Origin of the sequence: Rhizobium sp. BK008, assembly GCF_014197345.1 — a bacterium.
GTDB classification, from domain to species: domain Bacteria; phylum Pseudomonadota; class Alphaproteobacteria; order Rhizobiales; family Rhizobiaceae; genus Rhizobium; species Rhizobium anhuiense.
Window position 1 is genome coordinate 1236488 of sequence record NZ_JACIFK010000001.1, and the last position, 112288, is coordinate 1348775.

A 112288-nucleotide genomic window follows, 5' to 3' on the forward strand; every position below is an offset into this window, starting at 1 on the left:
CATCGTTCTGCCGTTCTTTCCCGTCTGGCTCGCAACCCACAGCTTCAGCGATCACGAGATCGGCATCATCCTTGCCGTACCGATGGTGGTTCGCGTGCTGGTGGCGCCTGTCGTCGCCATGATCGCCGATCGCCTGAAGGAACGCGCCGACGTCTTGCTCTGGTCTGGCTGCCTGTCGCTGCTGACGGCGATTGCGCTCTTCTGGACGACGACCTTCTGGCCTGTGACGATCGTCTATGCGCTGCAGGGCGCCACCTTCGCGCCCTATGTGCCCGTCGTCGAATCGATCGTCATCTCGGGCGTGCGCCGTTGGGGGCTCGATTACGGATCGATGCGCGTGTGGGGCTCTATCGCCTTCATCGTCTCGACGTTGGTCGGTGGCCAGTTGATCAGCCGGTGGGGCGGCGAGATGGTGCTTGATATCATGGTGTTCGGCTTCATCATGACCGTCGTCATGGCGATCTTCTGTCCGCGCATCGGGCCGACGCGGCGGCGCGGCCAGCCGATCAACATTCCGGCCGCCACCGGCAGCGGGTTGCGCGAGCCGCATCTGCTGCTGCTTCTGATCGGCGTCGCCATCCAGCAGTCGAGCCACGCTGTGCTCAACGCTTTTTCCTCGATCTACTGGCATCAACTCGGCTTCTCCGGCACGCAGGTCGGCCTGCTCTGGAGCGCCGGCGTCGCTTCGGAGGTAACGGTGTTTTTCCTGTCGAAACGTCTCAACCGGCGCTTCAACGCCTGGACGCTGATCCGCTTCGGCTGCGCCGTCAGCGTCTGCCGCTGGATCCTGTTTCCGATGAATACGGGCTTTGTCGGTTTCTTTCTGCTGCAGTGTTTCCACGGCTTCACCTATGCCTTCGTGCATACCGGGGTGCAGCGGCGGATCATGGCGACGGTGCAGGAAACACAGGAATCATCGGCGCAGGGCGCCTATTTCTTCTATGTCGGCATGGCGATGGCGCTGATGACGTTGACGTCGGGTTATCTCTATTCCTGGCTCGGTGTCGTCAGCTATTACGTCATGGCGCTGGTCGCGCTCTCCGGCCTCGGCCTCGTCATCTCAGCCTATTATCTTCAGCCCCAGAGGGTGCTTTCCGGCGGAAAGACCAGGGAAGCGGCGTAGCGCAAGCCGGGCTCGCGGTCGCGTGCAAGCAGCAACGGACCATCGAGATCGACGAAATCGGCAGTCTGGGCGAGCAGCACGGCCGGCGCCATGGCAAGCGAGGTGCCGACCATGCAGCCGATCATGATGCCGAATCCAAGCCGTTCGGCCTCGGCCTTCATTGCCAGGGCCTCCGTCAGGCCGCCGGTCTTGTCGAGCTTGATGTTGATCGCGTCATAGCGGTCGGCGAGGCTTGCGAGATCGCCGGTGTGGTGGACGCTCTCGTCGGCGCAGACGAGGAGCGGGCGGCGGATTTCGGCAAGCATCCCATCGCGGCCAGCCGGCAGCGGCTGTTCGACGAGCGCCACCCCCGCTTGCGCCGCGATATTGAGGTGGCGTTCGAGCACCGCTTCCGGCCAGCCCTCATTGGCGTCAAGGATGATTTTGGAATCGGGTGCGGCCGCGCGCACGGCGCGGATGCGGCTTTCATCATCGCCGGTTCCGACCTTGACCTTGAGCAGTGCGCGGCCGGCATGTTCGCGCGCCTGGGCGGCCATCACCTCCGGCTCACCGAGCGAGATGGTGTAGGCGGTGGTGAGCGGCTTCAGATCGGCAAGGCCGAGACGGACGGCGACGCTTTCGCCCGTTCGTTTCGCTTCCAGGTCCCAGAGAGCGCAATCGACGGCGTTGCGCGCAGCGCCCGGCGGCATCGCCGACAGCAGGTCGCTGCGCGAAATGCCTGCCTCGACCAGCGGACGCGCGGCCTCGATCTGGGCGAAAACGCTCTCCATGGTCTCGCCATAGCGGCGATAGGGCACGCATTCGCCAAGCCCCCGGGCACCGTCTTCGGCGAGTGTACAGGTGATGACATCGGCCTCGGTCTTGGCGCCGCGCGAGATGGTGAAAGTCCCGGCAATCGGAAAGGAATTCATCTGGATATCGAGGGTGCGCGGCATTATTGCTGTCCTGCGAGCATGGAAATTGCACGTTGCTTCTGTATATTGACGCGCCGGTCGTCGAACGGTCCGTTCGCGATTCGCGGCAAGTTGCTGTAAGCCTTGAAAGACATAAGTATCTTGAACGCCGAGAATCGCAACGCTGCCTCGCTTGACGTGGACGACCAGGCCGATGGTTCGGGGCAGCATGTGCGTCTGAGCGGCAATTGGCGCAGCGCCTATATTCATTTCGTGCTGCGCGACTTCGAAAAGCTCCTTCATCAGAAGGCCGGCGACCTGACTGTCGACCTCTCGCATATTTCGGATATCGATACCGCCGGAATCTGGCTGCTATGCCGGCTGAAGAAGGAAGAGGAGGCGGCTGGACGGACGGTTCGCTTCGAAGGCACCAATCAGCATATCGACGAAATGCTGGCGATGTTTTCCGAGGAGCCGGCCAAACCCGAGCCCGAGCAGCAGGAGAAGGTCTCGCTCGTCGCGCGCATCTTCGCGCCCGTGGGCAAGATGACCTACGAGGTCTGGGACAATTTCGCCGCCGCCATGTATATCCTCGGCTCGGCGGTGCGTGGTGCGCAGATGAAATTCGGGCGCGGCAGCGGCGTTTCGCCGGCCTCGATCGTCAACCAGATCGACCATATGGGCGTTCGCGCCGTTCCGATCATCCTCCTGATGTCGTTTCTGATCGGGGCGATCATCGCCCAGCAGGGCGCCTTCCAGCTGCGCTACTTCGGCGCCGAGGTTTTCGTCGTCGATCTCGTCGGCATTCTGCAATTGCGCGAAATCGGCGTGCTTCTCACCTCGATCATGATCGCCGGCCGTTCGGGCAGCGCGATCACCGCCGAAATCGGCTCGATGAAGATGCGCGAAGAGATCGACGCGCTGAAGGTGATGGGGCTGAACCCGATCGGTGTGCTGATCTTCCCGCGTCTGGTGGCGCTGACCATCGCGTTGCCGCTTCTGACGGTGCTGGCGAATTTCGCGTCGCTCGCCGGTGCGGCTGCGGTCGCCTGGGGTTATTCCGGCATCACCTTCGCCAATTTCCTGGCGCGTCTGCACGAGGCGGTGACGCTGTCGACGGTGCTCTCAGGCATGATCAAGGCGCCGTTCATGGCACTCGTCATCGGCATTGTCGCCGCCGTCGAAGGGCTGAAGGTCGGCGGCAGCGCGGAATCGCTCGGTCAGCACGTAACGGCCGCGGTGGTGAAGGCGATTTTCGTCGTCATCCTGATGGACGGGTTATTTGCGATGTTCTATGCAGCGATCAACTTCTAGCATGGCGAGCCCCGTGAACGAGCAACCGATCGAAAGCGAAGGACAGGGCAGGGATGTCGTGCTCTCGGCGCGCGACGTCACCGTCGGCTTCGGCTCCAAAGTGGTGCTCGACAATCTGAACCTCGATATCTATCGCGGCGAGATTCTCGGATTCGTTGGCGCGTCGGGCACCGGCAAATCCGTGCTGATGCGCACCGTGCTCCGGCTGCTGCCGCGCCGCTCCGGCACAATCAAGATCCTTGGCCAGGATTTCGACGAACTCGACGAACCCCAGCGCAACGCGCTCGATATGCGGCTTGGCGTACTATTCCAGCAGGGTGCGCTGTTTTCGTCGCTGACGGTCAAGGAAAATATCCAGGTGCCGATGCGCGAATATCTCGATCTGCCGCGCTCGCTGATGGACGAATTGGCGCATCTGAAGATCCGTATGGTCGGGCTTGCTGCTGACGCCGCCGACAAATACCCGTCCGAACTCTCCGGCGGCATGATCAAGCGCGCCGCCCTTGCCCGCGCGCTGGCGCTCGATCCGGAACTCGTCTTCCTGGACGAACCGACCTCGGGTCTCGACCCGATCGGCGCTGCCGAATTCGATGAACTGATCGCCAACCTGCGCGATAGTCTGGGACTGACCGTATATATGGTAACGCATGACCTCGACAGCCTGTTTTCGGTCTGCGACCGTATTGCCGTGCTCGGAAAGAAGCGGGTAATGGTGGAAGGCACGATCGACGACATGCTGGCCTATGACGATCCGTGGGTGCAGGCCTATTTCAAGGGTAAGCGGGCGCGGTCGATCGTGCCGCAGGACAATGGTGTGCGGCACGGCAGCAGCGGGAAGTGACCGGATAAGATGGAAACCAAAGCCAATTACACGATTGTCGGTTTTTTCACGGTGCTGGTGATCGCGGCTGCCTTCGGCTTCGTCTACTGGATGGCCGAGTATGGCCGTGGCGGCCCGATGACGGAACTGATCGTTCGGATTCCAGGATCGGCGAACGGCCTTAGCGTCGGCTCGCCGGTGCGCTTCAACGGCATCCAGATCGGTTCGGTGCAGACACTGTCGATCGATGCCGACGATCCGCAATATTCGCTGGCCTTCACCCAGGTGCGCACCGATGCGCCGATCTACCCGTCCACCAAGGCCGCCCTTGAAATCCAGGGCTTGACCGGGGCCGCCTATATCGAACTCTCAGGCGGCCGCAAGGGCGAGGAAAGCATCCTCCAGCATGCGATCGACAATAACAAACGCGCCGTCATCGTCGCCGACCAGTCAAGCGTCACCAATCTTCTGGCGACCGCAGACAAGATCCTCGATCGCGCCAACGACGCGGTCGGCGAACTTCAGGGTTTCATCGAGGATTCGCGCGGGCCGCTGACCGAGACTTTTAAGAATGCCGAGACTTTCTCGGACGCGCTTGCCAAGAATTCCGGCAATATCGACTCCTTCCTGCAGAGCGTCGGCCAGCTTTCGGAGACGGTGAAGGCGGTTTCCGGCCGCGTCGACTCGACGCTCAAGGCCGTCGAAGAGCTGGTCAAGGCGGTCGATGCGCAGAAGATCGACAACATCGTTTCCAATGCGGAGAAGCTCACCGCCAATGTTGCCGATGCTTCGGGCGACCTCAAGGGTGCGATCCAGAAGTTCGACCAGACTGCCACCACCTTCAACGATTTCGGCAAGCAGGCGCAGGCCACACTCGACCGCGTCGATACGCTCGTCGCCCAGATCGACCCGGCAAAGGTGAAGGGTTCCGTCGACGACATCGCGCAAGCGACCAAGGATGCGCGCACCGCCGTCGCCTCGATTCGCGATGTCGCCAACACGGTTTCATCGCGGCAAAAGGATATCGACCAGACGATCCAGGACGTCTCCCAGCTCGCCAATAAGCTGAATTCGGCCTCGACCCGCATCGACGGCATTCTCATCAAAGTCGATGCCCTGCTTGGAACCGACAATACGCAATCGCTGTTCACTGAGGCGCGCGATACGCTGGAATCCTTCAAGAAGGTGGCCGACAACCTGAATTCGCGCATCGGCCCGATCGCCGACAATCTGCAGAAATTTTCGAGTGGCGGCTTGCGCGACGTGCAGACTCTCGTCAACGACATGCGCGGAACCGTGAACAATCTGAACGATACGATCACCAACTTCGACCGCAATCCGCAGCGCCTGATCTTCGGCGGGGACACGGTCAAGCAATATGACGGCCGGACGCGGCGTTAACTGGGAAGTCAGGGGTAGCCTAATATGGTCGCATCGCATCTGTTGTCGCGCCGTTCGTGGATCAAGGGAACGGTGATCGCGCTGCCGCTGACGGCGCTGATCCTTTCGGGGTGCGGCACCGCGGCCAAGAACGATACCTATGACCTGTCCGCCGCCGTCGACGGCGACGGGCCTGCGGCCAAATCCCGCCAGGTCCTGATCGCCAGCCCGACGGCGCTGCGGGCGCTCGACAGCGAGCAGATCGTCATCCGTGTTTCGTCTTCGGAAATTCAGTATCTCTCGCGGGCGCAGTGGGGCGACAAGCTGCCGCGCATTGTACAGTCGAAGCTGGTGGAAGCTTTCGAGAACTCCGGCAAGCTCGGCGGCGTTGGCATGCCGGGGCAGGGGCTGGCGATCGACTACCAGGTCGTCACCGATATCCGCTCCTTCGAGATCGATGCGTCGAGCGGCAATCAGGCTGTGGTCGAAATCTCGGCCAAGATCCTCAACGACCGCAACGGCTCGGTGCGCGCCCAGAAGGTGTTCCGCGCCACGGCACCGGCCGGCGGCGACAATGTCGGCTTCGTCAAGGGTCTCGACCGCGCCTTCTCCACGGTTGTCTCCGAGATCGTCAGCTGGACGCTGCGCTCAATCTGAGATGGCGGGTCGCGACCGCTGCGTCGACATCAAGGGTTGCTGATTCTGAAGAATATTTGGCCTCATGAGTTTGGGGTCGCCATCGTATTCAATTTCTTCATGAATTTGTGGAACGCATCATGTTATCGCTATCAGGAGGCATGCTGCATGGTGGTCGCACGCGTATTCGGAAAGTCGTCGTCGGAAGCGATTCAGCGCGAAAATGCTCGGTTGGCTGCGCTGCAGCAGCTCGACCTTCTCGATACGCCGAGGGACGAAGGCTTCGAGCGGATCGTACGCCTGATAAAGCAGATATTTTCCATCGACATCGGCATCGTATCCCTGATCGATGCGCATCGGCAGTGGTACAAGGCATGCTCCGGCCTTTCGGCCGACGAGGTATCGCTCGAAGACACGTTCTGCCGCTGCGTTGTGGACTGTGACGAGCCTGTTATCGTGCAGGATGCCACGAAGGATGCCCGCTTTTCGAAGCATCCTGCAGTGACAGGCGAAGACCATATCCGCTTTTATGCCGGCGTGCCGCTGAGAACAAAAGCCGGGCACTTGATCGGGACGGTATGCGCCATCGACCGTCGGCCAAGATCGTTCGGCAACCGAGAGCTTAGCATCCTCCAGGAGCTGGCGGGGGCGGCGATGGACCGCATCGAGCTCATGCAATCGGCCGCCACCGACAGCCTGACCGAGACGATGACACGGCGCGCCTTCAAGCAGGAAGCCGATCAGCTGATCTCGCTCGCTCTGCGGCATAAGCATGACCTCTCGTGCATCGTCTTCGATATCGATCATTTCAAGCAGGTGAACGATACGTATGGGCATGCCGCAGGCGACGAGGTTCTCAAGGCGGTCGCAGCGGTCTGCAGGACGGCGCTCCGAGCCGGTGATCTTTTCGGCCGTCTTGGAGGCGAGGAGTTTGGCGTTATCCTGCCGCATGTCGACCGGGAAGGTGCTGTCGCCGTCGCCGAGAAACTCAGAGCCGCCATCGCCTCTGAGATCATTCGCGGCGATCACGGCGCCCTGACCGTTACGGCCAGCTTCGGAACGTCGGCGCTTTCGATCGTCAGCAAGGAAATCGAGACCCTGCTGGCCCAAGCCGATGCCGCGATGTATCAAGCCAAGCACAGCGGACGGAATCGTTGCGTGTCGTGGAGTTCCATCCACGCCGATCACGCCATCGGCGCGCGACGGCGGGTGCTGAAGGCGGGTTCGATCCTGTTCAACGATCGACGCTCGACCATCGACTGCACCGTCAAGTCCATCGGTTCGGAGAGCGCCGGCATTTCGGTCTCCAATACGTCAGGCATTCCGCCGGAATTCATCCTTGCCATCAAAGGCGAAGGCTTCGAAACGAATTGCAGGGTGATCGCCCAAGACCGGCAACACCTGGAGGTGGCTTTCAGATAAGCCGTCAGCAAAAACCTGCCGGAGCTACTTCGTCGGTTGCGAATCCGTCATCGTCGCTCCCGGCTGGCTGCCGGGTGTCGTGGAAGCTGTGGTGGTCGATGACGCCGGCAGGGTGCTGTCCAGCAGGCTTGCCATCTTGTCGTCGCGCAGGCTCGCGGTCTTTTCGCCCATGACGACGCCGACCACGCGGCGGCCATCCTTCTGCGCCGACGTCACGACGTTATAGCCCGATGCGTCGGTATAGCCGGTCTTGATGCCGTCGACGCCGTCATAGCGATACATGAGGTTGTTATGGCCGCGCAGCTTCATGCCGCGGAACTGGAAGCCGCGCATGGAGAAGAGCTTGAACTCCTCGGGGAAGTCCCGCATCAGCGAAATTCCGAGTGTGGCCATGTCACGCGCCGTGGTGACCTGCTCCGGATCGGGAAGACCCGACGGATTCTTGAAGACAGTATCCTTCATGCCGAGCTGGCGTGCCTTATCGGTCATCGCCTCGGCGAAAGCCTGTTCGGAGCCGCCAAGCTGCTCGGCGATCGCCACCGCCGCATCATTGGCCGACAGCACGACGATTCCCTCGACCGCTTCGCGCAGCGTCACCTTGCGGCCGGCGCCGACGGCGAGCTTGAAAGGCTCCTTGCTCTCGGCATTTTCCGACATGGTGAGCTTCTGGTCCCAGTTGAGGCGCCCGTCATGCAGGGCCTCGAAGGCAAGATAGAGCGTCATCATCTTGGTCAGCGACGCCGGATAGTTCAGGTCGTCCTGATTGGAGCTTTCGAGGACCTGACCGGACTGCGCATCGACGACGAAGCTTGCCTGGCCCGCCTCAGCCAGAGTGAAAGCGCCCATCAGGAAAAGGGAAGAGAGCGCCGTGGCAAGGAGCCGGGATGTCGTCTTGGTCATCAATGTGCTGTCTCTGTCGTTTCGATGATCGAGTGGGCCGTTGGCCTGAATGCAGCGGATTATAAAAGTTTGTGACGGAATGAAGGACGAGGGGCAATAAAAAAGGGTCATCCACAGCTGGTTCCTTTTGTCTCACCGTTTTCGGTTTTGACAAGGATGCGCCCGGCACGTAGAAAACTCGCCATGAGCATGAAGCCCGCGCTTTTCTCCCGTCATATCAGCACCTGCCTGCAGGTCGTGACGGTGCGCGCTTTTGGCGGACGAGGTCTTCGCGTCCTGCTGTGACGTCGGAGCGCTGCGGGCGTCCGGCGCGCTGCTGGACGTAAAGCCCCTCACCACGCCAATCAAGGTTGCCAGGGAGACAGGCACCGTGCTCAATCTTTATCATGTCAATTCGCTCGTCCATTGGGAGGAGCGTGAGATCCATCTGCGCGATCATATGATCGCCTTCTTCTCGCAAGAGGTCCGCAGTTTTCTCAGGTCGGTCAATCCGGCCTGGGATGTCAGGAGGGTCGAGGCGCCGGCGCTGATGCCGCAGGCGCTGGTGTCGAGCGCCTATTCGAACGCCGATATCTGGGTTCAGGAACAGCTCTCCGCCAGCGATGCCGCGCTGGTCCTGCGACCGGAAACCACGCCATCGACCTACATCTACATGCAGCACATTCTCGGCAATCATTCGAAGACGCGACTGCCGCTCTGCGTTTGGCAGGCCGGCAGATCCTATCGCCGCGAGCAGGAACAGCCGACGAAACACATGCGACTGAAGGAATTCTGGCAGCTCGAATTCCAATGCGCCTTCACGGCCGACAGTGGCAACGACTATCACGCCGCCTGCCTAGAACCGGTCCGCCGCATGATCGCATCGCTGATCCATCTGCCGACGCGGATGGTGCCCTCCGACCGGCTGCCGGCCTATTCCGAGGTGACGATGGATATCGAGGTCGACAATGGCGACAAGTGGATGGAGGTCTGCTCGATCTCGCGGCGCACGGATTTTCCGCAGCGCTACCGATCTGAGCCCAAGAAGGGAGCGGCGGTCGACCATGACGTTCTCGTGCTCGAGATCGCCATCGGCCTCGACCGCTGTATCCATAACTGGGACATAGCGGCCGATCGGTGAGGGCATTGTAAAACGAAAGCCGCCTGACACATGTTCAAGCGGCTTTCCTGTATCCGATTCAGATCAGCAAGTTCAGCTGAGCCTGCCTGCTGCATGGGCGAGCATGGTGTAGACCTTGCCGGTGTCCGAGGTAAGGTAGGATTGCGTCACCGTGCGGTTCGGGTCGGTGCGGGCGACGTCGGCGAGCAGCTTTTCGAAGTCACCGATGTAGCGGTCGACGGCGGTGCGGAATTCCGGTTCGCGGTCGTATTTGCGCTTGATCTCGTCGAAGGTCTGCTGGCCCTTCAGCGTGTAGAGGCGACGGGTGAAGACATCGCGCTCACCGCGCTGATAACGGCGCCAGAGATCGACCGAGGCGTCGTGATCGATGGCGCGGGCGATATCGACCGAGAGCGAGTTCAAGGATTCGACGACGTGGCGCGGATTGCGGCTGTCGTTGCTACGCGCGGCCGGCGCGGCAGTTTCCGCCGGGCGGGCAGGGGCGCGGGCAGACGCCTCGTCGGCGGCCTCCTCACGCGATGCGCCGCGCAGGAGATCGCTGATCCAGCCACCGCTTTCCGGACGGGCCGGTTCCTGGCGCCCCGATTCCTGGCGATCGGGAGCAGGTTGCGGGGCGGCGCGTTGGGGCGCAGCCGCCGGCGCAGACGGCGCGATCGTTCCACGCAGGCCCGTCGCTTCGATCGACGGGGGCGCTGCCGGCTGCGGCGGCTGGGCTGCGACCGGCTGGGCAGGACGCGGAGCCGGCTGCGCCTGCGCGAGCGTGCGGGCGACGGGCTGGGAGATCTCGAGCTGCTGGCTGGAGCGGCCGACGAGCTGGGAGATATCCTGCAGAGCCTTGATCTGCTCAGCCACGGCCCGGCGCATGGCCGAGGCGCTTTCCTTGGCTTCCTCGGGAAGATCGAAGGCGCCGCGCTTCAGTTCGGCGCGGGTGGCGTCGAGCTCGTTACGGATGTCGGCGGCGGAGCGGCGGATATCTTCGGTGGCGCCGGAGAAACGGCCGACGGCATCATCGATCGCCTCGCGCAGTGCTTCCCGCATGTTCTGGGCGGCGCCGTCTGAGGCGCGGCCGGCTTCGCCGAGCATGCGCTCGACTTCCGACAGCGAGGCGGTGAGACCGCCGCGAATGCGATTGGAGAGATCGCCGGAACGCCGTTCGACATTGGCGAAGGTGCCGTCGATCGTCGTATTGGCCTCGTCGCCGGCGCGGGTGATCGCCTCGCGCATCGTCTCTGCCGCTTCCTGGGCGCGCTTCTCGGTTTCGCTAAGAATGCGGCCGATATCGGCGAAGGAAGACTGCACGCCCTGGCGCAGATTGCCGGTGACCTGGTTGGAGCGTTGCTCTGCCCGCTCAAACACGGTCTCGATCATGCTGCCGAGGCCCTGCATCGTCTTTTCGATCTCGGCGGAGCGCTGGACGAGGCCGACCGAGAGGGTCTGCAGAGCGCTCTCGCGCTCCTCGAGCGTCGAGGCGAGATTGGACTGGGCAGCGCCGAGCAGCTGCGAGGCCTGGGTCAGGACCTTGGAGTGTTCGTCGAAGCGGCCGATGATGCCGCCGACCTGTGACAGCGTCTGGCCCGAAATGTCGGAGAGGCGGTCGACCTTGCCTTCAAGAAGCCTGGTCGAGGCGGAGACCATTTCAGCGGCCTTGGTGGCGGAGTCGGCAAAGCGCGTGGTGGTGTCGCCGAGACGGCCGTCGACGTTGGCCAGTTGCTCGGCGGCGCGGTTCATCATCATCGCCATTGCCGCACTGCTTTCCGACATGCGCTGGACGAGGCCGTTGACGTTGCCGACCAGGCTGTTCTCGATGGCGCTGACGGCGTTGGCGACATTCTCGGTGCGGGCGGCAACGGCGCTGGCGAGCGCTTCGTTTTCGGCGCGCAGACGCTCGGCGCTGAGGTTGGCCGCAGCGGTGATGCGGGCGGCGGCCTGCTCGCCGGCATCGGTGTAGCGGTCGATGATCGGGCGAGCCGTTTCGTCGAGGATGCGCGTCAATTCGACAGAGCGGCCCGCCAGCATCGAGTTGAGATCGCGGGTGCGCTCGTCGAGCGTCGAGCGGATCGAGTTGCCGCGCGCTTCGAGCGCCTTGTCAATGTCGGAGAAGGTCGTATCGATCTCGCGGGCACGTTCCTCGAGATTGGTGCGGATGGCATTGCTGCGGGCTTCCAGCGCCCGATCGACATCCGCCATGGTGGCGGAAATCTCGCTGCCGGCCCCCGACAGCGTCGAGCGGATGGCATTGCCGCGCGTCTCCAGAGACTGGCCGGCATCCGACAACACCTTGGAGATGGCATTGACCTGCGTGCCGACGATGGTCTCGGCCTCGGAGACCTTGTTGACGATGGCATTGCCGGCTTCCGAGAAGGTCTGGGCCACGGCAGCGGCCTGGCTCGCCAGCCGGTTCTGAGCTTCGGCGACCCGGGTGACGATTTGCGACGAACGCTCATCCATGGTGCGGGTGAATTCGTCGCTTTTCGCATTGAGATCCTCGGCGAATTGCTGGCCGGTCTTGCCGAGCAGTTCGGTGGTTCTCGTCGCTTCGCCTTCCATTCCCTGGGCCGCGTCGGCAACCGCGCTGCGCAGTGTCGAGGCGAGACCGGCGGCCTTGCCTTCGATGGTGCGGTTGACGGCTTCGAGGCCGACGGTCAGCGCACGGTCCATGGTGGAGAGGCGCTCCTCGATCCGTTCGTTGCCGCGGTCGAGGGTTTCGCCAAGGCTTGCGGTGCGGCCGTCGATAGCGCCCGTCAGGCTCGTGGTGCGGCTGTCCAGCGTCTCGGCCAGATTGGCGGTGCGGCTGTCGATCGCCTGGGTGAGGTTTGCGGCACTGCCTTCGAGCGTCGCGGAGATGCGCCGAGTGGCGTCGTCGCTGAGCGCACCGAGACGGGAGACGCCGTCGGCGAGCACGCCGGACAGCTGGCCGCTGGCGGCTTCGACCTTTTCGGCAACGCCGCCGACGCCGTCGCGGATGCGGGTCTCGATCGCCGCAAGACCGGCTTCCACGCGCGATCCGGTTTCTTCAAAACGGCCGGTCAGGCTTTCGACCGACCGATCGAGATGGGCGGAGAAATCCTGGGTGGAGCTCGAAATCGCATTCGCCGCCTCCTGGAAGCGGCCGGCGATCTGGCCGGCGCCGGCATGCATGCGATCTTCCAATGTCTGGGCGCCGGCATCGATCGCCTGGCGGATCGCGGCTTCACGGTCCTCCAGCGACATTTCGAGCATGCTGACGCTCGTCGCCACCGAGGTGCCGATGCTGGTCGCCTGTTCGGTCAGCGTATCGCTGATCAGCGCATGGGCCTGGCTCAGCGACAGGTCGATGGCATTGGCGCGGTCTTCGAGCGTCGTGCGGATACGTTCATGGGCGGAGGCGAGCCCGCCCTCGATGCGCGCTGCGGCCTCGTCGGCGAGGCCTCCGAGCCGTGTATGGGCATCGGTCAGGCGACTTTCGATGCGGCCGGTCAAGCCGCCGACGAGATCCTCGAAGCGGGCGCCGCCGGCATCGAGAGCGCCGGAGAGGGCGGCGCTATGTTCGGAAAGCGCATTTTCGAGCCGCTGCTGATTGTCGGTATAGGCGGTGCGGATCGCATCGGTCTTGTCGGCGAAGGCGCCGGCGACGCGAGCCTCGGCACCGGAGACCGCTTCCATGATGGCATTGCTGCGGGCTTCGAGCGCACTGTCGAAGCGCCTCTGGTTATCGTCGAGCGAAATGGCGAGCGCCATGGTCTTTTCGTCGAGCGTATCGGTGAGCCGGTCGTGGGTTGCGGTTACAGCGCCGATGATTGCGGCGGTGCGGTGCCCCAAGGCTTCCTCGAGGCGGGCCTGGCCTTCGGTCAGCGAGGCGGCAATGGCGGCGGCCTTTTGGTCGAGCACACCGTTCAGGCCTTGATGCGTGCCGGAGACTGCATTGGTGATCGCATCGGCGCCTGTTGTCAGCGTCTCCTCGAGACGGCTCTGGCTCTCGTTCAGCGAGATGGCAAGCGCCATCGCCCGATCGTCGAGTGTTTCCGACAGACGATCATGGGTGGCGGAGACCGCATTGAGGAAGGATTCCGAACGGCTCTCCAGCGTGTCCTGCAGGCGGCTCTGACCTTCGTTCAGGGAGGCAGCGAGCGCCGCAGACTTTTCGTCGAGCGTTTCCGAGAGACGGTCGTGCGTGCCGGACACAGCCTGGAGGAAGGCTTCGGAGCGCGCTTCTAGCGTGTCTTCGATCCGCGACTGGCTCTCATTGAGCGAGATGGCGAGCGTCATCGCCTTCTCATCCAGCGTTTCGGACAGGCGGTCATGGGTGCCGGAGACGGCGTTCAGCAAAGCTGCGGAGCGGGTTTCGAGCGTATTTTCGATACGGGCCTGGCTCTCGCTCAAGGATCTGGCGAGCGCCATCGCCTTTTCGTCGAGCGTCTCGGCAAGACGGTCGCGGGTGCCGGATACGGTGTTCAGCAGCGCTTCGGCGCGCGTTCCAAGCGCATCCTCGATGCGGGCATGGCGCTCATCGAGCGAGGTCGTCAGGGCGGCAGCCTTGCTGTCCAGCGTTTCAGAAAGCCGGTCATGGGTGCCGGAGACGGCATTCAGCAGAGCCGCAGAACGGGTTTCGAGCGTATCCTCGATGCGGGCCTGGTTTTCATTGAGCGAAATGGCGAGCGCCATCGCCTTTTCGTCGAGCGTCTCGGAGAGGCGGTCATGCGTGCCTGATACCGCTTTCACCAACGCTTCGGAGCGGGTTTCGAGCGTATCTTCGATGCGGGCCTGGCTCTCATTCAGGGAGATGGCGAGTGCCATCGCCTTTTCGTCGAGCGTCTCGGCAAGACGGTCATGGGTGCCGGAGACGGCATTGAGGATGGCGTCGGAACGGGTTGCCAGCGCTTCCTCGAAGCGGCCGTGATGGGTGGTCAGCGCCTCCACAAGTGCGTCGCCGCGCTCTGCCATGACGCTGTCGATGCGGCCATGGGCCGTGCCGAGCGCCTCGGTGATCTCAGCCGCACGCGCCGCAAGCACGCCGCTCAGCTCCTCGGCGCGACCGCCGAAGGCAGCCGTCACCTGTTCGGTGCCGGCGGCAACGGCGCTCGTCAGCTCAGTCGTGGTGGTGCGCAGCGTGTCGCGCAGTTCGGCCGAGCGTGTCTGAAGATTGTTCTGCAGTTCGGAGGTGCCGGATGCAAGCGCCAGCGCGATTTCCGAAGTCGCATTCTGCAGCGACGAGGTCAGTTCGCCGGTGCGGCTGCTGAGTGCGGTGGTGATTTCCTCCGCCCGGCTGCCGAGCGTGCTTTCCAACATCTCATGGCCGGTGGCGAGCGCGGTGGCGAGCGCCAGCGACTGGTCTGTTATCGACGAACCAAGCCGGTCGATACCGGAACTCAGGATGCCGTCGATTGAATCCGAGCCGCCGGTCAGCGTCTCGTTGATACGGGCGAGGCTTTCCATCAGCTTGGTGTCGAGCGAGCCGGTGCGTTTGTCGAAGGCGCTGGTGAATTCTGCGACGCGCTCGTCGAAGGCGGTGGACAACTGGGCAACCGTCGTCTGCAGCCGTTCCTCGAAGAAACCGGAGCGTACGTCGAGGTCCATGACGGCGTCGTCGGCGGTGGTCTGCAGGCTCTGGCGGAAGCTTGCGCCCTTTTCGTCGAGGGCGCTGTTCAGCTTCGACAGAACGTCATCGAGCGTGCCGCCAATGGTGCGTTCGCCCGATGTCAGGCTCTCGTTGATCTCGCGGGTGCGGGCGATCAGGATCTCGTTGAGCTGGTGCGTGCGCTCGTTCAGGGCGGCATTCAGCTTCTCGGTGCTGCTGTCCATGGTCGAGGCGCGCGTCTCGAACTGGCTGAGCAGCCTTTCGCCATGGTCATTGAGATTGACGGAGAGCGCTTCGAGGCGATTGTCGAATTCGGTGGCGAGCGCAAAACCCGATGCGTTCAGTGTCTGCAGCAGGGTATCGGTCTTGGCGGCAAGCAGGCTGCCCATCGACTGCAGGGCGCTGTCCGACTTTTCCAGGATCGTCGCGGCGCGCGTATCGATCAGCGAAGCGAAGGCTTCGCCCGATGTGGCAAGCCGCACCGCGATCTCTTCGGTCGCAAGCGACAGTTCTTCCTTCAACTGGTCGTGGACACTGCCGATCGAGGTGCGGATGCGGTCGGCATGGTTGACGATCGCCTCGCGCTCGGAGCCGAGTTCGTGGACGAGGCCACGGACGCGCAACTCGTTGTCGGCATAGGAGCGTTCAAGGGCATTGACTTCGGAATGGACGAGCGTTTCCAGTTCGGACGCACGCGCGATCGTGCGCTCGATGCCTTCATTCATGGCCGAGACTTCACGGCGCACGGCCTGGCCGACGGTCATGATGCGCTCGGAGGCAATGGTTTCCGGCTCGGCCAGGCGCAATGCCACCTCTGCCATGGAGCGGGCGGCGTTGCGCATGTCCTGGGCGCGCGCGATCATGATGGCGAAGGCATAGAACATCATTACGGGAATGATGATGCCGACGAGGCCGGCGATGACGCCGGGCAGGGCGACGAGATCGGCGATAGAACGGATCTGCCAGATCTGCGGAGCATAAAGCAGCGACATCAGGCCGAGGCCGGCCGTGACCCAAAGGACGGAGAACAGCGTGGCGGTGCGCACCGCCGAGCGGCTGGAGGCGCCGTCGAAGGATTTCAGGATCGAGGCAGGCGTGTTGCGGCTGGCATCGTTGGCGGGCGCGAAGGCCGGCCCCCTGGAAGCCTGCTCGCCGGCGGCACCGCGGCGGCTGCGCCGCTGCGCCTCTTCCTGGGCCTGCTGGTTACGCGCATTTACTGGATCAGACACATTAGCCTCCGGGGCCTGGGGCGCGTCGCCGCGGCGAGACGGTACGTTATCCTTGCTGAAGTCGATCTGGAGGGCCTCGTCCAATGCCTTGAACGCCTTGTCCTCAATCGACTCGTTATATTTGTTGTTCGCCATTCGGGTATGCCTCGTTACTGTCAGCCGGCCCAACCGCGCATCCCGGGCTTCCGCCTCACCCGGGGACAACTTTGCCGTTCCAGCCTTCCATCCCAACGACGGACGGATAAGCATGTCATTTCAGAGTAGATAGCCGCTTTTTCAAACGGAAGGTATCAAAACACTACCATTATCCACTCGCTCGGCAAAGGCGCGTACCATAAACCCGCTCCACCAGTATCGTAGTGACACATCTGGGCTCTTCACACAATTAATGAAGGCTTGAGATTTGCGGTCCGTTAACCCGTTGTTAACATCTTTGAATCCTGGGCAGCGCTTAAAAACCAATAATTTAGGGATATTTAACGGACGTTAACCATATGGCGAGATTTCCGCCCTGAATGTGCCGGAATTTAACGGGATGGCCACCCTCCTGACGCAGAACTGTTGCAACTGCGGACGACAGAGACGGGAGAATTGGCAATGGCAGCCCAGATGGCGGCATTGAACATCGTATTCGAGGCGCCGGATAATGCAAAGGGACCCTGTCCCTCGAAGGTCCGGCCGATCGACCTGGTCCATCTCGCAAAGCAGACGATGGGCGACAAGGCGCTGGAAATCGAAGTCCTTCAAATGTTTGCGCGCCAGGCCCGCGCATGCCTCCAGGATATTGCGAGCGGCGAAACCATCCGTATCGGCGCAGCCGCGCACCGGCTGAAGGGCGCGGCAAGCTCGGTCGGCGCATTCCGGGTGTCGCAGACGGCCGAAGCCGTCGAGGAAACCGGCGGCGATGCCGGCGCGACCGCAGCGCTCGGGGCTGCCGTCATCGATGCGGAGAATTTCATCCTGAAGCTCTGCCGCGGCTGATCTCCAAGTCGTTAGTTGATGCATATCATTGTCCCAAAACCGCCGCACAGTTTTGGGCGACATGCATTGAATCCCCTCCGAACGAAGACCCGTTGTTCCATTGCGGAACCGCGGGTCTTTTTGCGACGTCCCGAATGACGCTTTGAAGACGGCGGGCGAAGGCACGATCTGCGAGGCTATGGCGGATTTCCCCAATGTTGACTGTCGCGTCGAATTGTCGGAAGAAAAATCCGCCCACCCACCTGAAGACCGGAAATAGTCCCGATGCCAAAACTTACCATCGTCGCCTTCGACGGCACGCGCTTCGACCTCGACGTCGACCAAGGCTCCACCGTGATGGAGAACGCCGTGCGCAATTCGGTGCCCGGCATCGAGGCCGAATGCGGCGGTGCCTGCGCCTGCGCGACCTGTCATGTCTATGTCGATGAGGAGTGGACGGAGAAGGTCGGTCAGCCGGAAGCGATGGAAGAGGATATGCTCGACTTCGCCTTCGACGTGCGCCCGACTTCGCGGCTGTCCTGTCAGATCCGAATGAAGGCCATCTATGACGGGCTCGTGGTGCACGTGCCGGAACGCCAGGCCTGAGGCACATCCGCTTCAAACGTCGCCGAAACATCCGATATCAAAAAAGACGCCTCGCGCGCTGGAGCGAGCGAGGCGAGGCGGGCGCATTACCTTCGGATGAGGGAGGAACATCCGAGGCTTCGGAACGCGCCAGGAGAACCCAGCGATGAAAGTGCAGGTGCCGTACTTGGTGTCGTACCTGGACTTTCGAATGTGTTCATATTAACGCGTTCCGGTTGAGTCTGCCAGGATGAAAAATGACCATTCAATCGCTGGGGAGAGCGCAAGTTTCGCACAAGTTTCGTTGTGCAGCTAAGGTTTCCTGCTCGCAAGCTGATTGAAAAAGCCCTATTTTGCGCCGGTTCGACCGTTGATTCGATTATTCAGCAATCTCAGCATGCGCTTCTGGAAGTTGACCGCTTCGACCCTGTCGAATCGCGCCTGTTGCCGATCGTGCTCCTCTATACCGCGTGCTGATTCGTCGGAGACGAGTTCCTGCATGGCTTCGCAGCTGCGCTGCTGCGGCAGCGCGCGAATGGCGCGCTCCATGGCGCGGGCCTGATCGCGGGCGATCTCGGCATGCCGCTCCTCATGGCGTTTGATATCGCTCGACAGGGCGTCCCAGATCATCGACAGCTCCTTGCTGGCGCCCTTGCGGCTGCTCCAGCGCGGCAGGATGATCTGGGTGTGGACCGTGACCTTGACGTTGCCGACGCGGCATCGCCCGTTATCCTGGATATAGGTTGCCTCGCCGCCGAAGCGGATCTTCGTGGCGCCGGGATGGCGCGCCGAGGAGCCGCTCGCCGTCGGGCCGCGCCGGCTGAGTTCGCGGTCGAGTTCATCCGCGGTTTTGCCGCGAATGTCGAAATAGGAATAGCTTTTCGATGCGATCACTTCGGCTGCCACGGGGCTGCAGAGGGAAAGAGCAATGGAAAAGGCGATAGGGAAGACCATATAACGCACTGCAAGCGGCATTCTGAACGCAACCCGTGTTGAAATCGACCGGAGCTTGGGGCATAGCCACCACAAGCGCAATATCGGATGGCGCTTTTTTCGTCATCAATGGGATAAGTCTGGTGACAGGGCTCGAAGGCAGCATATGGCGTGTCGGCCATGGCCGGGAGATCGAACTTGGCCGTCGTTCGACGATCATGGCGATCATCAACGTGACGCCGGACTCCTTTTCCGACGGCGGACGTTTTGAAACCGTCGATGCCGCGGTCGAACAGGCACTGCGGGCGGTGAGCGAGGGTGCCGGCATTGTCGACATCGGCGGCGAATCGACCCGGCCGAACGCAGCAGCCGTCAGTCCTTCCGAGGAGCAGGCGCGCGTATTGCCCGTCATCGAGGCATTGCGCGGGCGCACCCAGGCGCTGATCTCCATCGACACCTATCGCGCCGAGACGGCGCGGCTTGCCATCAGCGCCGGCGCCCATATCGTCAATGACGTCTTCGGGCTGCAGAAGGAGCCCGATATCGCCAATATTGCCGCAGTGACCGGAGCCGGGCTGTGTATCATGCATACCGGCCGCGACAGGGTAAAACTGACCGACGTGATTGCCGATCAGGTGCATTTCCTCGAACGCTCGCTTGCGATCGCCGCTGCATCCGGCGTCAACAGCGACCGGATCGTGCTCGATCCGGGCTTCGGCTTCGCCAAGGAGACGGCGGAGGAAAACCTGGAGCTGATGGCGCGGTTTTCCGAACTTTCCCGCTTCGGCCTGCCGCTGCTCGCCGGCACGTCGCGCAAACGCTTCCTTGGTGCGGTGACGGGGCGTGAGGCGGCAGACAGGGATGTGGCGACGGCTGCGTCGAGCGCGCTGCTCAGGCTTCAAGGGGCTGCAGTTTTCCGCGTGCACAATGTCGCAATCAACAGGGATGCGCTTGATATCGCCGATGCTATGCTGAATGCGCGCCAGGAATTCGAGAGGAAGCGGCCGACATGACCACCTACACGATCACGCTGCAGAACTGCGCCTTCTTTGCGCGCCACGGCGTGCATGACGAGGAGGAATTCCTCGGCCAACGTTTCTTCGTCGATGCCGAGCTCGATGTCGTCGCCGGCGAGGCGCTGGAAAGCGATTCGATTAACGATACCGTCAATTACGGCATTGCCTTCACCGTGATCGAGCAGATCGTCACGGGCAAGCGGCGCTACCTCATCGAGGCGCTGGCGCTCGATATCGCCAAGGGGCTTTGCGAGACATTCCCGCAGGTCCGGCGGGCGAAAATCACGGTGCGCAAGCCGAACGCGCCGGTGCCGGGCGTACTCGATTTCGTGCAGGTGAGCGTTGAGCATTTTGCCTGAGGCCGCATTGCAATCCGCCACACTCGGTCTCGGCGGCAATATCGGCGATCCGGTGAAGGCGATGGCGGCCGCGCTGCAAAGGCTGGACGGACGCGACGACTGCCGGGTGACGGCGGTCTCGCGGCTCTATCGCACGCCGCCCTGGGGCAAGACGGATCAATCCTTCTTCTTCAATGCCTGCGCCGCAGTTGAGACCCGGCTGGAGCCCGAGGCTTTGCTCGATGTCTGCCTGTCGATCGAACGGGAGATGAAACGCGAGCGCATCGAGCGCTGGGGGCCGCGCACGCTCGATATCGACGTGCTGACCTATGGCGACGTCATCCAGGACGCACGGCGGCTGGAACTGCCGCATCCGCGCATGACCGATCGCGGTTTCGTGCTGATGCCGCTCGCCGATATCGCGCCGGGCCTTCTCGTCAGGGGCAGGGCGGTCAGTGACTGGCTTGATGATGCCGAGGTGACGGGCATCGAGATTGCGGACGAGAGCCGCGACTGGTGGCGGAGCGCCTGAAGCAGAGAAGCTGAAACGGAAAACGGCGGGAAACCCGCCGCTTCAGGAAAATCCGCTGTGCGATTTCTCTACTGGATGGAGCCGACGGCCATTTCGTCGACCTGGCGGGTCAGCGTCAGGCCGATCACCGGGATCATCTGGCTTTCGACCTTGACCGAAACGGTGACGTTCATCGTCTTGTCGTCACGCACGCGGGCGATCATCGCACCGTTCAGCTTGGCGCGGTTGATGCCGACGACGACGGTATCCTCGGAGACGGCGCCGGAGACGACGTCAAGGCCCTTGCCGGCGGCGCCGTCCAGGAACTTGCCCTTGTAGGTCGAGCCCGACTGCGAGATGACGGCAGTCATCGGCTGTTTGAAGACGCCAACGCGGCAGGTGCCGTCGAGCTTGATGCCGGCGCTGCTGTCGCCTGTGGGTTCGCCGATCAGGTTGCAGGTGAATTTCGTGCCCTTGTACTTGCCGGCGACGATTTCGCCGGGGCCTTTCCAGGAGCCGGCGACCGAATCGAAGAAGGCCTTGTCACGGGTTGCAGCAGTGGCTGCCGGAGCGACATCTGCGACGGGAGACAATGCCGCGGCGGCCAGGCCGCATACGATGAGAAACTTGCGCGAATACATGGATTTTCCTTGGCAAACACCACTCACGAACTGGGTGCAAGTTTTGCCGAAGAATGGTTAATCCTTCCTTTCAATTGTGCCGAAATGCGCGGAAAGACAGGAGTTTCAGGCGCCGGAGATTTTAAAATACTGTCGCTAGAGCTCTGAATTCACTGAAATTTCTTCAACGTTACGCAAGGGGAGGCGAAAGACGCGGAATCGCTGTGTCGCTCAAGGATTGTTGCCGCGCGGCGACATGGACGGGGTGAGATCGCCGATGAAATCACCGATTCCCGGCCGCTTCAGGGCCCGGAAGGCAAGCGGACGGCAGAGATCCATGGCCGCGATTCCGATGCGGGCGGTCATCAGGCCGTTGATCACACCCTCTCCCAGGCGGGCCGAGAGCCTGGAGGCCAGCCCGTGACCGAGCACCTGCTGGACGAGGCTGTCGCCGACGGCGATCGAGCCGGTGACGGCCAGATGCGCCAGCACGTCGCGCAGCAGGCGGAACATGCCCAGCGTGCCGGGCCGGCCGCCGTAAAGTTCGGCCATGGCGCGAATGAGGCGCACGGCCTCATAGAGCACGTAGAGCAGGTCGACCACAGCACGCGGGCTGACGGCGGTGACGATCGAGACGCGCTTGGAGGCATTGACGATCAGCGCGCGGGCCTTGCGGTCGAGGGGAGCAAGCAGTTCGCGTTCGGCGAGCGCAATCAGATGCGGGGGGTCGATGACCTCGCCCTCGGTCGCTTTCAGCGTTGCGCGGCCCTTCGATGTCTCGGGATTGGCGGAAAGCAGGGTGGTGAGGCGCGCCACGACGGCGCGCGCCTTCGCCGGCCGGGTTTCGAGAATCGCGGCGTCTGCTTCGGCCTTGATCGCCTGGACGGCAGCAAGACGCATCATGCCCACAGTTTCGCGGACGACCAGGGCAAGCACGGCGAGGATGCCGACGGCGAGCACGGCAAGGGCTGCATAACCCAGCCAGTCTGCGCGGGTGAAGAGATCGCGGATCAGGCTGTCGGTCCAGAGGCCAATGGCGAGAGACAGCAGGATGCCGAAGGCGCCGGCGGCAATCTTGCCGAAGGAGGTTCGACGTCTCCGCGGCGTGGCAACCGGAACTGCGCTCAGATCCTTGTCGGGATTGAGGAAGGGATCGTCCTCATCAGGCGTCACGATGATATGTTCGGAGAAACTTTCCGGCTTGCGCCGTTGCTCTGCCTGCCTGCCGTTGTCTCGCGGCTGGGTGACCTCGTCCTCATAGGTGAAGGCGGCGGGTGCGCGGCGCGGCGGATCGGACGGGGGCTTGCTCATGCGAGGCGGTCTCCGAACAGGAACTGCATGGCGCGGTCGAGGCGGATATGTGGCACCGACAGCTTGATGCCGCCGCCGGTTTCCTCAAGCTGCGGCGGGCGGAACCGGACGACGTTGACATCGTGCAGCTGCAGGCCTGTTACACCCGAGGCAATGCGGTCGAACAGGCTTTCCGGATCCTCCGGCAGGTCGCCGGGGAAGATCGCGGTCTTTCTCTGGCCGTCGAAGCGTTCGCCGGCAAGGGTTTCGCCGTCCATCGGCGTGCCGACGATGACAGGCAGCTCGTGTCCATCGCGCTTGACGGTCGCCTCGCGAGTGGCGCGGACGGAGGCAAGCGCCATGACGTCGATGCCGGCCCCCGCCATACCGATGCGGTCGATGGCGCGATCCACCAGGCGGCGGGTCAGCGCATCGAGGCGGTCATGGCTTTCATGGTGGAGGTGATCGGCCTTGGTGGCGGCGACCAGCACGCGGTCGATGCGGCGTCCAAGCAGGGAGGAGAGCAGCGAATTGGTGCCGGGGCGGAAACAGGCGAGCACATCGGTCAGCGCGCGTTCCAGATCCTGTATGGCTTCGGGGCCGCGGTTCATCGCCTGCAGCGCATCGACCAGCACGATCTGGCGGTCGAGGCGGGCGAAATGCTCACGGAAGAAGGGTTTGACGACGACCGATTTGTAGGCCTCGTAGCGCCGCTCCATCATCGTCCACAGCGAGCCGCGCCCAGGACGTCCGTCCGGCGGCAGCGCCAACGGCGCGAAGGTCAATGCTGGCGACCCATCGAGGTCGCCGGGCAAGAGCAGGCGGCCGGGCGGCAGGGTGGAGAGCGAGCGTTCATCGGCCTTGCAGGCCTTGAGATAATCGGCGAAGGCGCTGGCGAGGTCGCGGGCGATCATCTCGTCGGCGCCGGCGTGGATATCGGCGGCGCGCGTCAGAGCCAGCCACTCACGCGACAGCTCCGAGCGGACGCCGGTTTCGGCGAGCGCGATGGTTTCCTCGCTGAAGGTGCGGTAATCCTTGCCGAGCAGCGGCAGGTCGAGCAGCCATTCGCCGGGATAATCGACGATATCGATCGACAGGCGGCCGGGGGAAAACAGCCGGTTCCAGCCGCTGGCGCTTTGGTAATCCAGCGTGATGCGCAGTTCCGATATGGCGCGGGTCGAATCCGGCCAGATGCGGTCCTTCACCAGCGCACGGATATGGTCCTCGTACTGGAAGCGCGGCACGGCATCGTCGGGTTGCGGCTCCAGCCGCACCGCCGAGACCCGGCCGGATTGCACCGGCTCGAACAGCGGCAGGCGGCCGCCATGCAGGAGATTGTGGACCAGCGAGGAGATGAAGACCGTCTTACCGGAGCGGGAGAGGCCGGTGACGCCGAGCCGCACGGTCGGATTGACAAGGCCGCTCGCCCGGTCGGCGAGATTGTCGAAGGCGATGCGGGCGTCATCGGCAAAGGATGTCAGGCGTGGCGGCAAGGCGCGATTCCGGTTGGTGACTGCCCCGCAATATAGGGAGGGCGCGCCGCCCGCAAAAGAAGAGCGGCGTGAAAGACTTCAGACGACCACGAAATCGGTGAGGCGCCAGACAGAGGCCGAAGCGTCAAAATCGACGACGGCAAGGCCTGCGGTTGGGAAGCCGCCGGGAAGGGCGCTTACCATCGCCTCATGGCCGATCAATGTCTCCAGCGCCTGCTCCATGGTCGGATTGTGGCCAACCAGCATGACGGCCGCCTCATCCTGTGCATCGACGATCTCGAGATAGGTATCGACCGTGGCATTGTAGAGCGCATCGACATAACGCACCTCGAGCGCGACGCCCATCGCCCGGTGGACGGCGCCTGACGTGTCACGGCAACGCAGCGCTGTCGAACTGATCAGGAGATCGGGACGATAACCCTTGTCGGCGGCCTTGTCGGCGATGATCTCGGCATCGCCAAAGCCCTTTTCGCTCAGCGGCCGGTCGAAATCGCGCTGTCCGGGTTCGGCCCAGCTGGCCTCGGCATGACGCAGGAGATAGATGCGGTTGGGCGGAGGCAGCGGTACGGTCATGGGCAAATCCAGGATCGGGCGGGGTCTTTTCAGTAGCGGTTGCGATTGGCCGCCGTCAATCGCCAGCCATGTCGCAACTGCCCGAAACGTGGCCGATAACACGGCGTTTTGAAGGCGAAGCAAAAAACGGCGGCCGGAATAACCATGACAAAATAGATCGTTAGCCGAAAATTGTAACAGATTTAAAAATCTGTTTACCTGTCGTATTTGGCTTGAATCGCGACTAGCGCTTGGGATATACACCCGGCCAGATGAGATGTTCTTCAGGAGAATCGCGTTGAGTGAGAAGATCGATCTTAGCAATTACGTTCCCTCGGAAGAGGAAGAGTTCATGAACGTAAACCAGCGTGCCTACTTCAGGGCTAAGCTGGTTGCATGGAGAAACGATATCCTTAGAGAAGCGCGCGAGACGCTCGACCATCTGGCCGAGGAAAGCGCAAACCATCCCGACCTCGCCGACCGGGCGTCGTCGGAAACGGACCGGGCGATCGAACTTCGCGCCCGTGACAGACAGAGAAAGCTGATTTCGAAGATCGACGCGGCACTGCAGCGCATCGAAGACGGTACCTACGGCTATTGCGAGGAAACCGGCGAACCGATCGGCCTGAAACGTCTCGACGCCCGCCCGATCGCGACACTGTCGATCGAGGCGCAGGAGCGTCACGAACGTCGCGAAAAAGTCTATCGCGACGAATAAGAGTTTTCATGCAGGCATGAGAGCAGAACAGGCGCCGCGATCCCGATCGCGGCGCCTTTTTCGATAGTCACGAAGGCCCGAGATCGAGCGTCCGCGACGGAGTTCCACTATTATAGCGGATCTCCTGCTGCCAGAGCTTTCCAAGATTGCTCTCGGTCGGCCTCCATGGCGAGGTCAATCACGACAAGGGTGCCATTCCTGATCCGCCGCCGCATGACGCCTGCTCGGTCAGGATCTGTCCGAACCATGCCTTGATCATGCAGAGCCTGCAGCCGCGAGCGTGACACTTTCAGTTCGGAGCCCAGCAGACGGTCGAGGCGTGTGCTCGTTGGAAACGGGACCATCAGTTCAATTGCCAATCTCGTCCAATTCGCCGTGTCGCTCTGCATCTCTTTTTTGATGTCAAATTCGGCAAACTCGTCCACACGCTGTGACTTCTGCCGGAGAGCATCGAGGTTGAAGGTTTCTGCCCGGATCCAGCCGGGATCGTTGGATTGTAACGCGTCAAGGACTTGAGGATCGATGTCGCGAACATTGCGGCGCTCGAGGATTGGCCGGTTCCATGTTCTTTCACAGGTCAGGCATTTGTAGATAAGCCAGGCGTCGAGCTTGCGACCGTTGGCGTTGAGCCGGATCTTGCCGCTGGGTTGGAAAGCTCTGAGGCCCCCGCATCCGCCGCAGGCCAACCAGGGCTGGGGAGCTGTCTTGGGAATAATGGTCCATCGGACCCGAAGCGTATTGCACATACCGTCTTGGTCTTCCGTTCGGAAGTCCACCAAGATGGTGCATGAGAAAACCCTTGCGGGCGCGGTGTGGCGATGTTGTGGGCGGCTGAAGAGCTGAGACAGCGGAGCTGCACATGGCACATTGTAACAATGCCAAACCGGTCTCTCGCCACCACCCGATGAACATGTTCGTATGCCGCCAGCGTGTCGCTTTGCGGCAGTACGGGTGAAACTGGAGTGAGACCGGTATTTACTTAGGCAAAGTGTTACCTCGAATGCACCAAAGCTCTTCGACTTCAGAGATAACAAATGATCGGCATCAAGGGGAGCCCCCGAGCCGTTCGCGAACTGAAAGTCGCAGCATTGCGGCTTTTATGCAACTTGGTGATGAAGGCCGGCGTGTCTGCCCTCATTTGTCGCGATTGACGCTCATCTCGCCGAAGATGCGGGCGACTTCCTTCTGCAGTTCCGTGTCGGCTCCGGTGATGGGAGCTAGCTCGGGATCGCGGCGCGGCAGGTTGCCCGGCTGCGGCGCGGCTTGGCGGGGTTCCTGGTTTGCCGGCGCCGGCACGATGCGCTCGGCGGTCAGATTGCTCGACATCTCCTCTTCCAGCACGCGCTGGAAATCATGACGGATCGCCGCTGCCGACTGCGCAGCCGCATCGTCCTCGGCCGTAACAGGCGCGGCGCGTGCTGCCGCCGGCACGTGCTGGACAGGCGGGGCGGAGACCTCGGGTTCGATGCGCTGCTGCGGCAGCACGCGCTGGCGGGCGGCATCGAGAATCTCGGCTGCACTCGCGGTATCATGGAACTGTGCGGGCTGCGCGGCTGGGGGAACGGCGGGACGCTCCGGCGGGCGCGGCTGGGGCGGAGCGGCGCGCAGAGGATTGTCGCGTTCGGCCGACAGTGGAGCTGTCACCGGCTCTGCCGGAAGCGGGCTCGTGACCACCGGCGGCGCAACGGCCGGCGGTTGGGCCGATGATTGGGCCGATGATTGGGCCGATGATTCTGGGCGCGAGCGCGGCTCTGGCGGGACCGGCGAGGAGAAAGAGGGCTCGGCGGCCGGCTCGACACGGGCAGCGACCGGCGGGCGCGGCGGAACGACCGGCGGCGTTTCCGGCCGCGCGACGGGTATCGGGCGCTGCTCGACGGGCTGCGGGCGGTTGACGCTTTCCGGTTGTTCGGTTGCCGCGGCGGGCAGGATGCGGCTTTCGATGACGATATCGCTCGGGCCGCCGATCATGATCAGGTGCTCGACGTCGTCGCGGCGCACCAGCACCAGCCGGCGGCGGGCATCGACGGCAGCGGCATCCAGCACCTGCAGGCGGGGCTGGCGGTTGCGGCCGCCGCGCACGAAAGGCGAGGGCGCCCGGCTGCGGATCACCCAGAGCACGAGGATGAGCAGGAGAAGCGCCAGACCGACGCCACCGGCTGCAAGCAGGAAACGACTGCCATACGCTCCGACAACATCATCCAACATAGTCACTTACTCCATTTCGCATTTCGGCACATATTGACGACTTTTCCGTTCCTTAGGCAAGGGCCGCCCATGCTGTCCAGTCACGGGAGAACGCGATTTCGTGTTCAGCTGCCTGGCGCCCAGCGACCTTGCGCAGGGGCGGCCGCTTTGGGCTTCAGGGGCAGATGGCGCTGTTGCCTGTGAATTCAAGCAGTCTTGCCGGTTGCCGGTGTTTTTGCCGACGCGGCAAATTGCTAAGAAGGAAAGAGTGCCTGATTCCCGCTTTGTGTTCGTGCTACGAAGCGGGAGGGGCTTATGTGAGGAATACATGACGAAACCGCGTCAGGCCGACGATTATAACGCACCGCTTGTGGATCGTGGGGGGCGTTCTGGCACGGTTTTGCGCATTCTGCTGCTGGCGCTCGTGCTGATTGCTGCCGCCGGGGGCTTCGTCTTCTTCAAGAAGTCGCTCGACAACGAGATCGTGCTCGGCGGTCTCGGCGTGCTCGCCATGGTCGGCATCTTCTTCCTGGTCTCCTCGGTCATCGGCTTCATCGAGGTGATGCCGCAGCGCCAGTCCGACAGCCTGGCGCGCGCCTTCCTCAACAGCCATCCCGACGGGACGCTGATCACCGACGAAAAGGGCCGGATCATCTATGCCAATGCCGCCTATGGCGCGCTGACCGGCGCGCGCAAGGCGACCGAGGTGCAGACGCTGGAAACGCTGCTGTCGCGTCACCGCGAATCCAACGAAGCGCTCTACAGGCTGGTCAATGGCCTGCGCGAAGGCAAGGAAGGCCGGGAGGAATTTCGGCTGCTGCGCGCCGTCGGGCCCGGCAGCAACAACTCCGGCGCGCATTGGTACCGGCTGAAGGCGCGGCTGCTGCAGCCGGAGGAGAATGGCGGCAGGCCGCTGCAGATCTGGCAGATCACCGACATCACCACCGAGCGCGACGACCAGGAGCGCTTCTTCAAGGAATTGCAGAACGCGATCGATTATCTCGACCATGCGCCGGCCGGCTTCTTTTCCGCCGGCAGGAAGGGCGAGATCTTCTACCTGAATGCGACGCTTGCCGAGTGGCTGAGCCTCGACCTCACCAAGTTCGTGCCGGGCTCGATGACGATCGGCGACGTCGTGGCGGGCGAGGGGCTGGCGCTGATCCAGTCGGTGCAGGCCGAACCGGGTCTGAAGAAGACCGTGACTCTCGACCTCGACCTGCGCAAGACCAACGGCCAGAGCCTGCCGGTGCAGATCATCCACAGCGTCACCTCGATGCGCGATGGCGCGCCCGGCGAAAGCCGGACGATCGTGCTGGCGCGTGAAAAGAGCGATGCCGGCGGCCAGTCGGCTTCGGCCGCCGCCATGCGCTTCACCCGTTTCTTCAACAACACGCCGATGGCGATCGCCTCGGTCGACGGCAACGGCCGCATTCTGCGGACCAACGCACCGTTCCTGAAGTTGTTCTCCGGCGTCGTCTCGCGCGACGATCTCGAAAAGGCGCCGCATCTCGAAACCATCGTGCAGGAGAGCGACCGGCCGCAGCTTGCGGAGGCGCTGGCGGCGGCCAAGGATCGGCAGGGCGATATCGCGCCCATCGATACCCGGACGCCGACCGACGAGGCGCGCTATTTCCGCTTCTATGTCAACGCGGTCATCGACCAGAGCGACGAGGCGCCCGAGGAGGCAGCGATCGTCTATGCCGTCGAGGTGACCGAGCAGAAGGCGCTCGAAGCGCAGATGGCGCAGACGCAGAAGATGAATGCTGTGGGCACACTCGCCGGCGGCATCGCGCATGATTTCAACAACGTGCTGACGGCGATCCTGCTGTCCTCCGACCATCTGTTGCTGCAGGCGCGGCCGGCCGATGCCAGCTTCGCCGACCTGATGGAGATCAAGCGCAACGCCAACCGCGCCGCGGTGCTGGTGCGCCAGCTGCTCGCCTTCTCGCGCAAGCAGACGATGCGGCCCTCGGTGCTGAACCTCACCGATGTCGTCGGCGACCTGCGCATGCTGGTCGACCGGCTGCTCTCCGGCACCAACGTCAAGCTCGACGTGCAATATGGCCGCGACCTGTGGCCTGTCAAAACAGACCTTTCGCAGTTCGAGCAGGTGCTGATCAATCTCTGCGTCAATGCCCGCGACGCGATGCCCGAGGGCGGTACGCTGACGCTGCGCACCAAAAACCTGACCGCCGCCGAGGTCTCCGCCTTCAACTATTCCTACATGCCGGCCGAGGATATGGTGCTGATCGAGGTCGCCGATAACGGCACCGGTATCGCGCCTGAGATCATGGACAAGATCTTCGAACCCTTCTTCACCACCAAGGATGTCGGCAAGGGCACCGGTCTTGGCCTTGCCATGGTCTACGGCATCGTCAAGCAGTCGGGCGGTTACATCCAGCCGGAATCCGAAGTCGGCAAGGGCACGACCTTCCGGGTGTTCCTGCCGCGCCACATCCCTGAGCCGGCGGTCGCCGCCGAAGCAGGCTCGATCGACAGCGCCATCGCCGAGATCGGCGTGCGGCCCGAGGCGCCGGCGTCGCAGCAGCCGGAGGATCTGACGGGATCGGCGGTCATCCTGCTCGTCGAGGACGAGGAGGCGGTGCGCCGCGGCGGCAAGCGCATGCTGGAAACGCGCGGCTACACCGTGCACGAGGCGGGCTCGGGCGTCGAGGCGCTGAGCATCATGGAAGAACTCGACGGCAAGGTCGATATCGTCGTCTCCGACGTTGTCATGCCCGAAATGGATGGGCCGACGCTGCTGCGCGAGCTGCGCAAGACCTATCCCGACATGAAATTCATCTTCGTCTCCGGCTATGCCGAAGATGCCTTTGCCCGCAACCTGCCGCCGGATGCGAAATTCGGCTTCCTGCCGAAGCCCTTCTCGCTCAAGCAGCTCGCTGTTGTGGTGAAGGAAACGTTGGACGGGTGAGTGGGGTGCGCCCGAGAGAGGGCGTGCCACACATCGCCTCTATCACGGTTGTGCCGTGCCAGCCCCTCTGCCCGGCAGGCAGAGAGGCTTTTTCGGCACCATCTATCTGTCACGGCCATACCGACCTACCCGTCAATCCTCATTCCGCAGCGCCACCGCAATCTCGGCCGCAAGCCGCGCATTGTTCTCCACCAACGCAATATTGGTCTTCAGGCTCTGGCCGTCCGTCAGGTCGAAGATGGTCGAGAGCAGATAGGGCGTCACAGCCTTGCCGGTGATTTCGTCGCGCTCGGCGCTATCCAGCGCCCGCTCGATATAGATTTCCATCTCCTCGCGTGGGATTTCGTCGGCTTCCGGCACCGGATTGGCGACGAGCATGCCGCCGTCGACACCGAGCTGTTCGCGCACCGTCTGGAAATTGGCGATGGCGGCCGGGCTGTTCAGCGACAGCGGGCTTGATATGCCCGAGGAGCGCGACCAGAAGGCGGGAAATTCCTCGCTCTCATAGGTGACGACAGGCACGCCGCGGGTTTCCAGCACTTCCAGCGTCTTCGGAATGTCGAGAATCGCCTTGGCGCCGGCGCAGACGACGATGACGCCGGTTCGGGCGAGCTCCTCGAGGTCGGCTGATATATCGAAGCTTTCCTCGGCGCCGCGATGTACGCCGCCGATGCCGCCTGTGGCAAAGACGCTGATGCCGGCGCGCGCTGCCGCAATCATCGTCGCCGCGACCGTGGTGGCGCCGGTGCGGCGCTCGGCGATCGCGAAGGCGAGATCGGCGCGCGACACCTTCATCACCTCGGTCGCCTTGGCGAGCTGTTCCAATTCCGCGGCTTCAAGACCGATATGCAACGTGCCATGAATGACGGCGATCGTTGCCGGCACCGCTCCCTGTTCACGGATGATCGTCTCGACGCTGCGGGCCATCTCGATATTGCCGGGATAGGGCATGCCGTGGGTGATGATCGTCGATTCCAGCGCCACAAGCGGCGCGCCGCGCTGCTTGGCGCTGGCAACCTCCTTCGAATAGGCGATCGGCAGAAGAGGGGAGATGGGCTTGGTCATGGTCTTGTCCTGTGATCGACAGAACATGATGCCGAAAAGTGTGGGCGGTTTTCGGACGGCATCATGCTCAACTCTTTAATTAGTCGCTTCAATGCAGAATTCTGATCTTGGGAACAAGGGCAAGCGCCTCATTCAAAAGATCCGGCGTCAGATTTTCGTTGACGGCGTGCCGCGACTGCACGGTCAGCGTGGCGGCCGCGGTGCCGTGGCGGACGGCTTCCTCGAGCGGCAGGCCGAGCATCAAGGCGGCGAGCGTGCCGGCCGCAAGAGAATCGCCGGCACCCGTGACATCGGCGACGGTGTCGGCGATCGGCGGCTGCAGCGTCACGGCGCGGTCCCCGCAAAGCGCGACGAGTTCGCGCCGGCCGCGAGTGACGACGGCATTCCTGATGCCGATCTCATTCAGCAATGGCGGCCAGCCGGCGGCGTCTTCCGGCTGCTCACCGGTCAGGGCGGCGGCCTCGGCCTCGTTCAGGAACAGGTAGTCGATATCCCCGATGCAGGGTTTCAGCCTGACGACCTTGGCCGGCGAGATGGCGATCGCCGCGACGGGCTTGGCCAGGGAATGCGCCTTGGCGACGATCGCGGCGATTGTCTCTTCCGGCAGGTTGGCATCGAAGAGGATGAAATCATGGGCGGCGAAAGCTTCCCGCACCCAGCGGATGGATAGACGCCGCGGCACGAAGAAACGGTAGAGATCCATGTCGGCGAGGGCGATCACCAGATTGCCGTCCTTCTCGATGATCGCCGTATAGCTCGGCGTCTTGCGGTCGAGGAAGACGAAAGGCCGGTCGTCGATGCCGGCGAAATCGGCGGCTTCGCCGACCAGTTCGCCGTTGGGATCGCCGCCGCGCGGCGAGATCATCGTCACCTGAAAACCGAGCCTTGCGAGATTGCGCGCCGCATTGAAGCCGCCGCCGCCGGGCTCCTCGAACCAGGTGCCGGGATTGCTGGCGCCAGGCGCTGTCTCGCCGGAGATGCGGCCGCGCCGATCGATATGGGCACCGCCGAGAACGAGAATCTTTCTTTTCATTTCAGGCACTCTCCTGATGCCCGACGTGCGAATCGATGGGATGGGTTTTTGTGCGCGGGTGCCGGCACTTTACATCTAAGTCGTTGCTTTTCATCGATAAAACAAATACAGAACACGGGCCGTTTTACCTTTTTCTTTCAATTGTTTGATCGCCTATTGCGAGAGTGGAACAAATAGGGTACAAACTCGACATTGCTTGGGCGGCTTCAATAACCTAAAGGTGGATCGGATGTCTCAGAATTCATTGCGGCTGGTAGAGGACAAATCGGTGGACAAAAGCAAGGCGCTTGAAGCGGCACTCTCACAGATAGAGCGGTCGTTCGGCAAGGGCTCGATTATGAAACTCGGCTCCAACGAGAATGTTGTCGAGATCGAGACGATCTCGACCGGCTCGCTTGGCCTCGATATCGCACTTGGTGTCGGCGGCCTGCCGAGGGGCCGCATCATCGAAATTTACGGACCGGAAAGCTCCGGTAAAACGACGCTTGCGCTGCAGACCATTGCCGAGGCGCAGAAAAAGGGCGGTATCTGCGCCTTCGTCGATGCCGAACATGCGCTCGATCCTGTCTATGCCCGCAAGCTTGGCGTCGATCTGCAGAACCTTCTGATCTCGCAGCCCGATACCGGCGAGCAGGCGCTTGAAATCACCGATACGCTGGTGCGCTCCGGCGCCGTCGACGTCCTCGTCGTCGACTCGGTCGCCGCACTGACGCCACGCGCCGAAATCGAAGGCGAGATGGGCGACAGCCTTCCCGGCCTGCAGGCGCGCCTGATGAGCCAGGCGCTGCGCAAGCTCACCGCCTCGATCTCGAAGTCGAACACCATGGTGATCTTCATCAACCAGATCCGCATGAAGATCGGCGTCATGTTCGGTTCGCCGGAAACGACGACGGGCGGCAATGCGCTGAAATTTTATGCCTCCGTACGCCTCGACATCCGCCGCATCGGCGCGGTCAAGGAGCGCGAAGAGGTGATCGGCAACCAGACCCGCGTCAAGGTCGTCAAGAACAAGATGGCGCCACCCTTCAAGCAGGTCGAGTTCGACATCATGTATGGCGAGGGTGTTTCCAAGACCGGCGAGTTGGTTGATCTCGGCGTCAAGGCCGGCATCGTCGAGAAATCGGGCGCCTGGTTCTCCTATAACAGCCAGCGTCTCGGCCAGGGTCGTGAAAACGCCAAGACCTTCCTGCGCGACAATCCGGATCTCGCCCGCGAGATCGAGCTGTCGCTGCGCCAGAATGCCGGCCTGATCGCCGACCGCTTCCTGCAGAACGGCGGACCGGATCCCGAGGACGGCGATGGCGATGCCACTGCGGAAATGTAATTTTCGCGCTTGAACTCACCGGTCAGTTCCAGCCGGCCGCATTCCTGATGAGAATGCGGCCGGTTTTGTTTGTCTGCTGGACAGTGGCGGAGGCGAACGTTAAAAGCCGATGGATTTGTATTTACCTGCCTCCGGCAGCATTGAAGGGCATAGCATGAGCGGCGTGAACGATATCCGGTCGACCTTCCTCGACTATTTCAAGAAGAACGGCCATGAGATTGTTCCGTCGAGCCCGCTCGTCCCGCGCAACGACCCGACGTTGATGTTCACCAATGCCGGCATGGTGCAGTTCAAGAATGTCTTCACCGGCCTGGAAAAGCGTCCTTATTCGACGGCGACGACCTCGCAGAAGTGCGTGCGCGCCGGCGGCAAGCACAACGACCTCGACAATGTCGGCTATACCGCGCGTCACCTGACCTTCTTCGAAATGCTCGGCAACTTCTCCTTCGGCGACTATTTCAAGGAGAATGCGATCGAGCTTGCCTGGAAGCTCGTGACCGAAGGTTTTGATCTGCCGAAGCATCGCCTGCTGGTAACCGTCTATTCCGAAGACGAAGAGGCAGCGACGCTGTGGAAGAAGATCGCCGGTTTCTCCGACGACAAGATCATCCGCATTCCGACCTCCGACAATTTCTGGCAGATGGGCGATACCGGCCCCTGCGGTCCGTGCTCGGAAATCTTCATCGACCAGGGCGAGAACGTCTGGGGCGGACCTCCGGGCTCGCCGGAGGAAGATGGCGACCGGTTCCTGGAATTCTGGAACCTGGTCTTCATGCAGTTCGAACAGACGGAGCCCGGCGTTCGCAACCCGCTGCCGCGTCCGTCGATCGACACCGGCATGGGTCTGGAGCGTATGGCCTGCATTCTGCAGGGCGTTCAGAGCGTGTTCGACACCGATCTCTTCCGGACACTGATCGGCGCCATCGAGGATACGATGGGCGTCAAGGCGGAAGGCAGCGCCAGCCACCGCGTCATCGCCGACCACCTGCGCTCCTCGGCCTTCCTGATCGCCGACGGTGTGTTGCCGTCGAATGAGGGCCGCGGTTATGTCCTGCGCCGCATCATGCGCCGCGCCATGCGCCATGCGCAGTTGCTCGGCGCCAAGGAGCCGCTGATGTACAAGCTGCTGCCGACGCTGGTGCAGCAGATGGGCCGCGCCTATCCGGAGCTGGTGCGCGCCGAGGCGCTGATCTCGGAAACGCTGAAGCTCGAGGAAAACCGCTTCCGCAAGACGCTCGAACGTGGCCTGTCGCTTCTGTCGGACGCAACGACGGATCTTTCCAAGGGCGATATGCTGGATGGCGAGACCGCCTTCAAGCTCTACGACACCTACGGCTTCCCGCTCGATCTGACGCAGGATGCATTGCGTGCCCGAGAGATCGGCGTCGACATCTCCGGCTTCACCGATGCGATGCAGCGCCAGAAGGCCGAAGCCCGCTCGCACTGGGCCGGTTCCGGCGAAAAGGCGACCGAAACCGTGTGGTTCGAGCTCAAGGAAAAACACGGCGCGACCGAATTCCTGGGCTACGACACCGAAACGGCTGAAGGCGTCGTGCAGGCGATCGTCAAGGACGGCGCGGTTTCGACCGAGGCCAGGGCCGGCGACAAGGTGCAGATCGTCGTCAGCCAGACGCCGTTCTACGGCGAATCCGGCGGCCAGATGGGCGATACCGGGGTGATCTCGTCCGACCACGGCAAGATCGAGATTTCAGATACGCAGAAGAGGGGCGAAGGCCTGTTCGTGCATCTGGGTACTGTCATCGAAGGCGTGGTTAGGGATGGCGATGCTGTCGCGTTGACGGTCGATCATGCCCGCCGTTCGCGCCTGCGCGCCAATCACTCGGCAACCCACCTGTTGCATGAGGCGCTGCGCGAAGTGCTGGGCACTCATGTGGCACAGAAGGGTTCGCTGGTAGCACCCGAGCGCCTGCGTTTCGATGTTTCGCATCCGAAGCCGATGTCGGCCGAAGAGCTGAAAATCGTCGAGGATATGGCAAATGAGATCGTGCTGCAGAATTCGCCGGTCACCACGAGGCTGATGAGCGTCGACGATGCGATCGCCGAAGGTGCGATGGCGCTGTTCGGTGAGAAATACGGCGATGAAGTCCGCGTCGTGGCGATGGGCGAGGGTGTGCGCGGCGCCAAGGCCGGCAAGCCCTATTCGATCGAACTCTGCGGCGGCACGCATGTCGGAGCCACCGGCCAGATCGGCCTGATCCGCGTTCTCGGCGAAAGCGCCGTCGGCGCCGGCGTTCGCCGCATCGAGGCCGTCACCGGCGAATCGGCGCGCGAATATCTGGCCGAACAGGACGAGCGCGTGAAGACGCTTGCCGCCTCGCTGAAGGTTCAACCGTCAGACGTTCTCTCGCGCGTCGAAGCGCTGATCGACGAGCGCCGCAAGCTCGAAAAGGAACTGGCCGACGCCAAGCGCAAGCTCGCCATGGGCGGCGGGCAGGGCGGCTCGGCCGATTCCGTGCGCGAAGTCGCCGGCGTCAAGTTCCTCGGCAAGTCGATATCGGGCGTCGATCCCAAAGATCTGAAGGGGCTCGCCGATGACGGGAAGACCAGCATCGGCTCGGGCGTCGTGACGCTCATCGGCGTTTCCGAGGATGGCAAGGCAAGCGCGGTCGTTGCCGTGACGCCCGACCTCGTTGATCGCTTCAGCGCCGTTGATCTGGTGCGCGTCGCTTCTGCCGCGCTTGGCGGCAAGGGCGGCGGCGGCCGTCCGGACATGGCGCAAGCTGGCGGCCCTGATGGCGCCAAGGCCGACGAAGCCCTTGAGGCAGTTGCGTCGGCACTTGCAGGCTGACCATCAGCCTGACGGCGTTTGACATGTGGACCGGCTGCGAGATCTGGATTTCGCAGCCGGTTTTATTTTGCGCAGAAGCCTGCGGCGGTCAGTTTCGCGCTTGCAAAGCGAGGCGGCAGGCGAGCCCGGTAAAAACAGTCGCCAGCATATATTGCGGCATCTTCGGAAAGCGGCTGAGCGAGGCCAGCCGCGTGCGAATTTGGCTTCCGAGAATAATGACGGCTCCATTGACGACGAGGCCGATGCCGTTCAGCACGGTCGCAAGCACCAGCATCTGCATCGTGATCGAGCCGCTTTGCGCAGTCACGAATTGCGGAAAGAGGGCCATGACGAAGAGGGCCATTTTCGGATTGAGCAGATTGGTGGCGAGACCTGCAAAGAAGATGCGTCTGCCCGAAAGCCGTCTCAATGTCGATGCTGGCGCAAAGGCGGTGACTTCCGAGCGGATTGTCTTATAGGCCAAATAGAGAAGATAGCAGCAGCCGGCCCAGCGCACTGCTTCATAGATAGCGGGCACCGTCACGAAGAGCTGAGAGAGCCCGAAAGCGGCGGCAAGGGCGTGGCAATAGGTGCCGAGCGCGATGCCGGCATAGGTCAGAAATCCGGCGGCGCGTCCCTGGCTGACACTGCGCGAGGCGATCAGCAGCATGTCGGGACCGGGCGTGGCTGTCAGCACCAGCGCTGCGGCGGCAAAAAGCATCAATGTTGAAAAATCCGGCATCAGTCATTCCTTTTGGGTTCGAGCCGGACTTCCGCCCTATGCCGGATTCGTCGAAAGCGCAAGTCAGCAGGATTTGTCAAATCGGGTTATGTTCTTCTTTGGCCGATCGATTTGCACGAGGTTTGACATGAACGGCGAAACGGCATGGACACTTTATGAAAACCGTCTGCGACGGGTTTCGGCCTATATTCACGACCATTTGGACGAGGAGCTGGATATGGAGCGCCTTGCCGAAATCGCCTGCATGTCGAGCTATCACTGGCACAGGATCTACCGGGCGATTTACGGCGAGACGCTGGCGGCAACCGTCAAGCGGCTCAGGCTGCATCATGCGGCAGGCGAGATCGTCCGCACGGAACTTGCCGTCAGTGAAATAGCGAAGCGATCAGGCTATCCCAATCTCCAATCCTTCAATCGCATCTTCAAGTCGGTCTACGGCATGCCGCCGGCCCGCTACCGGAAAGAGGGAAGCCACACAGCCTATGAGCCCTCACCCAACGGAAAGACCAAAGCCATGTTAGACGTTACCATACGCGAGATCGGGCCGATCGAGCTGATCGGCGTTGCCCATACCGGTTCCTACATGCAGATCGACAAGGCCTTCGAGACACTGTTCGGCACGCTTTATGCCCGCGGCCTCGCCAAGCCCGACATGCGGATGATCGGCGTCTATCTCGATGATCCCGATATCGTGCCGGTGGAAAAGCTGCGCTCGATCGCCTGCGTCACCGGCGCTGAAGACGTGCCGGCCGATGCGCCGTTCGAGCGGCGCACGATCGACGGCGGCGATTATGCCGTGCTGCGCCACAAGGGTCCCTATGCCAATATGCCCAAGTCCTATCAATGGCTCTTTGCCGAATGGCTGCCGAAGTCCGGCCGGCAACTGAAGGACAGGCTCATGTTCGAGGAATATCTCAACAATCCGCGCGAGGTGCGGCCGACCGAGCTTCTGACGGACATTCACATGCCGCTTGTCTGACCGCTGATATCTCCGGGGCGGCGGTCTGGCCGCCGCCCCGGGTTCGACGTCTCAAGCGGCCTGCATCGTCTTGCCGGCTTCGTCGTCCAGCGCATTCGCGCGCTTGTAGGCCTCACGCCCGCTGATGCGGCCGAAATAATCGACGAAGGCCTGACGCTTCTCGATGCTGCCGAAACCGAGGCCCCAGCCGATATGCGAGCCGACATAGACGTCGGCGGCGGTGAAGCGTTCGCCGGCGACGTAGGTCGAGCCGGAGACCGCCATTTCGAGTGTATTCATGACGTCGCCGAAACCGCCGCAGCCGGCCATGCGCAGGCGATCCTTCGGAATTTCGAAGCCGAGCCCCTTCATCGTTACCGCCGATTCGAGCGGACCGGCGGCAAAGAACATCCAGCGGTAATAGCGGGCGCGCTCCTCCGGCGTCGGTGCCAGCGCCTTTTCGGGGAAGGTGTCGGCGAGATAGGCGCAGATCGCCGCGCATTCGGTGACGATGGTATCGCCGTGACGGATCGCCGGCACCTTGCCCATCGGATTGACCGCGAGATATTCGGGCGCCTTCATGGTTTCGCCGAAGGTCAGGAGTTCGGTGCGATAGGGCTGGCCGATCTCCTCCAGCATCCAGCGCGCGATGCGGCCGCGCGACATCGGGTTCGTATAGAATACCAGTTCTTCCGTCATGAGATCCTCCTCGTGCTGCCGTTATTCTGCGGTCTTGCCGTTCCCCGGAATCAATAGTGCGGCGAGGCCTTTGTGCAACCCCAGCCGCTTAAAGCGCCTTTCGGTACTGGATGAAACCCGAGCGCTCGGCGATCCTGTCATAGAGCCGCCGCGCCGTTGCATTGGTTTCATGCGTCATCCAATAGAGCCGGCCTGCGCCGTTTTTGCGGGCGAGGTCGGCGACGGCGTCGATCAGTGCGGCGCCGGTGCCGAGCCCGCGTTGGGTGTTTTCGACATAGAGATCCTGCAGATAGCAGGTCCATTGCGGCAGCCAGCAGGAGCGGTGAAAGATGGCATGGACGATGCCGACGAGACGGCCATCTTCATCAAAGGCGCCGAGCGCGTGCATCGGTTCGTCAGGATCGTGGAAGCGAGCCCAGGTGAGATCGGTGGTTTCGGGCGGAATGACCACCTCATAGAAGCGCTGATAGGCCTCCCATAAGGGCTCCCAAGCGGCGCGGTCGGCGGGTTCAAGCGGTCGCAGGATGGCCGTCATCGGTTGATTCCTCAAATGAAAACGGCGGGGAAATCCCCGCCGTTTCAATCTTATCTCGGAAAGGCCGGCTTACGCCATGGCCTTCTGGAGGTTCTGGTCGATCTTGTCGAGGAAGGCGGTGGTGGACAGCCACGGCTGGTCGGGGCCGATCAAGAGCGCCAGATCCTTGGTCATGAAACCGGATTCGACGGTATCGACGCAGACCTTTTCGAGCGTTGCGGCAAAGCGGGCAAGCTCGGCATTGTCGTCGAGCTTGGCGCGATGCGCCAGTCCACGGGTCCAGGCAAAGATCGAGGCGATCGAGTTCGTCGAGGTTTCCTGACCCTTCTGGTGCTGGCGATAGTGGCGGGTGACGGTGCCGTGAGCGGCTTCGGCTTCGACCGTCTTGCCATCGGGGGTCAGCAGCACCGAGGTCATCAGGCCGAGCGAACCGAAGCCCTGGGCGACGGTGTCGGACTGGACGTCGCCGTCATAGTTCTTGCAGGCCCAGACGTAGCCACCGGACCACTTCAGCGCCGAGGCGACCATGTCGTCGATCAGGCGGTGTTCGTAGGTGATGCCGGCTTCCTTGAACTGATCCTTGAACTCGGTCTCGAAGACTTCCTCGAAGATGTCCTTGAAGCGGCCGTCATAGGCCTTGAGAATGGTGTTCTTGGTGGAGAGATAGACCGGCCACTTGCGCATCAGGCCGTACATCATCGAGGCGCGGGCGAATTCGCGGATCGATTCGTCGAGATTGTACATGGCCATGGCGACGCCGGCGCCCGGTGCGTTGAAGACTTCCTTCTCGATGACGGTGCCGTCCTCGCCGACGAACTTGATCGTCAGCTTGCCCTTGCCGGGGAATTTGAAGTCGGTGGCGCGGTACTGGTCGCCAAAAGCGTGGCGGCCGACGACGATCGGCTGCGTCCAGCCGGGAACCAGGCGCGGCACGTTGCGGCAAATGATCGGCTCGCGGAAGATGACGCCGCCGAGGATGTTGCGGATCGTGCCGTTCGGGCTCTTCCACATTTCCTTGAGGTTGAATTCCTTGACGCGGGCTTCATCCGGCGTGATCGTCGCGCACTTGATGCCGACGCCGTACTTCTTGATGGCGTTGGCGGCATCGACGGTCACCTGGTCATTGGTGGCGTCGCGGTTTTCGACGGACAGGTCGAAATAGTCGATGTCGAGATCGAGATACGGATGGATCAGCTTGTCCTTGATGAGCTGCCAGATGATGCGCGTCATTTCATCGCCGTCGAGATCGGCGACGGGATTGGCGACCTTGATCTTGTTCATGTATCTGCCTCGTTCGAGCTTGAAGGGGGACGGGGTCCCGGGTGGGTGATGTGATGAGGAGCGCTATAGCATTGTGAACCGGGAACGCAAAGCTGCAAGGGGTTCTGCAATGCGTTTTTGCTGCATTGCCAAGCGGCGGAATTCGGCTAGTGTCCGCCTTGATTTGCCGCCCCTCGGATATTCGACCATGAAGACAATCGCCGTTGTTATCGCAAGCCTTATCGCCTTTTCCGGCATTGGCCATGCCGCCGATGTCACCGCCCCCGTGAAGGAGATCATGGACGCGACCAAGAGCAACTGGGCGGACAATAACAGCGACTGGACCGACATCTTCGACGCAAGCCGGCTCGACCATCTCTACAGCAAGGATTTCGTCGCGAGATACCAGGCGGCGGCGCAATTTCCCGCGGTCGACGACGACGGCATATCGCCGTTCGACTACGACGTTATCGTCAACGGCCAGGATGCCTGCCCGCTGCAGGATCTGACGATGGCGGCAGCACCTGTGGTCAACGGGACGGCCGAGGTGACGGTGCGCTTCCAGAAGTCCGCCTGCTCCGCTGCGCCCGATGCCAAGGACTATACGACCGTTCGTTTCGAAGTGGTCGAAGAAGACGGCAAGCCAGTGATCGACGATATCGTCACCGAGAATATCGAAACGCAGGCCCGTGATTCCCTGAAGGCGACGATGGCGCTGATTGCCAAGGGCCAATAGACGCGCCACATATCGATCGATGCCGAAGGATTCGAGCCGGCGAATGTTCCGATCGTTGCCTTGGTTTGATTTCCGCTCTTGCGGCGGTATCTGTCGATCCTTCTGCGGCATGAGGGGCTTTGCATTTGTTTTCCGGTTTTCAGTTCCGCGACTGGCTGCTTGCCAATGATCCGGCGCTTTCGCGCCTGCGCATGGCCTCGCGGGTAACGCTGACGATCATCTTCTCATTTTTAATCCTTCTCGCCATCCATATGTTCATCCTGCCGTTGCCGACGGCGGCTTTCGGCCTCGGCATCGTCCTGTCAATCGAGGGTGGGGTGGCCGTTCGCGACAAGGGCAATACGCGCCAGCTGGTGACGCGGCTCTTGGGTTGCGTCGCCAGCCTTGGCGTCGTCGCCATCGCGGCGGGCCTCGAGGATCGCCGTTTATTCTCCGACCTCGTCTTCCTGGTGGTGATCGCGCTCGCATCGGCCGGGCGGGTGTTCGGGCCGCGCGGTTTTGCGATCGGCATGTTCGCTTTCACCTCCTATTTCATGGGCGCCTATTTCCGGCCTTCGCTGGCCGAGCTGCCTGATGTGGCGATCGGCCCCGTCGTCTCCGTGCTCGTCGGCCATCTGGTGAGAGCCGTGTTGTTGCCGGACGACTGGCGGCGCGACCTGCTCCGCTCGCTCGAAAGTGTGCGCGGCCGGATCAACCAGATCCTCTTCAAGCTCGCCGCCCTCGCCGGCGGCGCCGAGATCGGTGAAGCCGACCGGCAGGAACTGCGCCAGTTGGAAGACCGACTGAAGGAAGTGGTGCTGATGGCCGAAACCTTCATCCCGCGCCCGTCCGGCGGCGTTTTCGATGCCACCGCCGATCCGGCCGCAGAATTGGCGATCCGGCTCTTCGATGCGCATCTGGCCGCCGAGAGCGCAATCGTGCTGAGTTTCCAGAGCCCGCCGCCTTTTGCGCTCATCCATGCCGCAATCGAGGCCGATAGCACGGAACTTGCAAGATTTGCGGAGATGGCCGAAGCCATCAAGGACCAGCCGCAAGGCGAAACCGTGCGGGCGCTGCTCTGGCTCGGCGAGGCGCGGCAGCAGTTGACACAGGCGATCGGCGCGGGGCAGACCTCGGGATTCTCCGGTATCGACGCCGTCAAGGATACTGTGCCGTCTGAGAAGATCGACTTTTCCTTTGCCAATCCTCTGCTTCGCTCGGCGCTGCAGATCACGCTCGCCTCAGCACTTGCCATGGCTTTTGGCCTGGCTCTCTCGCGCGAGCGCTGGTTCTGGGCGGTGCTTGCCGCCTTCCTCGTTTTCACCAACACCAATTCGCGCGGCGATACGGCGATGAAAGCGCTGTCGCGTTCGCTCGGCACCGTGTTCGGGATCGCCATCGGGCTTGTGCTGGCGACGCTGATTTCGGGCGAGCCTGATATCGCCATTCCGATCGCCGCCGTCTGCATCTTTCTCGCCTTCTATTTCCTGCAGGTTTCCTATGCGACGATGACCTTCTTCATCTCGATCGTGCTCTGCCTGGTCTACGGCATGACCGGCGTGCTGACGCTCGATCTGTTGAAGCTGCGCATCGGCGAAACCATGATCGGGGCGGCGGCCGGAACGGCGGTCGCCTTCATCGTCTTCCCCACGCGCACGCGCGGGGCGCTCGATGCCGCACTTGCCCGCTGGTTTCAGGCGTTGCGCGAGCTGCTTGGCGCGATCGGCGAGGGCAAGAGCGGTTTCGACCTGATCCGGTTGTCGCAGAAGATCGATGGCTGCTACCGCGACGTGACGGTGGCAGCGCGGCCGCTCGGCTCATCCTGGTCGGTGGTGACGCGGCCGGGCCAGATCCGCCAGACGCTGGCGATTTTCCTGTCCTGCACCTACTGGGCGCGCATCCTGGCGAAGAGCTACGAAGCGCCGGCGCCCGACGACAATCTGAAGACGCTGATTGCGGCGGATCTGGCGCTGATCGACAATGCCGCCCCGCGCGGCTCGAGCTGTTTCCTCATCACGCGCAAGGCGTCGCGGACAACTGGCCGGCACCTGCCGCTGTCGCGCGAGGGCGCGAAACTTGGGCTCGAAATGATCGGTTCGGCGCTGGAAAGGCTCTATCCGCAGGCCGACGTCTTGCCGTTTGCAGCGGGCGAGGCTATTGCGCGCTCGAAACAGGGATAGGACCATGGCAGGCACGAACAGCGAGCGTCAACTTCTGGCCGAAGGCCCGGCCATCATTCTGGTCGAGCCGCAGATGGGCGAGAATATCGGCATGGTGGCGCGGGCCATGGCGAATTTCGGCCTTGCGGAACTCCGCCTCGTCAATCCGCGCGACGGGTGGCCGAACGAAAAGGCGCTAGCGACCGCCTCCAAAGCCGATCACGTGATCGAGGCGACCAAGGTCTACGACACGCTGGAACAGGCGGTCGCCGATCTCAATTTCGTCTATGCGACGACGGCGCGGGAGCGCGACGGCTATAAGCCGGTGCGCTCGCCCGTCATCGCCGCCGAAACGCTGCGGGCGAGGTTCCGGGCGGGCGAGGGCACCGGCATCCTCTTCGGGCGCGAGCGCTGGGGGCTGACCAATGAGGAGGTGGCGCTTGCCGACGAGATCGTCACCTTTCCCGTCAACCCGGCCTTCGCCTCGCTCAACATCGCCCAGGCCGTGCTGCTGATGTCCTATGAATGGATGAAATCCGGCATGGAGGATCTCGGCGCCGTGCCGTTCCAGGCGATGGGGCAGACGCCTTCGACCAAGGAACAGCTGTTCGGCCTGTTCGACCAGCTGGAAGAGGCGCTCGATGCCCGCGGTTATTTCCATCCTGCCGGGAAAAAGCCAAAAATGGTCGACAATCTCCGCGCTGTTCTCTCCCGCCGGGCTTTCACAGAGCAGGAAATCAGCGTGTTGCGCGGCGTCATCTCCTCCCTCGACCGCTTCTCGCGCAAGAGCCCGCGCGGTGGCCGGTTCCCGACAGCGGCTAAGGAAACACCGCCCGATGACAGCGACGACGCGTGAGCTGAAACCTATTCTTCTCTTCGATTCCGGCATCGGCGGGCTGACCGTCTTGCGCGAAGCGCGCGTGCTGATGCCGGAACGCGGCTTCATCTATGTCGCCGACGATGCCGGTTTTCCCTATGGCGGCTGGGAGGAGCAGGCGCTGAAGGAGCGGATCATCGGGCTTTTCGGCAAACTGTTGGCGGATCACGATCCCGAAGTCTGCATCATCGCCTGCAACACAGCCTTCACGCTTGTTGGTGCCGATCTGCGCGCCGCCTTTCCGCAGATGACCTTCGTCGGCACCGTGCCGGCAATCAAGCCGGCGGCGGAGCGTACGCGGTCGGGCCTGGTCTCGGTGCTTGCCACTCCCGGCACGGTGAAGCGAGCCTATACGCGCGACCTCATCCAGTCCTTCGCCCAGCAATGCCACGTCCGCCTCGTCGGCTCGGAGAACCTTGCGCGCATGGCGGAGGCTTATATTCGTGGTGACGCCGTCTCCGACGAGGCCGTGCTTGGCGAAATCGACCAATGCTTCGTCGAGAAGGACGGTCGGAAAACCGATATCGTCGTGCTCGCCTGCACACATTATCCTTTCATGGCCAATCTCTTCCGCCGGCTTGCGCCCTGGCCGGTCGACTGGCTCGACCCCGCCGAGGCGATCGCGCGCCGCGCCCGCACGCTGGTGCCGCTGGTCGCCGATGCCGTACACCCGGACAATTTCGACTTCGCGGTCTTCACCTCCGGCCAACAGGATTTCGCCACGCGGCGGCTGATGCAGGGCTTCGGCTTGCGGGCGTAGCGCGGCGACGGGATGTAGGATCGCGGCGATGGATCCTCTTCTCGGGTGAGCCGGGAATTGTCCTGTGGGTTGGCGAAATCCGGTCCTGAAAGATAGCGCATTCTTTGATAGACGGGGCGATGCCGTTTCGGAAGAATGGCGCTTCGTTCATGTGAGTCTCTTCGCCGCGAGGATCAGCATTGCAGGTTGGCATCGATATGGGATTGGCGTCCGGCAGCCCGGCGACGCTCGATATCGAGGAGCTGCTGGCGACCCGTCTGCTCGTGCAGGGCAATTCCGGATCGGGCAAGTCGCATCTGCTGCGCCGCCTGCTCGAGCAATCGGCGCAATGGGTGCAGCAGGTCATCATCGATCCTGAAGGTGATTTCGTCACGCTCAGCGACAGGTTCGGCCATGTCGTCGTCGACGGTGAACGGACCGAGGCGGAATTGGCGGGCATTGCCAACCGTATCCGTCAGCATCGCGTTTCCTGTGTGCTCACGCTCGAAGGCCTCGATATCGAGCAGCAGATGCGCGCTGCCGCCGCCTTCCTCAATGGCATGTTCGATGCCGATCGCGAATATTGGTATCCGGTTCTCGTCGTCGTCGATGAGGCGCAGATGTTTGCGCCGTCGGTCGGCGGCGATGTCTCGGAAGATGCGCGCAAGATGTCACTTGGCGCGATGACCAACCTGATGTGCCGCGGACGCAAGCGTGGTCTTGCCGGCGTGATCGCGACGCAGCGGCTGGCCAAGCTCGCCAAGAACGTCGCCGCCGAGGCCTCGAACTTCCTGATGGGCCGCACCTTCCTCGATATCGACATGGCGCGCGCCGCCGACCTGCTCGGGATGGATCGGCGCCAGGCCGAGATGTTCCGCGACCTGAAGCGCGGCAATTTCGTCGCTCTCGGACCGGCGCTGTCGCGCCGGCCGCTGCCGATCCAGATCGGCGCGGTGGAGACTTCGGCGCGCTCGTCCAGCCCGAAGCTGATGCCGCTGCCGGATGCGCCTCAGGATGTCGAGGACCTGATCTTCACGCCCGATCCGGAAGAATTCCAGCGCCCGCCCATGCGCCGCGCTGCGCCGGCGCCGCGGCCGACGACCGACATTCTCGCCGAACTCTCGCGCTCGACGCCGGCAGCCTCGGCCGCACCTGCCGAGGCGAGGGCGAGCCAGGCGGAGGTCTCTGCCGAGGAGCGGGAGGAGCGCCTTGCCGGCGTGCTTGCCGAAATCCTCGACGATCCCACCTCCGGTTTCCGCACCGATTCGGTGCTTTACCAGGATTTTCTCGTGCGGCTGCGCATGCGCCGCGTGCCGGGACCGCCGATCGCCCTGCCGGATTTCCGCCGGCGCGTGGCGATCTCGCGCTCGGGCGTTGATGCGGAAACGGCCGCGAGCGATGCCTGGGCGACGGCGCTGTCGCTGTCGTCAGGCGTCACCGACGATCTGCAGGGTGTCTTCCTGATGCTCGCCAAGGCGGCCGTCTGCGGCGAACCGTGCCCGTCGGACGCCCGGATCGCCCGCGCCTACGGCACCCATTCCGCCCGCCGCGCCCGCCGCCTGCTTGGCTATTTCGAGGAGCAGGGCATCGTCGTCGTCCACACGGATTTCTCTGGCAAGCGCATCGTCGCTTTTCCGGATATGAACTGCCAGACCGCACCTGGCGACGCCAACGCGCCTGATACAGGCGGCGACCAGCCGTTGGCGGCAGAATAGTGGCGCGTTCAGGCTGTGCCGCTGTTGACATTTTCATGACGGCCCTCTAAAGACCCCCGCAAGCACCGGGCAGAAATGCCCGGTGTTTCATTTGACATGTCCCGTGGATCGTTTCTGTTCGCTAACCGAAACATCCTGTCAGATCTCGGCAGAGATCAGAGGAGGGCGTGTTTCCTTCGTGCGGTTTGGTAACAAATCGTCATAAACCTTTGAAAGGAAATACGATGAGCAAGCGCGAATCGTCCAAGTACAAAATTGACCGCCGTATGGGCGAAAATATCTGGGGCCGTCCGAAGTCCCCGGTGAACCGCCGCGAATACGGCCCGGGCCAGCACGGCCAGCGCCGCAAGGGCAAGCTTTCGGACTTCGGTGTGCAGCTGCGCGCCAAGCAGAAGCTCAAGGGCTACTACGGCGACCTGCGCGAAAAGCAGTTCCGCGCGATCTTCGCCGAAGCTGACCGCCGCAAGGGCGACACCTCTGAAAACCTGATCGGCCTGTTGGAATCGCGTCTGGACGCCATCGTCTATCGCGCCAAGTTCGTCCCGACGGTTTTTGCTGCCCGTCAGTTCGTCAACCATGGCCATGTCACGGTCAACGGCGTTCGCGTCAACATCGGTTCCTACCGTTGCAAGGCCGGCGACGTCATCGAAGTTCGCGAAAAGTCGAAGCAGCTGGTGACCGTTCTGGAAGCCGTCAGCCTCGCAGAGCGCGACGTTCCCGACTATATCGAAGTCGATCACAACAAGATGGTCGCAACCTTCGGCCGTGTTCCGACGCTCAGCGACGTTCCGTTCCCGGTCGTCATGGAACCGCATCTGGTCGTCGAATTCTATTCGCGTTAATGCCTTCGTCTCGCAGTCGAAACCGATTGCGAGACAACCGCATGCGTCGATATACGGAAAGCCGCTCTTTCGAGCGGCTTTTTTGCGATCTGGAGAGAAGCAATGGCAGATTTGCAGGCGACCCTCGATAGCATCTACGCCGATATCCAGCCGCGGATCGGCGAGGGCAAGGTCGCGGACTATATTCCCGAACTCGCTAAGGTCGATCCGAAGCAGTTCGGCATGGCGATCGTCACCGTCGACGGCAGGGTTTATCGTGTCGGCGATGCCGATACCGCTTTTTCGATCCAGAGCATATCGAAGGTCTTCATGCTGACGCTGGCGCTCGGCAAGGTCGGCGAGGGGCTGTGGAAGCGGGTCGGGCGCGAGCCCTCGGGATCGGCTTTCAACTCGATCGTCCAGCTCGAGCACGAGAGCGGCATCCCGCGCAATCCCTTCATCAATGCCGGCGCGATCGCCGTCAGCGACGTCGTCATGGCCGGCCATGCGCCGCGCGAGGCAATCGGCGAGCTGCTGCGCTTCGTGCGTTATCTCGCCGATGACGAGTCGATCACCATCGACGACAAGGTGGCGCGTTCGGAGACGCAGACGGGCTATCGCAATTTCGCGCTCGCCAACTTCATGCGCGCCTATCGCAATCTCGATCATCCCGTCGATCATGTGCTCGGCGTTTATTTCCATCAATGCGCGCTGTCGATGACTTGTGAGCAGCTCGCCCGCGCCGGGCTGTTCCTGGCGGCGCGCGGCAGCAATCCCACGACCGGCCATTCGGTGGTCTCGCCGAAGCGGGCGCGGCGCATCAATGCGCTGATGTTGACCTGCGGCCATTACGATGGCTCGGGTGACTTCGCCTATCATGTCGGCCTGCCCGGCAAGAGCGGTGTCGGCGGCGGCATCTTCGCTGTGGCGCCCGGCATTGCTTCGATCGCGGTGTGGTCACCGGGGCTGAACAAGGTCGGTAATTCGCAGCTCGGCGCCGCGGCGCTGGAAATGCTCGCGGCCCGCACCGGCTGGTCGGTTTTCGGCGATTGACGCTGTGTTGCCAGACGGGTTTCTGCTAGAGCAAGTGTGGAATTTCTGTAGGACGAAGCAATGAATATCGCAGCCAATATCGCCGATGAGTTGGAGAGTGGCGAGGCCGACACCGGCGGCCATGCGCTGTTTGCCGATGCGCCGCGTTCCGTCACCTTCAACAAGCTGCGCAAGCGCTTGCTGCGGCAGGTGCGCCAGGCCTTCGACGATTTCGACATGCTGAAGGGCCAGAAGCGCTGGCTGGTCGGCCTTTCCGGCGGCAAGGATTCCTACGGGCTGCTGGCCTTGCTGCTCGATCTCAAATGGCGCGGCTTGCTGCCGGTGGAGCTCATCGCCTGCAATCTCGATCAGGGACAGCCGAATTTCCCGAAGCACGTGCTGCCGGATTATCTGAAAAAGATCGGCGTTCGGCATCGGATCGAGTATCGCGATACCTATTCGATCGTGAAGGAGAAGGTGCCGGAAGGCGCCACCTACTGCTCACTCTGTTCGCGGCTGCGGCGCGGCAATCTCTACCGCGTCGCGCGGGAAGAGGGCTGCGATGCGCTGGTGCTCGGTCACCACCGCGAAGACATTCTCGAAACCTTCTTCATGAATTTCTTCCATGGCGGGCGGCTCGCCTCGATGCCGGCCAAGCTTCTGAACGACGAGGGCGACCTGATGGTGCTCCGGCCGCTTGCCTATGCTGCCGAGGAAGACCTCGCGAAATTCGCTGTCGCGATGCAGTTTCCGATCATCCCCTGCGATCTCTGCGGCTCGCAGGACGGGCTGCAGCGCAATGCGATGAAGGATATGCTCTCCGATATCGAACGGCGCATGCCGGGACGCAAGGACACGATGCTGCGGGCGCTTTCGCATGTGAACCCTTCACATCTGCTCGATCCGAAACTCTTCGACTTTTCCACCCTTGCTGTCACCGACCCGTCATGAATGGCCGGCTAAGCAGGCGGCTCATGTATGACGGACAGGATTTCGCATGACTATTTCTGACAAGGACATTCTCTTTCTCGGTGATTGCATCCGGGAGGCGGCGCGTGCCGAGATCATGCCGCGTTTCCGCAATCTCGGCGATGCCGATGTTTTGGAAAAGACTTCGGCAATCGATCTGGTGACACAGGCGGATCTGCTTGCCGAACACAGGATCACCGCGGCGCTAAGGGAGCGCTTTCCTCAAGCCCTCATCGTTGGCGAAGAGGCTTATGATGCCGATCGATCCGTCGTGCCGGCCCTTGCCGATGCCGAGCTTGCCTTCGTCATCGACCCTGTCGACGGGACGTTCAATTTTGCCGCCGGGCTTCCCGTCTTCGGGACGATGCTGGCGGTGACGGTCAGGGGCGAAACGGTCGCCGGCATCATTCACGATCCCGTTCTCGGCGACACCGTGACGGCGATCAAGGGTGCCGGCACGTTGCTGACGCGCCGGGACGGGCAGTCGACAAAGCTGAAGGTGGCCGAGCCTGCTAGCCTGAGCCAGATGGTCGGCGGCCTCTCATGGGGCCACATGGACGACCCGGATCGCGCGCGCATCTGCGCCAACATGGCGAAGATCCGGATGACCTTCTCCTTCAATTGCTCGGCCTACGAATATTGGATGGTCGCTTCCGGCAAAATGCACTTCATCGGCCATGCGAAGCTGATGCCCTGGGACCACCTGGCCGGCGTGCTCGCGCATCAGGAGGCCGGCGGCTATACGGCGAAATTCGACGGCACACCCTATCGCCCCGGTGAGACGACGGGCGGCATCATCTCCGCACCCGATCGGGAAAGCTGGCAGCTGATCCGACGTGAGATCGTCGGCATTTGATGTGGGGCCCTTCCCGAAAGGCCGGACCGAAAGGATTTGACATGACTTCGACCGTTGACGTGACCGTTCTTGCCGATCTGCTGCGCCGCGCGGCGAAGGCGGAGATCCTGCCGCGCTTCCGCCGGCTCGGCCAGGGCGACGTGCGCGCGAAGAGCGAGGCGACCGATCTCGTCACCGAGGCGGATGAACAGGCCGAGCGGATGATCAAGGCGGAAGCTCAGCGGCTCTGGCCGAGTGCGCTGTTCCTCGGCGAGGAATCGGTCGCGGCCGAGCCTGATTTGCTCTACGGGCTCGAAGATGCCGGTCTCGCGATCGTCGTCGATCCGGTCGACGGTACGTTCAACTTCGCCTCCAGTATTCCGGCTTTCGGCGTCATGGCCTCTGTCGTCTCGGCCGGCGAGACGGTTGCCGGTATCATCTACGATCCGATGGGCGACGACTGGGTGATGGCGGAAAAGGGCGGCGGCGCCTGGCTGCGCCGGCCGGACGGCGAAGCGCAGCGGCTCGCGGTTGCAGAGCCGGTTGCGCTCGACCAGATGGTCGGCATGGCCTCGACCGGCTACCTGCCGCAGGAGAAGCGGGCGGAGATTCTCGGCAATCTGGCCAAGGTGCGTTTCCTCACCAATTACCGCTGCGCGGCCCAAGAATACCGCACCTTTGCCGGCGGCCATGTGCATTACCTGATGTACAACAAGCTGATGCCCTGGGATCATCTTGCCGGCACGCTGATCTCGCAGGAGGCCGGTGCCTATGCGGCGCGCTTCGACGGCTCGCCCTACCAGCCGCATCACCTCGACGGCGGTCTGCTGATTGCGCCCGACAAGGCCTCGTGGAACGTGCTACGGCGTGAGGTTTTCACGGTCTGAAAAGCGGTCCGACTGCCGCCTGTTATCCGTAGAACTTTTCCATGAGAAAGTTTTCCAGGCTTTGCCCACGTTTCTCGACGATTTGCTTCGTTATGACGCGGAAGCCTTTTCGCGCAAAAAACGGCCGGGCAGTTCGGCTGGCTTCGGTATAAATTCGGCTGAACCCCAGTTTCAGAGCTTCGTGCTCGATCCTACTCAACAGCCGGCTTGCTATTCCAAGCCCTTGAAATTCGGGATGCACAAACATCATGTCCAGGCACCCGTCGCCGGTCAGGTCGGAAAACCCAACAGGCTGTCCGTCAAATTCTGCGATCCAGGCAGGCCTGCTTATCCTTCGCTCTGCCCATAGTCCGCGATCTTCCACCTTTGCCCAAGCCTGGATCTGTGCGGGTGAGTAGTCTTTCGACGAGACCTCTCGAATCGCACGCAGAAAAATTTCAATCGTCGCGTCCACGTCGCCGGGCGCGTAAGACCTGATCAGAATTCGGTCGTCCATAGAGGATGCCCTTCGCGCACTGCAGCACCAATCCGATGGCTTGAACCATCGATCAAATGACTACTGCTATCCCGTTATAGGGCAGCGAGAATGTACTCCCACGCCAGTCGTCCCAATTTGGCGTCGGCTGTCTCACTTCCACCGTGAGCACGCAGCGATGATCGGGGAGTCGTTTCACCCGGCAGCAAAATGCGATGGCCCGCATCTTCTCCCAACACAAGCTGGGTGAGTAGGCCCGAAGCTGCGCGCCGGCGAACAATTGCTGCGGCAAATTCGTCTGACGGCCAAAGCGCATCATCACCTCCTGCCACAAGCAGAATTTCGGCAGTTGTTTTCTCCAAAGGGATAGTTGCTAGTTCGATCTCAGACTCGTGCACTTGAAGACATCGTTCGAACAGGCCCCGGTAGGCAACGAGCCCGTCTCGGTATTCCTGCACCCATTCAGGGTCGGACGATACAAAGGGAAGCGGTGTCCCTCGCAACGTCCAGGATGAGCGTTCCGGCCAGCTGATGCCGTCAAGCCCCGGACCAATATTTCCCCATACGACCGAAGAAGGGCTCATTGCGATGACGGCGCTGATGCGTGGATCATGTACCGCCGTGAGCAGCGCGGCTTCGGCGCCTTTCGATGTCCCCACCAAGACGATACGTCTGCAGCCGAGCTCCATCAAATAATCGGTGGCGGCGAAGAAGATTTCCAGCGGCACCTCGCAAATACCTGGCACCTGGCCTTCGCCGCCGAACCACCGAAGCGCGATTACCGTTGCCCCTTGGCTGGCAAACAACCTGGCACGGGCCACATCGACCCGACCACTGGAGCCGCCGAGTACCACAACGCCAGTGGCGGTATTTGTTTTGGTTTGAAATATCCCACCCTGCAATGGCGGGGGGAGATGTTGATATTCTACATCCAAAACTGAGCTCCTTGTTCCAAGGGCATCCAGATTTAGGAACGTGCCGAGTTTGTTATTTAAATGCAATGCCGCCGGGACCGAACCACCCAGCAGCTCGCATTTCAAAAGTGGGCCGCACCCGGATCGAGCTGCGGGCTGTCGCCGGGGTGGGTGAAGAGCTTGCCGTTCTCCGCCCAAAGGGTGGCTGCGATCGTCACCGCGCCGAAGAGCGCGAAGCCGCCGAAGAGCGGCTGCACCGTGCCGTTGAACATCTGACCGACCAGGCCGCCGAGGATGGCGCCGAAGGTCGTCGAGACGAAACCGGTGATGGCGGTGGCCGTGCCCGCGAGATTGCCCATCGGCTCGAGGCTGATGGCGGTGAAATTGGTGGCGATCAGGGCAAACATCATCAGCACGATGGTGAAGATGCCGTAGGCGATGGCGAAATCCGGCTTGCCGGCCAGCGAATAGAAGAAGCCGACAGCCGACAGTGCCGTGAAAATCAGCAGGGCGGCGTGCGAGATGCGGCGCATGCCGAATTTGCGCACGAAGAAGCCGTTGGCGAAATTGGCGACGGCGATGCCGCCTGCGGTGGCCGCAAAGGCGATCGGCAACCAGTCGCCAAGGCCATAGACTTCACCGAAGACCTGCTGCACCGAGATCACATAGGCGCTGATGACGCCGGTGAACATGGTGAGGCCGATCATGTAGCCGCAGGTGATACGGTTCGTGAGCACGGTCTTGAAGCCATCCCCGACAGAGGCAACCGACAGCGGCAGCCGCTCTTCCGGCGGCAGCGATTCCTTCAACCGCAGAAGAGCCCAGACGAACAGGATGGCGGCGATGATGCCGAGCAGGATGAAGATCCAATGCCAGTTGGCATAGAGGATGATGAGCTGGCCGACGGAGGGCGCAACGATCGGCACGATCATGAAGACGATCATGACATAAGACATGACGCGCGCCATTTCGCGGCCGCCGAAGCAGTCGCGGACGATGGCCATGGTGGTGATGCGCACGGCCGCACCGCCGATGCCCTGGACGAAACGCATGACGAGCAGCATTTCGAAACTGCCGGTCGCTGCGGCGGCAAACATTCCGACAATATAGCAGGCCAGGCCGCCGAGCAGGATGTTGCGGCGGCCGAACGTATCCGAAAGGCTGCCGAAGAATATCTGTGAGACGCCGAAGCCTAAGAAGAACACGCCGATGATCAGCTGCGCGTCGTTGGTATTGGTGACGCCGAGGGAATGGCCGATATTGGGCAATGCCGGCAGCATGCTGTCGATCGCCATGGCGACGCTGGCGGTCATGATGGCGATGGTGACGACGAATTCGCCAAAGCCCATGCCGATGCGGCGAGAGCCCTGGTTTTCCTGGTGCGGTTTATGCGGCGGCGTCATGTGGTGAAATCCCGGATGCGAATGAGGCCGGCCGTTCAGACGGCTGGGTTCTGCGATTGGAAGAGGCGGCCCTTCTCGGCGATCAGCACGAAGACCAGGCCGACGATCGACACGGCGAAATAACCGGCGACCATCGGCAGTGCCGTGCCGTCGAAGGCCTGGCCGATGCCGGCGCCGATGATGGCGCCGCCGACCGTGCTCATGAAGCCGAGGACGGAGGAGGCGGTGCCGGCGACGTGGCCGAGCGGTTCCATGGCGAGCGAATTGAAGTTCGAGCCGATCCAGCCAAACTGGAACATGGCAAGGCCGAAGAAGGAGATGAACAGGGCAAACGGCATCGGCTCGGTGCTGGCCATCTGGACGATCAGCCAGATGGTGTTGATGGCAATGAAGCCGAGCAGCGATCCGTGCGACAGTCGGCGCATGCCGAGCTTGCCGACGAAGCGGGAATTGAAGAAGGACGACAAAGACATGAAGATCGCCACGCCGGCGAAGGCGAAGGGAAAATAGACGCCGAGATCGTAGATGCCGACATAGACCTGCTGGGCGGAATTGATGAAGCCGAACAGCGCGCCGAAGATGAAGGTGCTGGCGATGGTGTAGCAGAGCGCCACGCGATTGGTCAGCACCAGCTTGAAGGCGCCGAAGATCGAGCGGGCGGTAAAGGGGCGGACATTGCCGGGATGCAGGGTTTCCGGCAGACGGAGATAGGCCCAGACGGCGATAGCAGTCGCCATCGCGGCGATGAACAGGAAGATCAGGTGCCAGTTACCGAAGAACATGACGATCTGACCGGTGCCGGGCGCAATCACTGGCACGATCATGAAAACCATCATGATCAGCGACATGACTTCGGCCATCTGCCGGCCGCCATAGATATCGCGAACGATGGAGACGGTGATGACGCGGGTTGCGGCGGAGCCGACGCCCTGGATGAAGCGCAGGGCGAGCAAGCCAGCAAAGGACGGAACGAAGACGATACTGATGGCGGACAGGATATAGATGACGAGGCCGATCAGAAGCGGCGTGCGGCGGCCGAAACGGTCGGAGAGCGGACCGTAAAACAACTGGGCGCAGCCGAAGCCGAGCAGGTAGGTGGAGACGACGAACTGACGATGATTTTCGCTCTCGACGCCGAGGCTCGCGCCGATCTGCTGCAAGGCCGGCAGCATGATATCGATCGCCAGCGAATTGACGGCCATCAGGAAGGCAGCAAGCGCGATGAATTCTCGCTTGCCCATGGGCAGGCGGCCCGCGGACACGGCTTGTGATGAATCTGTCACAATGAAATTCCCATAAACAGGTCAAGGCGCTGCTAGCGGCAGCGCCTCGAACTCAAGAAACAGATTTGGAAACCGGGCGGACGTCCGGTGACCGGTCAGGCGGCGCCGCGCACGGTGATGCCGTTTTCCTGGAGGTGCTGCTGCAGCTCACCAGCCTGGAACATTTCCCGGACGATGTCACAGCCGCCGACGAATTCGCCCTTTATGTAAAGCTGCGGGATTGTCGGCCAGTTGGAGTATTCCTTGATGCCCTGGCGGATTTCCGAATCGGCGAGCACGTTGACGCCCTTGTAGTCGACGCCGATGTAATCGAGAATCTGCACGACCTGCCCGGAGAAACCGCACTGCGGAAACTGCGGCGAGCCCTTCATGAATAGGACGACGTCGTTGCTCTTGATTTCGTTGTCGATGAATTCGTGAATGCCGCTCATAGGACCTGATCCTTTCAACAGGCGGGTTAAAGGCCCGCCGTTTCAATCGTTGCCTTTAGATAGCATGCGACGGCAGGAATTCCAGCCGCCCGAACCAAAAAAAGACCAATTCGCGCAGGCCGTTGCCCGGTTGTTGCCGTCGCGTTACGGTCGATTGGCGAGATAGGTCTGAATCTGTTCGATTTCGACATCGGTGAAATGGCTGAAATCCCATTGGGAAACCTGTGTCATCACGCCGAGATCGCGGTTGCCGACACCCTTGCCGGTGCGCAGCAGCGTCCTGAAATCGGCAGCCGAATACGATTGCGCCAGGGGCTTAAGCGCCGGCGCCAGGAAGGCTTCCGACTGCTTTGCCGTATCGAGATTATGACAGTGGCTGCAAGCGGTCCTGAAGGCGTATTCGCCGATATCGGCCGGACGCGTCGCGGCAGGGGTGCCCACGGTAGGCACCAGATCGGCCTCGAAGGGGATCTTGTCGAGCGCCAGGCCGATTCGCCCGAGCGGTCCCCATTGAGTCGTTCCGGCCACCGCATCGGGAAGCTGCTTCAAACTGCGCATCCACGCAATGATCGCCGCCATATCGTCATCGGTGATATTGGCGAAGTTGCTTGCCGGCATGATGAAGGCGCCGGTACCGTCCTTCTTGACGCCATGGCGGATGAGGCGCACGAGTTCGGCATCGCTGTACATGGGCACGAAGCGGGTCAGGTTCGGCGCGACGATGCGGCCGACGCCCGGCTCGTCGATGAGCACGTTGCCGGCATCGTGATGACAGCCGCCACACATCAGCGTGCGCGCGCGGCGTTCGGTTTCCTCGGCAGGCAGCGTCGTCTTGACGGTGAAATCGGCAACCGCGAGGTCGTAGGTCCTGGAAAGGCGCATCTCCGACAGGGCGTAGACGCCGGCAGCCGCGATGAGACAGATCGCGACGACGGCCGCAAGAATGATTTTCAACATGCGCATCATCGGTTTATGTCCTCAAGAGCGCCGCTATTCGTCCGAAACCGTTCACATTTGATCGTGCCTTAGCTGCGTCGCTGGCGGCTGCGGCCAGCGGCGGTGCGGCGCTTGCTGACCTGTTTGCGGGCGGGCTTAGCCTTGGCCGAGGTCGTCTTGCGCGCAACCTTCGTCGTCGCGGCAGGTCGTGTCTTACGCCTCCTGCGCTTCGTCGTGACGCGGCCGGTGGTTTTTTTCAGGATCTCCTTCAGCACGCTGTCGACGACGCCTGATATCAATTCTTTGACTAGGTCGGCCACAAAACCCCTCCGTTCGTGATGGAAACGACATGGACGCTATTGAATTCCGGAAGAGTTCGGTTAGCAAGACGGCTTCGAGACCATAGCTGCTTTTTTGTCCCTATCAGCGGCGCAGCAGCCGGATCGCAGCAACATGCCGGCCATTCGCCGGACGGAAGAGTGGAATGAAACTGATCGAGAAGCGGGTCGTCCTGCATTTTACGGGCTTCGAGCCGCTCGACGGCGTTGCCCATAAGGCACGCTACGAGCGTTCGGCCAGGCAGAGTGCCGCCGTCTGGGGCTATTCGCTTGAAACGGGTGCGCCGGAGGCGGGAAGTGATCCCCTCAGTTTCGTGGTCACGACGGGCGGACGGGATGCCGACAAAGCGGCGGCCGAAGGGACCGGTTTCCCCGGCTGGCAGACGAAGAGCCGGATCCACATGGTCGATCACGATACGCTGGTAAGCAGGCTGCGCGGGGGCAACACGCTGAGCCAGATTATGGCAGGTTTCCGAAGCTGCGCCGAGATCATGCTCGAAGGCGGGATGCGGGAATATTTTCGCCACGCCTGGCGCTTCGGTCTGTTCTTCCTCTTCCCGTTCCTGCTGACCGCGCTGGCGATCGCGCTGACGGCGCAGATCGCCATCATGCCCTATGGTCTCGGCTTTTCGCCGTGGCACATGCTCTGGAGCGGACCGCTGGCGCTTTGTTTCTTCATCTTCGCCTTCCTGCCGTTTTCCGAACGTTTCCATACGCTGCATCTCTTCGCCGATTGGGTAATGGCCGTGGCGCTCGGCCGCATGGACCGGACAGATTTCAACGACTGGCTGGAAGACAGGGCCGCTGCCGTGCGCAAGGCGCTTGACGAAGAGGCGGACGAATATGTGATCTCCTCGCACAGCATGGGATCGAGTGTTGCCGCCCATGTCATTGGCATATTGCTGGAACGGGAGCCGGAGATCTTCAAAGGCAAGCGGGTGGTGTTTGCCACACTCGGCAGCGCCATCCTGCAATGCGCGCTGCTATCGTCGGCGACGCAGCTGCGCGCCCGCGTCGGGTTGATCGCGCGCTGTCCCGAGATTTCCTGGCTCGACGTGCAGTGCCTGACGGATTCGATCAATTTCTACAAGGTGCCGGTCGTCGCCGTTTCCGGCCATGCGGATGCACCTCCGGCGAAGATGATCCTGATCCGCGTCAAGCAGATGCTGACGCCCGAGCACTATCGCAAGATCCGCAAGGACCAGCTGCGCGTCCACCGGCAATATGTGCTGGGGCCTGATCTGCAGGCGTCCTTCGATTTCACGCTTTTGACATCGGGGCCAATGCCGGCCTCGGTCTTTGCCGATCCCGACGAAAAGAGAATGCCCGGCTGAGGGCCGGGCACCGTTTATCCGGATCGCGTCGGGCTCTATTCCGGTGCGGAGGTCTGCAGCGCCAACGCGTGCAGTATGCCGCCCATATTGCCCTTCAGCGCCTCGTAGACCATCTGGTGCTGCTGCACGCGGCTCTTGCCGCGAAAGGCTTCGGCGACGACTTCGGCGGCGTAATGATCGCCGTCGCCCGCCAGATCGCGGATCGTCACCTTGGCACCGGGAATCCCAGCCTTGATCATGTCTTCGATATCGCCGGGTTTCATGGCCATGATCGTTACTCCTTGCGCATCATTCCGCAGCCAGTTCGCCGCGGCCTTCCATGAAATCAGGGAACCACGATTCATGGGCATCGCGCAATTGCTGAATCGGCAGCGAGATGAGATCGCCGACGATGAGCGCCGTTCCTCCGACCGTGCCGAGACGGCGGAAGGGGACGCCGGCGCCTTCGGCATTGGCGCAAACGAAATTTGCGACGTCCGCAGGCACTGTCAGCACGTAGCGCGCCTGATCCTCGCCGAAGAGCAGCGCATGCGGCGCGCCCTTGGCTTCACCGAGATCGATGACGAGACCCTTGCCTGAGGCCATCGCCATTTCGGCGAGCGCCACGGCAAGACCGCCGGAAGAAATGTCGTGGCAGGCGGTCGCCTGGCCGTTGCGGATGACGGAGCGGACGAAATCGCCATTGCGGCGCTCGGCGAACAGATCCACCTCCGGCGCCGGACCTTCGCGGCTGGCAAGCACGTCTCTGACATAGACGGACTGGCCGAGATGGCTGCCGTCGACGCCGATCATGATCACCTTGTCGCCGTCGTTGGCGGTGCCGATGCGGGCCATCTGGCTCCAATCCGGCAACAGGCCGACGCCTGCGATCGTCGGGGTGGGCAGGATGGCGACGCCGTTGGTCTCGTTGTAGAGCGAGACGTTGCCGGAGACGATCGGGAAATCGAGTGCACGGCAGGCTTCGCCGATGCCCTTCACTGCCTCGACGAACTGGCCCATGATCTCGGGCTTTTCAGGATTGCCGAAATTGAGATTGTCGGTGGCGGCGAGCGGCTCGGCGCCTGTCGCGGTGATGTTGCGCCAGCATTCGGCGACCGCCTGCTTGCCGCCTTCGAAGGGATCGGCTTCGACATAACGCGGGGTGACGTCGGAGGAGAAGGCGAGCGCCTTGCTCGGATGGCCGTCGACGCGCACGACGCCGGCATCGCCGCCCGGAAGCTGCAGCGAATTGCCCTGGATGAGCGTGTCATATTGTTCATACACCCAGCGGCGGCTCGACTGGTTGGCGGAACCGACGAGCTGCAGCAGCGCCTGGCCGTAATCCTGAGGTGCCGCGACGAGATTGGCGGGCAGGGGAGCCTGCTTGCCGGATTCGCGCCAGGGGCGATCATATTCCGGCGCCTGGTCGCCGAGATCCTTGATCGGCAGGTTGGCGACTTCCTCACCCTGGTGCATGACGCGGAAGCGCAGGTCGTCGGTTGTCTTGCCGACGATGGCGAAATCGAGGCCCCACTTGACGAAGATCGCCTTGGCTTCCTCTTCCTTCTCCGGCTGCAGCACCATGAGCATGCGCTCCTGGCTTTCCGACAGCATCATTTCGTAGGCCGTCATCCTTTCTTCGCGAACCGGCACCTTGTCGAGCTCGAGCAGGATGCCGAGATCGCCCTTGGCGCCCATTTCGACGGCCGAGCAGGTGAGGCCGGCCGCACCCATGTCCTGGATGGCGATGACGGCGCCGGTCTTCATCAATTCCAGGCAGGCTTCCAGCAGGCACTTTTCGGTGAAGGGGTCGCCGACCTGAACGGTCGGGCGCTTCTCCTCGATCGATTCGTCGAATTCGGCCGAGGCCATCGTCGCGCCGCCGACGCCGTCGCGGCCGGTCTTGGCGCCGAGATAGACGACAGGCAAGCCGACGCCCTTGGCTTCAGACAGGAAGATGGCGTTGGATTTCGCAATGCCGGCGGCAAAGGCGTTGACGAGGATGTTGCCGTTGTAGCGGGCGTCGAACTCAACTTCACCGCCAACCGTCGGCACGCCGAAGGAATTGCCGTAGCCGCCGACGCCGGAGACGACGCCGGAGACGAGATGACGGGTCTTGGGATGATCCGGCTCGCCGAAGCGCAACGCGTTCATCGCGGCGATCGGGCGTGCCCCCATGGTGAAGACATCACGCAGGATGCCGCCGACGCCGGTCGCCGCACCTTGATAAGGCTCGATATAGGAGGGGTGGTTGTGGCTCTCCATCTTGAAGACGACGCAATCGCCGTCATCGATGTCGACGACGCCGGCGTTTTCGCCCGGACCCTGGATGACGCGCGGCCCCTTGGTCGGCAGCGTGCGCAGCCATTTCTTCGAGGATTTGTAGGAGCAGTGCTCGTTCCACATGGCCGAGAAGATGCCGAGCTCGGTGAAGGTCGGTTCGCGGCCGATCAGATCCAGAATACGCTGGTACTCGTCCGGCTTCAGGCCATGGCCTGCAATGAGTTCCGGCGTGATCGGGATGGTGTTTGGAATGGTCATGAGCGGAAAGTCCCTGGCGCGTTTTGCGCTGTCTTTAGCTTATGTAGCGGCCGCGCGCGACAGAAAAAAGCCCACCGTCAACAGAGGGCGGGCAGGCTTTCTTCACAAAGGCGGCAACCACTCAGAACTTATAGCCGATCTGCAGGCCGGCGCGGGTCATGCCGTCGTTCGGGCCGTCGCAGAGATTGGCATGCGAGGAGTGGGCAATCTGGGCCATCACGTTCCAATTGCGGGTGAAACGGTAGCCGGCGCCCAGATATTCGTGGAAGAGGACGCGACAGCCGAGTTCCGGACCGTCACTGTCGCCCTCGAGATCGCCGGTATGGATGACGCCGCCGAATCCGGCTTCGGTAAAGAGCTTTTCGTTGAAATCGACCGTCCAGGTGAAGCCGGTGAAGAATTGGGTGGCCTCGCCTGACGTGCCGATCGACGTGCCGAGATGGATACGGGGATGCAGCAGCTGTTGCCAGCCGACCGCCGCGTCGTAGCCGAAGGGATCGAAGAGAGCGGTAATCTCCGGAAAGACGCCGTCTTCCCTGGAATGGCCCGATTGTACCGAGGTCGAGACGCCGAAGCGCAATTCATCGAATATCTGCTCGCCGGCCGTTGCCGAGCCCGCAACCGAGAGGGCGGTTACCGCTGTCACTGATGCCATGCCCAAAAAACGCAACGCGATCCTGCCGAAATCGAGCCTCATTTGCTGTCCTTTGATTCGCGTCAGACGGGAACAACAAAGAGGTAACATGGAGGTCGAGTCGCTAAAGCACCTCGAAGAAGCTTCGGCGTTTTTTCCGATTTATGGCGTCTATTTGCAACACGTCATATTTCACCGTCATAGGCGGAGCCGCCATTTTCCAGCAGGCGGCGCAGGATCATCAAGCCCGAAATGAGTTCCTGCCCTGTCTTCGGCGAGGAAAAACCGATGCGGACGCGGTGATAGGTTTTCTCGCCGCGGGCTGCTTTGAACTCATCCTCGTCGTCGACGAGCACGCCGTCGCGATAGGCGGCGTTCTTGAAGGTGCCGGACATCCAGGGTTCCGGCAGTTTCAGCCAGAGGAACGGCGCATGCGGGTGCGATTCGAAATCGAAGCCCTGCAACTGCTCGCGGACGAGCCGGACACGCCGGGAGAGTTCCTCGACACTTGCCTTGCGGATTTCGTGCGCCGTGCCGCTTTCGACGAGACGTGCGCAGGTCTCCGCCAGGATGAAGGGCAGGCCGCCGGTGATCATTCTGTGCGTCACCTTGATGCGCTGGGCAAAATGCGGCGGGCAGGCGACCCAGCCGCCGCGCACACCGGCGGCGACCGATTTCGACAGGCCGTTGACAAGAAAGGTGCGATCGGGCGCAATCGAGGCGAGCAGTGGCGTGTCGTCATCGGCCATGCCGCCGTAGAGATCGTCCTCGATTAGCCAGACGCCGTGCTTCCGAGCGATCGCAGCGATTGCCATCCGCCGCTCATAGGGCATGATCGCCAGCGTCGGATTGTGGACGGTCGGCATCAGGAAGGCGATCTTCGGATGCTGCTGCTGACAGAGCCGCTCGAAATCCTCGGGAATCACGCCGAGTTCATCGGAATCGACCGTCAGCGTGCGCCTGCCGAGCAGGCGAGCACTGCGGCTGACCTGCGTGTAGGTGAGGTCCTCGAAGACGATCTTGTCGCCCGGCGCCGAGACGGCCGAGATCACTGATATCGCCGCCGCATGGGCGCCGAGCGTCGGCACGACGTTCTCGACCTCTGGCGTCCAGCCGCTGCGGGCAAGCCAGAGGCGGCCGGCCTCGAACCAGTTGCGCGGGAAACTCCGGGAATAGGAGGAAATTTCGGACAGATGCTGTTCGCCGATCTCGGCGAGGATGCCCGCTATGACCTTGCCCTGGCCGAGATCGGGCGCGGCCGTCGTGTCGAAGCGGATCTTGTTGGCAGGTGCATCCTGGACGCGGGTGCCACCGAGCGAGACGGTCAGCGGATCGATCTGCTCGCCGGGCGGCGTTTCGGAGCGGTTCAGCACATAGGTGCCGCGCCCCACTTCGCCGGCGACCAGGCCGCGCTCATGCACCAGCGCATAGGCGCGGCCGATCGTGCCGATTGTCACGCCGATATCATAGGCAAGATTGCGCTGCGGCGGCAGCTTGCTGCCGGCGGGCAGGGCGCCGCTTGATATTGCGGATTCAATGCTGTCGGCGAGCCGGAGATAGACCGGCCCGGAACCGCGGGAAATATCAGGAAGCCAATTTGTCATGGTGACAATTGTATATATTGGCACATTGTATCGGTCAAGCGTATGAGTCAATTCCAACGACAAGCCGTGAGGATTCCTGGAATGTCTGCCTTGCCCGAGATCAAAATGCCGATTGTACCGATTGTCTCCTATGAGGACAGGAGACAGATCATTCTCCCCGACGTGCCCACTGAGGCGACGACGCGGCTCGGCCGGATCTGGGCGGCCACCCTTCTCTGGCATCAGAAGCGGGAAGGCCGGCGTGCGCTGAGAAACCTGACGGTGAACGAGCTCAAGGATATCGGCGTGTCGCAGTCCGATGCGGCGCGCGAAGTCAGCAAGTCGATCTTCTGGGACTGAAGATGCTTTCCGAACGGATCATGCTTTCGGAACTGAACGGGGCGATTAGAGCCTTTCCGGGTTAGATTGCAGCATTCTGCCGGAGCAGGTTTTCGTCAGGGCAAAGGCGATTGGCGAAGGGCATACCTCTTGGTACGTCCGAGCCGATCGCCTTTGCCCTGGCGGAAAGATGCCTGGCCCTTCGGGTTGGTTGAAACGGGCCGGCTGATCGACCGGCCGGCTTGGCCGTAGAGCCGGGCTACGACGCGCGCCGGCCGGTCGACCATCCGACTCCGTTTGAGCCAACAGAATGCTGCAAGCTAACCCGGAAAGGCTCTAGCTGCAGGCCTTGTTGCCTGCCGACCAGCGATTGACGTCGGCGGCGATGCGGCCGGCGACCGGCTCCTGCATCATCGGCCCGAAGGCCTGGAGACGCGAGGGGCTTCCCTCAGCCTGCACGACGAGCAGCGGCCGGCTTTCCGGGCTGCCCTTGTGGACGACCAGGATGCGCGGCCGGCCGGAAAAGGAATTGAGTTCCGGTGCGAGCTTATAGGCGGCAAAAGCCGGATCGCCCGACTTGAACCAGCAGGCATTGGCGCCGAGCGCCACGCGTTCCATCGTCGGCAGCGCGCCACGGTTCGGGCCTGTCGTCGGTGCCGGCGTCTGGCAGGCTGCGACCATGGCTGCGAGAGTGGTCAACAGGGCGGCGTTTGCGAGGCGAGGGCGCATCAATCTTGCTCCAGATCCGGACGGAAGGATTTTCGGGTGCATGCCGTTGCCCAAAACCGCTACGCGCGGGGCAACGTGCAGGTCTCAGGCGGCGATGACGTCGAGCGCCGAAGCAAAGAGGCCGCGGCCGTCCGAACCGCCATGGGCGGCTTCGATCAGGTTCTCTGGATGCGGCATCATACCGAGCACGTTGCCCTTTTCGTTCATCACTGCGGCGATATCGTTGATCGAGCCGTTCGGATTGGTGCCCTCGGCATAACGGAATACCACCTGGCCATTGCCTTCGATCGCAGCCAGCGTCGCTTCGTCGGCGAAATAATTGCCGTCATGATGGGCGACCGGGCAGCGGATGACTTGGCCCTGCGCATAAGCGCGGGTGAAATCCGTCTCGGCATTGACGACTTCGAGCTTGATTTCGCGGCAGACGAATTTCAGCGAGGAATTGCGCATCAGCGCGCCGGGCAGCAGGCCGGCCTCGACGAGGATCTGGAAGCCGTTGCAGACGCCGAGCACCTTCACGCCCTTCGCAGCCTTGTCGATGATTGCCTGCATGACCGGCATGCGGGCAGCGATCGCGCCGCAGCGCAGGTAATCGCCATAAGAAAAGCCGCCGGGGATGACGATCAGGTCGACATCGGGGATCTCGGTTTCCGTCTGCCAGATCGTCACCGGCTGTTGGCCGGAGATTTTGGCCAAGGCTGCGATCATGTCGCGGTCGCGGTTGAGGCCCGGAAGTTGAACGACGGCTGATTTCATGGGGTCCCTGCGTCTGGCGAAAGATATTGAACTGGAACGCTTTCGGCGAGCCATACTCCATTGTCGGAGACAAAGAAAGAATGACCCTCTGAAAACATGCGGGCCGCGTCGACACGCAGGATGATGTATTCACCCTTGCGGCGCCTTGCGACGATTTTAGCCGTGTCGACATCTGCTGAGAGATGAACGTGGTGTCGCTGCATCTTCTTCAAGCCTTCGCGCTCGATCGACTGCCAGTTCGTCAGAGACGTGCCGTGAAATAGAGCGGCAGGCGGTTCAACCGGGTTCAACGCGAGATCGACGTCGACGCTATGACCTTGGTTTGCGCGAATTCTGTTATCGGCAAGCGTGAAGCGCTTTTTCGGATTGTTGTCGACAATCTCGACAATATCGGCGCCGGAAACGTCGAATTTCGACGCCAACGCTTTTTCGAGCGCATCGAACGACACCCAACCCTCGCCATCAAGCGTCAAACTCGCGGCATCAGGCGCATGACGCAAAAGATAGCTCATATATTTCGAGACTTGCGTCTCCAGCTTTGCTTTCATCATGACGCCAAATCCTCAAGGTCCGCCGGGAAGACGGGTCTGTGATCGTCAGTCGATCGCGATTGCGTAGTTCTCGATCACCGTATTGGCGAGCAGCTTTTCGCACATTGCCTTGAGGTCGGCCTCGGCCTTGCCCTTGTCGGCGCCTTCCAGTTCCAGGTCGAAGACCTTGCCCTGTCTTACATGGCCGACGCCCGAGAAGCCGAGGGCGCCAAGCGCACCCTCGATAGCCTTGCCCTGCGGATCGAGAACGCCGTTTTTCAGCGTGACGGTGACACGAGCCTTGATCACTTTGTCTTTCCTGCCTTACTTGACGAGAACCGGGCCGGTGCCGCGCACAGGCTCGTTTTCATTGATGATGCCGAGACGGCGTGCAACTTCGGAATAGGCTTCGAGCAACCCGCCGAGGTCGCGGCGGAAACGATCCTTGTCCATCTTCTCGTGGGTCTCGATATCCCAGAGCCGGCAGCTGTCCGGCGAGATCTCGTCGGCGAGAATGATGCGCATCAGATCGCCTTCGAAGAGGCGGCCGCATTCGATCTTGAAGTCGACGAGCTGGATGCCGACGCCGAGGAACAGGCCGGTCATGAAGTCGTTGACCCGGATGGCAAGCGCCATGATGTCGTCGAGCTCGGCAGGATTGGCCCAGCCGAAGGCGGTGATGTGCTCTTCGGAGACCATCGGATCGTCGAGCGCGTCGGACTTGTAATAGAATTCGATGATCGAACGCGGCAGCACGACGCCTTCGTCGATGCCGAGGCGCTTGGCGAGAGAACCGGCGGCGACGTTGCGCACGACGATCTCCAGCGGGATCATCTCCACTTCCTTGATCAGCTGCTCGCGCATGTTGAGCCGGCGGATGAAATGGGTAGGGATGCCGATCTTGTTCAGATGGCTGAAGATATATTCGGAAATGCGGTTGTTGAGGACGCCTTTGCCATCGATGACTTCGTGTTTCTTCTTGTTGAAAGCAGTGGCATCGTCCTTGAAGAACTGGATCAAAGTGCCCGGCTCCGGACCCTCATACAGAATCTTTGCCTTGCCCTCGTAGATACGGCGGCGACGGTTCATCGTGGTCATTCTCTGTTGTTGGCGCTCTTGGGATAGCGCGAGTGGATCGATCTCGTGGCGTCCCCTTAAAGGAAAAGAGAGGGTTTCACAATCCGCCTGTCGCTCCTTCCCTGGTTTCCGAATTTCCTGGCCCCGGTTTCCGATTTTACGGAATACCGCCAAGAGAATCGAATGAATTCGCAAGACGAGTCTAGCGCCTTTTCCTCTACGGTGAAATGTAGGCGAAATGGCGGGCCGCTTATGCAGGTGTTTATTTGGCGGCTCTGCTGCGCAGCGCGCGGCGAAGCTCAGTCTGCAAGGCGCGAGCGGCGATTTGCCCGTGGCGCCAGCTTCCGGCGCGGATGAAGGAGGGGATCTGCATGGCCGGCATCGGCCGGGCGAGCGCGTAGCCCTGCAGCGTGTCGCAGTCGAGTTCCTGGAGGATGCGGATGTGATCCGCAGTCTCGACGCCCTCGGCGATGACCAGGATGTTCAGCGAACGGCCGATATCGATGATCGATCCGACGAGTTTGCGTTGCTCGGCCGATTGCGGCAGCATGCGGATCAGTTCGCGGTCGATTTTCAGCGTCTTGGGGCTCAGGCGCAGCAGGCTGACGATCGAGGCATGGCCGGTGCCGAAATCGTCGATCTGGATGTCGATGCCGAGCTTGCGCAGCTTTTTCAGGTTGGCGGCTACCGCCTCGTCGCAATCGTCGAGAGAGATCGATTCCAGCAGTTCGAAGGAGATGGTGCCGGGCTCGATCTTCAGGGCCCGGAGCTTCTTGCCGAGATCGGGATCGGCGAGCCGCCGGGCGGAGACGTTGACCGATATCTTCGGAATCGGCAGCCCGTCCTTCATCCAGGCGCTGCGATCGGCCAGCGCGCGCTCCAGGATCAGCGCGTCGATGGTCGAGACGACGTCGAGATCCTCGGCGATATCGAGGAAGCGGTCGGGCGTCAGCAGCCCGTGCACCGGGTGCTGCCAGCGCGCAAGTGTTTCCACGCCGGTGACATCGAGCGTGCGGGCATCGAACTGCAGCTGATAGAAGGGCACGAATTCATTGCGTTCGAGACCGATCAGGATCTCGTCGGCGAGGTGCTTGGCGGAGATGGTGTCGCGGCGGTCAGACGCCGAGAAGAATTCGAAACGGTTGCGGCCCAGGCCCTTGGCCCGATAGAGCGCGATATCGGCGTCGAGCAGCATCTGCTTGGCGTCGAGCGTCGGTCCGCTGTCGACGGTGATGCCGATGCTGGCGCCGAAACGGCAGTCGTGCCCTTCATATCGGACGGGTTTGCGCAATTCGCGGATGATACGTTCGGCAAGGCCGGCGATCTTCTTCGATGCTGGATCGACGGCGCAGAGGATGACAAACTCGTCGCCGCCGATGCGGGCGACGAAATCGGCGGTTCGGACGGAATTCCTCAGCACGCTTGCGGCATGCTGCAGCATGGCGTCGCCGGCCCGGTGGCCGAGCGTGTCATTGATCTGCTTGAAGCGGTCGAGATCGATATGCAGGATCGCCAGTGCAAGGTCCTTGGCCCGGCATTCGGCCGAGCGCTCGCCCAGCATCTTGTCGAGGTAGCGGCGGTTCGGCAGGCCGGTAAGGTAATCGTGCAGCGCCAGATGCTCGATGCTCTCCTTGGCCGCTTCGAGCTGGCGGTTGCGCGCTTCCGCCAGATCCTTGGCGCGCTGCAGCTCGTTGCGAAGCGCGGCCTCTTCGGTGACATCCCAGTTGGCGCCGATCAGCTTGCGGTTGCCATTGCCGTCGATGAAGAAGGCCGAGCGGGCGCGGATGACGCGTTCGGCGCCGTCGCCACGGATGATGCGGTATTCCTGCTGGAAATCACTTCCGCTTTCGACGCTGCGGTCGGACAAGCCAAGCACGCGTTCCCGGTCGTCGGGATGCAGGCTTTTCGCCCAGGCGTCGCCGCCGATCTGACGCGGGGCGCCCTGCAGACCGTAAATGGCAATGAGGCGCTCGTCCCATTCGACGGTATCATGTTCGATATCGGCTTCGAAGACGCCGATGCGGGAAACCTCCAGCGCCAGATCGAGCCGGCGCGACAAACGCGCCAGCGTCTCCTCGGCCTGCTTGCGGGCGGTGATATCGGTATCCGTGCCGACGATGCGCGTCGGCACGCCGCTCTCGTCCCATTCCACGCAGGCACCGCGGCACTCGATCCAGATCCAGTGGCCGTCCCTGTGGCGTTCGCGATATTCGAAGATCTGGTAGTTGGGATCGCCGGCGTTCTGCCGGTCGATGGCATGGACGACGAAATCGCGATCGTCGGGATGAACGAGCTGCAGCCAGGCGTCGTAATCGCCGGCGGCTTCCTCGTCGGGCGCCATGCCGCGCATGGTTTTCCACGTCTGCGAGTAATATTTCCGGTCGAGACGGTAGTTGTGATCCCATACGCCAAGGCCCGAGCCGACGAGCGCGTGGTTCCAGCGGCTTTCCCGCTCCGCCAGGTCGGAATCGTCGGCCGCCCCATTGCCTAAGCCTGCCTCAGCCGCTGCGGCTTCGCCATGCGGATCATCAGCCTCTGGAAGGGCTTTCTTCACGGGCATTCTCGCTTATTTCACCTCGGTGCAGTCTGCTGTCATTCCATTAAGAAAGACTTAGAAAGCACTTGCTCAACCAGCGAGAAGGCGGGTTTTCCTCACTCAGCGGAGAGCCGGCTGAGGAACTGGGCAAAGACCATGGTGCCTTCGGGCCAGGGACCGTGACCGGAATCGGCATTGATGTGACCGGACTCGCCGGCATCGACGAGGAAGGAGCCCCAGCTGCTGGCGATATCGTCGGCATGGTCGTAACTGCCGAACGGGTCGTTGCGGCTGGCGACCGTGATCGACGGGAAGGGCAGCGGATCGCGTGGATAGGGGCCGAAGGTCATCAGATGCTTCGGGCGGATGTCGGGATTGGCGACATCGGGCGGAGCAACGAGGAACGCGCCCGCCACCCGATTGCGGAAATGCGGGATGGCGTGGATCACCGAGGGCACCCCCAGCGAGTGGGCGACGAGAACGACCGGGCGGGTCGAGGCGTTCACCTCCTCGGCGATGCGGGCGATCCAGTCCTCGCGAACCGGCTTCGTCCATTCGGCCTGTTCGACACGGCGCGCCGTGCTGAGCTTTGCCTCCCAGCGGCTCTGCCAGTGGCTCGGGCCCGAGTTGGTGTAGCCGGGGATGATGAGGATATCTGCGTCTGAGGCTTTCATAGTGCCGCCGATGTGAGAAAGCTTGGCCGAGATGTCAAGAGGGGATGCCAAGGGAGAGAGCGACAGGGGGCTTGAAACTTGTTATATTGCTCCAGTGCCGGTTGCGGATTTCGTGTCGGCTTGCCCGCCGATGCTGTCCGCCGCCGATCAGGTCTCGGCTGAGGAGGAGAAAGCCATGGCGGCATTTCATGTCATGACGGGTGCTAGCGAAAACTTTGTGCGCCCCGTCGTCAATCGCATCGGTATCGCCGACGTCTTCGACGCGCTGAAGCGCGGGTACGATGATTTCATGGAGAAACCGTCCCACTATGTGTTCCTGTGCCTGATGTACCCGATCGCCGGTGTCTTCCTGACGCTGTGGACCTCGGGCGCCAACCTTTTGCCGATGGTCTTCCCGCTGATGGCGGGTTTCGCGCTGATCGGCCCGATTGCGGCGATCGGCCTCTATGAGATCAGCCGCCGGCGCGAGGCCGGCCTTGACACGTCCTGGACGCACGCGCTCGAAGTGCGCCATTCGCCGGCTCTGCCGTCGATCGTGGCGGTCGGACTGATGCTCTGCGCTTTCTTTGTCGTCTGGCTGGTGACGGCGCAGACGCTCTACAGCAACCTGCTCGGCGAAGTGTTCCCACGCAGCATGGCGGATTTCTTCAGCCAGGTCTTCGGCACGCCCCAGGGCATGCAGCTGATCATCTGGGGCAATCTCATCGGCTTCGTTTTCGCGCTCGTCGTGCTGGCGATGACCGTCATCACTTTTCCGCTGCTGCTCGACCGCGATGTCGGGGCAGTGGCCGCCGTCACGGCGTCGATCCGCGCGATGGTTCTCAATCCGGTGCCGGTGCTGCTGTGGGGCCTGATCGTCGCCGCACTGCTCGTCATCGGCACGATCCCGGTCTTTGCCGGGCTTGCGCTGGTTATCCCGATCCTCGGCCATGCGACCTGGCATCTCTATCGCAAGCTGATTGCGCGGGAAGCCGCCGCGTAACCACGCCTCATCCCCAGGGAAATCTCGAATCCCTGTGGGAACCTCGAACCTGCCTCGGAGTTTTTTGCCAGAGCATGATGTCGTCGACATCGTGCTCTGGAGACGTCGAGGGAGGATTGCAAAGGTGACGATGAAGCATCTGTTTGCCCGCTTCGCAACCAAGACATCGGAATGGGCGGGCAAGCCCGTTATCTTCATCCTGGCGCTGATCGCCGTTATCATCTGGGCCTGCCTCGGCCCTCTCTTCGACTATTCGGAAACCTGGCAGCTGGTGATCAATACCGGCACGACGATTATCACCTTCCTGATGGTCTTCGTATTGCAGAACGCCCAGACGCGCGACACGCGGGCGATCCAGGCCAAACTCAACGAAATCATCCTGACGAGCCATGCCGAGAACCGTTTCATCGGCATCGAGAATCTCGACGAGGAGGAGCTGAAGCGCCTCGACGAGTTGGTCGCCAAGGCCGCCAAGGGCAGAGGTGAGACGGAGGCTTGTCGGACAGTGGAGGCGGCGAAAGCGGCGCCTTTGAAAAAGGCCGCGGCACGCAAGCGCCCTGTTGCCGCCAAAGGGACCAAGCAGAAACAACGGCCGCTTGAGAAAAGCTAAACCATCATCCGATCTGCCATCGCAGAAAGACAAAACAAAGGCAGAAATAAAACGGCGCCTGCAAGGGCGCCGCCATATTGTTGATTGCAGATCGCTCAGGCATTGCCGAAGACGCGACGGAAGATCGTGTCCACGTGTTTGGTGTGATAGCCGAGGTCGAATTTTTCGCGGATGTCCTCCTCGGCGAGGGCGGCGCGGACCTCGGCATCAGCAAGCAGTTCTTCCAGAAAATCCTTGCCCTGTTCCCAGACCTTCATGGCGTTGCGCTGCACCAGGCGGTAGGCGTCCTCGCGGGAGGTGCCGGCCTGGGTCAGCGCCAGCAGGACGCGCTGGGAGTGGACGAGGCCGCGGAACTTGTTGAGGTTCTTTTCCATATTCTCCGGATAGACCAGCAGCTTTTCGATGACGCCGGCGAGACGCGACAGGGCGAAATCGAGGGTGACGGTCGCATCGGGGCCAATCATGCGCTCGACCGAGGAGTGGGAGATATCGCGCTCGTGCCAGAGGGCGACGTTTTCCATCGCCGGCATGGCATAGGAGCGGACCATGCGGGCAAGGCCGGTCAGGTTTTCGGTCAGCACCGGGTTGCGCTTGTGCGGCATCGCCGAAGAGCCCTTCTGGCCGGGCGAGAAATATTCCTCGGCTTCCAGCACTTCGGTGCGCTGCAGGTGGCGGATCTCGGTCGCCAGCCGCTCGATCGACGAGGCGACGACGCCGAGGGTGGCGAAATACATGGCGTGGCGGTCACGCGGGATGACCTGCGTCGAGACCGGCTCGGCCTTCAGGCCAAGGGCTTCGGCGACATGTTCCTCGACGCGCGGATCGATATTGGCGAAGGTGCCGACGGCGCCCGAGATGGCGCAGGTCGCGACTTCCTCGCGGGCGGCGACGAGGCGCTGGCGGCAGCGCTCGAATTCGGCATAGGCGAGCGCCAGCTTGACGCCGAAGGTGGTGGGCTCGGCATGAATGCCGTGCGAACGGCCGATGGTGACGGTGTCCTTGTGTTCGAAGGCGCGGGTTTTTAGCGCTTCGAGCAGGCGATCGAGATCGGCGATGAGGATGTCGGTGGCGCGGACCAGCTGGACGTTGAAGCAGGTATCGAGCACGTCGGACGAGGTCATACCCTGGTGGACGAAACGCGCATCCGGGCCGACGATTTCGGCAAGATGGGTGAGGAAGGCGATGACGTCATGCTTGGTGACGGCCTCGATCTCGTCGATGCGGGCAACGTCGAAGGTGGCGGCGCCACCTTTTTCCCAGATTGTCTTAGCGGCGGATTTCGGGATGACGCCCAGTTCGGCCAGCGCGTCGCAAGCATGCGCCTCGATCTCGAACCAGATGCGGAACTTGGTTTCGGGAGACCAGATGGCGACCATTTCGGGCCGGGAATAACGCGGGATCATGGGCTGCTGCCTTCACTTCAAGAGATTTGTTCAAAGTTGGAGCCCCTGTAGCAAAGACGGGCGGCAATCTCAACGCATGCGTTTGGCAAGATGATAGCTGCTTACGACAAGGCAGACGAGACCAAGCGGCAGGAAAAGACGCAGGCCGATCACCAGGAACTGGTAGACAGCGCTGATACTGGTGAAGACGAACTGGAAAGCCCAGATGATGCTGCCGAAGGGGGCGTGCCAGCGCGAATAGAAGATCCGGTATTCCATGGCGAAGAGGAAGGCGGTCATCGCAATCGTCGCTGCTGTCAGCGTCACGAAAAAAGCGGCAAAACGTGCTTCCGGCGGCCTGTCATAGGCAAGGAAGCGGGCAACCGGCAGGGCGAAGGGCCAGGCGAGCAGGCCGCCGAGGAAATAGAGTGTGGCGACCTCGGCTAGACGGCTCGTCTCCAGGCCGTTGCGCAGGTAAAGGCCGAGCATGGCTGCGGCGAGCATCTGCATGCCCCAAAGCAGCGCGCCGGCAATCAGATCAGGGTAGGGCGGCCGCGCAGCTCTTAGACGATCCATCCTCGGGCGATCCGTCCTGGGGCGATCCATGCTCAGGGATGAACCGGAACGGCGATCCAGCGTCCGTTCCTCTCGGCATCGAAGGCGAGGATGAGGGCGATGTGAACCTGATTTTCGGTTTCCGGCTGATAGACCATCGCGCCGCCGATCCGGTATTCGACCGAACATACCCGTTCGGCCGGAACGGCGGTGGCCTGGCGTGCCGCCTGGCGGTTCGGAGCGCCCTCCTTCTCGATCATCTGCAGGCTGAAGCCAAGCACCCGCTTGTCGATCGAAGCGCATTCCTTCGGCGTCGGCACCGGCATCTCGCCGAGCGAGAGCGTATAGGGTGATTTTGGCGGACCGTCGGTCGCAAGCGTCGTGTAACGGATCGTCTTCGAAGGAGAACCGAGTTCGGTCGGCGGATTGAAGGCGGCGATCAGGCCGGGATTGGTCAGGAGATCGTATTTGTCCATCTCGCCGCGTGCCGCCGTCAGGTTCTGCCGCCGCGCCTTGGAAAGATTGGCGTCCTTATCGGTCAGTTCGGTGCGAAACGGCGTGCCCTCGAGATACTGGCCGCTGCCGGTATTGACGAAATAGGTGTTGGAGTAGGGGATGCGGCCCTCCTCCTTGATGCCGAATTCCTGAAATCCGAAGACCTTGCCGTCGGCGGAAAAGCCGATCGGCTGGATATTGGCAATGTCTCCGGCAAGTGACATGCCGGGCAGGCCGGCAAGTGCGGCGGCAAGCACGCCGCCAATGATGAGACGCTTCTTCATGTTCGTGCCCCTTCGGCTGCCTGACGCAGATCGGCGATGGTCCGACGGTAAGCCTCGACCGTATCGCCCTTGAAAATTGCCGAGCCGGCGACGAGGACGTTGCCGCCCGCCCGGGCAATTGCCGGCGCCGTTTCCACAGTCACGCCGCCGTCGACCTCGAGTTCGATCGGCCGATCACCGATCAGTGACTTCGCCGCCGCGATCTTGGCCGCCATCGCCGGAATGAACTTCTGTCCGCCGAAGCCGGGATTGACCGACATGATCAGGATGAGGTCGACATCGTCGAGCACGTTCTCGATGGCGCTGAGCGGTGTCGCCGGATTGATCGTCACGCCGACCTTCTTGCCGAGATTGCGGATGGTCTGCAGCGAGCGGTGCAGATGCGGTCCGGCTTCGGCATGGACAGTGATCCGATCGCAGCCGGCCTTGGCGAAGGCTTCGAGATAATCGTCGACCGGCGAGATCATCAGGTGGCAGTCGAAGGTGGCTGATGTGTAGGAGCGCAGCGACTTGATGACATCAGGGCCGAAGGAGATGTTCGGCACGAAATGCCCGTCCATCACGTCGAGATGGATCCAGTCGGCGCCGGCGGCCGTTACGTCGCGCACCTCCTCGCCGAGCCTGGCGAAATCCGCCGCGAGGATCGAGGGGGCGATGCGAATGGGCAGCGTCATCAAATCTTACTCCATATGGGTCGCCATTTGACTGCGGCGCCCTGATTCAAGGCTGGCGCGCGCCGCTCATTGCGTTGGCGCGGCGGGTGGAAAAAAGCCGTTGCCCCGCCATTCGAGCAGGCGGTAGGGGTTTTGCGAAAGCTCATGCGCGCCGGTGAAGGCCATAGTGCCGATCGGCGTCTGGAATGTCGTGCCGAGAAGCATCTCCTGGAGGGGTTTGCTCGCTGCAGCGGCGGCTTCCGCAGCCTGGCCGGCAATGAGTGCCGCGGCCAGCGACGGCAGGACATAACCTTCCGGCTCGATGCCTTTGGCGCGCAAAGCGTCGGCTGCAGCTGCGCTTTCCGGCCGAACGGTATATTCGGGCAGGGCAACGGCGCGCACGCCTGTAATCAGCGGCAGCGGCTGGTCGGCGGCGCGCATGGCATCGCCGCCGAGGATGGACAGCGGGATGTTCTCCGCCTTGGCGTCGCGGGCGATGACGGCAACGTCGTTGCGGTCGCCGCCGATGAAGACCCTGGTGGCGCCGGCCCGTTTCAGGCGGCGCACGAGGGCAATCTGCTGTTCCTGTCCCGGCCGATAGGTGTCGGTAAAGACCGGCTTCAGGCCGTTCTGCTCCAGCGCGTTGCGCACTGCTTCCGTCAGTTCTCGGCCATGGATGGTGCCGTCTTCGATCAGGGCGATCGGATCGGCGGCCCAGTCCTTCAGGATGATTTCGATGATCTTTGCCGCCTCGGCGCCGTCGGCGGGCGCTGCCCGGAAGAGCGGCCAGCCGTTCTTCAGCGCATCCTCCATCAGGATGCGGGAGCGCACGGAGACGGTGATCGCGGGAATGTTGGCGTCCTTCAGCTTCGGCAGTGCGCCTTCCAGCGTCTCGCTGCAGAGAAAGCCGATCGCGACCTGCACCTTGGCATTGATCAGCGCGTCGGCAATTGCTGCGCCGCTATTCTCTTCGCAGGTCTCGTTGATGGCGACCAGAGTATTGCCTGATTGTTGAATCTCGAAACCGGCGCCGGCGGCAATCTGGGCGCCGAGGAGGGCGAGCGTGCCGTTCTGAGGGGCGACGACGCCGATCGTCACGCCTGCCGCATGGCTCGGCACGGCCGCTCCCAGCAGCGTCAGAAAGGCTGCTATGCCACGCAGGTTGATCATGAAAGGCGAAGATCCCTAGCCGTCGTCCATGCCCTTTTATCCGCAAGGCCGCGATCGTCAAAGAAAAACAAGCGCAACGCAGCGCTTTTCACCGGTCCTATTGTAGAAAAGGTAACCGATGCTCGCCATATTGGCGCGATAACAAGTCGATCAATGCAAAAGCGCGCACGGGAGAAGCAGGTGTTGAACAGGCAGCATATCGACCCTGGCCTTTATCGCGATGCCATGAGCCGTTATGCCGGCCATGTGCAGCTCGTGACGACGGCGATGGGCGAGTTGCGCCGCGGCGTCACCATCACCGCCGCCTGCTCGGTCTCGGATAATCCGGCCTCGGTGCTGATCTGCCTCAACAACACCAACCCGAAGAACGACATCTTTTTCAGGAGCGGCATCTTCGCCCTGAATACGCTCGGCGCCCATCATCAGGGCGTCGCCGATGCCTTTTCCGGACGCACGGCGCTTGCCGATGACGACCGTTTCGCCAGCGCCCGTTTTGAGATGCTCGTCACCGGCGCGCCCGTCCTGGCCGACGCGCTTGCCGCCTTCGATTGCCGGGTGACCGACATCAAGGAAATGCCGACGCACAATGTCATCTTCGGCGAAGTTGCGGCCGTCCGCTTCAGCGAAAAACACCCAGCGCTCATCTATATGGACCGGGATTATCACGCGCTGTGATGAGAGCGCCGTGGCCGAGATTTCGAGGGAATAGAGAATGGACAATGCCGGGATCGAGGAAATGTTTCAGGGGCTCGGCCCGGTCACGGTCAAGCGCATGTTCGGCGGCAAGGGCATCTATCATCTTGGGCGCATCATCGCGCTCGAAGTGCGGGACGAGATGCTGCTGAAGGCCGATGAGAAGAGTGCCCCGGAATTTGCGGCTGCCGGCGCCACGCAGTGGAGCTATGAAGGCAAGAAGGGCAAGCCGGTGAAGATGCCCTACTGGTCGATCCCCGACGAGGCCTATGACGATCCCGATCTGATGGCGAAATGGGTGCGGCTAGCCTATGAGGCGTCGCTTCGCGCCGAATGACTAGCTGCGTTCGGCAGTCGGCAAAGCCGCTATCGCCGCCTTGGTGAAGGCCGACAGCGGCTCGGGCAAGTCCGTCAGCGGAAACCAGCCGAAATCCGAAAGCTTGTCCGGTTCGGTCAATTGTGGTTCGCCTTCGATGTCACGGGCGAGATAGAGAACTGAAATCCAGTGCTGGCGATCGGCATCGATGATCTGCTCGGTCATGCCGATTCGTTCGATGCGCCCGATCGTCAGGCCGGTTTCTTCTTCGGCCTCGCGGCGCGCGGCTTCCTCGGCCGGCTCCATGTGATCGACCTTGCCGCCGACAATGTTCCAATAGCCGGCTTCAGGTGGGCGCATACGTTTGTAGAGAAGGATCCTGGCGTCGCGCAGAATCACCAGCCCGACGCCGAGACCCGGAAAATCGATACCGGGTCTGGCCATGGCAATGCTCAGACCTTGGCGCTGCCGGCGATCAGCATGAAAGCGGGGATATCGTCGCCGAAACCGATCGGGGTCGGGCCGTCGTCGTGGTCGCGATGGCGGCGGCGGTCGCGGCTGTCATCATTTGCCGGATAAGGCCGATTGTTGCGCGCGTTGTTCTGCGGCTTCTGCTCTGCTTTGCGCTCGTTCTTCACGATGTCGGCCTTTACTGGTGCTGCCTGGATCACTTGGACGTCATTATCCTGTATGTCGTTGTCAGATTTATGACTCGCGGCGCCACGACTGCCGCGGCCGCGGCCGCGATCCTTCTCGCCTCGATCGTCCCGACCGCCACGCTCGCGGCTGTTGCGGCGCGGGCGTTCGCTGTCCTTGCCTTCTTCTGCCGGCGGTAGGGAATTCAGGTCACCGTTCTGCCATTCGACCTTTTCGCCGATCAGCTTCTCGATGGCGTCGACGAATTTGGTGTCGCGCTTGGTGACCAGGGTGAAGGCGGCACCCGAGCGGCCGGCACGGCCGGTGCGGCCGATGCGGTGGACGTAATCCTCGGAGTGAATCGGGACATCGAAATTGAAGACGTGGCTGACATCGGGAATGTCGAGGCCGCGGGCTGCAACGTCGGAGGCGACCAGCAGCTGGAGATTGCCGTCACGGAAGCTCTGCAGCATCATCGTGCGGGAGCGCTGGTCCATATCGCCATGCAGGGCGCCGACGGAGAAACCGTGGCGCTCGAGCGACCGGAAGAGATCGGCGACATCCTTCTTGCGGTTGCAGAAGATGATGGCGTTCTTCAGCTCGGTCTGGGCACGGACGAGTTCGCGCAGAACCGCACGCTTTTCGTAGTCCTTGCTGTGCGAGGCGACGAAGCGCTGCGTCACGGTCTTTGCGGCGGAAGCCGGCTTTGCGACCTCGATGCGCTCGGGATTCTGCAGGAACCGGTCGGCGAGCTTCTGGATTTCCGGCGGCATGGTCGCCGAGAAGAACAGCGTCTGACGGGTGAACGGGATCATCTTGGCGATGCGCTCGATATCCGGGATGAAACCCATGTCGAGCATGCGGTCGGCCTCGTCGATGACGAGGATCTCGACGCCGCTCATCAGGAGCTTGCCGCGCTCGAAATGGTCGAGCAGGCGGCCGGGCGTGCAGATCAGCACGTCGGCGCCGCGCTCGAGCTTGCGGTCCTGGTCCTCGAAAGAAACGCCGCCGATCAGCAGGGCGACGTTGAGGCGGTGGTTTTTGCCGTATTTCTCGAAATTCTCGGCGACCTGGGCGGCGAGTTCGCGCGTCGGCTCGAGGATCAGCGTGCGGGGCATGCGGGCGCGGGCGCGGCCCTTCTCCAGAAGCGACAGCATCGGCAGAACGAAGGACGCCGTCTTGCCGGTGCCTGTCTGCGCGATGCCGCAAATATCGCGGCGCTCGAGCGCAAAGGGAATAGCTCCCGCCTGAATGGGCGTGGGGATCGTGTAGCCCGCGTCGGCAACAGCGGATAGCACTTTTTGGCTCAAGCCAAGGTCAGCAAATGTCGTCAAAGGGAAAACTGTTTCCGTTCCGGTTCGGCCGAGCTCTGAACGAGTCGGCGGGATTGCATGCCGCAATGCAGCGCGACATAGCCCCGAATGGCCGGCAAGTCAAGAATTAGAGAGGCCGCACCCCGTGCAGAGTGAAGCGATGGTTACCGGCCGGGTATTACTTGATATAGGTGGCGAGTTTAAGGCCGGCATTCATGAAATATACTGGATCGACCGCGTGACCGTCCTGGCGCACTTCATAATGCAGGTGCGTGCCTGTCGAGCGGCCGGTGCTGCCGGCAAGGCCGATGACGTCGTTGCGGTCGACCGTGTCGCCGACCTTGACCAGCACCTCCGACATATGCCCGTAGCGCGTCGAAATGCCGTTGCCGTGATCGACCTCGACCATGTTGCCGTAGCCGCCGGTCCAGCCGGCCGAAATCACCCTGCCAGGCGCCGTCGGGCGGATCCTTTCGCCCGGCGAAAAGCGAAAGTCGATGCCGGAATGAAGCGCGAGGCGGCCAAGGAAGGGGTCGCGGCGATTGCCGAAGGGGCTGGTCACTTCCTTGCCGACGGCGGGATTGCGGAAGGGCAGGGATTCGGCGGTGCTGCGCACGGCCTCGAGCCGGGTCAGCGCGCCGTCGAGGGCGACCAGCGAAGTGTTGAAGTCGTCGTTGCTTTCAGGCTCGACATAGGGGCCGCCGACGGCATCGTCATCGTCTTTCCTGGCCGCGGTCTCGGGCATCGGGATCTTGAAGCGGGTCAGCACGGTCTCGATAGCGTTGGCGGCACTGCCGGCATCGCTCGTCAGCTGTTCGACCCGGCTGCGCTGGTCCTGTTCGACATCCTTCAGCGACAGCGTCACCTTGGAGAAGATCCGGTCGGCGCGGTCGCCGACGGTCTCCGCGGTCGGCACATAGGCAAGCGTCGAATTGTCGGGCGTCGCATCGGCGGGGGCGCCGCTTGCCAGCTGTTTCTCGATCGCCTGGATACCGCCGCCGTCAAGCGAAGCGCGCTTGTCTTTGATCTCGGGGGCATAAGACTGAACGGGGGAAGACGGCGCGGGCGGGGCGCCATCCTTCTCTGTCAGGCCGGAACTTTCGGCCCGATCGAGCAGATTGTCGAGCTTGCCATGGCGCGAGGTCAGCGCCATCTGCTGCTCCATCAGCTTGTCGACCTTGTCCTCGACCACCTGCTGGTCGAGAAGCTGGCGAGAGGTGATGCGGTCGACCTGAGCGCGAAGGGCGGCGATGCGGTCTTCATAATCGTGCTGCATGCGGGCCTGGCGCGCCATGGTAGCGCCGATGAGGTCGTCGCGCAGCACGAGATAGGACGTGGCCAGGAGATAGCCGATCGAGAACACGCCGATGAAGCAGAAGGCAAGGGCTGCCATCCACGGCCGGACCGTCATGTGGCGGACCTTGTCGCCGCTTGCCAGGATGAGGATATGTTCCTGCGCCCGCCTGCCGAATACCCGGTGCTGATGTCCGCTGTTCACGCAGGCTCTCCCGATTGATGCTCTACGCCTCTTTCGGAAAATTAGACACGCTTATGGTTAATGAATGCTTTCATTGCCGCCGTCCGCGGCAGAAATACCAGGCATTTCAAGCGTGGCTGATCGATGCCAGTGCGCGATAGAAGGACGGCGTCAGCCCCGCCTCGGCGCGGGCGAGATCATTGAAGGGTGGCTTCAGCGGTCCGCGAAAATTGGCGCGGACCAGTTCCTGGAAGGCCTTTGCCGGGTCGCGCTTCTCTCGTGCACAGAGGAAGCGGAACCATTTGGCGCCGACGGCGACATGGCCTTTCTCGTCGTTGTAGATGACATCGAGGACCGCTGCACTTTCGAGATCGCCGGTTTCGCGCATCTTCGCCTGCAGCGACGGCGTGACGTCGAGGCCGCGGGCTTCGAGAATCAGCGGCACGACGGCGAGCCTTGCCGTCAGGTCGTTGCGCGTCGAATGGGCGGCCTGCCAGAGCCCGTCATGGGCGGGGAGATCGCCGTAATCGGCGCCGAGATCGTTGAGTCTGGCACGCACCATGCGAAAATGCTTCGCCTCCTCGAAAGCGACTTGCATCCAGCCGTCGAAGAAGGAATTCGGCACCTGCTCTGTCGCAAATCGCGCGACGATATCGAGCGCCAGATCGACGGCGTTGAGTTCGATATGGGCAATGGCATGCAGCAGGGCGATTCGCCCCTTGAGCGTATGCAGCGAGCGCTTCTTCACCTGGGTCGGCGGCGTCAGCTCCGGCTTGTCGGGACGGCCGGGCCTGTCCGGCAGGGCGGCATCGAGCGGCGAGCGCAGCGACACCCGGCGGGCGAACCAGCGGGTGGCGCTTTCCTGCGCAAGAGCCGTCTTGCGGTCGAGATCGGCGGAAGAGATCGCATCGATGGCGCCACCGCGCAGCGAGGTTATCGCCAGATGCCCGGTCACGCGGCGAGATTCCGCACGGCCTCGAGCACGGTTTCGGCATGGCCCTGCACCTTTACCTTCTGCCAGATGGTGGCGATGATGCCGTCCTTGCGGATGAGGAAGGTGGTGCGTTCGACGCCCATGAAATTGCGGCCATACATGCTCTTTTCTTTCCAGACGCCATAGGCCTGCAGCGTCGTCTTTTCCTCGTCCGAGGCGAGCGCCACCGAAAGACGGTGCTTCTTGACGAATTTGTCATGGCAGGCGGCCGAATCGGGAGACATGCCGATGACGGCGGCGCCCGCCGCATCAAACTCGGCTGCTAAGGCCGTGAAAGCCAATGATTCGGCAGTGCAGCCGGTCGTATCGTCCTTGGGATAGAAGAACAGCACGAGCGGCCTGCCGTGGAATTCGGCCAGCGAGACGCGGCCGCCGCCGTCGCGGGGAAGGTTGAAATCAGGGGCCGTGGCGCCGATGCCGGGAACCGCCATTGGGAAAACCTTTCTTTTGCCGGGTTTGTGGATGACACTTTCTCTCCCCGAATTATATAGTGGATGGAAACCCGTCCAGCATGGCCGGGTTCAATTCTTCACTAAAGGGAGAGCCCGAGGGCGCATGTCAGCCATCCGCGGCGAAAAGGTCACGTTTCGCAAGAAGGATATCGTTGCGCTGGACCGCTTGCCGTCCGCCCAGGCCGAGGATCCGATCATCGTCCATTGCCCGCCGCCGCGTTCGCCGATGCGCCGCACGGCGAAGCTGACCTGCGGATTTCTGGGACTGATCCTTGTTATTCTGGCCGGCATTGTTTTCACCGTCGAGAGCGGCATGTTCGACAAACCGCTGTCGCAGCAGGCGCAGGCGGCGCTGAACGGCGTGGCCGGACCGCGCTACCGCGCCGAGGTCGGCTCCACCGTCATCCGCTTCACCTCGGGCTTACGTCTGGCGCTGGAAGCGCGCAACGTCAACATGATCGATCAGGAGAGCGGCCAGCATCTGTCGACGACGGGTTCGGTGCGCCTGGGGCTCGATCCGCTGCAGCTCTTCCGCGGCCGCATCGCCGTCACGGACATCGAGGCTGACGATATCGCGCTCGATACCGCGCTTCTGCCTTCCGGCAATCCCGTCAAGCTCGACGATCTGCGCATCGACGCCATGCCGGCGGCGATGGAGAGGATCTTCTCGCAGTTCGACATGTTCGACAGTATCGCCACACGCGGCTCGACGAATTCGGTGCGCATCTCCGGCATCGACATCAAGCTTGCCGATACCGCCAATGGCCCGCTGTCGCTTGTTATCGACAATCTGGTCTTTGCCCATGCCGGCCCGTCCTCGCTGCAATTGACCGGCGAGGTGGCGCTCAACGGCGAGGTGGCGGAACTCGACGTGCTGGCCGAGAAGGAAGACGGCCACGTCTCGAAGGTGGTGGCGGCGCTGAAGCATGCCGACCTCACGCCGTTCGCGCTGAAACGCAACGATCAGGGTGTGATACGGCAGGGGCTTAGCGCCTTTGTCGACATGACGGTGTCGGCCACCAGGGCGCGCGATGGCGCGCAGCCGGCGCTTGCGGCAACGGTCGATATCGATCCCGGCCTGATCTATGCGGACGGTGATCCGCAGGAGCTGTCGGGCGGGCAAATCAACCTCGTTTATGATTTCGCCAAGCAGACGATCGAGATTGCCCGGTCCAACGCCCGGTTCGGCGCGACCACGCTGCCGATCAACGGCGCGCTGATCGATCTCGACAAGCTCGACCCGCAGGCCGGCAAGGGCTTCGGCATCGACCTGCTGGTCAGCGGCGGCACGGCGGCCCCCGGCGGTTCCAGCGAGCCGCCTGTTGCCTTCGATATCCAGGCGACCGGGCGCTACATGGTCGCCGGCCGGGAATTCCGGTTTCCCAACATGACCGTTTCCAGCCCGCTCGGCGCGCTCTACGGATCGCTTGATATCAAGCTCGGCGACAAATCGCCGGAGATCAGCTTCGCCGGCCAGTCGTCGCAGCTGCAGACGACGGCGATCAAGCAGCTCTGGCCGTTCTGGATGGCGCCCAAGGTGCGCAACTGGGTGCACGGCAATCTCTTCGGCGGCACCGTCACCGACGCTTCCATTTCCGTTTTCATTCCCTTCGGCCGGCTGGACGAGGCAGCCGGCGGCAAGGGATTGAAGCTCGACGCCAACCAGATCCGCATCGGTTTCGACATCGCGGGGGCTCGGATGAACGTCGCCGGCGACATTCCGCCCATCCGCGACACGTCGGCACATTTCGACCTGACCGGCCCCGTTGCGACGATCGCGATCAAAAGCGGCACGTCCTATTTCCCCTCCGGCCGGTCCGTCGGTCTCGGGCAGGGGACATTCGTCATACCATCCGCCTATGACAAGCCGCTGATGGCCGATATCGATCTCGCGGTGTCCGGCGCGGCGGACGCGGTCGGCGAGCTTCTAACCTACAGGCCGATCCGGGTGCTGCAGCGCGCCGGCTTTACGCCCGACGATTTCAAGGGCCGGATCGAGGCGAATGTGAAGGCGCATTTCGGCCTGCTCTCCTCGCAGAACCCGCCGCCGGCCGAATGGGCGGCGGCCATGAAGCTCAGCGATATTGATCTCGCCAAGCCATTTTCCGGCCGTACCATCACCAATCTCGACGGCACGCTGAACGGCAATCCGAAACAGATCACGCTCGATGCCAAGGCCCAGATCGACGGCGTTCCGGCCGATATCGATCTTACCGAACCGGTTGAGGCATCCGACAGTGCGTTGCGGCAGCGGGTGATCACCGCGACGCTTTCCGAGGACCAGCGCAACAAGCTGATACCCGGCCTTTCGGGCATCATCGGCGGCAGCGTGAAGATGGTGCTGACGCGGATCGACAACGACCGGCAGGACGTCCAGCTCGACCTCACCAAATCGCTGCTCGAATTGCCTTGGATCGGCTGGTCGAAGGGCAGCGGCATTGCCGCCACAGCCGAATTTGAAACCTCCGGCCCGGCCGACAACACTCAGGTCAAGAACTTCCGGCTGAAAGGCGACGGTTTCGGCGCCAACGGATCGCTCAATATCGGCAAGGGTGGGCTGACCTCGGCCGATTTCGACAGTGTCAAGCTTTCCTCGCTCGACGATTTCGCTCTCTCGGTGAAGCGCAGCAAAGGCAATTTCGACGTCTCGGTCTCCGGCGACAGCGCCGATGCGCGGCCTGTTATCGCGCGGTTGAAATCGGGCTCGGACGGCGATGGCGACGGGGATGGCGGCGACACCAGCGTATCGGTGCGCGCCCGGCTGAAAAACGTCATCGGTTTCAACGACGAGAAGGTCGGCAATTTCCAGGCGCAGATATCACTGCGCGGCGACAAGCTGCAGACGCTCAACTTTTCCGCCGTCACGGACAGCGGCGAGGCCGTGGTCAGCCAGATGAAGGACGGCGGCGTCATCAACATCACCAGCGGCGATGCCGGCGCGGTATCGCGTTTCGCCGATCTCTACCAGCACATGCAGGGAGGGTTGCTCAATCTGGCGATCCGGCTGGGGGCAGAGGGCGGCTGGGACGGCTCGCTCGATGTGCGCCGCTTCTCGATCGTCAACGAACAACGCTTGCGCTCGATCGTCTCGACGCCTGTCGGAAGTGAACAGCGCAGCCTCAACGAGGCGGTCAAGCGCGACATCGATACCTCGTCGCAGCGCTTCCAGCGTGGCTTTGCCCGCGTCGTTTCACGCAATGGCATGGTCGGCATCGAGAACGGCGTGCTGCGCGGCGACCAGATCGGCGCGACCTTCCAGGGCGTCGTGCGCGACCGCAAGGGCAATATGGACATGACCGGCACCTTCATGCCGGCCTACGGCCTCAACCGCCTCTTTGCCGAGCTGCCGCTGATCGGCGTCATCCTCGGAAATGGCAGCGACCGCGGCCTGATCGGCATCACCTTCAAACTGACGGGCAAGTTCGACCAACCGAACCTGCAGATCAATCCGCTGTCGATTATCGCGCCTGGCGTCTTCCGGCAGATCTTCGAGTTCCAGTGAGGCTGTGAAGGCCGGACGGCAGAGGTCGTGGCGAGAACGCCTAAATTCCTTTCCGCCTGAGTAGGATCAGCAAAACGCGCAAGCATCGACCCGATCAGAATCGATCCGAAGCCCGGTGTCGAAACGAGCGAACGACGCTTGGCCTGCTATTTTAGGGAAATTTGATGTAAGCTGCGTCTCCGGCCTTGGCAACGGCCGTTGCGATGTCGGAGGATGCCATGCAGTGCGCTCGGACAGTCTCTTTCGTATCGGTCGCGGTGATCGCCGCTGCGGTCGGCGGCCATGCTGCATATCCCGCCGAAAAGAGCGAGCGACTGAAGCCGCCGGAGCTCATCCGGTCGGCCCATGTGCTGACGGTTCCTCTCGACGCGATGATGACGCCGCCTGTCTTCTCGATCAGCTGGTGGTCGCGCGTCAAACCTGCTTCAGACGTCAATCCGCCAAGCTATGTGTTTCGAGAGGCTGAACGGACGGATGCGCCATCCCGGCCGGGAGTCGAGTGACCGTATGCGGTAGTGCCGCGAAACTCTCGGTACGCGCGGCTGTATCGTCAACTTCGCAAATGCCTCGACACCGCCGTCAGCGAAATCGAAAAAGCCGGCGCGGAGGCCGGCTTTCATATCTGTTCGGAATTGAGGCCGCTTACGCCGCGCGGCGGATCAGGATGTGCTTCTTCTTGCCGAGCGAGAGCTTGATGACGCCGTCGGTGGTGATTTCGCCGCTGTTGATCAGACGGCGTTCGTCGCTGACCGCCTCGTCGTTGATGCGGACAGCGCCGCCCTGGACGTGGCGGCGGGCTTCGCCGTTCGAGCCGGCGAGGCCGGCGCGGACCATCAGCGACAGCAGGCCGATGCCGCTATCGAGTTCGCCGGCCGGGATATCGACCGAAGGCAGGTTTTCCGAAAGACCGCCTTCCTCGAAGGTCTTGCGCGCCGTTTCGGCTGCCTGTTCGGCGGCTTCGCGGCCGTGCAGGATCGCCGTGACCTCGGTCGCAAGGATCTTCTTGACCTCGTTGATCTCCGAACCGCCGAGTGCCGAGAGGCGGGCGATTTCATCCATCGGCAGCGTCGTGTAGAGCTTCAGGAAGCGCGAGACGTCGGCGTCCTCGGTGTTGCGCCAGTACTGCCAGAAATCATAGGCCGAGAGCATGTCGGCGTTCAGCCAGACAGCGCCCGTCGCCGACTTGCCCATCTTGGCGCCCGACGATGTCGTCAGCAGCGGCGAGGTCAGCGCATAGAGCTGCGGTGTCCCCATACGGTGACCGAGGTCGATGCCGTTGACGATATTGCCCCATTGGTCGGAACCACCCATTTGCAGGCGGCAATCGTAGCGCTTGGCGAGTTCGACGAAGTCGTAGGCCTGGAGGATCATGTAGTTGAATTCCAGGAAGGACAGGGACTGTTCGCGGTCGAGACGCGTCTTCACGCTGTCGAAGGACAGCATGCGGTTGACCGAGAAGTGCTTGCCGACATCACGCAGGAATTCGAGGTAGTTCAGCGAGCGCAGCCATTCGGCATTGTTGATCATCAGCGCGTCCTTCGGACCGTCGCCGTAGTTCAGATAGTTGGAGAAGACGCGCTTGATCGAGGCGATGTTGCCTTCGATCGTGTCCACGGTCATGAGCTGGCGCGCCTCTTCCTTGAAGGAGGGATCGCCGACCATGCCTGTGCCGCCGCCCATCAGCGAGATGGCGCGATGACCGGTCTTCTGCATCCAGTGCAGCATCATGATCTGGATCAACGAGCCGGCGTGCAGGCTGGGCGCCGTCGGATCGAAGCCGATATAAGCCGTCACGGTTTCCTTGGCGAACATGTCGTCGAGGCCGCGCTCATCAGAGATCTGATGAATGAAGCCGCGCTCTTTCAGCGTGCGGAGGAAATCGGACTTGAACTCGGACATGGCCTTCGTCTCTTGATATCTGCGCTCGCCCATGCGGGTCTCGCGCAAGTTCGTTGTTGTTGATCTGTCGCGGCGCGTTTAGCACTGTTTTTATCAAAGTGCATCCGGGAATCGCATGGGAGGCAAGCCTCATGGATGTCATCAGGACTGCGATCGGTCTGATGAGCGGCACGTCGATGGACGGAATCGATGTCGCGCTGCTCAGGACCGACGGCCGCGGCTTCATCGAGCACGGGCCGTTCATGGGCGTGCCCTATGACGCCGATTTTCGCGGCCGGCTGAAACGGGCGCTGGAATTGGCGCGTCCGCTCAGCGACAGGAGCGAACGGCCCGCTGAGCTTCGCGACATCGAGCTGGAACTGACCTTACGGCATGCAATTGCCGTTACGGCATTCCTGGAGCGTTTCGGGCTTTCTGCCGATGCCGTCGATGTTCTCGGCTTTCATGGCCAGACAGTACTGCATCGCCCTGACGAAGGATTGACGATCCAGATCGGTGACGGTCCGGAACTGGTGCGCCGAACCGGCATTCCGGTGGTGTACGACATGCGCGCCAACGACATGGTTCATGGCGGGCAGGGCGCGCCGCTGGTGCCTGCCTATCACGCCGCACTTGCGGGAAAATTCCAGCAGGCTGGACAGGCGGTGTGCTTCGTCAATATCGGCGGCATCTCCAATTTGACCTTTATCGGCACGGATGGCCGGATATCGGCCTTCGACAGTGGGCCGGGCAATACGCTGATCGACCAGTGGGTGGAGATGCAGACCGGCAGAACCTATGATCCCGGCGGCGAAATCGGTGGGCGCGGCAAGGTCGTGGCCGCTCTCGCGGAACGTTATCTGCAAAGCCCGTTCTTCCGCGGCAATCTTCGCCGTTCGCTCGACCGCGGCGATTTCGCGCCGCTTCGGCCCGAGGAAGCGAGCCTTGAAGACGGCGCCCGCACGCTCGCCCATGTCGCCGCCGCCTCGATCATCAAATCTGCCGGCTTTCTGCCCGAGAGCCCATCGATCTATATCGTCTGCGGCGGCGGGCGGCTGAACGCCACCGTGATGGCGGAGTTTTCCGCCATGGCCGGAAGGCTGGGCGCGAGGGTGTTGAGCGCCGAGGAGGCAGGCTTCGACGGCGATGCGATGGAAGCCGAGGCCTGGGCCTATCTCGCCGTCCGCTCGCTGGACGGGCTGCCGTTGACGTTTCCCGGCACGACGGGCGTCGGCGCCCCCGTCAGCGGCGGGGTGCTGGCGACGCCATGAGAGAGCAGAGCGTTATATTGAGCACGCCGCGGCTCAGCTTCGTCATGTGGGACGAAGGCGATGCGCCCCTCGTGCAGCAACTGCATTCGACGATGGCGACGACCCGATATCTGTCCGGCAACGGGCCATGGAGTCTCGAAAAGGCTGAGGAGCGGCTGCGGGGCTGGTTCGAGGAGCAGGCGCGCCACGGCACGACGAAATACAAGATCCTCGACGAGGACGGCCGGTTTATCGGTCGCGCGGGGATTTCGAAGTTCAGGAACGAGCAATTCGAACTTGGCTATTCCCTGCGCGAGGAGGTGTGGGGCAAGGGCCTGGCGACCGAGGCGGCAGGTGCGGTGGTCGACTGGTTCTTCGAAAGGCAGCTTGCGCAGCGCCTCATCGCCTTCACGCATCCCGATAACATCGCCTCGCAGCGTGTGCTGAGGAAAATCGGCATGCGTGAACGCGTGCCGATCCTGATCGATGGAGTGCTTGACCCAGCTTTTGAACTCACCGCCGATATGCGGCCGGCAAAGTCCTAATTTAACTCTTTACGGCAACCGGCGGCCGGACGTGGGATTCGCGCCCAGCCTGATTGCCATCCTCGACGCCCCTGACCTGGGCGATGAACGAGAACTTCTTGCGAAGGCCAAGGATCGGCTTCTCGATGAAATGCCAGGACAGCACCGCCACGGCGAGGGCCGAGGGCAGGCCGACGAGATAGAGCGCCAGCGCACCATATTTCGGATAGAGAAATACGGACGGAAACGAGCTGATCCAGATCTGCAAAAACGGGTCATGATAGAGATAGACGCCGTAGGAATAGTCGCCCTTCCTGAAAAAGGCCGGAATGGGTACCTCCGACAGGCCGATAAAGACGGTGATATAAACGAGAGAGGTGATGACCAGGGGCCGGTTCATCACCGACTCCGTCGCTTGGCTGTCCAGGGTGAGAATGGCGACGAGGCAAACCAGGCCGGCGGCGGCGAACAGCCAGCGGGAATGCGGAATGACCGCTTTGAACTGAAAGACGACGATGCCCATCATGAAGGCCGTTATCAGCTGGGAGCCTCGGCTCATGAACAGGAAGCGAGCGATCGGCTTGACCGAGCCTGGCAGCAGATAGGGCATCTTCTGCACGACAAGGCCGATGACGATATAGGCGATCGTCACCGCAAGCAGCTTGTAGCGCGTCTTGACGATGGCAGTGATCATCAGGAACGACATGATGATGTAGCAGAAGATCTCCCAGGGAACCGTCCAGAGCGCGCCGTTGACACGTTGGCTCGGATTGTCCTGGAAAACGCCCGGCAGCTCGTAATGGATCCAACCGACGATATTCAGAAAGTATTTGAAAAACCGCGGATCGGTAAAATATTCGGCGTGATAGACGATCGTGACGAGCGGCCCGATGATCAGCGAACAAACGACGATATCGACGGCAAGCGCCGGGACGATACGCAAGCTTCGGTTGATCAGGAAATTTCTGAGGCTCAGGCGTTGGGCGCTGCCGGCGATCAGAAATCCGCTCAGCGCGAAGAACATCGGAACAAGAGCGTATTCCGTGAACCAGAATACCGACCCCCTGATGAAGTCATTGTTCCTGGTTAACAAAAAGGAATGGGTCAATACGATGGAAAAGGCGAGCCCTATTCGAAGAAAATCGAACCCCGGACCGATTCCCCTATACTTATCCAGGACTTCCCCGAACGACTTGGTCATTGCGGACCTCGCTTTTGTTAGGATCGCGAGGACCCTACCGCACTGCAACATACATTGCAACACGATAGGTGATCTGTTCTGACACGTTCGGTCCGGTGAGGTTCCGGACCGTCACGGCATCGATGGGGCCGAGATTTTGTGGTGTCAGCGAATCCGCTTGGCGGCCGGTTCCGGCACCAGTTCGCCGTTGAGGCGGCGGTCGAGATAGTCTTCGCATTCGCCCATCAGGGTTTCCACCTGGCCGTTGAAGAAGTGGTTGGCGTTGGCAACGGTGCGGTGGGTGATGAGGATGCCCTTCTGGGTCTTCAGCTTCTCCACAAGGCCATTGACATCCTTTTCCGGCGCTACCTTGTCGGCCTCGCCATTGATGATCAGGCCGGAAGAGGGGCAGGGCGCCAGGAAGGAGAAGTCGTAGGTGTTCGGCTGCGGCGCGATCGACATAAAGCCTTCGATCTCCGGCCGGCGCATCAGCAGCTGCATGCCGATCCAGGAGCCGAAGGAATAACCGGCGACCCAACAGGTCTTGGAATCGGGATGCAGGCTCTGCACCCAGTCGAGCGCCGAGGCGGCATCCGAAAGTTCGCCGGCGCCGTGGTCGAATTCGCCCTGGCTGCGGCCGATGCCCCGGAAATTGAAGCGCAGCGTCGTGAACCCGCGCTTCTGGAACATGTAGAAGAGCTGATAGACGATCTGATTGTTCATCGTGCCGCCGAACTGCGGATGCGGATGCAGAATCAGGGCGATGGGCGCGCTTTTTTCCTTGGAGGGCTGGTAGCGGCCTTCAAGACGGCCGGCTGGGCCGTTGAAAATTACTTCGGGCATTGGTACTCCGGGTTTTATTTCGCGTTCGCGCTGCGTTGGACGACAACATTGACTTGACTAGTGTTGTCAGCTTTTCTAAAACGCAGTTTAGAACAATTCGAAACTTGCATGGCGATCCACGCATCGTGGAATGTGTCATAAGGCAAGCCCGGCGGAAATTTCAAGAAAAATGAACCGCGGCCGCTGAAGCAAGCTCGTCAAGCGCAGGACTGAAGATCATGGCGCCGCCACGCCTTTATCTCGACTGGAATGCCACAGCGCCGCTACACCCCGCAGCACGCGAGGCGATCATGCGCGCCATCGACATTTTCGGCAATCCAAATTCCGTTCACGGCGAAGGCCGCGCCGCCCGCGCTGCAATTGAAGGTGCGCGGCGCAAAGTGGCGGCACTTGCCGGCACCGATGCCGGAAATGTGGTTTTTACCAGCGGCGCGACCGAGGCCGCCAACCTGGTGTTGACGCCGGATTTCCGCATGGGCCGCACGCCGCTGCGGCTCGGCCAGCTTTATTTTTCGGCGATCGAGCATCCGGCAGTGCGCGAGGGTGGCCGCTTCGCCAGAGAGACGATGACGGAGATCCCGGTGACGGAAGCCGGCATCGTCGATCTCGATGCGCTCGGCACCCTGCTCGATGCTCATGACAAGGCTGCCGGCCTGCCGATGGTCGCCATCATGCTCGTCAACAACGAGACGGGCATCGTCCAGCCTGTGGAGGCAGCGGCAAAGATCGTGCATGCCCATGGTGGGCTCCTGGTCGTCGACGCCGTTCAGGCCGCCGGTCGCCTCGCGCTCGATATCAATCGGATCGGCGCCGATTTCATGATCGTCTCCTCGCACAAGATCGGCGGACCGAAGGGTGCCGGCGCGCTCATTGCGCGCGGTGAGGCGCTGATGCCGCGACCGCTGATCCAGGGTGGCGGGCAGGAGCGGGGTCACCGCTCGGGGACACAGAATTCACTGGCGCTGATCGGCTTCGGCGCGGCGGCGGAAGCTGCGGCCGAGGAGCTCGATGGGCGCAATGCGGCGATCGGCGCGTTGCGCGAGCGGCTGGAAGCCGGCATGCGTCGGGCGGCAGCCGATGTAATGATCCACGGCGAGGGCGGCGAACGTGTCGCCAACACGATCTTCTTCACCCTGCCGGGGCTGAAGGCCGAGACCGGGCAGATCGCCTTCGATCTCGAAGGCGTTGCCCTTTCCGCAGGCTCGGCCTGCTCATCCGGTCGGCTTGGCGAAAGCCATGTGCTGACGGCGATGGGACGTGACGCCAAGCTCGGGGCATTGCGCATCTCGCTCGGCTTTTCGACGACCGAAGACGATGTCGACAGGGCGATTGCGGCTTTCGCGAAGATTGCCTGCCGGCGAAGGTCGGCGGGTGAGGCGGCATAAGCCGCATCATAAACTTGCGGAAACGCAAATTTCCGCTTGCCAATCGGGCTGAAAAGTCCCTTTTGGCCTCTTACATCAGGGTAAGGCATTTGCCCGACATCAGGGCAGGACAATTGCCCGAACGCTACAAGCTGCCGGACCTTGTATCCGGCGAGATTGGAGAATGAAATGGCTGCGGTGCAGGAAACAATCGACCAGGTCCGCCTGATCGATGTGGACCAGTACAAATACGGTTTCGAGACCGTCATCGAGATGGACAAAGCGCCGAAGGGCCTGTCCGAGGACATCATTCGCTTCATTTCGGCTAAGAAGCAGGAGCCGGAGTGGATGCTGGAATGGCGCCTCGAAGCCTATCGGCGCTGGCTGACGCTGGAAGAGCCGACCTGGGCGCGCGTCAATTATCCGAAGATCGATTTCAACGACATCTATTACTACGCCGCGCCGAAGAGCACGCCGGGTCCGAAGTCGCTCGACGAGGTCGATCCGGAGCTGTTGAAGGTCTACGAGAAGCTCGGCATTCCGCTGCGTGAGCAGGAGATCCTTGCCGGTGTCGAGAAGCCGAAGATCGCCGTCGACGCCGTTTTCGACAGCGTCTCGGTCGTCACCACCTTCAAGGCAGAGCTGAAGAAGGCCGGCGTGATCTTCATGTCGATCTCGGAAGCCATCCGCGAGCATCCGGAGCTGGTGCAGAAATACCTCGGCTCCGTGGTGCCGACGAGCGATAACTATTATGCGACGCTGAATTCGGCTGTTTTCACCGACGGCTCCTTCGTGTTCATTCCGAAGGGCGTTCGCTGCCCGATGGAGCTTTCCACCTATTTCCGCATCAACGAGAAGGGCACCGGCCAGTTCGAGCGCACCCTGATCATCGCGGAAGAAGGCGCCTACGTCTCCTATCTGGAAGGCTGCACGGCGCCGCAGCGCGACGAAAATCAGTTGCATGCTGCCGTGGTCGAGCTGGTTGCGCTCGACGATGCCGAGATCAAGTATTCCACCGTCCAGAACTGGTATCCCGGTGACAAGGAAGGCAAGGGCGGCATCTACAACTTCGTCACCAAGCGCGGCGATTGCCGTGGCGACCGCTCGAAGATTTCCTGGACGCAGGTCGAAACCGGCTCGGCGATCACCTGGAAATATCCGTCCTGCATCCTGCGCGGCGACGACAGCCGCGGCGAGTTCTACTCGATCGCCGTGTCCAACGGCCATCAGCAGATCGACAGCGGCACCAAGATGATCCATCTCGGCAAGAACACGTCGAGCCGCATCGTCTCCAAGGGCATCGCCGCCGGCGTGTCCAACAACACCTATCGCGGCCAGGTCTCGGCTCACCGCAAGGCGTCGAACGCACGCAACTTCACCCAGTGCGATTCGCTGCTGATCGGCGACAAGTGCGGCGCTCATACCGTGCCCTACATCGAGGCGAAGAATTCGACGGCGCAGTTCGAACATGAAGCCACGACCTCGAAGATCTCCGAGGACCAACTGTTCTACTGCCTGCAGCGCGGTATCCCGACAGAAGCGGCGATCGCACTGATCGTCAACGGCTTCGTCAAGGAAGTCCTGCAGGAACTGCCGATGGAATTCGCCGTCGAGGCGCAGAAGCTGATCAGCATCTCGCTCGAGGGCTCGGTGGGCTAAACAGGTCTCCGTCATCCTCGGGCTTGTCCCGAGGATCTGCGCACCTATGCGGAAGGTCGCGCCGGAACATTAGGACGATTACAATTTAAAGCTTAGATCCTCGGGACAAGCCCTAGGATGACGATTGAGGCCGATGAGAACGGTCAATTGGGCGGCACTTGAACCCGCTTTATGGACAGGAAAAACGAAATGCTTGAAATCAGAAACCTCCATGCCCGTATCGCCGAAGACGGCACCGAGATCATCCGTGGCCTGAACCTGACGGTGAAGGCCGGCGAAGTTGCCGCGATCATGGGGCCGAACGGCTCCGGCAAGTCGACACTCTCCTATGTTCTGTCCGGCCGCAGCGACTACGAAGTGACTGAGGGCGACATTCTCTATAATGGCGAGAGCATCCTCGAGCTCGATCCCGCCGAGCGCGCCGCCAAGGGCATCTTCCTTGCCTTTCAGTATCCGGTCGAAATCCCCGGTGTCGCCACCATGCAGTTCCTGAAGGTGGCGATGAACGAGCAGCGCAAGGCGCGCGGCGAGGACGAGCTGACGACGCCGGATTTCATGCGCCGCGTCAAGGATGCCGCCGGCAAGCTGCAGATCAATACCGAGATGCTGAAGCGGCCGCTGAATGTCGGCTTTTCCGGCGGCGAGAAGAAGCGCGCCGAGATCCTGCAGATGGCGCTGCTCGAACCGAAGCTCTGCGTGCTCGACGAAACCGATTCCGGCCTCGATATCGACGCGCTGAAGATTGTCGCCGACGGCGTCAACGCGCTGCGTTCGCCGGATCGCGCCGTCGTGGTGATCACCCATTACCAGCGCCTGCTCGACTATATCGTGCCCGATACCGTCCACGTGCTCTATAAGGGCCAGGTGATCAAGTCGGGCGACAAGACGCTGGCGCATGAGCTGGAAGCCAATGGCTATGCCGACATCATCGGCACGGCGGCCTGAGTTCGGGTGGAAAGGACGACGTCCATGAACATGCAGACGACGAGCCGCCTGACAGCGGCCGAAGCGGCACTGATCGAGGCCTTCAACCAGCAGATCGGTGAGCTGCCCGGCAATGGCGCGGTGACGGCGCTGCGCGACCGGCTTCTCGACGACCTGAAGAAGGCCGGCCTGCCGACGCGCCGCATCGAGGCCTGGCATTATACCGACCTCAAGAATCTTCTGCGCACCGTTCCGCCACAGGCGGGTGATGCGGGCTCCGAAGCTTTGGAGCCGCTCGTTGTCGATGCCACGGTGCTGGCGGTGATCCAGGGCCATTCCAACCAGAAGGCTGCCGCCGACGGTCTTGGCATTTCGACCTATTCCGGCCATCTGCTCGATGGCTCCGCCGCAAACGGGCTCGATGCGCTCGGCAACGACGACGCCGTCGGCCGCATCAATGGCAGCTTCGTGCGCGACGGCTATGTCGTCGACGTGCCTGCCGGCACCGAGCTTGAAGCTCCGCTCGAAATCCAGTTCATCCATGCCGGCGGGCAAGCGCATACGCGCCTTCCCGTGGCCTTCGGCGCCGGCGTCAAGGCGACCGTCATCGAGCGTCACCTTGCGGCGACAAATGATGCGGCGCTGGTCTCCCATGTCAGCGACATTACGGTCGGCGAGGGAACGGAGCTGACCTGGATCGTCCTGCAGCAGCAGGGAGCCGACGATACGCATCTTGGGCAGATCCGCATCGATCTCGGCGCTGACGCCAAGCTTCGGCTGTTCGTCATCAATGCCGGCGGCAAGCTGGTGCGCCAGGAGCTGCATATCAAGGTGACGGGCGAGGGCGCCGATCTGACGCTGCGCGGCATCAACCTGCTGGGCGCTGACAGCCATACAGACGTGACGATGGTGCTCGGCCACGACGTGCCGAACACCGGTTCGACCGAGGTGATCCGCAACGTCGTCTTCGACCGCGCCAAGGGCGTGTTCCAGGGCATGATCCGGGTGGCGCCCGATGCGCAGAAGACCGATGCCAAGATGGCCTGCAACACGCTGCTGATGTCCGACGATGCCGAATTCTCGGTCAAGCCCGAGCTTGAGATCTTTGCCGACGACGTGCAGTGCGGCCATGGCGCGACGGTGACCGATATCGACGCCAATCATCTCTATTACCTGATGGCGCGTGGTATTCCGGAGAAGATGGCGCGGGCGATGCTGGTCAACGCCTTCGTCGCCGAAATCGTCGAGGAACTGGAAGACGAGGCCCTGGTCGAGGCGCTGGAAAGCGTGATTTCGACCTGGCTCGAAAAGCACGCCTGATCGGATATATCGATGGACAAGATAGTGCCGGCCACTGAGTACGACGTCGAAGCCATCCGCCGGGATTTTCCGATCCTGGCGGAGAAGGTGCACGGCAAGCCGCTGGTCTATCTCGATAACGGCGCGTCGGCACAGAAGCCGCAGGTGGTGATCGACGCCATCTCGCATGCCTATTCGCATGAATATGCCAATGTGCATCGCGGCCTACACTATCTCTCGAATGCCGCGACGGACGCCTATGAGGCCGCGCGCGAAAAAGTCCGCCGCTTCCTCAATGCGCCTTCGGTTGATGACATCGTCTTCACCAAGAATTCGACGGAAGCGATCAACACCGTCGCCTATGGCTGGGGCATGCCCAAGATTGGCGAAGGCGACGAGATCGTCCTCACGATCATGGAGCACCATTCCAACATCGTGCCCTGGCACTTCATTCGCGAGCGGCAGGGCGCCAAACTCGTCTGGGTGCCCGTCGACGACGAGGGCGCCTTCCATATCGAGGATTTCGAAAAGAGCCTGACGGAGCGCACCAAGCTCGTCGCCATCACCCACATGTCGAATGCGCTCGGCACGATCGTTCCCGTCAAGGAAGTCTGCCGGATCGCGCATGAGCGCGGCATCCCGGTGCTGATCGATGGCAGCCAGGGCGCCGTGCATCTGCCGGTCGACGTGCAGGATATCGATTGCGACTGGTACGTCATGACCGGCCACAAGCTCTACGGCCCATCCGGCATCGGCGTGCTTTACGGCAAGAAGGAACGGCTGCAGGAGATGCGTCCGTTCCAGGGTGGCGGCGAGATGATCTTCGAAGTCGCCGAGGACGTCGTTACCTATAACGATCCGCCGCATCGCTTCGAGGCCGGCACACCGCCGATCGTGCAGGCGATCGGGCTCGGTTACGCGCTCGACTATATGGAGAAGGTCGGCCGCGAGGCGATCGCCCGGCATGAGGCCGATCTTGCGGCCTATGCTGTCGAGCGGCTGAAATCGGTCAATTCGCTGCGGGTCTTCGGGACGGCGCCGGATAAGGGGAGTATCTTTTCTTTCGAGCTTGCCGGAATCCATGCCCATGACGTCTCGATGGTGATCGACCGGCAGGGTGTTGCGGTCAGGGCCGGCACGCATTGCGCCATGCCGCTCTTGAAACGCTTCGGCGTCACATCCACATGCCGTGCATCCTTCGGCATGTATAATACCCGCGCCGAGGTCGATACCCTGGCCGATGCGCTGGAATATGCGCGCAAGTTCTTTGCTTGAGGAGTGTCCGTGATGAGCCTGGACGAAAGCGAACAGAAGATCGACGTGCGCGAAGGCATCGTGCATTCCAGCATTCCGGCCGATGAACTGGCGCGGCTGAGTGACGACGTCATCAGCGCCCTGAAGACCGTCTACGATCCCGAAATTCCGGCCGACATCTTCGAACTCGGTCTGATCTACAAGATCGATATCGAAGACGACCGGATGGTGAAGATCATGATGACGCTGACAGCGCCCGGCTGCCCGGTGGCCGGCGAGATGCCAGGCTGGGTCGAGAACGCCGTCGGCGCCGTCGAGGGCGTATCGGGCGTCGAGGTCGAAATGACCTTCGATCCGCCGTGGACGCCGGACCGCATGTCCGAAGAGGCGCAGGTCGCCGTCGGCTGGTACTGATACGGTGCCGTGGTATTGATCCGTTTACCTCGGACGACTACATTTGAGTCACGATGCGCCGGATCTTGACCCCGGTTGCGGAAGGAGAATAAGCCGATGGGCTTTGCAATCATGAGCATGACGGACGGGGCTGCGGCCCGTGTCAAGTCGATCGTCGAGAACTCGGGACCGGCCGCCAAAGGCATTCGCGTCGGCATCAAGAAGGGCGGCTGCGCCGGGATGGAGTATACCATCGACCTGGTGACCGAGCCCAATGCCAAGGACGACCTGATCGAGCGCGATGGTGCAAAAGTCTGGGTCGAGCCGTCGGCGGCTCTTTATTTGCTCGGCACCGAAATGGGCTTCGAGACGACGACGCTGCGCTCGGGCTTCACCTTCACAAATCCGAACCAGACGTCGGCCTGCGGCTGCGGCGAATCCGTCGAGCTGAAGCCTGCCGATCTCGCGGCCCTTGCCGCCCAGCGCCAGGCCGAGCCGGCGCATTCCTGATGGCCTTCAGGCCGACGGAAAATTCTCCGCCAGCAACTCCATGAAATCGGGCGTGCTCAGTCGCGCTTGATGCTCATCAGCATTTCCCACATATCGGCGCCGGTCTCGAAGACCACGGCGTTTGCCTTGTAGCTCTGCTCGGCTTCAACAAGGCCGGTCAATTCGGTGGCGGGATCGACATCCGACGCCGTCGGGCTGACGACGGCCTGGACACCGCCTGCTTCAACGGAGGTGAGGCTGGTGTTCAGCCTGGCATAGTCCGGCGTGCTGCTGTTTGCGATGTTGTTGGCAATCGCGCCGACCCGCGTCGTCTGCGCCCGCATTCCCGAAAGAGCAGTGCTCGTCATGCCCGATATGCTCATCAGCCGTTTCCCCAGAACTGGATGAAATTCTTGTACACGCCAGGATTTAGAGAATGCTGAAGGCGTTGCGTTAGCAAAGACCTACAGCTGAGTGCGTCTTGCCATTCATCTGTTCCGGATTGACACGGAACGATGTTGGAAAGGCGCGGAAATCATGGACAGCTTGGCTATCGCGACGCCACCCAGTCGTGCCAGTCGCTTTCATTGCCGTTGAAGACGTTCAGGTCGATCTTGCCGTCGACGCCATCGGAAAGGCCGGAGCCGGAATACTGCCAGAAGAGCCACTTGCGGCCCGGATAGACCTTGGAGGGGTGAGCGGCCACCGAGCGCAGCCAGAAGGGATAGTCGAGCATTTGGCCCTTCAGGTTATCCCGGTAGAAGTCCGGCGCGGTGTAGATGATTGGACGCTGGCCGTAATGGCGCTCCAGCTTGTCCATGAAGACCTGCATCTTTTCCCGGACACGTTCAGGCGAGATGCGCCTCTTGCAGCTCGATTCGCCGTTCCATTCGACGTCGATCACAGGCGGAAGAGCGTTGGCTTCCTTCGGTACGTTGCGGATGAACCAGTCGGCCTGCTCGCCGGCTGTCCGGCACCAATAGAAGAAGTGATAGGCGCCGTGTTTCAGCCCGGCTTCCTTGGCCCGGCGCCAGTTCTTCTTGAACATCGGATCGAGGTGATCGCCACCGTCTGTCGCCTTGATGTAGACGAAGTTCGCGCCTTGCCTGCGCAGCGTCTCCCAATCGATCTCGCCCTGCCAGCGCGACACGTCGACGCCGTGCACGGCAAGCTTTCTCGGCGAGGTGGAACCGAAGTTGATCGGCTTGGCATCGCGGAACCGGTGGCCGTAAATTTGGCCGCGTGAGGGCGGCCTCGCGCCGAGATCGGGAATCGCATTGCCCGCGGGATTGCTCGGCATCAGCATGGCGACCGGTTTTTCCGTCGGCATCGGCATGCCGACCGGCCTGTCTGCGGGGACGAGCGCCTGCGGCTCCGGAACCTGCCCCGTCCAGCTCAATGCCTCCTGCGGCGGGCTTGCCTGCGGAGCAGGATCGCCCACGGCTGCAGCCGGTATCGGGCCGCTCGGCTGGGTAATGGCATTGGTCGTTTCGCGCGACGGTACAGGGGTGAGCACATCTTCGGCGCCAGAACTTGCGGAGCATCCCGAGAGAATCAGGGCGGCGAGGAGGATTGCTGGCACAGCCGATGGACGCATAAGAACCTGCACGCAAAACAAGGGATCGACGATGATCCATGTTGATGGAAGCCGCCTTTATGAATTGCTAACAGAGACTTGCTAAGAAAGGTTAAATTTGATCCTTGTGCATCAGAAGCATCCAGCCGCTCCCAACCTATGGGAGGGGCCTTTAACCACTGCGACTTGGCTCCCTCTCAGCGACTGGCTCTCATCCCCGCAATCAGAATATCGATGAGTTGTCTTGCCGCCTCCCGCCAGGCGGGGCCGCAGCTGATGCTTGCGCCGCCCGCCAGCGCGCGCAGGATATCGAGCGGGTCCATCGCCAGGCGGATTTCGCCGGTGGCGACTGCGCGATCCACCAGCAGATTGACGGCGCCTATGATCAAGTCGGCCGAATCGGCATAGAGCTCGGAGGTGCCGCCGACCAAAGAATCCAGCACCTCCGACATGCCGTGTTTCGTTACGACATAATCGACGAACTGCACCAGCCACAGACGAAGCGCTTCGACAGGCGGATGTGTCTCGGCAAGGCTTTTGGCGGCAGCGGCAAGCTGCGTCGTCTCGTTGCGGTAGATGGCGGCAACCAATGCATCGCGCGTCGGGAAATGGCGATAAAGTGTGCCGATGCCGACGCCGGCGATGCGGGCAATTTCTTCCAGGCTGGCGCTGGAACCCTTGTCGGCAAAGACGGTCTTTGCCGTTTCCATCAGCAGAAGGCGGTTGCGTTCGGCATCCGCACGCGGCTTTCGGACGGTGGGTCCGTCACTTTTTTCAGCCATTTCCAAGAAGTCCCCTTGATAAACGGAGGCGCCCTCCATATTTATCTGGAGGCATCCTCCTTTTATTTCATTTGAGGCCGGCGGACAATGGTCCTCCAGCCCGGAGCGGTGCGCCATGATCAAGGAGATAATCATGAGTGGACTTTTTGGGCGACATCGACCACCGATGAGGTGCTCGCCGGCGTCGATCTCAAGGGCAAGCGTGTTCTGGTGACGGGTGTTTCGGCCGGTCTCGGCGTGGAAACCGCACGTGTCCTGGCAGCCCATGGAGCGCAGGTGGTGGGTACGGCCCGTGACCTTGCAAAGGCAAGGGCGGCAACGGAAGTCGTGCGCGCCGGTGCAGCCAATGGCGGCAGTCTTGACATCGTCGAGCTCGATCTTGCTTCTCTGGCAAGCGTGCGGGCCTGCGCCGATGCGCTCATCGCGGATGGCCGCCCCTTCGACGTCGTCATTGCCAATGCCGGCGTGATGGCTGCTCCCTTCGGCCGCACCGCCGATGGTTTCGAAACGCAGTTCGGCACCAATCATCTCGGTCATTTTGTGCTGGTCAATCGCATCGCATCGCTCGTCAAATCGGGCGGCCGTGTGGTGATCGTCGCGTCCTCGGCCCATCGCATGGCTCCTTTCAGCCTCGACGACCTCAATTTCGAGAGCAAGACCTATGAGCCCTGGGCGGCCTATGCCCAGTCGAAAACCGCAAATATCCTGTTCGCGGTGGAGCTCGACCGGCGCCTCGAGAAGCGTGGTATCCGTGCGACGGCACTGCATCCCGGCGGCATTCAGACCGAGCTCGACCGTCATGTCGGCGCCGGCGCGATCGAAGGCATGATGGCTGAGATCAACGCAGCACTTGCCGCCGAGGGCAAACCGCCCTTCCAGCGGAAGACGATCCCGCAAGGTGCCGCGACCTCAGTCTGGGCAGGTTTCGTCGCTCCGGCAGACGCGGTCGGCGGCAGATATTGCGAAAATTGCCACGTCTCCGAAGTAACGGATGCGGAAATCAGCCCGATTTCCGAAGGCGTGCGCAGCTACGCGCTCGATCCCGCGACGGCCAAGGCATTGTGGGCCAAGAGCGAGGACATGGTCGGCGAGCGCTTCTAAGCGGCAAACCGCACATTTTGGTACTGACGGAGAGCAGGGGAACCGGGAACGGGTGCCCCTGCCGAGGTATTGAAGCTGGATCGGCTGCAAACCGGTCCGCTTCTCTTACGTTGAACCTACGCGGGGCGTCGTGTCTCCGCCGTTCAGGTCTTGATATCGAGGCCAGCTTCGACCGCGGCGGCGATGAATGCTTTGCGTGCGTCCTCGCCGGTGCGCTTGCCCTTGATGACGTCGGCGCAGATCAGCAGCGCCTGGTCGAGTGCGGCACCGTCCTCGGTCGGCCAATCCTCGATCATCGCCCAGGAGGCGGCCTGGGTGGTATCGATGCTCGTGTATTTGCCGGACTCTTCGAGGGCGACGAGCACAGGTTTCGACCATGGCGCCTGCATTCTTGCTTCGCTTTGATCCTGGGGCATGGAATGACCTTCCTTCGCACATTTCTATCAGAATGAGGAAAGCCCCTCCCATGATGGAAGGGGCTTGGATTGCTCGGCTTTCGCTACGGCGTCAGGTGTGACCGTTATTCGGCTGCCTCTGCGTAGCTTTCCACCGGCGGGCAGGTGCAGATCAGGTTGCGGTCGCCATAGACGTTGTCGACGCGGTTGACCGGGGACCAATATTTGTCGACGCGGAAGGCGCCGGGCGGGAAGCAGGCCTGTTCCCGGCTGTAGGGACGGTCCCATTCGCCGACGAGGTCTTCGACCGTGTGCGGGGCGTTCTTCAGCGGGTTGTTGGTCTTGTCCATGCGGCCATCCTCGATGGCGCGGGCTTCCTCGCGGATCGCCAGCATCGCCTCGCAGAAACGGTCGAGCTCGGCCTTGGTCTCGCTTTCCGTCGGCTCGATCATCAGCGTGCCGGCGACCGGCCAGCTCATGGTCGGCGCGTGGAAGCCGCAGTCGATCAGGCGCTTGGCGACATCGTCGACGGTGACGCCTGAGCTATCGACCAGCGGGCGTGTGTCGATGATGCATTCATGCGCGACCCGGCCGGTCTTCGACTTGTAGAGCACGTCATAGGCGCCCTTCAGCCGGGTGGCGATATAGTTGGCGTTGAGGATCGCCACCTTGGTCGCCTGGGTCAGGCCTTCGCCGCCCATCATCAGGCAATAGCTCCAGGAGATCGGCAGGATCGAGGCGGAGCCGAAGGCGGCGGCCGAGACCGCGCCCGAGCGGCCGTCGGTTTCGGGATGGCCGGGCAGGTAGGGGGCCAGATGCGCCTTGACTCCGATCGGGCCCATGCCGGGTCCGCCGCCGCCATGCGGAATGCAGAAGGTCTTGTGCAGGTTCAGGTGGCTGACGTCGGAGCCGATGTCACCGGGGCGGGACAGGCCGACCATGGCGTTCATGTTGGCGCCGTCGAGATAGACCTGGCCGCCATGCTCATGCACCAGATCGCAGATTTCCCTGACGGTTTCCTCGAAGACGCCGTGCGTCGAGGGATAGGTGATCATGCAGCAGGAGAGATTTGCCGCATGCTGCTCAGCCTTGGCGCGGAAATCGTCGAGATCGATATCGCCATTCTCGCGCACCTTGACGACGACCACCTTCATGCCGACCATCTGGGCCGAGGCCGGGTTGGTGCCATGCGCCGAGGTCGGGATCAGGCAGACGTCACGATGGCCGTCGCCATTGGCGATATGATAGTTGCGGATCGTCAGCAGGCCGGCATATTCGCCCTGCGCGCCGGAATTCGGCTGCATCGAGAAGGCGTCGTAGCCGGTGACGGCGCAGAGCTTTTCGATCAGGTCGTCGATCATCTCGCGGTAACCGAGCGCCTGGTCGGCCGGCACAAAAGGATGGATATCGGAAAATTCCGGCCAGGTGATCGGCAGCATTTCCGCCGTCGCATTGAGCTTCATCGTGCAGGAGCCGAGCGGGATCATCGAGCGGTCGAGCGCCAGATCCCGGTCGGAGAGCCGGCGGATGTAACGCGTCATCTCGCTTTCGGCGCGGTTCATGTGGAAGATCGGATGGGTGAGGTAGTCGCTGGTCCGAAGCAGGCCCTTCGGCAAGCGGTAGGAAGGCTCGAAATCGGCGATAGTGAAATTGCCGCCGAAGGCGCGCCACACGGCTTCGAGCGTGGCAGGGCGGGTGCGCTCGTCGAGGCTCATGCCGATCCGGGTTTCGCCGACCTTGCGCAGATTGACGCCTTCGGCAACGGCGGCGCGCAGGATGAGGCCCTGCATATGGCCGACGTCGACGGTGATCGTGTCGAAGAAGGTGTCGGGTTCCACCTTATAGCCGAGCTTTTCCAGGCCCTTGGCCATCAGCACGGCTTTCTGGTGCACCTGCTGGGCGATCGCCTTGATGCCCTTCGGGCCGTGGAAGACGGCATACATCGAGGCCATGACGGCGAGCAGCACCTGGGCGGTGCAGATATTCGACGTCGCCTTCTCGCGGCGGATATGCTGCTCGCGGGTCTGCAGCGACAGGCGATAGGCACGATTGCCGCGGGCATCGACGGAGACGCCGACGAGACGGCCGGGCATGGAGCGCTTGATGGCATCCTTGACCGACATATAGGCTGCATGCGGGCCGCCGTAGCCGACCGGGACGCCGAAGCGCTGCGAGGAACCGATGGCGATATCGGCGCCCATTTCGCCGGGCGACTTCAGCAGCGTCAGCGCCAGGATATCGGCGGCGACGATAGCGATGGCGCCGGTCTGGTGCAGGCGGGCGATCAGGCCGGTAAAATCATGCACGTGACCATGCGTGCCGGGATACTGGAAGATCGCCCCGAAGACATCGACGGGGTCGAGATCGGTGAAGGGATTGCCGACGATGACGCTCCAGCCGAGCGGCTCGGCGCGGGTGCGGATGAGGGCGATGGTCTGCGGATGGCAGTCTGCATCGACGAAGAAGGCTTTTGCCTTCGACTTGGCGACGCGCTCGGCGATCGCCATGCCTTCGGCGGCGGCGGTCGCCTCGTCGAGCAGCGAGGCGTTGGCGACGTCGAGGCCGGTCAAGTCGCAGATCATCGTCTGGTAGTTGAGCAGCGCTTCCAGGCGGCCCTGGCTGATCTCCGGCTGGTAAGGCGTATAGGCCGTATACCAGGCCGGGTTTTCCAGGATGTTGCGCTGGATGACGGGCGGCGTGATCGTACCGTAGTAACCCTGGCCGATCAGCGAGACCAGCACCTTGTTCTTGTTGGCGGTCTCGCGCAACTTGTCGAGCGCCTCACGCTCGGTCATCGGCGCGCCCCAGACGAGCGGCGCCTTCTGGCGGATCGAGGGCGGCAGTGTCGCGTCGATCAGGCCGTCGAGGCTGTTATAGCCGATCACCTTCAGCATGTCGGTCATCTCAGCCGGCGAGGGGCCGATATGGCGGCGATTGGCGAAATCGTAGGGCTGATAGTCGGTAAACTGGAATTCCGTCGGCGTCGTCATTACGCAGTGAGCTCCTTGTAGGCCGCCTCATCGAGCAGGCCATCGGCGTCCGCAGGATTTGCAAGCTTCAGCTTGAAGAACCAGCCGGCTCCCTGAGGATCGGAATTGACCAGCGACGGATCGGCAACGATGGCCGGATTGACCTCGGTGATCTCACCATCAAGCGGACAATAGACGTCGGAAGCAGCCTTGACGGATTCAACGGTCGCGGCATTGCCGTTCTTGGAGAAGGTCGCGCCGACTTCCGGCAGTTCGACGAAAACCAGGTCGCCGAGCTGATCGACGGCATAGTTGGTGATGCCGACCGTCGCAACGCCGCCTTCGATCTTCAGCCATTCGTGTTCTTCGGTAAATTTCAGCATTGTTCGTCCTCTCTGGAAAAGGTTTAGCGTTTGTAGGTCGGTGTGACGAAGGGCAGGGCGCTGACGGTGATCGGCAGATATTTGCCGCGCACCTCGGCGTAGACGAGTGTGCCCGCCGCAGCATGAGAGATCGGCACGTAGCCCATGGCGACGGGGCCCTCGACGCTGGGGCCGAAGCCGCCCGAGGTGACTTCGCCGATTTCGACCTTGCCCTCGGCATCGGCATAGAGCTTGGCATGGCCGCGCACCGGGGCCTTGCCTTCCGGCTTCAGGCCGACGCGGCGCCGCGCGGCGCCGTTTTCGAGTTCGGAAAGGATGCGGCCGGAGCCGGGGAAGCCGCCGGCGCGTGCACCACCGCCGCGCCTTGCCTTCTGCATGGCCCATTCCAGCGCCGCCTCGACCGGTGAGGTGGTCGTGTCGATATCATTGCCGTAGAGGCAGAGGCCGGCTTCCAGCCGCAGCGAATCGCGGGCACCAAGCCCGATTGCCTGGACGTCGGGATGTTCGAGCAACCGCATGGTGACATCCTCGGCCTTGTCTGATGGGATCGAGATTTCAAAGCCGTCCTCGCCGCTATAGCCGGAGCGCGAGACAAGACAGGAAACGTCGTGCAGGCGGCAGTGGCGCACATCCATGAATTTCATCGCCGCGACGTCGGCCCAGAGCTCGGCGAGAACCTCGACGGCACGCGGTCCCTGCAGCGCGATCAGAGCACGATTGAGAAGGGTGATATCGCATTGGTCGCCGATATGGGTCTGCAGATGGGCGAGGTCGGCTTCCTTGCACGACGCGTTGACGACGACGAAAAGATGATCGTCGAGATGGGTGATCATCAGGTCGTCGAGAATGCAGCCGGTGTCGTCGGTGAAGAAGCCATAGCGCTGACGGCCTTCGGCAAGGCCCAGTATGTCAACCGGTACCAGGCTTTCGAGCGCCAGCGCGGCATCTTCGTAGCTGCCCGATTTCGCCTTCACGATCACCTGGCCCATATGGGAGACGTCGAAGAGGCCGGCTTCGGTGCGGGTATGAAGATGTTCCTTCATGACACCTGCAGGATATTGCACCGGCATGTCATAGCCAGCGAACGGCACCATGCGGGCGCCGAGCGAAAGATGCAGGGCATGCAGCGGGGTTTTCTTCAGGGCAGCAGTATCGTCCAAAAGACGCCTCCGGGGTTTGCGCCTTCTCAGGAAGGCGCGGGCTCAAATCTGAAGGCGCGGTTGCGCACTTCTCTCCTGAGCCCCCTCTGTCCTGAGTGCCTGAGATTGTTATCCCTTCGGCGAGCGTTTCGAGAACGCTTCTCTCCAGAGTTCCGTCTGCCCCTTGCTGGTCCTTTTGCCTGAGAGTTTCCGGGGCGGTTGCTCCTTCGGCACCGGTGGCGAAAGCACCGGATTCTCCCAACAAGGTTGGCGCAATTATCCGGCGGGTGCAGCGCTTGGCAAGGGGCAAATGTCGTGACCGGGCAAATTTTTGTCGTCTTATTCCAACCAAGCCCTAATCTGCGGCAAATCTGCTTTTGCATTCGGCGGGGAAACCGGCTATCGCGACATGCTGTTGAAGGGGATCTCATGCGGCAGACCGGACTGAAAGCGACGCTCTTCCTGCGCATGCTTTGCGCATTGAGCTTGGTTTTGCTCGGCCTTGCCCATCAGGCGCCGCAGGCTGCCGCCGCCGAGGGCTACGATGCCGCGGCCTATGTGCTGCCCGACGGCACCTTCGCTTCGCTCTGCGTCACCATAAAGGACGCCGACGGCAAGACCCTTACCTTCAAACCGAATTGTGAAGCTTGCCGGCTGTCGGCCTCGGTCATCCTGCCGACGCCGGATGCGGGCTCCTGGCTCGAGCGCAAGCTCGGCTCGCTGATCAACGCGCCGGTCGAAATCTCTGTCGTTGTCGGCGCAGGCGCCGTCAGCCGGGCGAATTCCCGCGCGCCCCCCATCCTCGCCTGATCTGTTATCGTAACCATGATCAGTAATGCCGGCCCACTTGAGAGAAGTCCGCGGCCGGCGAGGAGATATCCGATGAAAACTTTCAAAAAAATTGGCAAGACATTCGGGCTTGCCGCCATTCTTTCCGCCACCGCTTTTGCCGGCGCCGAGGCGCATGTGACCTTCCTCGACAAGCAGGCAAAGCAGGACAGCACCATTCTCGCCACATTGCAGCTGCCGCACGGCTGCGACGGCAAGGCGACCACGGAAGTGCGGGTCAAGCTGCCGGAAGGTTTCGTCTTCGCCAAGCCGCAGCCGAAGGCCGGCTGGGAGGTCGAGGTGATCAAGGGCGATTATCAGAAGACCTACGACAATCACGGCGACAAGGTGAAATCAGGCGCGATCGAGATCCGCTGGAAGAACGGCAATCTCTCCGACGATTTCTATGACACCTTCGTGATCCAAGGTAAGGTTTCGGGCGTCGAAGCCGGCACCTCGCTCGCCTTTCCGGTGACGCAGATGTGTGGCGATACCGTCGCGGCCTGGGATCAGGTGGCGAAGGAGGGCGACGACGCGCATGGGCTGAAAAGCCCGGCGCCGCTCCTGAAGGTCGTCGCCGGCGAAGGTCACGGCCACGATCATGACGACATGGCCGGCATGGACATGACCGGTAAAACCAGCATGGACATGTCCGGTATGGCGGGCTTGGGTGCTGCGGCGCCCGCCGGCGAAACGGTCAAGGCCGGCGATCTCGAAATCTCCGGCGGCTTCGCCAAGGCGATGCTGCCCGGCCAGCCGGTCGGCGGCGGTTTCTTTACGGTGAAGAACAACGGCCAGACGGATGATCGACTGGTGTCGGTGAGCTCGCCTGCATCAGGCGAGGTTCAGATCCACGAGATGGAGACCAAGGACAATGTCATGCGGATGCGCCAGCTGAAGGACGGCATCGCCATCGCTGCCGGCGAGACGGTCAAGCTCGAGCCCGGCAACCTGCATCTGATGTTCCAGAAGGTGAAGACGCCGTTCAAGCAGGGCGACACGGTGCCGGTGACGCTGACCTTCGAAAAGGCCGGCAAGGTCGATCTGGTGTTGCAGGTATTGTCGGCCCAGGGCAAGTAAGGACCACGATTGTGAAGACAGAAAAGCCCGCGGTTGCGATTGCAGCCGCGGGCTTTTCGTTCGGGGAAGGCGGATGCCTCAGAAATCTTCGTAGGATCGCAGCGCCTGTTTCAGGCCTGCCTGCGGTTGGCGATTGCCTTTGGCCATCAGGTCGAGCGCCACCTCCGTCGACTGGATGATGCTGGAAGGCTCGTCGACCTCGTCGGTGCTATCGGCCTTCAACTGCCGGTCGGCAAGGCGCCGTGCATCGCGCGCCGCCGTGCTCGTCGCGACACGCTGCGGGATGCGCAGCGATTCGAAGGCAACGGCGGCGGTGTTGGCCGATATCGACAGCAACTGGGTCATGCCATCACCGTATCGGCATGATCTTGGCGCCATCATAAGAAAATCATTGGCATTTTACAAAATGGTAAGAATTCATAGGGGTTCGGTTAGAATCACTTTCGCAACGCGGTAAATCCGGCTCATGATCCAGGCTCTTCTCGTCGCCGTCGGCGGCGCCATCGGTTCCCTCCTCAGATATTATGTCGGCCAGTGGGCGCTGAGACTCATGGGGCCAGGCTTTCCCTGGGGCACGCTCGCCGTCAATGTCGTCGGCTGCTTCGTCATCGGCGTCTTCGCCGAGCTGATCGCGCGGAAGTTCAACGCCTCGGTGGAACTGCGCCTGTTGCTGATCACCGGCTTCCTTGGCGGCTTCACCACCTTCTCCGCTTTCTCGCTGGATGCGATCTCATTGTTCGAGCGTGGCGAGGCCGTGGCCGGCGGCATCTATATCGTTGCGAGCGTCGGGCTTTCGATGGCAGCCGTCATCGCGGGTCTTGCCGTCATGCGCGCTTTGGCCTGATTTCTTTTCCGGTTTCCGTTTTGCGTGAAAATGCTCTAAAGGCTGCGGCAAGAACGCCGGCTCGGCCCGCGCAGCAATTTCCGAAAGATTTTTCATGGCTGGCATAGAACATATCAAGGTTGAACCCGACGAAGCCGGCATGCGGCTCGATCGCTGGTTCAAGGTGCACTTTCCAGGGCTCGGCTTCGGCCCGCTGCAGAAGCTCCTGCGCTCCGGCCAGGTGCGCGTCGATGGCGGGCGTGTCAAATCGGATGCACGCGTGCAGCCCGGCCAGACGGTGCGCGTGCCGCCGCTCGATGTCGATGCGAAGCTGAAATCCGGACCGATCGCCGGCAAGGATCTCAAGCATTCGACCGATTTCGAACTGCTGTCGCGCATGGTGCTGCACGAGGACGACAAGGTGATCGTGCTCAACAAGCCGCCCGGTCTTGCTGTGCAGGGCGGCTCCGGCGTTGCCAGGCACATCGACCAGATGCTCGAAGCCTGGACCAGCCCAAAGGGCGAGAAGCCGCGGCTCGTTCATCGCCTCGACCGCGACACGTCAGGGGTTCTCGTCATCGCCCGTACGCGTGGCGCCGCGCAGAAGCTGACGGCCGCCTTCCGCGAGCGCGACACCAAGAAGACCTATTGGTCGCTGGTCAAGGGCGTGCCGCGCAAGCATGAGGACAAGATCTCGACCTGGCTGGTCAAGGAGCCGACTGCCGACGGCGACCGCATGCGGATCGCCAAACACGGCGAAGACGGGGCGGACCATGCCGTCTCCTTCTACCGTGTGCTCGAAACCGCCGCCCAGAACCTCGCCTGGCTGGAGATGGAGCCCTATACCGGCCGGACCCATCAGTTGCGCGTCCATGCCCTGCATATCGGCCACCCGATCATCGGCGATCCGAAATATTTCGACGACGATCCGAATTGGGATTTTCCGGGCGGCGTCCAGAAGAAGCTGCATCTGCACGCGCGTCACATCGACATTCCGCACCCGTCCGGCGGGCGGCTGCGCGTCAGCGCGCCGCTGCCGCCGCACATGGTCCAGACCTGGAACCTTCTCGGCTTCGATCTCTCCAGTGCCGAAAGGGACGACGAATGAAACTGGCGCTTTTCGATTGTGATGGCACGCTGGTCGATAGCGCCGGTCTGATCCACGAAACCATGCGCCGGACCTTCGATAAGTTCGGCAAACCGGAACCGCGATTTGACGACACCAAGGCGATCATCGGCCTGTCCCTCGATATTGCGATCGCCCGTATGCAGGGCAGGCCGCATGTGGAACAGGAAGACATCGACATGACGGCGCATTACAAATCGCTGTTCTCGATCGTGCGTCAGGATCTTGATTACAAGGAGCCGCTGTTTCCCGGCATTCGCGAGATGATCGATGCGATCAGCGGACGGGACGACCTGCTGATCGGCGCGGTGACCGGCAAATCCAGGCGCGGGCTGAAGCTGGTGATGGAGACGCATGGCTTCGATGAGCATTTCATCGTCGCACGGACCGCTGACGATTGCCCCTCCAAGCCGCATCCGGCCATGGTGACGGAATGCTGCGATGAAACCGGCATGAATGCTGCCGACACCATTGTCATCGGCGATGCCGTTTACGATATGCAGATGGCAAAGGCTGCCGGCGCCAAGGCGATCGGTGTTGCCTGGGGCTATGCCAGCGTGGATGAGCTGATCGCCAACGGCGCTGATGCCATCGCCTACCATCCGAACGAGATATTGCGTCATTTTTCCTGAGGTGAGCCCATGCGCGATCTGCTGAACGACCTTTCCGAAGGCCTGAGCCATCCCGATCCCATCCGCCGCGCGCAGATCCAGATGAAGAAGCCGCTGCCGAAGCGTTTCTATACCGACGTCTCCGTTGCCGAGCACGAGGGCGGTTTTGCGATCACGCTCGACGGCAAGATGGTGCGCACGCCGGCGCGGCAGGTTCTGGCCGTTCCGACAGAGGTGCTGGCGCGGCTTGTCGCGGCCGAATGGCAGGCGCAGGGCGAGGAAATCAATCCGGTGAGCATGCCGGTGACACGGCTCGTCAACACCGCGCTCGACGGCGTTACCGCCAATGCGCAGGCGATTTTCGAGGATATCCTGCGTTTTTCCTCCAGCGACCTGCTCTGCTATCGCGCCGATGGGCCGGAATTGCTGGTCGAACGGCAGGCGGAGCGCTGGGACCCCGTCATCGACTGGGCGGCAAACGATCTCGGCGCTCGCTTCATCCTTGTCGAAGGGGTGATGCCGCAGGAGCAGCCGCGCGAGGCGACCGCCGCCTTCGCCGTCACGCTCGCCAGATATGACAGCGCGATGGCGCTTGCAGCACTCCACACGGTCACCACGCTCACAGGTTCGGCGATCCTGGCGCTCGCCTTCGCCGAGGGCCGGGTGACGATGGAGGAGGCCTGGTCGCTTGCCCATCTCGACGAGGACTGGACGATCGAGCATTGGGGCAGCGACG

General features: G+C 62.2%; 106 protein-coding genes and 2 riboswitches (2 of these 108 cut by a window edge). Of the genes, 51 read left to right on the forward strand and 55 right to left on the reverse strand.

Annotated elements, in window-relative coordinates; translation table 11 throughout:
- On the forward strand, positions 1 to 1123 hold the 3' portion of the coding sequence (locus FHT69_RS05980; RefSeq protein WP_097594347.1) for an MFS transporter. The gene continues 98 nt to the left of window position 1, outside the view; the window shows 1123 of its 1221 coding nt (coding positions 99-1221); the start codon falls outside the window, past its left edge; it ends in the stop codon at positions 1121 to 1123.
- Here the strand turns inward: FHT69_RS05980 and dgcA are convergent.
- Positions 1075 to 2058 carry an N-acetyl-D-Glu racemase DgcA gene (gene dgcA / locus FHT69_RS05985; protein WP_047610067.1) on the reverse strand — a complete coding sequence of 328 codons (984 nt, stop codon included), beginning with the start codon at positions 2056 to 2058 and terminating at the stop codon, positions 1075 to 1077. The genes FHT69_RS05980 and dgcA overlap by 49 nt on opposite strands.
- Before the next feature lie 102 nt (positions 2059 to 2160).
- On the opposite strand from dgcA, the gene FHT69_RS05990 reads away from it, so the two are divergent.
- The 5 genes from FHT69_RS05990 to FHT69_RS06010 all read left to right on the forward strand — a co-directional run bounded on the left by FHT69_RS05990 (position 2161) and on the right by FHT69_RS06010 (position 7588).
- Complete coding sequence (locus FHT69_RS05990) at positions 2161 to 3330, forward strand: ABC transporter permease (protein ID WP_179874661.1); 1170 nt, start codon at positions 2161 to 2163, stop codon at positions 3328 to 3330.
- Position 3331: 1 nt separating this feature from the next.
- Positions 3332 to 4171: an ABC transporter ATP-binding protein gene (locus FHT69_RS05995; RefSeq protein WP_047610063.1), complete on the forward strand. Its 840-nt coding sequence runs from the start codon at positions 3332 to 3334 to the stop codon at positions 4169 to 4171.
- 9 nt (positions 4172 to 4180) lie between these two features.
- Positions 4181 to 5551: an MlaD family protein gene (locus tag FHT69_RS06000; protein ID WP_047613957.1), complete on the forward strand. Its 1371-nt coding sequence runs from the start codon at positions 4181 to 4183 to the stop codon at positions 5549 to 5551.
- Between the two features lie 24 nt (positions 5552 to 5575).
- Positions 5576 to 6187 (forward strand): ABC-type transport auxiliary lipoprotein family protein, encoded by a 612-nt coding sequence (locus FHT69_RS06005; RefSeq protein ID WP_047610060.1) that lies wholly within the window; start codon positions 5576 to 5578, stop codon positions 6185 to 6187.
- A 147-nt stretch (positions 6188 to 6334) separates the two neighbouring features.
- On the forward strand, positions 6335 to 7588 hold the full coding sequence (locus FHT69_RS06010) for a sensor domain-containing diguanylate cyclase (RefSeq protein WP_183905089.1): 1254 nt from the start codon (positions 6335 to 6337) through the stop codon (positions 7586 to 7588).
- Between the two features lie 24 nt (positions 7589 to 7612).
- Here FHT69_RS06010 and FHT69_RS06015 read toward each other — a convergent pair whose 3' ends face one another.
- Complete coding sequence (locus FHT69_RS06015; RefSeq protein WP_183905090.1) at positions 7613 to 8488, reverse strand: D-alanyl-D-alanine carboxypeptidase family protein; 876 nt, start codon at positions 8486 to 8488, stop codon at positions 7613 to 7615.
- A gap of 370 nt (positions 8489 to 8858) precedes the next feature.
- Here FHT69_RS06015 and FHT69_RS06020 point away from each other — a divergent pair, with 370 nt between their 5' ends.
- Positions 8859 to 9608 (forward strand): aminoacyl--tRNA ligase-related protein, encoded by a 750-nt coding sequence (locus FHT69_RS06020; protein ID WP_097594353.1) that lies wholly within the window; start codon positions 8859 to 8861, stop codon positions 9606 to 9608.
- Between the two features lie 72 nt (positions 9609 to 9680).
- On the opposite strand, the gene FHT69_RS06025 is transcribed toward FHT69_RS06020, so the two are convergent.
- Positions 9681 to 16526 (reverse strand): hypothetical protein, encoded by a 6846-nt coding sequence (locus FHT69_RS06025; protein WP_183905091.1) that lies wholly within the window; start codon positions 16524 to 16526, stop codon positions 9681 to 9683.
- Positions 16527 to 16988: 462 nt separating this feature from the next.
- On the opposite strand from FHT69_RS06025, the gene FHT69_RS06030 reads away from it, so the two are divergent.
- Both FHT69_RS06030 and FHT69_RS06035 read left to right on the forward strand, forming a co-directional pair.
- Positions 16989 to 17372: an Hpt domain-containing protein gene (locus FHT69_RS06030; RefSeq protein ID WP_080759826.1), complete on the forward strand. Its 384-nt coding sequence runs from the start codon at positions 16989 to 16991 to the stop codon at positions 17370 to 17372.
- Between the two features lie 264 nt (positions 17373 to 17636).
- On the forward strand, positions 17637 to 17957 hold the full coding sequence (locus FHT69_RS06035; RefSeq protein ID WP_047610054.1) for a 2Fe-2S iron-sulfur cluster-binding protein: 321 nt from the start codon (positions 17637 to 17639) through the stop codon (positions 17955 to 17957).
- A gap of 327 nt (positions 17958 to 18284) precedes the next feature.
- Here the strand turns inward: FHT69_RS06035 and FHT69_RS06040 are convergent, their stop codons facing one another.
- On the reverse strand, positions 18285 to 18911 hold the full coding sequence (locus FHT69_RS06040) for a DUF922 domain-containing Zn-dependent protease (protein ID WP_047610052.1): 627 nt from the start codon (positions 18909 to 18911) through the stop codon (positions 18285 to 18287).
- A 101-nt stretch (positions 18912 to 19012) separates the two neighbouring features.
- Here FHT69_RS06040 and folP point away from each other — a divergent pair, with 101 nt between their 5' ends.
- Genes folP through folK form a run of 3 tightly spaced genes read left to right on the forward strand, consistent with a single transcriptional unit; the run spans position 19013 to position 20755 of the window.
- Entirely contained in the window at positions 19013 to 19882 is an 870-nt protein-coding gene (gene folP, locus FHT69_RS06045) for a dihydropteroate synthase (RefSeq protein WP_063473357.1), read from the forward strand.
- Positions 19879 to 20244, forward strand: coding sequence for a dihydroneopterin aldolase (folB, locus tag FHT69_RS06050; protein ID WP_003579602.1), 366 nt, complete (start codon positions 19879 to 19881; stop codon positions 20242 to 20244). The genes folP and folB overlap by 4 nt, the downstream gene beginning before the upstream one ends.
- A complete protein-coding gene (gene folK / locus FHT69_RS06055; protein WP_183905376.1) occupies positions 20237 to 20755 on the forward strand; it encodes a 2-amino-4-hydroxy-6-hydroxymethyldihydropteridine diphosphokinase in 519 nt (172 codons plus the stop codon). The genes folB and folK overlap by 8 nt, the downstream gene beginning before the upstream one ends.
- 68 nt (positions 20756 to 20823) lie before the next feature.
- On the opposite strand, the gene FHT69_RS06060 is transcribed toward folK, so the two are convergent.
- From FHT69_RS06060 to FHT69_RS06075, 4 genes are all read right to left on the reverse strand, one after another.
- Positions 20824 to 21375, reverse strand: coding sequence for a hypothetical protein (locus FHT69_RS06060; protein ID WP_027667695.1), 552 nt, complete (start codon positions 21373 to 21375; stop codon positions 20824 to 20826).
- A gap of 210 nt (positions 21376 to 21585) precedes the next feature.
- Entirely contained in the window at positions 21586 to 22665 is a 1080-nt protein-coding gene (locus FHT69_RS06065) for a YcjF family protein (RefSeq protein WP_097594356.1), read from the reverse strand.
- Positions 22662 to 24137 (reverse strand): YcjX family protein, encoded by a 1476-nt coding sequence (locus tag FHT69_RS06070; RefSeq protein ID WP_183905092.1) that lies wholly within the window; start codon positions 24135 to 24137, stop codon positions 22662 to 22664. The genes FHT69_RS06065 and FHT69_RS06070 overlap by 4 nt, the downstream gene beginning before the upstream one ends.
- 78 nt (positions 24138 to 24215) lie before the next feature.
- On the reverse strand, positions 24216 to 24710 hold the full coding sequence (locus tag FHT69_RS06075) for a SixA phosphatase family protein (RefSeq protein WP_028758084.1): 495 nt from the start codon (positions 24708 to 24710) through the stop codon (positions 24216 to 24218).
- A gap of 277 nt (positions 24711 to 24987) precedes the next feature.
- Between FHT69_RS06075 and dksA the strand changes: the two genes are divergently transcribed.
- Complete coding sequence (gene dksA / locus FHT69_RS06080; RefSeq protein WP_017964517.1) at positions 24988 to 25407, forward strand: RNA polymerase-binding protein DksA; 420 nt, start codon at positions 24988 to 24990, stop codon at positions 25405 to 25407.
- 110 nt (positions 25408 to 25517) lie between these two features.
- Here the strand turns inward: dksA and FHT69_RS06085 are convergent, their stop codons facing one another.
- The gene (locus tag FHT69_RS06085; protein ID WP_097630974.1) at positions 25518 to 26153 is read right to left on the reverse strand and encodes a DUF1062 domain-containing protein; all 636 of its coding nucleotides are present in this window, start codon (positions 26151 to 26153) and stop codon (positions 25518 to 25520) included.
- A 388-nt stretch (positions 26154 to 26541) separates the two neighbouring features.
- Positions 26542 to 27618 carry a flagellar biosynthetic protein FliO gene (locus tag FHT69_RS06090; protein WP_183905093.1) on the reverse strand — a complete coding sequence of 359 codons (1077 nt, stop codon included), beginning with the start codon at positions 27616 to 27618 and terminating at the stop codon, positions 26542 to 26544.
- A gap of 301 nt (positions 27619 to 27919) precedes the next feature.
- Between FHT69_RS06090 and cckA the strand changes: the two genes are divergently transcribed.
- Entirely contained in the window at positions 27920 to 30523 is a 2604-nt protein-coding gene (gene cckA / locus FHT69_RS06095; RefSeq protein WP_183905094.1) for a cell cycle histidine kinase CckA, read from the forward strand.
- Between the two features lie 132 nt (positions 30524 to 30655).
- Here cckA and FHT69_RS06100 read toward each other — a convergent pair whose 3' ends face one another.
- Together FHT69_RS06100 and FHT69_RS06105 are read right to left on the reverse strand one after the other, a co-directional pair.
- Positions 30656 to 31588 (reverse strand): pseudouridine-5'-phosphate glycosidase, encoded by a 933-nt coding sequence (locus FHT69_RS06100; protein WP_183905095.1) that lies wholly within the window; start codon positions 31586 to 31588, stop codon positions 30656 to 30658.
- Between the two features lie 88 nt (positions 31589 to 31676).
- The gene (locus tag FHT69_RS06105) at positions 31677 to 32621 is read right to left on the reverse strand and encodes a carbohydrate kinase family protein (protein WP_028758079.1); all 945 of its coding nucleotides are present in this window, start codon (positions 32619 to 32621) and stop codon (positions 31677 to 31679) included.
- 229 nt (positions 32622 to 32850) lie between these two features.
- On the opposite strand from FHT69_RS06105, the gene recA reads away from it, so the two are divergent.
- Entirely contained in the window at positions 32851 to 33945 is a 1095-nt protein-coding gene (recA, locus tag FHT69_RS06110) for a recombinase RecA (RefSeq protein ID WP_183905096.1), read from the forward strand.
- Positions 33946 to 34099: 154 nt separating this feature from the next.
- On the forward strand, positions 34100 to 36754 hold the full coding sequence (gene alaS / locus FHT69_RS06115; protein ID WP_097594360.1) for an alanine--tRNA ligase: 2655 nt from the start codon (positions 34100 to 34102) through the stop codon (positions 36752 to 36754).
- An 88-nt stretch (positions 36755 to 36842) separates the two neighbouring features.
- On the opposite strand, the gene FHT69_RS06120 is transcribed toward alaS, so the two are convergent.
- Positions 36843 to 37475, reverse strand: coding sequence for a LysE family translocator (locus FHT69_RS06120; protein ID WP_097594361.1), 633 nt, complete (start codon positions 37473 to 37475; stop codon positions 36843 to 36845).
- A 127-nt stretch (positions 37476 to 37602) separates the two neighbouring features.
- On the opposite strand from FHT69_RS06120, the gene FHT69_RS06125 reads away from it, so the two are divergent.
- Complete coding sequence (locus tag FHT69_RS06125) at positions 37603 to 38454, forward strand: GyrI-like domain-containing protein (protein ID WP_183905097.1); 852 nt, start codon at positions 37603 to 37605, stop codon at positions 38452 to 38454.
- A 51-nt stretch (positions 38455 to 38505) separates the two neighbouring features.
- Here the strand turns inward: FHT69_RS06125 and FHT69_RS06130 are convergent, their stop codons facing one another.
- The 3 genes from FHT69_RS06130 to FHT69_RS06140 all read right to left on the reverse strand — a co-directional run bounded on the left by FHT69_RS06130 (position 38506) and on the right by FHT69_RS06140 (position 40948).
- Entirely contained in the window at positions 38506 to 39132 is a 627-nt protein-coding gene (locus tag FHT69_RS06130; RefSeq protein WP_028756196.1) for a glutathione S-transferase family protein, read from the reverse strand.
- A gap of 88 nt (positions 39133 to 39220) precedes the next feature.
- Positions 39221 to 39667, reverse strand: coding sequence for a GNAT family N-acetyltransferase (locus tag FHT69_RS06135; RefSeq protein ID WP_028758075.1), 447 nt, complete (start codon positions 39665 to 39667; stop codon positions 39221 to 39223).
- A 69-nt stretch (positions 39668 to 39736) separates the two neighbouring features.
- On the reverse strand, positions 39737 to 40948 hold the full coding sequence (locus FHT69_RS06140) for an NADP-dependent isocitrate dehydrogenase (protein ID WP_028756198.1): 1212 nt from the start codon (positions 40946 to 40948) through the stop codon (positions 39737 to 39739).
- A gap of 187 nt (positions 40949 to 41135) precedes the next feature.
- Here FHT69_RS06140 and FHT69_RS06145 point away from each other — a divergent pair, with 187 nt between their 5' ends.
- The 10 genes from FHT69_RS06145 (at position 41136) to FHT69_RS06190 (ending at position 51676) form a co-directional block, all read left to right on the forward strand.
- Positions 41136 to 41663, forward strand: coding sequence for a hypothetical protein (locus FHT69_RS06145; protein WP_183905098.1), 528 nt, complete (start codon positions 41136 to 41138; stop codon positions 41661 to 41663).
- A gap of 119 nt (positions 41664 to 41782) precedes the next feature.
- Positions 41783 to 43822, forward strand: coding sequence for an FUSC family protein (locus tag FHT69_RS06150; RefSeq protein ID WP_183905099.1), 2040 nt, complete (start codon positions 41783 to 41785; stop codon positions 43820 to 43822).
- Positions 43823 to 43826: 4 nt separating this feature from the next.
- Positions 43827 to 44657 carry an RNA methyltransferase gene (locus FHT69_RS06155; RefSeq protein WP_047610022.1) on the forward strand — a complete coding sequence of 277 codons (831 nt, stop codon included), beginning with the start codon at positions 43827 to 43829 and terminating at the stop codon, positions 44655 to 44657.
- Complete coding sequence (gene murI / locus FHT69_RS06160) at positions 44638 to 45438, forward strand: glutamate racemase (protein ID WP_028756201.1); 801 nt, start codon at positions 44638 to 44640, stop codon at positions 45436 to 45438. The genes FHT69_RS06155 and murI overlap by 20 nt, the downstream gene beginning before the upstream one ends.
- A 179-nt stretch (positions 45439 to 45617) precedes the next feature.
- Positions 45618 to 47132 (forward strand): ATP-binding protein, encoded by a 1515-nt coding sequence (locus tag FHT69_RS06165; RefSeq protein ID WP_168332982.1) that lies wholly within the window; start codon positions 45618 to 45620, stop codon positions 47130 to 47132.
- Positions 47133 to 47356: 224 nt separating this feature from the next.
- On the forward strand, positions 47357 to 47974 hold the full coding sequence (gene rpsD, locus FHT69_RS06170; protein WP_004676212.1) for a 30S ribosomal protein S4: 618 nt from the start codon (positions 47357 to 47359) through the stop codon (positions 47972 to 47974).
- A gap of 102 nt (positions 47975 to 48076) precedes the next feature.
- On the forward strand, positions 48077 to 49006 hold the full coding sequence (locus FHT69_RS06175) for a glutaminase (protein ID WP_168332983.1): 930 nt from the start codon (positions 48077 to 48079) through the stop codon (positions 49004 to 49006).
- Positions 49007 to 49066: 60 nt separating this feature from the next.
- Positions 49067 to 49936, forward strand: a complete 870-nt coding sequence (ttcA, locus tag FHT69_RS06180; RefSeq protein WP_168332984.1) for a tRNA 2-thiocytidine(32) synthetase TtcA — start codon at positions 49067 to 49069, stop codon at positions 49934 to 49936.
- Positions 49937 to 49982: 46 nt separating this feature from the next.
- Positions 49983 to 50810, forward strand: a complete 828-nt coding sequence (locus FHT69_RS06185; protein ID WP_168332985.1) for an inositol monophosphatase family protein — start codon at positions 49983 to 49985, stop codon at positions 50808 to 50810.
- A gap of 41 nt (positions 50811 to 50851) precedes the next feature.
- Entirely contained in the window at positions 50852 to 51676 is an 825-nt protein-coding gene (locus FHT69_RS06190) for an inositol monophosphatase family protein (protein WP_183905100.1), read from the forward strand.
- Between the two features lie 22 nt (positions 51677 to 51698).
- On the opposite strand, the gene FHT69_RS06195 is transcribed toward FHT69_RS06190, so the two are convergent.
- The 7 genes from FHT69_RS06195 to FHT69_RS06225 form a co-directional block, all read right to left on the reverse strand.
- Positions 51699 to 52172: a GNAT family N-acetyltransferase gene (locus FHT69_RS06195; RefSeq protein WP_183905101.1), complete on the reverse strand. Its 474-nt coding sequence runs from the start codon at positions 52170 to 52172 to the stop codon at positions 51699 to 51701.
- A gap of 74 nt (positions 52173 to 52246) precedes the next feature.
- The gene (locus tag FHT69_RS06200) at positions 52247 to 53086 is read right to left on the reverse strand and encodes an acyl-CoA thioester hydrolase/BAAT C-terminal domain-containing protein (protein WP_183903364.1); all 840 of its coding nucleotides are present in this window, start codon (positions 53084 to 53086) and stop codon (positions 52247 to 52249) included.
- A 101-nt stretch (positions 53087 to 53187) separates the two neighbouring features.
- The gene (locus FHT69_RS06205) at positions 53188 to 54468 is read right to left on the reverse strand and encodes a multidrug effflux MFS transporter (RefSeq protein WP_028758066.1); all 1281 of its coding nucleotides are present in this window, start codon (positions 54466 to 54468) and stop codon (positions 53188 to 53190) included.
- A 35-nt stretch (positions 54469 to 54503) separates the two neighbouring features.
- Positions 54504 to 55709 carry a multidrug effflux MFS transporter gene (locus FHT69_RS06210; RefSeq protein WP_097594370.1) on the reverse strand — a complete coding sequence of 402 codons (1206 nt, stop codon included), beginning with the start codon at positions 55707 to 55709 and terminating at the stop codon, positions 54504 to 54506.
- A 137-nt stretch (positions 55710 to 55846) separates the two neighbouring features.
- Positions 55847 to 56182 (reverse strand): Grx4 family monothiol glutaredoxin, encoded by a 336-nt coding sequence (gene grxD, locus FHT69_RS06215; protein WP_183905102.1) that lies wholly within the window; start codon positions 56180 to 56182, stop codon positions 55847 to 55849.
- Between the two features lie 144 nt (positions 56183 to 56326).
- Positions 56327 to 57148, reverse strand: a complete 822-nt coding sequence (locus FHT69_RS06220) for a c-type cytochrome (RefSeq protein ID WP_183905103.1) — start codon at positions 57146 to 57148, stop codon at positions 56327 to 56329.
- A 59-nt stretch (positions 57149 to 57207) separates the two neighbouring features.
- Complete coding sequence (locus FHT69_RS06225; protein WP_168332990.1) at positions 57208 to 57438, reverse strand: hypothetical protein; 231 nt, start codon at positions 57436 to 57438, stop codon at positions 57208 to 57210.
- Positions 57439 to 57602: 164 nt separating this feature from the next.
- Here FHT69_RS06225 and FHT69_RS06230 point away from each other — a divergent pair, with 164 nt between their 5' ends.
- Positions 57603 to 58790 carry a hypothetical protein gene (locus FHT69_RS06230; protein ID WP_183905104.1) on the forward strand — a complete coding sequence of 396 codons (1188 nt, stop codon included), beginning with the start codon at positions 57603 to 57605 and terminating at the stop codon, positions 58788 to 58790.
- A gap of 35 nt (positions 58791 to 58825) precedes the next feature.
- On the opposite strand, the gene FHT69_RS06235 is transcribed toward FHT69_RS06230, so the two are convergent.
- From FHT69_RS06235 to FHT69_RS06250, 4 genes are all read right to left on the reverse strand, one after another.
- Complete coding sequence (locus FHT69_RS06235; protein WP_003579540.1) at positions 58826 to 59059, reverse strand: BolA/IbaG family iron-sulfur metabolism protein; 234 nt, start codon at positions 59057 to 59059, stop codon at positions 58826 to 58828.
- A 19-nt stretch (positions 59060 to 59078) separates the two neighbouring features.
- A complete protein-coding gene (gene purL, locus FHT69_RS06240) occupies positions 59079 to 61310 on the reverse strand; it encodes a phosphoribosylformylglycinamidine synthase subunit PurL (protein WP_028758061.1) in 2232 nt (743 codons plus the stop codon).
- Between the two features lie 121 nt (positions 61311 to 61431).
- Positions 61432 to 62007: an acyloxyacyl hydrolase gene (locus FHT69_RS06245; protein WP_183905105.1), complete on the reverse strand. Its 576-nt coding sequence runs from the start codon at positions 62005 to 62007 to the stop codon at positions 61432 to 61434.
- Between the two features lie 122 nt (positions 62008 to 62129).
- Entirely contained in the window at positions 62130 to 63548 is a 1419-nt protein-coding gene (locus FHT69_RS06250) for a PLP-dependent aminotransferase family protein (protein WP_028758059.1), read from the reverse strand.
- An 81-nt stretch (positions 63549 to 63629) separates the two neighbouring features.
- Here FHT69_RS06250 and FHT69_RS06255 point away from each other — a divergent pair, with 81 nt between their 5' ends.
- Positions 63630 to 63887 carry a DUF1127 domain-containing protein gene (locus FHT69_RS06255; protein WP_183905106.1) on the forward strand — a complete coding sequence of 86 codons (258 nt, stop codon included), beginning with the start codon at positions 63630 to 63632 and terminating at the stop codon, positions 63885 to 63887.
- 315 nt (positions 63888 to 64202) lie between these two features.
- On the opposite strand, the gene FHT69_RS06260 is transcribed toward FHT69_RS06255, so the two are convergent.
- The 7 genes from FHT69_RS06260 to FHT69_RS06290 form a co-directional block, all read right to left on the reverse strand.
- On the reverse strand, positions 64203 to 64595 hold the full coding sequence (locus tag FHT69_RS06260) for a hypothetical protein (protein ID WP_183905107.1): 393 nt from the start codon (positions 64593 to 64595) through the stop codon (positions 64203 to 64205).
- Between the two features lie 84 nt (positions 64596 to 64679).
- Positions 64680 to 65351, reverse strand: a complete 672-nt coding sequence (gene purQ / locus FHT69_RS06265) for a phosphoribosylformylglycinamidine synthase subunit PurQ (protein ID WP_028758346.1) — start codon at positions 65349 to 65351, stop codon at positions 64680 to 64682.
- Positions 65348 to 65902, reverse strand: coding sequence for an RNA 2'-phosphotransferase (locus FHT69_RS06270; RefSeq protein WP_183905108.1), 555 nt, complete (start codon positions 65900 to 65902; stop codon positions 65348 to 65350). Before FHT69_RS06270 ends, purQ begins: the two co-directional genes overlap by 4 nt.
- A 45-nt stretch (positions 65903 to 65947) precedes the next feature.
- On the reverse strand, positions 65948 to 66190 hold the full coding sequence (gene purS / locus FHT69_RS06275; RefSeq protein ID WP_012757626.1) for a phosphoribosylformylglycinamidine synthase subunit PurS: 243 nt from the start codon (positions 66188 to 66190) through the stop codon (positions 65948 to 65950).
- 15 nt (positions 66191 to 66205) lie between these two features.
- Positions 66206 to 66970, reverse strand: coding sequence for a phosphoribosylaminoimidazolesuccinocarboxamide synthase (purC, locus tag FHT69_RS06280; RefSeq protein ID WP_003568927.1), 765 nt, complete (start codon positions 66968 to 66970; stop codon positions 66206 to 66208).
- Between the two features lie 250 nt (positions 66971 to 67220).
- The gene (locus FHT69_RS06285; RefSeq protein ID WP_183905109.1) at positions 67221 to 69518 is read right to left on the reverse strand and encodes a bifunctional diguanylate cyclase/phosphodiesterase; all 2298 of its coding nucleotides are present in this window, start codon (positions 69516 to 69518) and stop codon (positions 67221 to 67223) included.
- 92 nt (positions 69519 to 69610) lie between these two features.
- Entirely contained in the window at positions 69611 to 70168 is a 558-nt protein-coding gene (locus FHT69_RS06290) for an alpha/beta hydrolase (RefSeq protein ID WP_168332997.1), read from the reverse strand.
- A gap of 175 nt (positions 70169 to 70343) precedes the next feature.
- Here FHT69_RS06290 and FHT69_RS06295 point away from each other — a divergent pair, with 175 nt between their 5' ends.
- Both FHT69_RS06295 and FHT69_RS06300 read left to right on the forward strand, forming a co-directional pair.
- Positions 70344 to 71150, forward strand: coding sequence for a DUF2189 domain-containing protein (locus FHT69_RS06295; RefSeq protein WP_097594433.1), 807 nt, complete (start codon positions 70344 to 70346; stop codon positions 71148 to 71150).
- A 130-nt stretch (positions 71151 to 71280) separates the two neighbouring features.
- On the forward strand, positions 71281 to 71760 hold the full coding sequence (locus tag FHT69_RS06300; protein ID WP_183905377.1) for a low affinity iron permease family protein: 480 nt from the start codon (positions 71281 to 71283) through the stop codon (positions 71758 to 71760).
- A gap of 95 nt (positions 71761 to 71855) precedes the next feature.
- Here FHT69_RS06300 and purB read toward each other — a convergent pair whose 3' ends face one another.
- The 5 genes from purB to FHT69_RS06325 all read right to left on the reverse strand — a co-directional run bounded on the left by purB (position 71856) and on the right by FHT69_RS06325 (position 76299).
- Positions 71856 to 73163, reverse strand: coding sequence for an adenylosuccinate lyase (gene purB, locus FHT69_RS06305; protein WP_183905110.1), 1308 nt, complete (start codon positions 73161 to 73163; stop codon positions 71856 to 71858).
- 69 nt (positions 73164 to 73232) lie between these two features.
- Positions 73233 to 73718 carry a hypothetical protein gene (locus tag FHT69_RS06310; RefSeq protein ID WP_088930350.1) on the reverse strand — a complete coding sequence of 162 codons (486 nt, stop codon included), beginning with the start codon at positions 73716 to 73718 and terminating at the stop codon, positions 73233 to 73235.
- Between the two features lie 32 nt (positions 73719 to 73750).
- The gene (locus tag FHT69_RS06315) at positions 73751 to 74476 is read right to left on the reverse strand and encodes a DUF2259 domain-containing protein (RefSeq protein ID WP_063475233.1); all 726 of its coding nucleotides are present in this window, start codon (positions 74474 to 74476) and stop codon (positions 73751 to 73753) included.
- The gene (gene rpe / locus FHT69_RS06320; RefSeq protein WP_047609989.1) at positions 74473 to 75150 is read right to left on the reverse strand and encodes a ribulose-phosphate 3-epimerase; all 678 of its coding nucleotides are present in this window, start codon (positions 75148 to 75150) and stop codon (positions 74473 to 74475) included. Before rpe ends, FHT69_RS06315 begins: the two co-directional genes overlap by 4 nt.
- A gap of 66 nt (positions 75151 to 75216) precedes the next feature.
- Positions 75217 to 76299 (reverse strand): ABC transporter substrate-binding protein, encoded by a 1083-nt coding sequence (locus tag FHT69_RS06325; protein WP_047609987.1) that lies wholly within the window; start codon positions 76297 to 76299, stop codon positions 75217 to 75219.
- Between the two features lie 180 nt (positions 76300 to 76479).
- Here FHT69_RS06325 and FHT69_RS06330 point away from each other — a divergent pair, with 180 nt between their 5' ends.
- Together FHT69_RS06330 and FHT69_RS06335 are read left to right on the forward strand one after the other, a co-directional pair.
- A complete protein-coding gene (locus tag FHT69_RS06330) occupies positions 76480 to 76974 on the forward strand; it encodes a flavin reductase (protein ID WP_028758357.1) in 495 nt (164 codons plus the stop codon).
- 37 nt (positions 76975 to 77011) lie between these two features.
- Positions 77012 to 77329, forward strand: coding sequence for a TfoX/Sxy family protein (locus FHT69_RS06335; protein WP_047609986.1), 318 nt, complete (start codon positions 77012 to 77014; stop codon positions 77327 to 77329).
- Here the strand turns inward: FHT69_RS06335 and FHT69_RS06340 are convergent, their stop codons facing one another.
- The 5 genes from FHT69_RS06340 to FHT69_RS06360 all read right to left on the reverse strand — a co-directional run bounded on the left by FHT69_RS06340 (position 77330) and on the right by FHT69_RS06360 (position 82159).
- Positions 77330 to 77752 carry an NUDIX domain-containing protein gene (locus FHT69_RS06340; RefSeq protein ID WP_047609985.1) on the reverse strand — a complete coding sequence of 141 codons (423 nt, stop codon included), beginning with the start codon at positions 77750 to 77752 and terminating at the stop codon, positions 77330 to 77332. It abuts the gene before it with no gap.
- 8 nt (positions 77753 to 77760) lie between these two features.
- Complete coding sequence (locus FHT69_RS06345) at positions 77761 to 79278, reverse strand: DEAD/DEAH box helicase (protein WP_047609983.1); 1518 nt, start codon at positions 79276 to 79278, stop codon at positions 77761 to 77763.
- A gap of 157 nt (positions 79279 to 79435) precedes the next feature.
- Positions 79436 to 80755: a peptidoglycan DD-metalloendopeptidase family protein gene (locus FHT69_RS06350; RefSeq protein WP_063475234.1), complete on the reverse strand. Its 1320-nt coding sequence runs from the start codon at positions 80753 to 80755 to the stop codon at positions 79436 to 79438.
- A gap of 106 nt (positions 80756 to 80861) precedes the next feature.
- The gene (locus FHT69_RS06355; protein WP_063475235.1) at positions 80862 to 81689 is read right to left on the reverse strand and encodes a ferritin-like domain-containing protein; all 828 of its coding nucleotides are present in this window, start codon (positions 81687 to 81689) and stop codon (positions 80862 to 80864) included.
- Entirely contained in the window at positions 81686 to 82159 is a 474-nt protein-coding gene (locus tag FHT69_RS06360; RefSeq protein ID WP_063475236.1) for a peroxiredoxin, read from the reverse strand. The genes FHT69_RS06355 and FHT69_RS06360 overlap by 4 nt, the downstream gene beginning before the upstream one ends.
- A gap of 124 nt (positions 82160 to 82283) precedes the next feature.
- Between FHT69_RS06360 and FHT69_RS06365 the strand changes: the two genes are divergently transcribed.
- Positions 82284 to 85682, forward strand: coding sequence for a DUF3971 domain-containing protein (locus FHT69_RS06365; protein WP_183905111.1), 3399 nt, complete (start codon positions 82284 to 82286; stop codon positions 85680 to 85682).
- Between the two features lie 218 nt (positions 85683 to 85900).
- Complete coding sequence (locus tag FHT69_RS06370; RefSeq protein ID WP_028758365.1) at positions 85901 to 86185, forward strand: hypothetical protein; 285 nt, start codon at positions 85901 to 85903, stop codon at positions 86183 to 86185.
- A 139-nt stretch (positions 86186 to 86324) separates the two neighbouring features.
- Here FHT69_RS06370 and tyrS read toward each other — a convergent pair whose 3' ends face one another.
- Positions 86325 to 87581: a tyrosine--tRNA ligase gene (tyrS, locus tag FHT69_RS06375; RefSeq protein ID WP_183905112.1), complete on the reverse strand. Its 1257-nt coding sequence runs from the start codon at positions 87579 to 87581 to the stop codon at positions 86325 to 86327.
- Between the two features lie 131 nt (positions 87582 to 87712).
- On the opposite strand from tyrS, the gene FHT69_RS06380 reads away from it, so the two are divergent.
- Both FHT69_RS06380 and FHT69_RS06385 read left to right on the forward strand, forming a co-directional pair.
- Complete coding sequence (locus FHT69_RS06380) at positions 87713 to 88831, forward strand: anhydro-N-acetylmuramic acid kinase (RefSeq protein ID WP_097622386.1); 1119 nt, start codon at positions 87713 to 87715, stop codon at positions 88829 to 88831.
- A complete protein-coding gene (locus FHT69_RS06385) occupies positions 88828 to 89355 on the forward strand; it encodes a GNAT family N-acetyltransferase (protein ID WP_097622387.1) in 528 nt (175 codons plus the stop codon). Before FHT69_RS06380 ends, FHT69_RS06385 begins: the two co-directional genes overlap by 4 nt.
- Before the next feature lies 1 nt (position 89356).
- Here FHT69_RS06385 and FHT69_RS06390 read toward each other — a convergent pair whose 3' ends face one another.
- Together FHT69_RS06390 and FHT69_RS06395 are read right to left on the reverse strand one after the other, a co-directional pair.
- On the reverse strand, positions 89357 to 90535 hold the full coding sequence (locus FHT69_RS06390; RefSeq protein ID WP_063475239.1) for an acyltransferase family protein: 1179 nt from the start codon (positions 90533 to 90535) through the stop codon (positions 89357 to 89359).
- A gap of 144 nt (positions 90536 to 90679) precedes the next feature.
- Positions 90680 to 91357: an alpha/beta hydrolase gene (locus tag FHT69_RS06395; RefSeq protein WP_003559715.1), complete on the reverse strand. Its 678-nt coding sequence runs from the start codon at positions 91355 to 91357 to the stop codon at positions 90680 to 90682.
- Between the two features lie 218 nt (positions 91358 to 91575).
- On the opposite strand from FHT69_RS06395, the gene FHT69_RS06400 reads away from it, so the two are divergent.
- The 7 genes from FHT69_RS06400 (at position 91576) to sufA (ending at position 98760) form a co-directional block, all read left to right on the forward strand.
- The gene (locus tag FHT69_RS06400; protein WP_097622388.1) at positions 91576 to 92742 is read left to right on the forward strand and encodes a cysteine desulfurase family protein; all 1167 of its coding nucleotides are present in this window, start codon (positions 91576 to 91578) and stop codon (positions 92740 to 92742) included.
- Positions 92743 to 92910: 168 nt separating this feature from the next.
- Positions 92911 to 94380: a Fe-S cluster assembly protein SufB gene (gene sufB, locus FHT69_RS06405; RefSeq protein WP_047609963.1), complete on the forward strand. Its 1470-nt coding sequence runs from the start codon at positions 92911 to 92913 to the stop codon at positions 94378 to 94380.
- A 189-nt stretch (positions 94381 to 94569) separates the two neighbouring features.
- Complete coding sequence (gene sufC / locus FHT69_RS06410; RefSeq protein WP_018445225.1) at positions 94570 to 95325, forward strand: Fe-S cluster assembly ATPase SufC; 756 nt, start codon at positions 94570 to 94572, stop codon at positions 95323 to 95325.
- Positions 95326 to 95349: 24 nt separating this feature from the next.
- Positions 95350 to 96624, forward strand: coding sequence for a Fe-S cluster assembly protein SufD (gene sufD, locus FHT69_RS06415; protein ID WP_183905113.1), 1275 nt, complete (start codon positions 95350 to 95352; stop codon positions 96622 to 96624).
- A gap of 12 nt (positions 96625 to 96636) precedes the next feature.
- A complete protein-coding gene (locus FHT69_RS06420; RefSeq protein ID WP_047609958.1) occupies positions 96637 to 97878 on the forward strand; it encodes a cysteine desulfurase in 1242 nt (413 codons plus the stop codon).
- 12 nt (positions 97879 to 97890) lie between these two features.
- Positions 97891 to 98271 carry an SUF system Fe-S cluster assembly protein gene (locus FHT69_RS06425; protein WP_016554095.1) on the forward strand — a complete coding sequence of 127 codons (381 nt, stop codon included), beginning with the start codon at positions 97891 to 97893 and terminating at the stop codon, positions 98269 to 98271.
- Positions 98272 to 98367: 96 nt separating this feature from the next.
- Positions 98368 to 98760: a Fe-S cluster assembly scaffold SufA gene (gene sufA, locus FHT69_RS06430; protein ID WP_097594397.1), complete on the forward strand. Its 393-nt coding sequence runs from the start codon at positions 98368 to 98370 to the stop codon at positions 98758 to 98760.
- A 56-nt stretch (positions 98761 to 98816) separates the two neighbouring features.
- Here the strand turns inward: sufA and FHT69_RS06435 are convergent, their stop codons facing one another.
- From FHT69_RS06435 to FHT69_RS06445, 3 genes are all read right to left on the reverse strand, one after another.
- Entirely contained in the window at positions 98817 to 99122 is a 306-nt protein-coding gene (locus FHT69_RS06435; RefSeq protein WP_028757740.1) for a flagellar basal body protein, read from the reverse strand.
- A 167-nt stretch (positions 99123 to 99289) separates the two neighbouring features.
- The gene (locus FHT69_RS06440; RefSeq protein WP_063475243.1) at positions 99290 to 100336 is read right to left on the reverse strand and encodes a GH25 family lysozyme; all 1047 of its coding nucleotides are present in this window, start codon (positions 100334 to 100336) and stop codon (positions 99290 to 99292) included.
- Between the two features lie 176 nt (positions 100337 to 100512).
- Positions 100513 to 101136 carry a TetR/AcrR family transcriptional regulator gene (locus FHT69_RS06445; RefSeq protein ID WP_047609945.1) on the reverse strand — a complete coding sequence of 208 codons (624 nt, stop codon included), beginning with the start codon at positions 101134 to 101136 and terminating at the stop codon, positions 100513 to 100515.
- 48 nt (positions 101137 to 101184) lie between these two features.
- Here FHT69_RS06445 and FHT69_RS06450 point away from each other — a divergent pair, with 48 nt between their 5' ends.
- Positions 101185 to 102198 (forward strand): SDR family NAD(P)-dependent oxidoreductase, encoded by a 1014-nt coding sequence (locus FHT69_RS06450; protein ID WP_210304184.1) that lies wholly within the window; start codon positions 101185 to 101187, stop codon positions 102196 to 102198.
- Between the two features lie 143 nt (positions 102199 to 102341).
- Here the strand turns inward: FHT69_RS06450 and FHT69_RS06455 are convergent, their stop codons facing one another.
- From FHT69_RS06455 to gcvT, 4 genes are all read right to left on the reverse strand, one after another.
- A complete protein-coding gene (locus FHT69_RS06455) occupies positions 102342 to 102587 on the reverse strand; it encodes a DUF982 domain-containing protein (protein ID WP_047609943.1) in 246 nt (81 codons plus the stop codon).
- A gap of 131 nt (positions 102588 to 102718) precedes the next feature.
- Positions 102719 to 105583 carry an aminomethyl-transferring glycine dehydrogenase gene (gene gcvP, locus FHT69_RS06460; RefSeq protein WP_063475244.1) on the reverse strand — a complete coding sequence of 955 codons (2865 nt, stop codon included), beginning with the start codon at positions 105581 to 105583 and terminating at the stop codon, positions 102719 to 102721.
- On the reverse strand, positions 105583 to 105945 hold the full coding sequence (gene gcvH / locus FHT69_RS06465) for a glycine cleavage system protein GcvH (protein ID WP_047609939.1): 363 nt from the start codon (positions 105943 to 105945) through the stop codon (positions 105583 to 105585). Before gcvH ends, gcvP begins: the two co-directional genes overlap by 1 nt.
- 23 nt (positions 105946 to 105968) lie before the next feature.
- Positions 105969 to 107105: a glycine cleavage system aminomethyltransferase GcvT gene (gcvT, locus tag FHT69_RS06470; protein WP_063475245.1), complete on the reverse strand. Its 1137-nt coding sequence runs from the start codon at positions 107103 to 107105 to the stop codon at positions 105969 to 105971.
- Positions 107106 to 107181: 76 nt separating this feature from the next.
- A riboswitch (glycine riboswitch) is annotated at positions 107182 to 107263 on the reverse strand.
- A gap of 3 nt (positions 107264 to 107266) precedes the next feature.
- A riboswitch (glycine riboswitch) is annotated at positions 107267 to 107355 on the reverse strand.
- Between the two features lie 158 nt (positions 107356 to 107513).
- Between gcvT and FHT69_RS06475 the strand changes: the two genes are divergently transcribed.
- Both FHT69_RS06475 and FHT69_RS06480 read left to right on the forward strand, forming a co-directional pair.
- Positions 107514 to 107894 carry a hypothetical protein gene (locus FHT69_RS06475; protein ID WP_063475246.1) on the forward strand — a complete coding sequence of 127 codons (381 nt, stop codon included), beginning with the start codon at positions 107514 to 107516 and terminating at the stop codon, positions 107892 to 107894.
- Between the two features lie 72 nt (positions 107895 to 107966).
- Positions 107967 to 108992, forward strand: a complete 1026-nt coding sequence (locus tag FHT69_RS06480; RefSeq protein ID WP_063475247.1) for a copper chaperone PCu(A)C — start codon at positions 107967 to 107969, stop codon at positions 108990 to 108992.
- A 78-nt stretch (positions 108993 to 109070) separates the two neighbouring features.
- Here the strand turns inward: FHT69_RS06480 and FHT69_RS06485 are convergent, their stop codons facing one another.
- Positions 109071 to 109337, reverse strand: a complete 267-nt coding sequence (locus FHT69_RS06485) for a hypothetical protein (protein ID WP_063475248.1) — start codon at positions 109335 to 109337, stop codon at positions 109071 to 109073.
- 121 nt (positions 109338 to 109458) lie between these two features.
- Here FHT69_RS06485 and crcB point away from each other — a divergent pair, with 121 nt between their 5' ends.
- The 4 genes from crcB to FHT69_RS06505 form a co-directional block, all read left to right on the forward strand.
- Complete coding sequence (gene crcB / locus FHT69_RS06490; RefSeq protein ID WP_047609929.1) at positions 109459 to 109836, forward strand: fluoride efflux transporter CrcB; 378 nt, start codon at positions 109459 to 109461, stop codon at positions 109834 to 109836.
- A gap of 94 nt (positions 109837 to 109930) precedes the next feature.
- The gene (locus FHT69_RS06495) at positions 109931 to 110923 is read left to right on the forward strand and encodes an RluA family pseudouridine synthase (protein WP_063475249.1); all 993 of its coding nucleotides are present in this window, start codon (positions 109931 to 109933) and stop codon (positions 110921 to 110923) included.
- Positions 110920 to 111573 carry an HAD-IA family hydrolase gene (locus FHT69_RS06500; RefSeq protein ID WP_047609921.1) on the forward strand — a complete coding sequence of 218 codons (654 nt, stop codon included), beginning with the start codon at positions 110920 to 110922 and terminating at the stop codon, positions 111571 to 111573. Before FHT69_RS06495 ends, FHT69_RS06500 begins: the two co-directional genes overlap by 4 nt.
- A 9-nt stretch (positions 111574 to 111582) precedes the next feature.
- Positions 111583 to 112288 carry the 5' portion of an ATP12 family chaperone protein gene (locus tag FHT69_RS06505; protein ID WP_047609920.1) on the forward strand. 80 nt of this gene lie beyond the right edge of the window, so only the first 706 of its 786 coding nucleotides appear in the window; it begins with the start codon at positions 111583 to 111585; its stop codon lies off the right edge, out of view.

What these genes read in the sequence shown, in the direction of transcription:
- dgcA (WP_047610067.1), bottom strand. Translation starts at nt 2,058, where the DNA reads ATGCCGCGCACCCTCGATATCCAGATGAATTCCTTTCCGATTGCCGGG.
- FHT69_RS05995 (WP_047610063.1), top strand. Translation starts at nt 3,332, where the DNA reads ATGGCGAGCCCCGTGAACGAGCAACCGATCGAAAGCGAAGGACAGGGC.
- FHT69_RS06000 (WP_047613957.1), top strand. Translation starts at nt 4,181, where the DNA reads ATGGAAACCAAAGCCAATTACACGATTGTCGGTTTTTTCACGGTGCTG.
- FHT69_RS06005 (WP_047610060.1), top strand. Translation starts at nt 5,576, where the DNA reads ATGGTCGCATCGCATCTGTTGTCGCGCCGTTCGTGGATCAAGGGAACG.
- FHT69_RS06010 (WP_183905089.1), top strand. Translation starts at nt 6,335, where the DNA reads ATGGTGGTCGCACGCGTATTCGGAAAGTCGTCGTCGGAAGCGATTCAG.
- FHT69_RS06015 (WP_183905090.1), bottom strand. Translation starts at nt 8,488, where the DNA reads ATGACCAAGACGACATCCCGGCTCCTTGCCACGGCGCTCTCTTCCCTT.
- FHT69_RS06025 (WP_183905091.1), bottom strand. Translation starts at nt 16,526, where the DNA reads ATGGCGAACAACAAATATAACGAGTCGATTGAGGACAAGGCGTTCAAG.
- FHT69_RS06030 (WP_080759826.1), top strand. Translation starts at nt 16,989, where the DNA reads ATGGCAGCCCAGATGGCGGCATTGAACATCGTATTCGAGGCGCCGGAT.
- FHT69_RS06035 (WP_047610054.1), top strand. Translation starts at nt 17,637, where the DNA reads ATGCCAAAACTTACCATCGTCGCCTTCGACGGCACGCGCTTCGACCTC.
- FHT69_RS06040 (WP_047610052.1), bottom strand. Translation starts at nt 18,911, where the DNA reads ATGCCGCTTGCAGTGCGTTATATGGTCTTCCCTATCGCCTTTTCCATT.
- folB (WP_003579602.1), top strand. Translation starts at nt 19,879, where the DNA reads ATGACCACCTACACGATCACGCTGCAGAACTGCGCCTTCTTTGCGCGC.
- FHT69_RS06060 (WP_027667695.1), bottom strand. Translation starts at nt 21,375, where the DNA reads ATGTATTCGCGCAAGTTTCTCATCGTATGCGGCCTGGCCGCCGCGGCA.
- FHT69_RS06065 (WP_097594356.1), bottom strand. Translation starts at nt 22,665, where the DNA reads ATGAGCAAGCCCCCGTCCGATCCGCCGCGCCGCGCACCCGCCGCCTTC.
- FHT69_RS06075 (WP_028758084.1), bottom strand. Translation starts at nt 24,710, where the DNA reads ATGACCGTACCGCTGCCTCCGCCCAACCGCATCTATCTCCTGCGTCAT.
- FHT69_RS06085 (WP_097630974.1), bottom strand. Translation starts at nt 26,153, where the DNA reads ATGTGCAATACGCTTCGGGTCCGATGGACCATTATTCCCAAGACAGCT.
- cckA (WP_183905094.1), top strand. Translation starts at nt 27,920, where the DNA reads ATGACGAAACCGCGTCAGGCCGACGATTATAACGCACCGCTTGTGGAT.
- FHT69_RS06100 (WP_183905095.1), bottom strand. Translation starts at nt 31,588, where the DNA reads ATGACCAAGCCCATCTCCCCTCTTCTGCCGATCGCCTATTCGAAGGAG.
- FHT69_RS06105 (WP_028758079.1), bottom strand. Translation starts at nt 32,621, where the DNA reads ATGAAAAGAAAGATTCTCGTTCTCGGCGGTGCCCATATCGATCGGCGC.
- recA (WP_183905096.1), top strand. Translation starts at nt 32,851, where the DNA reads ATGTCTCAGAATTCATTGCGGCTGGTAGAGGACAAATCGGTGGACAAA.
- alaS (WP_097594360.1), top strand. Translation starts at nt 34,100, where the DNA reads ATGAGCGGCGTGAACGATATCCGGTCGACCTTCCTCGACTATTTCAAG.
- FHT69_RS06120 (WP_097594361.1), bottom strand. Translation starts at nt 37,475, where the DNA reads ATGCCGGATTTTTCAACATTGATGCTTTTTGCCGCCGCAGCGCTGGTG.
- FHT69_RS06125 (WP_183905097.1), top strand. Translation starts at nt 37,603, where the DNA reads ATGAACGGCGAAACGGCATGGACACTTTATGAAAACCGTCTGCGACGG.
- FHT69_RS06130 (WP_028756196.1), bottom strand. Translation starts at nt 39,132, where the DNA reads ATGACGGAAGAACTGGTATTCTATACGAACCCGATGTCGCGCGGCCGC.
- FHT69_RS06135 (WP_028758075.1), bottom strand. Translation starts at nt 39,667, where the DNA reads ATGACGGCCATCCTGCGACCGCTTGAACCCGCCGACCGCGCCGCTTGG.
- FHT69_RS06140 (WP_028756198.1), bottom strand. Translation starts at nt 40,948, where the DNA reads ATGAACAAGATCAAGGTCGCCAATCCCGTCGCCGATCTCGACGGCGAT.
- FHT69_RS06145 (WP_183905098.1), top strand. Translation starts at nt 41,136, where the DNA reads ATGAAGACAATCGCCGTTGTTATCGCAAGCCTTATCGCCTTTTCCGGC.
- FHT69_RS06155 (WP_047610022.1), top strand. Translation starts at nt 43,827, where the DNA reads ATGGCAGGCACGAACAGCGAGCGTCAACTTCTGGCCGAAGGCCCGGCC.
- murI (WP_028756201.1), top strand. Translation starts at nt 44,638, where the DNA reads ATGACAGCGACGACGCGTGAGCTGAAACCTATTCTTCTCTTCGATTCC.
- rpsD (WP_004676212.1), top strand. Translation starts at nt 47,357, where the DNA reads ATGAGCAAGCGCGAATCGTCCAAGTACAAAATTGACCGCCGTATGGGC.
- FHT69_RS06175 (WP_168332983.1), top strand. Translation starts at nt 48,077, where the DNA reads ATGGCAGATTTGCAGGCGACCCTCGATAGCATCTACGCCGATATCCAG.
- ttcA (WP_168332984.1), top strand. Translation starts at nt 49,067, where the DNA reads ATGAATATCGCAGCCAATATCGCCGATGAGTTGGAGAGTGGCGAGGCC.
- FHT69_RS06185 (WP_168332985.1), top strand. Translation starts at nt 49,983, where the DNA reads ATGACTATTTCTGACAAGGACATTCTCTTTCTCGGTGATTGCATCCGG.
- FHT69_RS06190 (WP_183905100.1), top strand. Translation starts at nt 50,852, where the DNA reads ATGACTTCGACCGTTGACGTGACCGTTCTTGCCGATCTGCTGCGCCGC.
- FHT69_RS06195 (WP_183905101.1), bottom strand. Translation starts at nt 52,172, where the DNA reads ATGGACGACCGAATTCTGATCAGGTCTTACGCGCCCGGCGACGTGGAC.
- FHT69_RS06205 (WP_028758066.1), bottom strand. Translation starts at nt 54,468, where the DNA reads ATGACGCCGCCGCATAAACCGCACCAGGAAAACCAGGGCTCTCGCCGC.
- FHT69_RS06210 (WP_097594370.1), bottom strand. Translation starts at nt 55,709, where the DNA reads ATGGGCAAGCGAGAATTCATCGCGCTTGCTGCCTTCCTGATGGCCGTC.
- grxD (WP_183905102.1), bottom strand. Translation starts at nt 56,182, where the DNA reads ATGAGCGGCATTCACGAATTCATCGACAACGAAATCAAGAGCAACGAC.
- FHT69_RS06220 (WP_183905103.1), bottom strand. Translation starts at nt 57,148, where the DNA reads ATGATGCGCATGTTGAAAATCATTCTTGCGGCCGTCGTCGCGATCTGT.
- FHT69_RS06230 (WP_183905104.1), top strand. Translation starts at nt 57,603, where the DNA reads ATGAAACTGATCGAGAAGCGGGTCGTCCTGCATTTTACGGGCTTCGAG.
- FHT69_RS06235 (WP_003579540.1), bottom strand. Translation starts at nt 59,059, where the DNA reads ATGGCCATGAAACCCGGCGATATCGAAGACATGATCAAGGCTGGGATT.
- purL (WP_028758061.1), bottom strand. Translation starts at nt 61,310, where the DNA reads ATGACCATTCCAAACACCATCCCGATCACGCCGGAACTCATTGCAGGC.
- FHT69_RS06245 (WP_183905105.1), bottom strand. Translation starts at nt 62,007, where the DNA reads ATGAGGCTCGATTTCGGCAGGATCGCGTTGCGTTTTTTGGGCATGGCA.
- FHT69_RS06250 (WP_028758059.1), bottom strand. Translation starts at nt 63,548, where the DNA reads ATGACAAATTGGCTTCCTGATATTTCCCGCGGTTCCGGGCCGGTCTAT.
- FHT69_RS06255 (WP_183905106.1), top strand. Translation starts at nt 63,630, where the DNA reads ATGTCTGCCTTGCCCGAGATCAAAATGCCGATTGTACCGATTGTCTCC.
- FHT69_RS06260 (WP_183905107.1), bottom strand. Translation starts at nt 64,595, where the DNA reads ATGCGCCCTCGCCTCGCAAACGCCGCCCTGTTGACCACTCTCGCAGCC.
- purQ (WP_028758346.1), bottom strand. Translation starts at nt 65,351, where the DNA reads ATGAAATCAGCCGTCGTTCAACTTCCGGGCCTCAACCGCGACCGCGAC.
- FHT69_RS06270 (WP_183905108.1), bottom strand. Translation starts at nt 65,902, where the DNA reads ATGATGAAAGCAAAGCTGGAGACGCAAGTCTCGAAATATATGAGCTAT.
- purC (WP_003568927.1), bottom strand. Translation starts at nt 66,970, where the DNA reads ATGAACCGTCGCCGCCGTATCTACGAGGGCAAGGCAAAGATTCTGTAT.
- FHT69_RS06285 (WP_183905109.1), bottom strand. Translation starts at nt 69,518, where the DNA reads ATGCCCGTGAAGAAAGCCCTTCCAGAGGCTGATGATCCGCATGGCGAA.
- FHT69_RS06290 (WP_168332997.1), bottom strand. Translation starts at nt 70,168, where the DNA reads ATGAAAGCCTCAGACGCAGATATCCTCATCATCCCCGGCTACACCAAC.
- FHT69_RS06295 (WP_097594433.1), top strand. Translation starts at nt 70,344, where the DNA reads ATGGCGGCATTTCATGTCATGACGGGTGCTAGCGAAAACTTTGTGCGC.
- FHT69_RS06300 (WP_183905377.1), top strand. Translation starts at nt 71,281, where the DNA reads ATGAAGCATCTGTTTGCCCGCTTCGCAACCAAGACATCGGAATGGGCG.
- purB (WP_183905110.1), bottom strand. Translation starts at nt 73,163, where the DNA reads ATGATCCCGCGTTATTCCCGGCCCGAAATGGTCGCCATCTGGTCTCCC.
- FHT69_RS06310 (WP_088930350.1), bottom strand. Translation starts at nt 73,718, where the DNA reads ATGGATCGTCTAAGAGCTGCGCGGCCGCCCTACCCTGATCTGATTGCC.
- FHT69_RS06315 (WP_063475233.1), bottom strand. Translation starts at nt 74,476, where the DNA reads ATGAAGAAGCGTCTCATCATTGGCGGCGTGCTTGCCGCCGCACTTGCC.
- rpe (WP_047609989.1), bottom strand. Translation starts at nt 75,150, where the DNA reads ATGACGCTGCCCATTCGCATCGCCCCCTCGATCCTCGCGGCGGATTTC.
- FHT69_RS06325 (WP_047609987.1), bottom strand. Translation starts at nt 76,299, where the DNA reads ATGATCAACCTGCGTGGCATAGCAGCCTTTCTGACGCTGCTGGGAGCG.
- FHT69_RS06335 (WP_047609986.1), top strand. Translation starts at nt 77,012, where the DNA reads ATGGACAATGCCGGGATCGAGGAAATGTTTCAGGGGCTCGGCCCGGTC.
- FHT69_RS06340 (WP_047609985.1), bottom strand. Translation starts at nt 77,752, where the DNA reads ATGGCCAGACCCGGTATCGATTTTCCGGGTCTCGGCGTCGGGCTGGTG.
- FHT69_RS06360 (WP_063475236.1), bottom strand. Translation starts at nt 82,159, where the DNA reads ATGGCGGTTCCCGGCATCGGCGCCACGGCCCCTGATTTCAACCTTCCC.
- FHT69_RS06365 (WP_183905111.1), top strand. Translation starts at nt 82,284, where the DNA reads ATGTCAGCCATCCGCGGCGAAAAGGTCACGTTTCGCAAGAAGGATATC.
- FHT69_RS06370 (WP_028758365.1), top strand. Translation starts at nt 85,901, where the DNA reads ATGCAGTGCGCTCGGACAGTCTCTTTCGTATCGGTCGCGGTGATCGCC.
- tyrS (WP_183905112.1), bottom strand. Translation starts at nt 87,581, where the DNA reads ATGTCCGAGTTCAAGTCCGATTTCCTCCGCACGCTGAAAGAGCGCGGC.
- FHT69_RS06380 (WP_097622386.1), top strand. Translation starts at nt 87,713, where the DNA reads ATGGATGTCATCAGGACTGCGATCGGTCTGATGAGCGGCACGTCGATG.
- FHT69_RS06385 (WP_097622387.1), top strand. Translation starts at nt 88,828, where the DNA reads ATGAGAGAGCAGAGCGTTATATTGAGCACGCCGCGGCTCAGCTTCGTC.
- FHT69_RS06390 (WP_063475239.1), bottom strand. Translation starts at nt 90,535, where the DNA reads ATGACCAAGTCGTTCGGGGAAGTCCTGGATAAGTATAGGGGAATCGGT.
- FHT69_RS06395 (WP_003559715.1), bottom strand. Translation starts at nt 91,357, where the DNA reads ATGCCCGAAGTAATTTTCAACGGCCCAGCCGGCCGTCTTGAAGGCCGC.
- FHT69_RS06400 (WP_097622388.1), top strand. Translation starts at nt 91,576, where the DNA reads ATGGCGCCGCCACGCCTTTATCTCGACTGGAATGCCACAGCGCCGCTA.
- sufB (WP_047609963.1), top strand. Translation starts at nt 92,911, where the DNA reads ATGGCTGCGGTGCAGGAAACAATCGACCAGGTCCGCCTGATCGATGTG.
- sufC (WP_018445225.1), top strand. Translation starts at nt 94,570, where the DNA reads ATGCTTGAAATCAGAAACCTCCATGCCCGTATCGCCGAAGACGGCACC.
- sufD (WP_183905113.1), top strand. Translation starts at nt 95,350, where the DNA reads ATGAACATGCAGACGACGAGCCGCCTGACAGCGGCCGAAGCGGCACTG.
- FHT69_RS06420 (WP_047609958.1), top strand. Translation starts at nt 96,637, where the DNA reads ATGGACAAGATAGTGCCGGCCACTGAGTACGACGTCGAAGCCATCCGC.
- FHT69_RS06425 (WP_016554095.1), top strand. Translation starts at nt 97,891, where the DNA reads ATGAGCCTGGACGAAAGCGAACAGAAGATCGACGTGCGCGAAGGCATC.
- sufA (WP_097594397.1), top strand. Translation starts at nt 98,368, where the DNA reads ATGGGCTTTGCAATCATGAGCATGACGGACGGGGCTGCGGCCCGTGTC.
- FHT69_RS06435 (WP_028757740.1), bottom strand. Translation starts at nt 99,122, where the DNA reads ATGAGCATATCGGGCATGACGAGCACTGCTCTTTCGGGAATGCGGGCG.
- FHT69_RS06440 (WP_063475243.1), bottom strand. Translation starts at nt 100,336, where the DNA reads ATGCGTCCATCGGCTGTGCCAGCAATCCTCCTCGCCGCCCTGATTCTC.
- FHT69_RS06445 (WP_047609945.1), bottom strand. Translation starts at nt 101,136, where the DNA reads ATGGAGGGCGCCTCCGTTTATCAAGGGGACTTCTTGGAAATGGCTGAA.
- FHT69_RS06450 (WP_210304184.1), top strand. Translation starts at nt 101,185, where the DNA reads ATGGTCCTCCAGCCCGGAGCGGTGCGCCATGATCAAGGAGATAATCAT.
- FHT69_RS06455 (WP_047609943.1), bottom strand. Translation starts at nt 102,587, where the DNA reads ATGCAGGCGCCATGGTCGAAACCTGTGCTCGTCGCCCTCGAAGAGTCC.
- gcvP (WP_063475244.1), bottom strand. Translation starts at nt 105,583, where the DNA reads ATGACGACGCCGACGGAATTCCAGTTTACCGACTATCAGCCCTACGAT.
- gcvH (WP_047609939.1), bottom strand. Translation starts at nt 105,945, where the DNA reads ATGCTGAAATTTACCGAAGAACACGAATGGCTGAAGATCGAAGGCGGC.
- FHT69_RS06475 (WP_063475246.1), top strand. Translation starts at nt 107,514, where the DNA reads ATGCGGCAGACCGGACTGAAAGCGACGCTCTTCCTGCGCATGCTTTGC.
- FHT69_RS06480 (WP_063475247.1), top strand. Translation starts at nt 107,967, where the DNA reads ATGAAAACTTTCAAAAAAATTGGCAAGACATTCGGGCTTGCCGCCATT.
- FHT69_RS06485 (WP_063475248.1), bottom strand. Translation starts at nt 109,337, where the DNA reads ATGACCCAGTTGCTGTCGATATCGGCCAACACCGCCGCCGTTGCCTTC.
- crcB (WP_047609929.1), top strand. Translation starts at nt 109,459, where the DNA reads ATGATCCAGGCTCTTCTCGTCGCCGTCGGCGGCGCCATCGGTTCCCTC.
- FHT69_RS06495 (WP_063475249.1), top strand. Translation starts at nt 109,931, where the DNA reads ATGGCTGGCATAGAACATATCAAGGTTGAACCCGACGAAGCCGGCATG.
- FHT69_RS06500 (WP_047609921.1), top strand. Translation starts at nt 110,920, where the DNA reads ATGAAACTGGCGCTTTTCGATTGTGATGGCACGCTGGTCGATAGCGCC.